Source organism: Enterobacter cloacae complex sp. SHL021, assembly GCF_049237765.1.
GTDB classification, from domain to species: Bacteria; Pseudomonadota; Gammaproteobacteria; order Enterobacterales; family Enterobacteriaceae; genus Enterobacter; species Enterobacter cloacae.
The window spans coordinates 57,507-165,323 of the sequence record NZ_JBMKJG010000013.1; the positions used below are offsets into that span (position 1 = coordinate 57,507).

The 107,817-nt window shown below is 55.0% G+C and carries 102 protein-coding genes, 2 tRNA genes and 1 other RNA gene (1 of these 105 cut by a window edge); 55 read left to right on the forward strand and 50 right to left on the reverse strand.

Features of this window, described 5'->3' with window-relative positions; genetic code table 11:
* Positions 1-527, reverse strand: the 5' end (the start) of a protein-coding gene (gene gltD / locus ACOTZF_RS14510) for a glutamate synthase subunit GltD (protein WP_013098959.1). The gene continues 892 nt to the left of window position 1, outside the view; the window shows 527 of its 1,419 coding nt (coding positions 1-527); its start codon is at positions 525-527; its stop codon lies beyond the left edge, outside the window.
* Between the two features lie 9 nt (positions 528-536).
* Positions 537-4,997 carry a glutamate synthase large subunit gene (gene gltB / locus ACOTZF_RS14515; RefSeq protein WP_129253360.1) on the reverse strand — a complete coding sequence of 1,487 codons (4,461 nt, stop codon included), beginning with the start codon at positions 4,995-4,997 and terminating at the stop codon, positions 537-539.
* 681 nt (positions 4,998-5,678) lie between these two features.
* Between gltB and ACOTZF_RS14520 the strand changes: the two genes are divergently transcribed.
* Positions 5,679-6,620 (forward strand): TIGR01212 family radical SAM protein, encoded by a 942-nt coding sequence (locus tag ACOTZF_RS14520; RefSeq protein WP_097533874.1) that lies wholly within the window; start codon positions 5,679-5,681, stop codon positions 6,618-6,620.
* Here the strand turns inward: ACOTZF_RS14520 and ACOTZF_RS14525 are convergent.
* Positions 6,600-8,102: a helicase HerA-like C-terminal domain-containing protein gene (locus ACOTZF_RS14525; RefSeq protein ID WP_013098956.1), complete on the reverse strand. Its 1,503-nt coding sequence runs from the start codon at positions 8,100-8,102 to the stop codon at positions 6,600-6,602. The genes ACOTZF_RS14520 and ACOTZF_RS14525 overlap by 21 nt on opposite strands.
* Positions 8,103-8,239: 137 nt before the next feature.
* Between ACOTZF_RS14525 and ACOTZF_RS14530 the strand changes: the two genes are divergently transcribed.
* On the forward strand, positions 8,240-9,886 hold the full coding sequence (locus ACOTZF_RS14530) for a dihydroxyacetone kinase subunit DhaK (protein ID WP_038420702.1): 1,647 nt from the start codon (positions 8,240-8,242) through the stop codon (positions 9,884-9,886).
* 205 nt (positions 9,887-10,091) lie between these two features.
* Here ACOTZF_RS14530 and ACOTZF_RS14535 read toward each other — a convergent pair whose 3' ends face one another.
* The 6 genes from ACOTZF_RS14535 to pepA form a co-directional block, all read right to left on the reverse strand.
* Complete coding sequence (locus ACOTZF_RS14535) at positions 10,092-10,274, reverse strand: hypothetical protein (protein WP_129253358.1); 183 nt, start codon at positions 10,272-10,274, stop codon at positions 10,092-10,094.
* A gap of 105 nt (positions 10,275-10,379) precedes the next feature.
* On the reverse strand, positions 10,380-11,399 hold the full coding sequence (gene ahr / locus ACOTZF_RS14540; RefSeq protein ID WP_129253355.1) for an NADPH-dependent aldehyde reductase Ahr: 1,020 nt from the start codon (positions 11,397-11,399) through the stop codon (positions 10,380-10,382).
* Between the two features lie 83 nt (positions 11,400-11,482).
* Positions 11,483-11,986 (reverse strand): GNAT family N-acetyltransferase, encoded by a 504-nt coding sequence (locus ACOTZF_RS14545; RefSeq protein ID WP_040021921.1) that lies wholly within the window; start codon positions 11,984-11,986, stop codon positions 11,483-11,485.
* A 123-nt stretch (positions 11,987-12,109) separates the two neighbouring features.
* On the reverse strand, positions 12,110-14,965 hold the full coding sequence (locus tag ACOTZF_RS14550) for a valine--tRNA ligase (protein ID WP_013098952.1): 2,856 nt from the start codon (positions 14,963-14,965) through the stop codon (positions 12,110-12,112).
* Positions 14,965-15,408, reverse strand: a complete 444-nt coding sequence (gene holC / locus ACOTZF_RS14555; protein ID WP_008502815.1) for a DNA polymerase III subunit chi — start codon at positions 15,406-15,408, stop codon at positions 14,965-14,967. The genes ACOTZF_RS14550 and holC overlap by 1 nt, the downstream gene beginning before the upstream one ends.
* A gap of 86 nt (positions 15,409-15,494) precedes the next feature.
* Entirely contained in the window at positions 15,495-17,006 is a 1,512-nt protein-coding gene (gene pepA / locus ACOTZF_RS14560) for a leucyl aminopeptidase (RefSeq protein ID WP_013098951.1), read from the reverse strand.
* A 266-nt stretch (positions 17,007-17,272) separates the two neighbouring features.
* Between pepA and lptF the strand changes: the two genes are divergently transcribed.
* From lptF to mtgA, 5 genes are all read left to right on the forward strand, one after another.
* Positions 17,273-18,373 (forward strand): LPS export ABC transporter permease LptF, encoded by a 1,101-nt coding sequence (gene lptF / locus ACOTZF_RS14565; RefSeq protein WP_029883394.1) that lies wholly within the window; start codon positions 17,273-17,275, stop codon positions 18,371-18,373.
* The gene (gene lptG, locus ACOTZF_RS14570; protein WP_013098949.1) at positions 18,373-19,455 is read left to right on the forward strand and encodes an LPS export ABC transporter permease LptG; all 1,083 of its coding nucleotides are present in this window, start codon (positions 18,373-18,375) and stop codon (positions 19,453-19,455) included. The genes lptF and lptG overlap by 1 nt, the downstream gene beginning before the upstream one ends.
* Positions 19,456-19,590: 135 nt before the next feature.
* On the forward strand, positions 19,591-21,924 hold the full coding sequence (gene arcB / locus ACOTZF_RS14575) for an aerobic respiration two-component sensor histidine kinase ArcB (RefSeq protein WP_029883392.1): 2,334 nt from the start codon (positions 19,591-19,593) through the stop codon (positions 21,922-21,924).
* 231 nt (positions 21,925-22,155) lie between these two features.
* The gene (gene elbB, locus ACOTZF_RS14580) at positions 22,156-22,809 is read left to right on the forward strand and encodes an isoprenoid biosynthesis glyoxalase ElbB (RefSeq protein ID WP_129253349.1); all 654 of its coding nucleotides are present in this window, start codon (positions 22,156-22,158) and stop codon (positions 22,807-22,809) included.
* Complete coding sequence (gene mtgA / locus ACOTZF_RS14585) at positions 22,806-23,531, forward strand: monofunctional biosynthetic peptidoglycan transglycosylase (RefSeq protein WP_013098946.1); 726 nt, start codon at positions 22,806-22,808, stop codon at positions 23,529-23,531. Before elbB ends, mtgA begins: the two co-directional genes overlap by 4 nt.
* Before the next feature lie 39 nt (positions 23,532-23,570).
* Here the strand turns inward: mtgA and npr are convergent, their stop codons facing one another.
* The 11 genes from npr to ACOTZF_RS14640 all read right to left on the reverse strand — a co-directional run bounded on the left by npr (position 23,571) and on the right by ACOTZF_RS14640 (position 31,490).
* Positions 23,571-23,843, reverse strand: coding sequence for a PTS phosphocarrier protein NPr (npr, locus tag ACOTZF_RS14590; RefSeq protein ID WP_003861872.1), 273 nt, complete (start codon positions 23,841-23,843; stop codon positions 23,571-23,573).
* Positions 23,840-24,694: an RNase adapter RapZ gene (gene rapZ, locus ACOTZF_RS14595; RefSeq protein WP_013098945.1), complete on the reverse strand. Its 855-nt coding sequence runs from the start codon at positions 24,692-24,694 to the stop codon at positions 23,840-23,842. The genes npr and rapZ overlap by 4 nt, the downstream gene beginning before the upstream one ends.
* A gap of 45 nt (positions 24,695-24,739) precedes the next feature.
* On the reverse strand, positions 24,740-25,231 hold the full coding sequence (gene ptsN / locus ACOTZF_RS14600) for a PTS IIA-like nitrogen regulatory protein PtsN (protein ID WP_013098944.1): 492 nt from the start codon (positions 25,229-25,231) through the stop codon (positions 24,740-24,742).
* Between the two features lie 82 nt (positions 25,232-25,313).
* Positions 25,314-25,601 carry a ribosome hibernation promoting factor gene (gene hpf, locus ACOTZF_RS14605; RefSeq protein WP_013098943.1) on the reverse strand — a complete coding sequence of 96 codons (288 nt, stop codon included), beginning with the start codon at positions 25,599-25,601 and terminating at the stop codon, positions 25,314-25,316.
* A 22-nt stretch (positions 25,602-25,623) separates the two neighbouring features.
* Positions 25,624-27,057 carry an RNA polymerase factor sigma-54 gene (gene rpoN, locus ACOTZF_RS14610; protein WP_013098942.1) on the reverse strand — a complete coding sequence of 478 codons (1,434 nt, stop codon included), beginning with the start codon at positions 27,055-27,057 and terminating at the stop codon, positions 25,624-25,626.
* A gap of 47 nt (positions 27,058-27,104) precedes the next feature.
* Positions 27,105-27,830 (reverse strand): LPS export ABC transporter ATP-binding protein, encoded by a 726-nt coding sequence (lptB, locus tag ACOTZF_RS14615; RefSeq protein WP_013098941.1) that lies wholly within the window; start codon positions 27,828-27,830, stop codon positions 27,105-27,107.
* A gap of 6 nt (positions 27,831-27,836) precedes the next feature.
* Positions 27,837-28,391, reverse strand: a complete 555-nt coding sequence (gene lptA, locus ACOTZF_RS14620; RefSeq protein ID WP_013098940.1) for a lipopolysaccharide ABC transporter substrate-binding protein LptA — start codon at positions 28,389-28,391, stop codon at positions 27,837-27,839.
* Positions 28,360-28,935 (reverse strand): LPS export ABC transporter periplasmic protein LptC, encoded by a 576-nt coding sequence (lptC, locus tag ACOTZF_RS14625; RefSeq protein ID WP_013098939.1) that lies wholly within the window; start codon positions 28,933-28,935, stop codon positions 28,360-28,362. The genes lptA and lptC overlap by 32 nt, the downstream gene beginning before the upstream one ends.
* Positions 28,932-29,498, reverse strand: a complete 567-nt coding sequence (gene kdsC / locus ACOTZF_RS14630; protein ID WP_029883391.1) for a 3-deoxy-manno-octulosonate-8-phosphatase KdsC — start codon at positions 29,496-29,498, stop codon at positions 28,932-28,934. The genes lptC and kdsC overlap by 4 nt, the downstream gene beginning before the upstream one ends.
* Before the next feature lie 14 nt (positions 29,499-29,512).
* A complete protein-coding gene (kdsD, locus tag ACOTZF_RS14635) occupies positions 29,513-30,499 on the reverse strand; it encodes an arabinose-5-phosphate isomerase KdsD (RefSeq protein WP_029883390.1) in 987 nt (328 codons plus the stop codon).
* A 13-nt stretch (positions 30,500-30,512) separates the two neighbouring features.
* Entirely contained in the window at positions 30,513-31,490 is a 978-nt protein-coding gene (locus ACOTZF_RS14640) for a calcium/sodium antiporter (protein ID WP_013098936.1), read from the reverse strand.
* Between the two features lie 228 nt (positions 31,491-31,718).
* Here ACOTZF_RS14640 and mlaF point away from each other — a divergent pair, with 228 nt between their 5' ends.
* The 7 genes from mlaF to murA all read left to right on the forward strand — a co-directional run bounded on the left by mlaF (position 31,719) and on the right by murA (position 36,512).
* On the forward strand, positions 31,719-32,531 hold the full coding sequence (gene mlaF, locus ACOTZF_RS14645; protein ID WP_421636115.1) for a phospholipid ABC transporter ATP-binding protein MlaF: 813 nt from the start codon (positions 31,719-31,721) through the stop codon (positions 32,529-32,531).
* Positions 32,532-32,538: 7 nt separating this feature from the next.
* Positions 32,539-33,321: a lipid asymmetry maintenance ABC transporter permease subunit MlaE gene (mlaE, locus tag ACOTZF_RS14650; protein WP_010436044.1), complete on the forward strand. Its 783-nt coding sequence runs from the start codon at positions 32,539-32,541 to the stop codon at positions 33,319-33,321.
* Between the two features lie 4 nt (positions 33,322-33,325).
* On the forward strand, positions 33,326-33,874 hold the full coding sequence (gene mlaD / locus ACOTZF_RS14655; RefSeq protein WP_129253347.1) for an outer membrane lipid asymmetry maintenance protein MlaD: 549 nt from the start codon (positions 33,326-33,328) through the stop codon (positions 33,872-33,874).
* A gap of 18 nt (positions 33,875-33,892) precedes the next feature.
* Entirely contained in the window at positions 33,893-34,528 is a 636-nt protein-coding gene (gene mlaC / locus ACOTZF_RS14660; protein ID WP_013098933.1) for a phospholipid-binding protein MlaC, read from the forward strand.
* Positions 34,528-34,821, forward strand: a complete 294-nt coding sequence (mlaB, locus tag ACOTZF_RS14665) for a lipid asymmetry maintenance protein MlaB (RefSeq protein ID WP_023622313.1) — start codon at positions 34,528-34,530, stop codon at positions 34,819-34,821. The genes mlaC and mlaB overlap by 1 nt, the downstream gene beginning before the upstream one ends.
* A gap of 126 nt (positions 34,822-34,947) precedes the next feature.
* Complete coding sequence (gene ibaG / locus ACOTZF_RS14670) at positions 34,948-35,202, forward strand: BolA family iron metabolism protein IbaG (protein ID WP_008501458.1); 255 nt, start codon at positions 34,948-34,950, stop codon at positions 35,200-35,202.
* A 50-nt stretch (positions 35,203-35,252) separates the two neighbouring features.
* Positions 35,253-36,512, forward strand: a complete 1,260-nt coding sequence (gene murA, locus ACOTZF_RS14675) for a UDP-N-acetylglucosamine 1-carboxyvinyltransferase (protein WP_013098931.1) — start codon at positions 35,253-35,255, stop codon at positions 36,510-36,512.
* A 63-nt stretch (positions 36,513-36,575) separates the two neighbouring features.
* On the opposite strand, the gene sfsB is transcribed toward murA, so the two are convergent.
* Positions 36,576-36,863, reverse strand: coding sequence for a DNA-binding transcriptional regulator SfsB (gene sfsB, locus ACOTZF_RS14680; RefSeq protein ID WP_038983629.1), 288 nt, complete (start codon positions 36,861-36,863; stop codon positions 36,576-36,578).
* A gap of 228 nt (positions 36,864-37,091) precedes the next feature.
* On the reverse strand, positions 37,092-38,063 hold the full coding sequence (gene ispB / locus ACOTZF_RS14685) for an octaprenyl diphosphate synthase (protein ID WP_013098929.1): 972 nt from the start codon (positions 38,061-38,063) through the stop codon (positions 37,092-37,094).
* A 257-nt stretch (positions 38,064-38,320) separates the two neighbouring features.
* On the opposite strand from ispB, the gene rplU reads away from it, so the two are divergent.
* From rplU to cgtA, 4 genes are all read left to right on the forward strand, one after another.
* Positions 38,321-38,632: a 50S ribosomal protein L21 gene (gene rplU / locus ACOTZF_RS14690; protein ID WP_003025032.1), complete on the forward strand. Its 312-nt coding sequence runs from the start codon at positions 38,321-38,323 to the stop codon at positions 38,630-38,632.
* Positions 38,633-38,651: 19 nt separating this feature from the next.
* A complete protein-coding gene (gene rpmA / locus ACOTZF_RS14695; protein ID WP_004385076.1) occupies positions 38,652-38,909 on the forward strand; it encodes a 50S ribosomal protein L27 in 258 nt (85 codons plus the stop codon).
* A gap of 96 nt (positions 38,910-39,005) precedes the next feature.
* Complete coding sequence (locus ACOTZF_RS14700; protein WP_013098928.1) at positions 39,006-39,980, forward strand: DMT family transporter; 975 nt, start codon at positions 39,006-39,008, stop codon at positions 39,978-39,980.
* Complete coding sequence (gene cgtA, locus ACOTZF_RS14705; RefSeq protein ID WP_013098927.1) at positions 39,977-41,149, forward strand: Obg family GTPase CgtA; 1,173 nt, start codon at positions 39,977-39,979, stop codon at positions 41,147-41,149. Before ACOTZF_RS14700 ends, cgtA begins: the two co-directional genes overlap by 4 nt.
* Before the next feature lie 38 nt (positions 41,150-41,187).
* Here the strand turns inward: cgtA and pmrB are convergent, their stop codons facing one another.
* Genes pmrB through dacB form a run of 3 tightly spaced genes read right to left on the reverse strand, consistent with a single transcriptional unit; the run spans position 41,188 to position 44,326 of the window.
* Positions 41,188-42,231, reverse strand: a complete 1,044-nt coding sequence (pmrB, locus tag ACOTZF_RS14710) for a two-component system sensor histidine kinase PmrB (RefSeq protein ID WP_023622309.1) — start codon at positions 42,229-42,231, stop codon at positions 41,188-41,190.
* Complete coding sequence (gene pmrA / locus ACOTZF_RS14715) at positions 42,228-42,890, reverse strand: two-component system response regulator PmrA (RefSeq protein ID WP_013098925.1); 663 nt, start codon at positions 42,888-42,890, stop codon at positions 42,228-42,230. Before pmrA ends, pmrB begins: the two co-directional genes overlap by 4 nt.
* Positions 42,891-42,892: 2 nt before the next feature.
* Positions 42,893-44,326 (reverse strand): serine-type D-Ala-D-Ala carboxypeptidase, encoded by a 1,434-nt coding sequence (dacB, locus tag ACOTZF_RS14720; protein WP_045293570.1) that lies wholly within the window; start codon positions 44,324-44,326, stop codon positions 42,893-42,895.
* Positions 44,327-44,553: 227 nt separating this feature from the next.
* On the opposite strand from dacB, the gene greA reads away from it, so the two are divergent.
* Complete coding sequence (gene greA / locus ACOTZF_RS14725; protein WP_013098923.1) at positions 44,554-45,030, forward strand: transcription elongation factor GreA; 477 nt, start codon at positions 44,554-44,556, stop codon at positions 45,028-45,030.
* A gap of 151 nt (positions 45,031-45,181) precedes the next feature.
* Here the strand turns inward: greA and yhbY are convergent, their stop codons facing one another.
* On the reverse strand, positions 45,182-45,475 hold the full coding sequence (yhbY, locus tag ACOTZF_RS14730; protein WP_014833438.1) for a ribosome assembly RNA-binding protein YhbY: 294 nt from the start codon (positions 45,473-45,475) through the stop codon (positions 45,182-45,184).
* Positions 45,476-45,602: 127 nt separating this feature from the next.
* Here yhbY and rlmE point away from each other — a divergent pair, with 127 nt between their 5' ends.
* The 6 genes from rlmE (at position 45,603) to ACOTZF_RS14760 (ending at position 51,195) form a co-directional block, all read left to right on the forward strand.
* Positions 45,603-46,229 (forward strand): 23S rRNA (uridine(2552)-2'-O)-methyltransferase RlmE, encoded by a 627-nt coding sequence (gene rlmE / locus ACOTZF_RS14735; RefSeq protein ID WP_003861812.1) that lies wholly within the window; start codon positions 45,603-45,605, stop codon positions 46,227-46,229.
* Positions 46,230-46,331: 102 nt separating this feature from the next.
* The gene (gene ftsH / locus ACOTZF_RS14740) at positions 46,332-48,266 is read left to right on the forward strand and encodes an ATP-dependent zinc metalloprotease FtsH (protein WP_013098921.1); all 1,935 of its coding nucleotides are present in this window, start codon (positions 46,332-46,334) and stop codon (positions 48,264-48,266) included.
* 98 nt (positions 48,267-48,364) lie between these two features.
* A complete protein-coding gene (folP, locus tag ACOTZF_RS14745; RefSeq protein ID WP_020687345.1) occupies positions 48,365-49,213 on the forward strand; it encodes a dihydropteroate synthase in 849 nt (282 codons plus the stop codon).
* Positions 49,206-50,543, forward strand: a complete 1,338-nt coding sequence (gene glmM, locus ACOTZF_RS14750) for a phosphoglucosamine mutase (protein WP_045293572.1) — start codon at positions 49,206-49,208, stop codon at positions 50,541-50,543. The genes folP and glmM overlap by 8 nt, the downstream gene beginning before the upstream one ends.
* 223 nt (positions 50,544-50,766) lie before the next feature.
* Entirely contained in the window at positions 50,767-51,099 is a 333-nt protein-coding gene (gene secG / locus ACOTZF_RS14755) for a preprotein translocase subunit SecG (protein ID WP_003861803.1), read from the forward strand.
* A 9-nt stretch (positions 51,100-51,108) separates the two neighbouring features.
* Positions 51,109-51,195: transfer RNA gene (locus ACOTZF_RS14760), tRNA-Leu, on the forward strand.
* A 177-nt stretch (positions 51,196-51,372) separates the two neighbouring features.
* On the opposite strand, the gene argG is transcribed toward ACOTZF_RS14760, so the two are convergent.
* Positions 51,373-52,719, reverse strand: coding sequence for an argininosuccinate synthase (gene argG / locus ACOTZF_RS14765; protein WP_129317724.1), 1,347 nt, complete (start codon positions 52,717-52,719; stop codon positions 51,373-51,375).
* Positions 52,720-53,005: 286 nt separating this feature from the next.
* Here argG and ACOTZF_RS14770 point away from each other — a divergent pair.
* The 12 genes from ACOTZF_RS14770 (at position 53,006) to mtr (ending at position 66,708) form a co-directional block, all read left to right on the forward strand.
* Positions 53,006-53,082: transfer RNA gene (locus ACOTZF_RS14770), tRNA-Met, on the forward strand.
* A 207-nt stretch (positions 53,083-53,289) separates the two neighbouring features.
* Positions 53,290-53,742, forward strand: a complete 453-nt coding sequence (gene rimP / locus ACOTZF_RS14775) for a ribosome maturation factor RimP (RefSeq protein WP_014833432.1) — start codon at positions 53,290-53,292, stop codon at positions 53,740-53,742.
* A 28-nt stretch (positions 53,743-53,770) separates the two neighbouring features.
* Entirely contained in the window at positions 53,771-55,273 is a 1,503-nt protein-coding gene (gene nusA, locus ACOTZF_RS14780; RefSeq protein ID WP_013098917.1) for a transcription termination factor NusA, read from the forward strand.
* A 24-nt stretch (positions 55,274-55,297) separates the two neighbouring features.
* Complete coding sequence (gene infB / locus ACOTZF_RS14785) at positions 55,298-57,988, forward strand: translation initiation factor IF-2 (protein WP_013098916.1); 2,691 nt, start codon at positions 55,298-55,300, stop codon at positions 57,986-57,988.
* A 102-nt stretch (positions 57,989-58,090) separates the two neighbouring features.
* Positions 58,091-58,495: a 30S ribosome-binding factor RbfA gene (gene rbfA, locus ACOTZF_RS14790; RefSeq protein ID WP_003024988.1), complete on the forward strand. Its 405-nt coding sequence runs from the start codon at positions 58,091-58,093 to the stop codon at positions 58,493-58,495.
* Complete coding sequence (truB, locus tag ACOTZF_RS14795; protein ID WP_129253345.1) at positions 58,495-59,445, forward strand: tRNA pseudouridine(55) synthase TruB; 951 nt, start codon at positions 58,495-58,497, stop codon at positions 59,443-59,445. Before rbfA ends, truB begins: the two co-directional genes overlap by 1 nt.
* A 156-nt stretch (positions 59,446-59,601) precedes the next feature.
* Positions 59,602-59,871: a 30S ribosomal protein S15 gene (gene rpsO, locus ACOTZF_RS14800; protein WP_013098914.1), complete on the forward strand. Its 270-nt coding sequence runs from the start codon at positions 59,602-59,604 to the stop codon at positions 59,869-59,871.
* Between the two features lie 242 nt (positions 59,872-60,113).
* Positions 60,114-62,252: a polyribonucleotide nucleotidyltransferase gene (pnp, locus tag ACOTZF_RS14805; RefSeq protein WP_013098913.1), complete on the forward strand. Its 2,139-nt coding sequence runs from the start codon at positions 60,114-60,116 to the stop codon at positions 62,250-62,252.
* Positions 62,253-62,360: 108 nt separating this feature from the next.
* On the forward strand, positions 62,361-63,245 hold the full coding sequence (gene nlpI, locus ACOTZF_RS14810; protein WP_013098912.1) for a lipoprotein NlpI: 885 nt from the start codon (positions 62,361-62,363) through the stop codon (positions 63,243-63,245).
* A 108-nt stretch (positions 63,246-63,353) separates the two neighbouring features.
* Positions 63,354-63,434 (forward strand): protein YrbN, encoded by an 81-nt coding sequence (gene yrbN / locus ACOTZF_RS14815; protein ID WP_097533792.1) that lies wholly within the window; start codon positions 63,354-63,356, stop codon positions 63,432-63,434.
* Positions 63,427-65,322, forward strand: a complete 1,896-nt coding sequence (locus ACOTZF_RS14820) for a DEAD/DEAH family ATP-dependent RNA helicase (protein WP_129317723.1) — start codon at positions 63,427-63,429, stop codon at positions 65,320-65,322. Before yrbN ends, ACOTZF_RS14820 begins: the two co-directional genes overlap by 8 nt.
* 141 nt (positions 65,323-65,463) lie before the next feature.
* Positions 65,464-66,708: a tryptophan permease gene (mtr, locus tag ACOTZF_RS14825; protein WP_013098910.1), complete on the forward strand. Its 1,245-nt coding sequence runs from the start codon at positions 65,464-65,466 to the stop codon at positions 66,706-66,708.
* 85 nt (positions 66,709-66,793) lie between these two features.
* On the opposite strand, the gene ACOTZF_RS14830 is transcribed toward mtr, so the two are convergent.
* The 3 genes from ACOTZF_RS14830 to ubiU form a co-directional block, all read right to left on the reverse strand.
* Complete coding sequence (locus ACOTZF_RS14830) at positions 66,794-67,801, reverse strand: luciferase-like monooxygenase (RefSeq protein ID WP_023621081.1); 1,008 nt, start codon at positions 67,799-67,801, stop codon at positions 66,794-66,796.
* A 78-nt stretch (positions 67,802-67,879) separates the two neighbouring features.
* The gene (locus ACOTZF_RS14835; RefSeq protein ID WP_038983605.1) at positions 67,880-68,758 is read right to left on the reverse strand and encodes a U32 family peptidase; all 879 of its coding nucleotides are present in this window, start codon (positions 68,756-68,758) and stop codon (positions 67,880-67,882) included.
* A gap of 7 nt (positions 68,759-68,765) precedes the next feature.
* Complete coding sequence (gene ubiU, locus ACOTZF_RS14840) at positions 68,766-69,761, reverse strand: ubiquinone anaerobic biosynthesis protein UbiU (RefSeq protein ID WP_062728996.1); 996 nt, start codon at positions 69,759-69,761, stop codon at positions 68,766-68,768.
* Positions 69,762-69,972: 211 nt separating this feature from the next.
* Here ubiU and ubiT point away from each other — a divergent pair, with 211 nt between their 5' ends.
* Together ubiT and ACOTZF_RS14850 are read left to right on the forward strand one after the other, a co-directional pair.
* Positions 69,973-70,497, forward strand: coding sequence for a ubiquinone anaerobic biosynthesis accessory factor UbiT (gene ubiT, locus ACOTZF_RS14845; protein ID WP_045293762.1), 525 nt, complete (start codon positions 69,973-69,975; stop codon positions 70,495-70,497).
* Positions 70,491-70,994 carry a GNAT family N-acetyltransferase gene (locus ACOTZF_RS14850; protein ID WP_129253343.1) on the forward strand — a complete coding sequence of 168 codons (504 nt, stop codon included), beginning with the start codon at positions 70,491-70,493 and terminating at the stop codon, positions 70,992-70,994. The genes ubiT and ACOTZF_RS14850 overlap by 7 nt, the downstream gene beginning before the upstream one ends.
* On the opposite strand, the gene ACOTZF_RS14855 is transcribed toward ACOTZF_RS14850, so the two are convergent.
* A complete protein-coding gene (locus ACOTZF_RS14855) occupies positions 70,981-71,310 on the reverse strand; it encodes a GIY-YIG nuclease family protein (protein ID WP_020687335.1) in 330 nt (109 codons plus the stop codon). The two genes, ACOTZF_RS14850 and ACOTZF_RS14855, sit on opposite strands and share 14 nt — an antisense overlap.
* A 14-nt stretch (positions 71,311-71,324) precedes the next feature.
* Between ACOTZF_RS14855 and ACOTZF_RS14860 the strand changes: the two genes are divergently transcribed.
* Positions 71,325-71,759, forward strand: coding sequence for a YhbP family protein (locus ACOTZF_RS14860; protein WP_129253341.1), 435 nt, complete (start codon positions 71,325-71,327; stop codon positions 71,757-71,759).
* Here the strand turns inward: ACOTZF_RS14860 and ACOTZF_RS14865 are convergent.
* Complete coding sequence (locus ACOTZF_RS14865) at positions 71,739-72,257, reverse strand: type 1 glutamine amidotransferase domain-containing protein (RefSeq protein WP_013098902.1); 519 nt, start codon at positions 72,255-72,257, stop codon at positions 71,739-71,741. The two genes, ACOTZF_RS14860 and ACOTZF_RS14865, sit on opposite strands and share 21 nt — an antisense overlap.
* A 128-nt stretch (positions 72,258-72,385) precedes the next feature.
* On the opposite strand from ACOTZF_RS14865, the gene ACOTZF_RS14870 reads away from it, so the two are divergent.
* Both ACOTZF_RS14870 and ACOTZF_RS14875 read left to right on the forward strand, forming a co-directional pair.
* Positions 72,386-73,030: an NAD(P)H-binding protein gene (locus ACOTZF_RS14870; RefSeq protein ID WP_013098901.1), complete on the forward strand. Its 645-nt coding sequence runs from the start codon at positions 72,386-72,388 to the stop codon at positions 73,028-73,030.
* 40 nt (positions 73,031-73,070) lie between these two features.
* Positions 73,071-74,108, forward strand: coding sequence for a permease (locus ACOTZF_RS14875; RefSeq protein WP_038983602.1), 1,038 nt, complete (start codon positions 73,071-73,073; stop codon positions 74,106-74,108).
* 49 nt (positions 74,109-74,157) lie between these two features.
* Here ACOTZF_RS14875 and dolP read toward each other — a convergent pair whose 3' ends face one another.
* The 4 genes from dolP to ACOTZF_RS14895 are packed head-to-tail and all read right to left on the reverse strand — an operon-like array spanning position 74,158 to position 77,867.
* Entirely contained in the window at positions 74,158-74,733 is a 576-nt protein-coding gene (gene dolP, locus ACOTZF_RS14880) for a division/outer membrane stress-associated lipid-binding lipoprotein (protein ID WP_013098899.1), read from the reverse strand.
* A 9-nt stretch (positions 74,734-74,742) separates the two neighbouring features.
* Positions 74,743-75,333 (reverse strand): DnaA initiator-associating protein DiaA, encoded by a 591-nt coding sequence (gene diaA / locus ACOTZF_RS14885; RefSeq protein ID WP_003861754.1) that lies wholly within the window; start codon positions 75,331-75,333, stop codon positions 74,743-74,745.
* Between the two features lie 21 nt (positions 75,334-75,354).
* Complete coding sequence (locus tag ACOTZF_RS14890; protein ID WP_013098898.1) at positions 75,355-75,750, reverse strand: YraN family protein; 396 nt, start codon at positions 75,748-75,750, stop codon at positions 75,355-75,357.
* Positions 75,708-77,867: a penicillin-binding protein activator gene (locus ACOTZF_RS14895; RefSeq protein ID WP_129317722.1), complete on the reverse strand. Its 2,160-nt coding sequence runs from the start codon at positions 77,865-77,867 to the stop codon at positions 75,708-75,710. Before ACOTZF_RS14895 ends, ACOTZF_RS14890 begins: the two co-directional genes overlap by 43 nt.
* Positions 77,868-77,929: 62 nt before the next feature.
* On the opposite strand from ACOTZF_RS14895, the gene rsmI reads away from it, so the two are divergent.
* Positions 77,930-78,793 carry a 16S rRNA (cytidine(1402)-2'-O)-methyltransferase gene (rsmI, locus tag ACOTZF_RS14900; RefSeq protein WP_013098896.1) on the forward strand — a complete coding sequence of 288 codons (864 nt, stop codon included), beginning with the start codon at positions 77,930-77,932 and terminating at the stop codon, positions 78,791-78,793.
* 53 nt (positions 78,794-78,846) lie between these two features.
* On the opposite strand, the gene ACOTZF_RS14905 is transcribed toward rsmI, so the two are convergent.
* The 9 genes from ACOTZF_RS14905 to kbaZ form a co-directional block, all read right to left on the reverse strand.
* The gene (locus ACOTZF_RS14905) at positions 78,847-80,736 is read right to left on the reverse strand and encodes an enterotoxin (protein ID WP_129253381.1); all 1,890 of its coding nucleotides are present in this window, start codon (positions 80,734-80,736) and stop codon (positions 78,847-78,849) included.
* A gap of 20 nt (positions 80,737-80,756) precedes the next feature.
* Positions 80,757-81,629: a tagatose-bisphosphate aldolase subunit KbaY gene (gene kbaY / locus ACOTZF_RS14910; protein WP_029883379.1), complete on the reverse strand. Its 873-nt coding sequence runs from the start codon at positions 81,627-81,629 to the stop codon at positions 80,757-80,759.
* A gap of 12 nt (positions 81,630-81,641) precedes the next feature.
* Entirely contained in the window at positions 81,642-82,790 is a 1,149-nt protein-coding gene (locus ACOTZF_RS14915) for an SIS domain-containing protein (RefSeq protein WP_038420688.1), read from the reverse strand.
* A 246-nt stretch (positions 82,791-83,036) separates the two neighbouring features.
* Positions 83,037-84,170 carry an N-acetylglucosamine-6-phosphate deacetylase gene (nagA, locus tag ACOTZF_RS14920; protein WP_129253339.1) on the reverse strand — a complete coding sequence of 378 codons (1,134 nt, stop codon included), beginning with the start codon at positions 84,168-84,170 and terminating at the stop codon, positions 83,037-83,039.
* Complete coding sequence (gene agaF / locus ACOTZF_RS14925; protein WP_029883376.1) at positions 84,167-84,601, reverse strand: PTS galactosamine/N-acetylgalactosamine transporter subunit IIA; 435 nt, start codon at positions 84,599-84,601, stop codon at positions 84,167-84,169. Before agaF ends, nagA begins: the two co-directional genes overlap by 4 nt.
* A gap of 16 nt (positions 84,602-84,617) precedes the next feature.
* The gene (gene agaE, locus ACOTZF_RS14930) at positions 84,618-85,496 is read right to left on the reverse strand and encodes a PTS N-acetylgalactosamine transporter subunit IID (RefSeq protein ID WP_013098890.1); all 879 of its coding nucleotides are present in this window, start codon (positions 85,494-85,496) and stop codon (positions 84,618-84,620) included.
* On the reverse strand, positions 85,486-86,265 hold the full coding sequence (gene agaW / locus ACOTZF_RS14935) for a PTS N-acetylgalactosamine transporter subunit IIC (RefSeq protein ID WP_038983591.1): 780 nt from the start codon (positions 86,263-86,265) through the stop codon (positions 85,486-85,488). The genes agaE and agaW overlap by 11 nt, the downstream gene beginning before the upstream one ends.
* A 10-nt stretch (positions 86,266-86,275) precedes the next feature.
* Positions 86,276-86,749, reverse strand: coding sequence for a PTS N-acetylgalactosamine transporter subunit IIB (agaV, locus tag ACOTZF_RS14940; RefSeq protein WP_013098888.1), 474 nt, complete (start codon positions 86,747-86,749; stop codon positions 86,276-86,278).
* 19 nt (positions 86,750-86,768) lie between these two features.
* Positions 86,769-88,076, reverse strand: a complete 1,308-nt coding sequence (kbaZ, locus tag ACOTZF_RS14945) for a tagatose-bisphosphate aldolase subunit KbaZ (protein WP_013098887.1) — start codon at positions 88,074-88,076, stop codon at positions 86,769-86,771.
* A 239-nt stretch (positions 88,077-88,315) separates the two neighbouring features.
* On the opposite strand from kbaZ, the gene ACOTZF_RS14950 reads away from it, so the two are divergent.
* Complete coding sequence (locus tag ACOTZF_RS14950; protein ID WP_013098886.1) at positions 88,316-89,125, forward strand: DeoR family transcriptional regulator; 810 nt, start codon at positions 88,316-88,318, stop codon at positions 89,123-89,125.
* 98 nt (positions 89,126-89,223) lie between these two features.
* Here the strand turns inward: ACOTZF_RS14950 and garD are convergent, their stop codons facing one another.
* Positions 89,224-90,795 (reverse strand): galactarate dehydratase, encoded by a 1,572-nt coding sequence (gene garD, locus ACOTZF_RS14955; RefSeq protein ID WP_129253337.1) that lies wholly within the window; start codon positions 90,793-90,795, stop codon positions 89,224-89,226.
* A 352-nt stretch (positions 90,796-91,147) separates the two neighbouring features.
* Between garD and garL the strand changes: the two genes are divergently transcribed.
* From garL to ACOTZF_RS15005, 10 genes are all read left to right on the forward strand, one after another.
* Positions 91,148-91,918 carry a 2-dehydro-3-deoxyglucarate aldolase gene (gene garL, locus ACOTZF_RS14960; protein WP_013098883.1) on the forward strand — a complete coding sequence of 257 codons (771 nt, stop codon included), beginning with the start codon at positions 91,148-91,150 and terminating at the stop codon, positions 91,916-91,918.
* A gap of 21 nt (positions 91,919-91,939) precedes the next feature.
* Complete coding sequence (gene garR, locus ACOTZF_RS14965) at positions 91,940-92,830, forward strand: 2-hydroxy-3-oxopropionate reductase (protein ID WP_013098882.1); 891 nt, start codon at positions 91,940-91,942, stop codon at positions 92,828-92,830.
* A gap of 59 nt (positions 92,831-92,889) precedes the next feature.
* Positions 92,890-93,268: RNase P RNA component class A (gene rnpB, locus ACOTZF_RS14970), an RNA gene on the forward strand.
* A gap of 687 nt (positions 93,269-93,955) precedes the next feature.
* A complete protein-coding gene (gene tdcA / locus ACOTZF_RS14975; protein ID WP_129253335.1) occupies positions 93,956-94,876 on the forward strand; it encodes a transcriptional regulator TdcA in 921 nt (306 codons plus the stop codon).
* A 119-nt stretch (positions 94,877-94,995) separates the two neighbouring features.
* Complete coding sequence (gene tdcB / locus ACOTZF_RS14980) at positions 94,996-95,985, forward strand: bifunctional threonine ammonia-lyase/L-serine ammonia-lyase TdcB (protein ID WP_038983796.1); 990 nt, start codon at positions 94,996-94,998, stop codon at positions 95,983-95,985.
* Between the two features lie 9 nt (positions 95,986-95,994).
* A complete protein-coding gene (tdcC, locus tag ACOTZF_RS14985; protein ID WP_040021964.1) occupies positions 95,995-97,326 on the forward strand; it encodes a threonine/serine transporter TdcC in 1,332 nt (443 codons plus the stop codon).
* Positions 97,327-97,356: 30 nt separating this feature from the next.
* Complete coding sequence (tdcD, locus tag ACOTZF_RS14990) at positions 97,357-98,565, forward strand: propionate kinase (RefSeq protein ID WP_058651408.1); 1,209 nt, start codon at positions 97,357-97,359, stop codon at positions 98,563-98,565.
* 15 nt (positions 98,566-98,580) lie between these two features.
* Complete coding sequence (gene pflB / locus ACOTZF_RS14995) at positions 98,581-100,875, forward strand: formate C-acetyltransferase (RefSeq protein ID WP_058651407.1); 2,295 nt, start codon at positions 98,581-98,583, stop codon at positions 100,873-100,875.
* Between the two features lie 271 nt (positions 100,876-101,146).
* A complete protein-coding gene (locus tag ACOTZF_RS15000; RefSeq protein WP_058651406.1) occupies positions 101,147-102,478 on the forward strand; it encodes an amino acid permease in 1,332 nt (443 codons plus the stop codon).
* A gap of 21 nt (positions 102,479-102,499) precedes the next feature.
* Positions 102,500-103,801 carry a serine dehydratase subunit alpha family protein gene (locus tag ACOTZF_RS15005; RefSeq protein WP_058651405.1) on the forward strand — a complete coding sequence of 434 codons (1,302 nt, stop codon included), beginning with the start codon at positions 102,500-102,502 and terminating at the stop codon, positions 103,799-103,801.
* Positions 103,802-103,863: 62 nt separating this feature from the next.
* Here the strand turns inward: ACOTZF_RS15005 and ACOTZF_RS15010 are convergent, their stop codons facing one another.
* Positions 103,864-104,565 carry a pirin family protein gene (locus ACOTZF_RS15010; protein ID WP_013098873.1) on the reverse strand — a complete coding sequence of 234 codons (702 nt, stop codon included), beginning with the start codon at positions 104,563-104,565 and terminating at the stop codon, positions 103,864-103,866.
* A 104-nt stretch (positions 104,566-104,669) separates the two neighbouring features.
* Between ACOTZF_RS15010 and ACOTZF_RS15015 the strand changes: the two genes are divergently transcribed.
* On the forward strand, positions 104,670-105,572 hold the full coding sequence (locus tag ACOTZF_RS15015) for a LysR family transcriptional regulator (protein WP_014885334.1): 903 nt from the start codon (positions 104,670-104,672) through the stop codon (positions 105,570-105,572).
* A 41-nt stretch (positions 105,573-105,613) separates the two neighbouring features.
* On the opposite strand, the gene ACOTZF_RS15020 is transcribed toward ACOTZF_RS15015, so the two are convergent.
* From ACOTZF_RS15020 to ACOTZF_RS15030, 3 genes are all read right to left on the reverse strand, one after another.
* A complete protein-coding gene (locus ACOTZF_RS15020; protein ID WP_013098871.1) occupies positions 105,614-105,979 on the reverse strand; it encodes a DUF805 domain-containing protein in 366 nt (121 codons plus the stop codon).
* A 105-nt stretch (positions 105,980-106,084) separates the two neighbouring features.
* The gene (locus ACOTZF_RS15025) at positions 106,085-107,071 is read right to left on the reverse strand and encodes a glutathione S-transferase family protein (RefSeq protein ID WP_029883513.1); all 987 of its coding nucleotides are present in this window, start codon (positions 107,069-107,071) and stop codon (positions 106,085-106,087) included.
* Between the two features lie 72 nt (positions 107,072-107,143).
* The gene (locus ACOTZF_RS15030) at positions 107,144-107,536 is read right to left on the reverse strand and encodes a DoxX family protein (protein WP_013098869.1); all 393 of its coding nucleotides are present in this window, start codon (positions 107,534-107,536) and stop codon (positions 107,144-107,146) included.
* Positions 107,537-107,817: the final 281 nt, after the last annotated feature.

Consider the following 107,817-nt stretch of genomic DNA (forward strand, 5'->3'; position numbering starts at 1 on the left):
TCAAAGACCACCGCCTTCACGCCGTTACGGGTCAGGACATCCGCACAGGCCAGGCCCGCCGGACCCGCGCCGATGATCGCCACGCGCTTATCGGTTTGCTTCACGCCGGTCATATCCGGACGCCAGCCCATCTCAAACGCTTTATCGTTGATGTAGCGCTCAATGTTACCGATGGTCACCGCGCCAAACTCGTCGTTCAGCGTACAGGAGCCTTCACACAGACGGTCCTGCGGACACACGCGGCCGCACACTTCTGGCAGGGTGTTGGTCTGGTGAGAAAGCTCGGCGGCTTCAAAAATACGCCCTTCGTTGGCCAGCTTCAGCCAGTTAGGGATGTAGTTATGGACCGGACATTTCCACTCACAGTAAGGGTTACCGCAGGACAGGCAGCGGTCTGCCTGTGCTTTGGCCTGGCCTTCTGAAAACGGCTCATAGATTTCTACAAATTCAATTTTACGGATCTTCAGCGGTTTCTTTGGCGGATCAACACGCTGCAGGTCGATAAACTGGTATACGTTCTGGCTCATCTGAATTCCTTACTGCGCCTGCACACGCAGCTCTGCTGCGCTACGACTACGGTGACCTAACAGGGCTTTAACATCGCTGGACTTCGGTTTAACCAGCGCGAATTTCGCAGAGAACGCCGGCCAGTTCGCCAGGATCTCTTCGCCGCGCGAAGAACCGGTATGCTGCACGTGTTCGGTAATCAAACCGCGCAGATGTTCTTCGTGGATCGCCAGCGTATCAACGTCCAGCACTTCCACCAGTTCTGGGTTCACGCGTTTGCGGAACTCACCATCTTCATCCAGGACGTATGCAAAACCGCCCGTCATGCCTGCGCCAAAGTTCACGCCGGTTTTACCCAGCACGCAAACAATCCCTCCCGTCATGTATTCACAGCCGTTATCGCCAATGCCTTCCACCACGGTGATAGCACCGGAGTTACGCACCGCAAAACGCTCACCCGCACGGCCCGCGGCAAACAGACGGCCACCGGTCGCGCCGTAAAGACAGGTGTTACCGATGATGCTGGCCTCGTGACTGCGGAAAGCAGAGCCCACCGGAGGACGCACCGCCAGCAGACCACCCGCCATGCCTTTACCGACGTAGTCGTTAGCATCGCCGGTCAGGTACAGCTCAACGCCGCCGGCATTCCACACACCGAAGCTCTGACCCGCCGTACCGCTGAAGTGCGCGGTGATCGGATCCGCTGCCAGCCCCTGATCGCCGTGCGTTTGCGCGATGTAACCAGAGAGCGACGCGCCCACAGAGCGGTCGGTGTTGCGGATATCAAACCAGAACGTTTTGCTCTGCTTCTCATCCACATATGGCTTCGCCTGCTGCAGCAGCTGCGCGTTCAGCACGCCATTGTCGAACGGCGGGTTGTTCTCGGTGCAGTAGACCGCTTTACCCGGATGCGGCTCGGCCGTTTCCAGCAGCTTGCCCAGATCCAGTTTCTGCTGTTTGGCAGTGAAACCGTCCAGCTCTTTCAGCAGGTCGGTACGGCCAATCAGATCCACCAGACGTTTTACACCCAGTTGCGCCATCAGCTCGCGGGTTTCACGGGCGATGAAGTCAAAGTAGTTCGTCACTTTGAACGGCAGGCCGTGATAGTGGTTCTTACGCAGCTTCTCGTCCTGGGTTGCAACGCCGGTCGCACAGTTGTTCAGGTGGCAAATACGCAGGTATTTACAGCCCAGCGCAACCATCGGGCCAGTACCAAAGCCGAAGCTTTCCGCACCCAGAATCGCCGCCTTGATGATGTCGAGGCCGGTTTTCAGGCCGCCGTCCACCTGCAGACGGATCTTGTGGCGCAGACCGTTTGCCACCAGAGCCTGTTGGGTTTCCACCAGGCCCAGCTCCCACGGACAACCCGCGTATTTCACGGAAGAGAGCGGGCTTGCACCAGTACCACCGTCATAACCGGCGATGGTGATGAGATCCGCATAGGCTTTCGCCACACCGGTCGCGATGGTGCCGACGCCCGGTTCGGAAACCAGCTTCACGGAGATCATCGCTTTCGGGTTGACCTGTTTCAGGTCGAAAATCAGCTGCGCCAGATCCTCGATAGAGTAGATATCGTGGTGCGGCGGCGGGGAGATCAGCGTCACGCCCGGTACCGAGTAACGCAGTTTGGCGATGTACGGGGTGACTTTATCACCCGGTAACTGACCGCCTTCGCCCGGTTTTGCCCCCTGAGCGACTTTAATCTGAATGACGTCGGCGTTAACCAGGTACGCAGGCGTTACGCCAAAGCGACCGGATGCCACCTGCTTGATACGGGACACTTTATTGGTGCCGTAGCGGGCAGGATCTTCACCGCCTTCACCGGAGTTAGAGTTACCGCCGATGCTGTTCATCGCTTCGGCCAGCGCCTCGTGGGCTTCCGGGCTTAATGCGCCGATGGACATAGCAGCGGTGTCAAAGCGTTTGAACAGCTCATACGCAGGCTCTACGTCGTCGATGCTGACCGCTTCATCACCCGGGTTCAGCGCCAGCAGATCGCGCAGCGTGGCCGCCGGACGGTTGTTCACCAGCTCAGCATACTGCTGATAATCGCTGTACTCGCCGCTCTGGACGGCCTGCTGCAGCGTGCGCACCACGTCCGGGTTGTAGGCGTGATACTCACCACCGTGAACGTACTTCAGCAGACCACCTTGCTCCAGCGGCTTACGTGCCAGCCAGGCACGCTTAGACAGGTTCACCAGATCCTGCTGGAAGTCGGCAAAACCGGCTCCACCGATGCGGCTGACCACGCCCTGGAAGCAGAGGTTTGCCACGTCGTTATGCAGGCCAACCGCTTCAAACAGCTTCGAGCAGCGGTAAGAGGCGATGGTCGAGATGCCCATTTTGGACATGATCTTGTAAAGGCCTTTGTTGATGCCGTTACGGTAGTTCAGCATCACGGTACGGTAATCTTTGTCGATCGCGCGGGTGTCCACCAGACGAGCCAGCGTTTCGTAGGCCAGGTATGGATAGATCGCCGTCGCACCAAAGCCTAACAGCACGGCAAAGTGGTGTGGATCGCGTGCGCTTGCGGTTTCAACAATGATGTTGGCGTCGCAGCGCAGGCTCTTATCGACCAGGCGCGTCTGGATAGCCCCCACCGCCATTGGCGCAGGCACCGGCAGGCGGTTCTTCGCAATGTTACGGTCAGACAGCACCAGCAGAACGGTGCCGTTACGCACCATCTGTTCCGCTTTGTCACACAGCGCGTTCACCGTCTCTTCGAGGGTCGCTTCGGTCACGTCGAAGGTGATATCGAGCGTGTCAGCGCGGTAGTGATCCTCTTTCAGCGTGGTGAGCTGTTTGAAATCGGAGTAAAGCAGGATCGGCGATTTAAAGGTCAGGCGGTGAGCCTGGCCTTCTGCCTCGCAGAAGACGTTCATCTCGCGACCAATGCTTGTCGCCAATGACATGACGTGGGCTTCACGCAGCGGGTCGATTGGCGGGTTGGTCACCTGTGCAAACTGTTGACGGAAGTAGTCATAAATTACACGCGGCTGGCTGGAGAGCACGGCAAACGGGGTATCGTCACCCATGGAGCCGACAGCCTCCTGACCGTTTTCACCAAGCACGCGGATGACGGAATCCAGCTCTTCCGCACTGTAGTTAAACTGCTTCTGGAAGCTTGCCAGCGTATCGTCGTCCAGCTCGCGGCTGCCCACTTCTTCGTCCGGCAGATCTTCGAACGGCACCAGACGGCGCACGTTTTTCTCCATCCACTCTTTATAGGGATGGCGGCTCTTCAGATCGTTGTCTGTTTCAGCGGAGTGCAGAATACGCCCACCGCGGGTATCGATAACCATCAGCTCGCCCGGCCCAACACGGCCTTTCTCAACCACTTCGTCAGGCTGGTAATCCCAGATACCGACTTCTGAGGCGCAGGTGATGAGCTTGTCTTTGGTGATGACGTAGCGTGCCGGACGCAGACCGTTACGGTCCAGGTTACAGGCGGCAAAACGACCGTCGGACATGACGATGCCCGCCGGGCCATCCCATGGCTCCATGTGCATGGAGTTAAAGTCAAAGAATGCGCGCAGCTCCGGATCCATATCCGGATTGTTCTGCCAGGCCGGTGGCACGAGCAGACGCATGGCACGCACGATATCCATGCCGCCTGCCAGCAGCAGCTCCAGCATGTTATCCATGGAGCTGGAGTCAGAGCCGGTTTCGTTAACGAACGGCGCAGCATCATGCAGGTCCGGGATCAGTGGGGTCTGGAACTTATAGGTACGGGCGCGCGCCCACTGGCGGTTACCGGTGATGGTGTTGATCTCGCCGTTGTGCGCCAGATAGCGGAACGGCTGTGCCAGCGGCCAGCGTGGAACGGTGTTGGTGGAGAAGCGCTGGTGGAACAGGCAAATGGCCGATTCCAGACGCAGGTCCGCCAGGTCCAGGTAGAAGCGCGGCAGGTCAGCTGGCATACACAGACCTTTATAGATGTTCACCAGGTTCGAGAGGCTACAGACGTAGAACTCTTTGTCGTCCTGGAGACGCTTTTCAATGCGGCGGCGGGCGATAAACAGACGGCGTTCCATATCACGTGGACGCCAGCCAGCAGGCGCATTAACAAAAATCTGTTCAATACGAGGCAGCGAGGAGAGGGCGATTTCACCGAGCACCCCTTCGTTGGTTGGCACATCGCGCCAGCCGACAATAGACAGGGTTTCACGCTGAAGTTCTTCTTCAACGATGCGGCGTGAGGCGGCAGCTTTTTCAGGATCCTGATTCAGGAACAGCATACCGACAGCGTAGTTTTTGGCTAAACGCCAGCCGCGCTCTTCCGCCACGATACGGAAGAAACGATCCGGTTTTTGCAGCAGCAGGCCGCAACCGTCGCCGGTTTTACCATCGGCAAGGATGGCACCACGGTGCTGCATACGGGCCAGTGCGTGAATAGCAGTACGCACTACCTTGTGGCTAGGTTCGCCTTCTATGTGGGCGATCAGGCCGAAACCACAGTTATCCTTCTCAAGGGATTTATCGTACAACATATCAGTGAACCTCCCCAGGCTCGTCGGGCTTCCCACTGAACCGTGGCGCACAGGCACAGAAAGAGCATGGCGACGGGGTTTGCGTTTCATACGCGGACCTCGCATTCGCCCTCTTTTCATCCTTTCGCGCAGGTAAACAAGTTTGAGGACTTGCTTCAGAGGGAATCTCAATTACTGCATAAATATGATGAGCAGGCCGCTCATCCAGAAAGCTTCCAGCGGATTTCCAACTTATCGGGAATTGGTACACAGGTCAAATGGCAATCTTATTTATACAAAAATGTGCTATAGAGAAGATAATCTATTGTATTTAAAAGATATTTAACTATTTTTACAACCACTAAGCGCCCTGCGAAGTCGCAGCGGAGTGTGATCTGACTCACTATATGAAAGCGGTATTATTGATGCAGCGTGCTGAATGCTGGTTTTTTTACAGGATAATAAACTGCTGTGCGGTTTAAACCCGCATAAAGTCACTGTTTTTCAGTGCTGGCGTTATAAATAAAAAAAACAATCAGAACATAAGGAAAAGTAATCACATTTGTCGTGAATGAAATTGCAGTAATCTTGAGTAGTTATTCAAATAGATAAAGGCCAGCCAGGGCGATTGATCCAGGTCATCGCCGATGGTGGCTAAAAATGGCAGGCTTGTCCCCTTTCTTCGGGACGGTCTATCAGATTATGCAGTTACAGAAATTAGTCAATATGTTTGGTGGGGATCTTTTGCAGCGCTACGGGCAAAAGGTTCACAAGCTGACGCTGCATGGCGGTTTTAGCTGCCCGAATCGCGATGGTACGCTCGGGCGCGGCGGCTGCACCTTCTGTAACGTGGCCTCCTTTGCGGACGAGGCGCAGCAGCATAAATCTATCGCGGAACAGCTCGCGCATCAGGCCCGTCTTGTGAACCGGGCAAAGCAGTATCTGGCCTATTTCCAGGCCTACACCAGCACATGGGCGGAAGTGCAGGTGCTGCGTTCGATGTATCAACAGGCGGTCGCTCAGGCGAACATTGTCGGGCTGTGTGTCGGTACGCGTCCGGACTGCGTGCCCGACGCGGTGCTGGATTTACTCAGCGAGTATAAAGAGCAGGGCTATGAGATCTGGCTGGAACTAGGCCTGCAGAGCGCGCATGACAAAACCCTGCACCGTATTAATCGCGGCCATGATTTTGCCTGCTATCAGCGCACCACGCGCCTGGCCCGCGAACGTGGCCTGAAAGTTTGCACGCATCTGATTGTCGGCCTGCCGGGAGAAGGGCTTCAGCATGGCCTGGAGACGCTGGAAAAAGTCGTTGAGACAGGCGTGGACGGGATCAAGCTGCACCCGCTGCATATTGTGCAGGGCAGCATTATGGCCAAAGCCTGGCAAGCCGGGCGGTTAAACGGCATCGCACTCGACGAGTATACGGTAACGGCAGGGGAGATGATCCGTCATACGCCGCCCGAGATTGTCTATCACCGTATCTCCGCCAGCGCCCGCCGTCCAACGCTTCTGGCACCGCTATGGTGTGAGAACCGCTGGACGGGGATGGTGGAGATTGACCGCTATCTGCATGAGCACGGTGTGCAGGGCTCGGCGCTGGGACGGCCGTGGGTCGCTCCGCTACCGGCGGCGACCGCCTAACAGACTCCCCAGCATGCCGCGCACTATCTGATTCGTGACCTGCCGCGCGGCGCTTTTCGCCATCGTCTGTACAACGCCATCGCGCTTGCCGCCGCGCGGCCCGGTACTGCCAAACAAAATGTCTTTCAGCCCACCCAGAATGCCGTCATCCACCGCGACTGACTGCCCCCTGGCGGGTGGGGCGTCCTGCGAGTCGGTGGTGGCCTGTACCCCTTTTTGCAGCATCTCGAAGGCAGATTCGCGATCCACTTCATCTTCGTATTTCCCGTAAACCGGGGAGTGGTTAATCAGTCCGTTGCGCTCATCGTCCGTTACCGGCCCCATTCGCGAGCAAGGGGCAATCACCATGGCGCGTTCCACAATGGACGGGCTGCCTTTGGCATCCAGGAAGGAGATCAGCGCCTCACCGGTACCCAGCGCCTGAATCGCCGCTTCGGTATCAAAGGCCGGGTTCGCGCGCATGGTTTGTGCGGCAGCTTTGACGGCTTTCTGATCTTTTGGCGTAAAGGCGCGCAGGGCGTGCTGGACGCGATTACCGAGCTGCCCCAGCACGTTATCGGGGATATCCGACGGGTTTTGCGAAACAAACCACACGCCGACGCCTTTGGAGCGGATCAGCCGGATAACCTGCTCGATCTTGTCGAGCAGCACCTGCGGCGCATCGTTGAACAGCAGGTGCGCTTCGTCGAAGAAGAACACCAGCTTCGGCTTCTCAAGGTCGCCCGCCTCCGGCAGCTGTTCGTAAAGTTCAGAGAGCATCCACAGCAGGCTGGCGGCGTAGAGTTTCGGCATCTGATAGAGCTTCTCTGAGCTCAGAATGTTGATGATGCCTTTGCCGTTGCTGTCAGTGCGCATCCAGTCTTTGATATCGAGCATCGGCTCGCCGAAGAAATGCTCTGCCCCCTGTTGCTCCAGCGTCAGTAACCCGCGCTGAATGGCCCCCACGGAGGCACTGCTGATGTTGCCGTACTGGTTCTGGAAGGATTTAGCGTTATCGCCGATGTATTGGGTAATGGCGCGCAGATCTTTGAAATCGAGCAGCAGCAGCCCCTGATCGTCGGCAATACGGAAGATGATGTTCAACACCCCGGACTGGACATCGTTGAGATTCAGAAGACGGGCCAGCAGCAGCGGGCCAAGATCGGAGACGGTGGCACGTACCGGATGACCTTTCTCACCAAAGATATCCCAGACAACTACCGGGTTGTTGTGCGGCGTCCAGTCATTGACGCCGATATTTTTCAGACGCTCAAGGAGTTTTTCTGAGGGGGCCCCCTCCTGAGCCACACCGGTTAAATCGCCTTTTACATCGGCCATAAAGACCGGCACGCCAATCTCAGAGAGCGATTCGGCCAGCTTCTGCAGGGTAACGGTTTTCCCCGTCCCGGTGGCGCCGGTGATCAGGCCGTGACGGTTCGCCATCGCAGGCAGTAAAAACAGCTCTTTCTCCAGCGTCCTGGCAATTAACAATGGTGTACTCATGATACTCATCCTCTCTTAGTCCTGGGTGGAGTATAGGCAACCTGACGGCAAAATGGCGTTAAAAATTCCTTACTTTGCGGCGTATTACCCAGCGCGGACTATGCTTTTGCATACGGTTCACAACAAGTTGAGAATGTATGTCCAGATTCTTTTTTAATAATCGCAAACAACTGGTCAACGATGCTATTGAAGGCATTCTGATTTCTGCTCCGCACGGTAACCTCGTCAAGCTTGATGTTGATCCTGCCATTCGCATTGTGGCCCGCAGCGACTGGGACAAGAGCCGCGTGGCGGTGATCTCCGGTGGCGGTTCCGGCCACGAGCCTGCACACGCCGGGTTTGTCGGCAAAGGTATGTTGACGGCAGCAGTGTGCGGCGATCTGTTCGCCTCGCCGAGCGTGGATGCGGTGCTGAATGCCATTGTGGCGGTGACGGGTGACCGTGGCTGCCTGCTGATCGTTAAAAACTACACCGGTGACCGCCTGAATTTTGGTCTGGCGGCAGAAAAGGCGAAACGCTACGGCCTGAAGGTGGAGATGGTCATTGTGGCAGACGATATTGCGCTGCCGGACAACAAACAGCCGCGCGGCATTGCCGGTACGGCGCTGGTTCATAAGATCGCGGGTTATGCCGCAGAGCACGGAAAATCGCTGAGTGAAGTGCGTGATATTGCGCAACAGGCCTGCGATAACCTCTGGAGCCTGGGCGTTGCGATGCAAACGTGTAACCTGCCGGGAAGCGACGAGGAAGAAGGGCGCATTAAGCAAGGTCATGTCGAGCTGGGTCTGGGCATTCATGGTGAGCCGGGGGCTTCCGTCGTGGATACGCAGAACAGTAAAGCGATTATCGACACGCTGGTGACGCCGCTCAAGGCGAAGGCGGGTGACGGGCGCTTCGCAGTGTTGATCAATAACCTGGGGGGCGTATCAGCGCTTGAGATGGCTCTGCTCACCAAAGAGCTGGCCCACTCGGCACTGAAAGATAACCTGGCGTACCTGATTGGCCCGGCACCGCTGGTGAGCGCCCTGGATATGAAGGGCTTTTCGCTGACGCTGCTGAAGCTAAACGATCTGTTCGAAAAAGCCCTTCATGAAGAGGTTGAGACGCTGGGCTGGCAGAAGCCGGTGGCGTTTGCCCCGCTGCGTACCCAGGAGCATAGCGCGATCCATGACCGCGTGGAGTTTACCCCGTCCGCAAATCCGCAGGTGGGCGAATATGTCTCTGTGGTGACAAAGACGTTGATTCAGCTGGAAAACCGTCTGAACGCGCTGGATGCGAAAGTGGGGGATGGCGATACCGGATCCACCTTTGCGCAAGGGGCGCGGGAGATTGCGCAGCGTCTGGAGGAGAACAACCTTCCTCTTAACGACGTGTCGACATTACTTCTGCTGGTGGGCGAGCGGCTGGCAACGGTGATGGGCGGATCGAGTGGCGTATTAATGTCGATCTTTTTCACGGCAGCCGGACAAAAGCTGCATGACGGACAATCGCTTGCGGATGCATTGCTGAGCGGGCTGGCACAGATGAAGCAGTATGGCGGGGCCGATCTCGGCGATCGCACGCTGATCGATGCGCTACAGCCGGCGCTGGAGACGTTGCAGAAAAACGATCTTCAGGCGGCGGCGCAGGCGGCACAGCAGGGCGCAGAGGCAACGGCCAGAATGGGCAAAGCGGGCGCGGGACGTTCGTCGTATGTGAATAAAGAGAATCTGGATGGGGTAATGGATCCGGGAGCGGTTGCGGTGGCAGAGGTGTTTAAGGCCATGGTAGAAGCAAAACGGTAACAACCGTTACCGTTTTTAGTGTTTGCACCCTCTCCCTGTGGGCTGAGGGATCCCCAGTAATTTTTTTACCGAAAGCGACGAAAGTTGTTTCAGGAAAATGAATGATTTACAGCGACGCCCTGGTCCGGCTGTAAATCGCTGAGGCGTTTCCTGCAGGCCGGGGCGAGGCGCATGGATGCGCCGAGAGGGCGGCTTTACAGGGACGTTACATCCGCCCGTCCCCGATAAGCCGGAAGGAATAAGCCGAAGGTACCGCGAAGCGGCGATTTACCGCCGGGAGCCCGGGTTGCCAGGGTGGTGGCGACTGAGCCACCCTGGCACGTTCACGGGTCATGTTGTTACAGAGCAGCAAGGAACGTAAAGTGAACGGAATTACCTCTACAGCCATATGTTCCCCCTCACCCCAGCCCTCTCCCTCAAGGGAGAGGGAGTCCTCCGTGCAGGTATTATTTTGTGAGGAACCCTCAGCCCTGTGGGAGAGGGGTGTGTCACATTAAAAATCTGCTTTCAACACCACACGGTAACGGGCTTTGCCGTCACGCACGTGCTGGATCGCTTCGTTGATTTTCGACATCGGATAGAGTTCGGTGGTTGGCGATACTTTCGTGCGCCCGGCGAACTTCATCAGTTTGCGCAACTCGAACGGCGTGCCGGTTGCAGAGCCGGACACGCTGCGATCCCCGCCGATCAGGGTAAACGCCGGAACCGGCAGCGGCTTCAGCACGGCACCCACAGTATGGAAGTTACCGCCGTAGGCCAGTGCTTCAAAGTACGGCTGCCAGTTGAGATCGACATTAACGGTGTTGATGATCAGATCGAATTGACCCGCCAGTGCTTTCAGCGCGTCTGGATCGCGGCTGTTCACCACTTTATCCGCTCCCATCGCCAGCACTTCTTGTTCTTTCGCCGGGTTAGAACTGAATGCCGTCACTTCGCAGCCCATCGCGTGCAGCAGTTTGATGGCAATATGACCGAGCCCCCCGATACCAATCACACCCACACGGCTGGTGGCGGTGATATGGTGCATCAGCAGCGGTTTAAAGACAGTAATGCCGCCGCACAGCAGCGGGCCTGCGGATTCGATATCAATGCTGTCCGGCAGCGGAATGACCCATTGCCAGTCGGCGCGCAGTTTATCGGCAAAACCGCCCCTGTTGAGGATGGTTGGAACGGCGCCTTCAAGGCAGTTGATCTGGTTGCCGCTGATACAGGCGTCGCAATGACCGCAGCTGCGTGCCGTCCAGCCAATACCCACGCGCTGGCCCACTTTCAGGCCTTTGTCCTGCGCAGCGCTGCCGAGCGCCACGACGCGGCCAATCACTTCGTGTCCGGCGATCAGTGGATAGCTTGAAAAGCCCCATTCGTTGTCGATCATGGAGAGATCCGAGTGGCAGATCCCGCAGTAATCAACCTGTACTTCGACGTCTTCCGCTTTTAGTTCGCCCGCATCGTACTCGTACAGTTCAAGTTCTGCACCCGCCTGCGGTGCGGCGTAGCTTTTTATCTTCGACATCGTGTTTCCCCCGTTATGGTGTGAACTGAGAGTGTAGAGCATTCAGTTAACCACCGCTTAACAGAAGAGGGCAGCAAAAGTATTTACAGCGTTTTCAGCATCCTGACTTCGCAATCGACGTGGCCGGTGCAGCCCAGCGGTGCATCAATATGCTCAAAGCCGAGATGTTCATACAGGCCGATGGCCTCTTTGAGAAAGGCGGTTGTTTCGAGGTAACAGCGTGTAAAACCCTGATTGCGGGCATAGTCGAGTGCGACCAGCGCCAGTTTCTTCGCCAGGCCTAGTCCGCGAACAGATGGCAGGAAATACATTTTCTGCAGCTCGCAGATATCCGGCTCGCTGCAGCTGAGCGGAGCAACGCCGCCGCCGCCCACCACCTGGCCATTCTGCTCAATAACCCAGTAGGCATGGCCCGGCTGGCTGTAAAGCTGGAACAGCTCGTCCAGATTTGGATCAGCAACCGTATAGCCTTTATCAGCCGTCAGGCCATATTCGGCAGAAACCGTACGGATAACGGCGGCGATAGCCGGGTTGTCCTGCACAGCGATCCGACGCATCGTCGTCGCGACGGGGGTAATCACGCTCATAGCATTACTCATTACAAAAATTGACACACAACTGCTGTTAATAGCACCGCAGAAAGGGGAGTGCAAGCGAGGAGTTTTCAGGAAGAATACCCCTTACGCCCTGAAGCGTAAGGGGTAAAAGCATTACAGGGCCGCAATCACCGCCTGCTGCTCAATCAGCTTGGTCTTCGCATCGGCGAAAGCAACCAGGCGTTCACGCTCTTTGGCGATGACCGCTTCCGGCGCTCGGGCGACAAAGCCTTCGTTCGCCAGTTTGCTTTCGATTTTGCCAATTTCCACGTCGACTTTCGCCACTTCTTTCGCCAGACGTGCCAGCTCAGCGTCTTTGTCGACGAGACCCGCCATTGGGATCAGCAGCTCAGCGCCGTCGATGATTTTCGTCACGGAGACCGGACCTTTGTCATCGGCTGGCAGCACGGTGATGCTTTCCAGACGCGCCATGGTTTTCAGGAAGGTATTGTTCTCGGTGACACGACGAACAGCCGCGTCGCTGCAACCGCGCAGGAGCAGTTCCAGCGGTTTGCCCGGGGCGATGTTCATTTCTGCACGGATGTTACGTACAGCGACGATCGCCTGCTTCAGCCACTCGGTATCCGCTGAGGCAGCTTCATCCACTTTAGCGGCATCGAATTCCGGGAACGGCTGCAGCATGATGGTGTCGGCGTTGATGCCCGCGATCGCTTTCACACGCTGCCAGATGGTTTCGGTGATAAATGGAATGATCGGGTGCGCCAGACGCAGCAGGCCTTCCAGCACAGTGATCAGCGTGTTACGCGTGCCGCGCAGCTCTGCCTCCGTTCCGCCGTTCATGACCGGCTTCGCCAGCTCCAGGTACCAGTCACAGAACTGGTTCCAGGTGAATTCGTACAGAATGCCCGCCGCGATGTCGAAGCGGTAGCTGTCCAGCGCCTCGCGGAACGCTTTCACCGTCTGGTTGAATTCCGCCAGGATCCAGCGGTCGGCCAGAGAGAGGATCATCTCGCCGCCGTTGAAGCCGCAATCCTGATCTTCGGTGTTCATCAGCACGAAGCGGCTGGCGTTCCACAGTTTGTTACAGAAGTTACGGTAACCTTCCAGACGCTTCATGTCCCAGTTGATGTCGCGACCGGTAGAGGCCAGCGCCGCCAGGGTGAAACGCAGGGCGTCAGTACCGTGAGATTCAATCCCGTTCGGGAACTGTTTCTCGGTGCGCTTGCGGATCTTCTCTGCCAGCTGTGGCTGCATCATGTTACCGGTGCGTTTTTCCAGCAGCTCTTCCAGGGAGATCCCGTCCACCATATCCAGCGGGTCAATGACGTTGCCCTTGGATTTGGACATCTTCTGGCCTTCATCGTCACGGATAAGACCGGTCATATAGACGGTATGGAACGGAACCTGCGGCTTGCCGTTTTCATCTTTAATGAAGTGCATGGTCATCATGATCATGCGGGCAATCCAGAAGAAGATGATATCGAAGCCGGACACCATCACGCTGGTTGGGTGGAACTGACGCAGCGCGTCGGTGTTCTCTGGCCAGCCGAGGGTGGAGAAGGTCCACAGCGCGGAGGAGAACCAGGTATCCAGCACGTCTTCGTCCTGACGCAGGGCAACGTCTGCGCTCAGGTTGTTTTCCTGACGCACTTCATCTTCGCTGCGGCCAACGTATACGTTGCCTTCGTTGTCGTACCATGCCGGGATACGGTGACCCCACCACAGCTGACGGGAGATACACCAGTCCTGAATATCGCGCATCCAGGAGAAGTACATGTTTTCGTACTGCTTCGGCACGAACTGAATGCTGCCGTTTTCAACCGCTTCAACAGCCGGTTTTGCCAGCACGTCGGCACGCACATACCACTGGTCGGTCAGCATTGGCTCGATAACCACGCCACCACGGTCGCCGTACGGCACGGTCAAATCGTGAGGTTTAATCTCTTCCAGCAGGCCGAGTGCGTCAACAGCAGCCACAATCGCTTTACGCGCGGCAAAGCGTTCCAGCTTCTGGAACTCTGCCGGAATGTCGCTTGAGTAAACGTCGGATTCGTTGCCTTTGGTGTCATACACTTCTGCGCTTTCACGGATGTCACCGTCGAACGTCAGAATGTTGATCATCGGCAGGGCGTGACGACGACCCACTTCGTAGTCGTTGAAGTCGTGCGCCGGGGTGATTTTCACGCAGCCGGTGCCTTTTTCCATGTCGGCGTGTTCGTCGCCCACTATCGGAATGCGGCGGTTCACCAGCGGCAGCACCACGAATTTGCCAATCAGATCTTTATAACGCGGATCTTCCGGGTTAACGGCCACGCCGGTATCGCCCAGCAGGGTTTCCGGACGGGTGGTTGCCACCACTAAGTAATCTTTACCGTCTGCGGTTTTCGCGCCGTCGGCCAGCGGATAGCGGATGTGCCACATGGAACCTTTAGACTCGCGGTTTTCCACTTCCAGGTCAGAGATCGCGGTGCGCAGTTTCGGGTCCCAGTTAACCAGGCGTTTGCCACGGTAAATCAGGTCTTCTTTGTACAGACGGACGAACACTTCTTTTACGGCGTTGGAAAGGCCTTCGTCCATGGTGAAACGCTCGCGCTCCCAGTCTACGGAGTTACCGAGACGGCGCATCTGACGGGTAATGGTGCCGCCAGATTCTGCTTTCCACTGCCAGATTTTGTCGATAAAGGCGTCGCGACCGTAATCGTGACGGGTTTTACCCTCTTCAGCGGCAATCTTACGCTCAACCACCATCTGGGTCGCGATACCCGCGTGGTCAGTCCCCGCCTGCCACAGGGTGTTTTTGCCCTGCATGCGCTGGTAGCGGATCATGGTATCCATGATGGTCTGCTGGAAGGCATGACCCATATGCAAACTGCCGGTGACGTTCGGCGGCGGGATCATGATGCAGAAGGACTCTTTGCTTTCATCGCCGTTAGGCTTGAAATAGCCCTGCTGTTCCCAGTGCTCGTAAAGCGGCTGTTCGATATCGCGTGGGTTATATGTCTTTTCCATTATTTCCAGGTTGCCGTATTCAGGTTAAAACCAGCCAGGCGGTACGCTTTGTAGCGTTCGCGCGCCAGTTGTTTCAAGGATTCTTCGTAAGGGACAAAGTCTACCACTTCTGTGAAAGCGGTGGCAAAATCTGCAAAATCTATCCGCAGGCTAATCAGAATATCGCGCGCGCTGCTGTTGCGCTTTTGCGGCCAGGCTATCTCGACCGGTGCGCCGCCGCGCGGCCCTTCGCCAGACAGGTTATGCGGTACAAAACTCTCCGGCGGGCGCGCCCACAGCGCTTCGTCAAGACGAATCGCCTGCTGTTCATCTTCACAGGCAATTAGAACCCGCTTACCTGCGCGCCAACGTTCTGCGGCAATTTCACACACCAGCTGTTCTACAGCGCTGAGGCCATCCTGATGGGTGTCGTTGTCCAGAAGGTAGAACGTTGCATTCTTCATATATGGGGCTTCTTGTGCTCACTTTAAATGCTTAAGCCGGGTGGCGGCTTCGCCTTACCCGGCCTACGGTTTACTGCCGTTTTGACTTACTCGTCGCCATTAAATCCGGCGCGATTGAGCAGGAACTGCGACAGCAATGCAACCGGACGACCAGTCGCGCCTTTGGCTTTTCCGGAGCGCCATGCGGTGCCGGCAATATCCAGGTGCGCCCAGTTGTACTTGCGGGTGAAGCGTGCCAGGAAGCAGCCCGCGGTGATGGCACCACCAGGACGGCCGCCGATGTTCGCCATGTCCGCAAAGTTAGATTCCAGCTGTTCCTGGTATTCGTCACCCAATGGCAGACGCCATGCGCGGTCACCGGCTTGTTCGGACGCGCCGATAAGCTCGTGCGCCAGCGGATTGTGGTTCGACATCAGGCCGGTGATGTGGTGGCCCAGCGCGATCACGCAGGCACCGGTCAGGGTGGCTACGTCGATCACCACGTCAGGTTCGAAGCGTTCAACGTAGGTTAATACGTCGCACAGCACCAGACGGCCCTCGGCATCGGTGTTCAGCACCTCAACGGTCTGGCCGGACATGGTGGTCAGGACATCACCCGGACGATAAGCGCGTCCACCCGGCATGTTTTCGCAGCCCGCCAGCACGCCGATAACGTTAATCGGTAACTGAAGTTCAGCCACCATACGCATCACGCCATACACCGCCGCTGCACCACACATGTCGTACTTCATCTCATCCATGCCTTCAGAAGGCTTGATGGAGATACCACCGGAGTCGAAGGTCAGGCCTTTACCAACCAGCACAACAGGACGCGCGTCTTCTGACGGATTGCCCTTGTATTCGATAACCGACATCAGGGATTCGTTCTGCGAGCCGTTGCCCACCGCCAGGTAAGAGTGCATACCCAGCTCTTTCATCTGCTGTTCGCCGATAACGCGGGTGATGACATTCTTGCTATAGGAGTCAGCCAGCTGGCGCGCCTGAGAGGCCAGATAGGCGGCGTTACAGATATTAGGCGGCATGTTGCCCAGATCTTTTGCGGCTTTAATCCCGGCGGCAATCGCCAGACCGTGCTGGATGGCGCGCTCGCCGCTGGTGAGTTCGCGACGGGTTGGCACGTTAAAGACCATTTTACGCAGCGGACGGCGCGGCTCGCTTTTGTTGGTCTTGAGCTGATCGAAGCTGTACAGGCTCTCTTTTGCGGTTTCGACAGCCTGGCGCACTTTCCAGTAGGTGTTACGACCTTTGACGTGCAGTTCGGTCAGGAAGCAAACGGCTTCCATTGAGCCGGTGTCATTCAGGGTATTAATTGTTTTCTGAATCACCTGCTTATACTGACGTTCATCCAGCTCGCGCTCTTTACCGCAGCCAATCAGCAGAATACGTTCGGACAGCACGTTCGGAACATGGTGCAGTAACAGCGTCTGCCCAGGTTTGCCTTCCAGTTCGCCACGGCGCAGCAGGGCGCTAATGTAGCCGTCACTGATTTTATCGAGTTGCTCGGCGATTGGGGAGAGTCGGCGTGGTTCAAAGACGCCCACAACGATGCAGGCACTCCGCTGTTTCTCCGGGCTACCGCTTTTTACACTGAACTCCATGCACTACGCTCCTGAATCTTAAAGACAACAGCGGCTGCTACGGATAGAATTGAAACCTTTCGTAACTCAAGTCCGCTGTTGTGGTGACTTCGTGTTAATCTTACGTTATTACGGTTTCGACACGTCAGAAAAAGTCCTGAAGCGTGAATCCGCCGGGTGTTTTAATCTTAGCGATGATTTCGACGACTCAAGAGAATAAATGACGTTTAAGCCATGAAACAAGCGATTTTCCAGCAAAGAGACGGGTTTTTACGGGCGTATTTAAAGTGATAATCATAAGATATCTGGTGCGGGAGACGCTCAAAAGCCAACTGGCGATCCTCTTCATCCTGCTGCTGATTTTTTTCTGTCAGAAGCTGGTCAAGATCCTCGGTGCGGCCGTTGACGGCGAAATTCCAACGAATCTGGTGCTTTCCCTGCTTGGTTTAGGGATCCCGGAAATGGCGCAGCTTATTCTGCCGCTAAGTCTTTTCCTCGGTCTGCTCATGACGCTCGGTAAGCTTTATACCGAGAGTGAAATCACGGTGATGCATGCCTGTGGTTTGAGCAAGGCTGTTCTGGTGAAAGCCGCCATGATACTGGCGCTGTTCACGGGTATCGTCGCCGCGGTGAATGTGATGTGGGCGGGCCCAATGTCCTCTCGTCATCAGGATGAAGTGCTGGCTGAAGCAAAAGCGAACCCCGGTATGGCGGCATTAGCGCAGGGGCAGTTCCAGCAGGCGACCGACGGAAACTCAGTGCTGTTTATTGAGAGCGTCGACGGCAGTAAATTCAACGACGTCTTCCTGGCGCAGCTGCGGACCAAAGGAAACGCCCGTCCATCGGTGGTGGTGGCAGACTCCGGTCAGCTTGCGCAGCGCAAAGATGGTTCCCAGGTCGTGACGCTGAATAAAGGCACCCGCTTTGAAGGCACCGCGATGCTTCGTGACTTCCGTATTACGGATTTCCAGAACTATCAGGCCATTATTGGTCATCAGGCGGTGGCGCTCGATCCAACGGATACCGAGCAAATGGATATGCGTACGCTGTGGAACACCGATACCGACAGAGCGCGTGCGGAGTTCCACTGGCGTATTACGCTCGTCTTCACCGTGTTTATGATGGCATTGATTGTAGTGCCGCTGAGCGTGGTGAACCCGCGTCAGGGGCGCGTGCTCTCAATGCTGCCGGCGATGCTGCTGTACCTGATCTACTTCCTGCTGCAAACCTCGATTCGTTCTAACGGCGCGAAGGGTAAGCTGGACCCGATGGTCTGGACGTGGTTCGTCAACAGCCTGTACATCTTACTGGCGCTGGGATTAAACCTGTGGGATACGGTGCCAGTGCGCCGCATACGTGCCCGATTTTCGCGTAAAGGAGCCATCTAATGCAGGCGTTTGGCGTTCTTGATCGCTATATCGGTAAAACCATTTTTACCACCATCATGATGACGTTGTTCATGCTGGTGTCGCTCTCCGGCATTATTAAATTTGTCGATCAGCTGAAAAAAGCCGGGCAAGGGAGCTACGACGCGCTGGGTGCAGGGATGTATACCCTGCTCAGCGTGCCAAAAGATGTGCAGATCTTCTTCCCGATGGCAGCCCTGCTGGGCGCGCTGCTGGGGCTGGGGATGCTGGCACAGCGCAGCGAACTGGTTGTGATGCAGGCATCGGGCTTTACCCGTTTGCAGGTGGCGCTGTCGGTCATGAAAACCGCGATCCCACTGGTGCTGCTGACCATGGCGATTGGCGAGTGGGTGGCACCGCAGGGCGAACAGATGGCGCGTAACTATCGTGCCCAGGCGATGTACGGCGGTTCACTGCTCTCTACACAGCAAGGGTTATGGGCGAAAGATGGCCAGAACTTCGTCTATATCGAACGCGTGAAAGGGGATGATGAGCTGGGCGGCGTGAGTATTTACGCCTTCAATGATGAGCGTCGTTTACAGTCTGTACGTCACGCATCGTCAGCGAAGTTTGACCCCGAACACAAGCAGTGGCGGTTATCCCAGGTTGACGAGTCTGACCTGACGAACCCAAAACAGATCACCGGCTCTCAGACGGTGTCCGGGACGTGGAAAACCAACCTCACGCCGGACAAACTCGGGGTGGTGGCGCTGGATCCGGACGCGCTCTCCATCAGCGGGTTGCACAACTACGTCAAATACCTGAAGTCGAGCGGGCAGGATGCCGGGCGTTATCAGCTCAATATGTGGAGCAAAATCTTCCAGCCGATGTCCGTGGCGGTGATGATGCTGATGGCCCTGTCGTTTATCTTTGGCCCGCTGCGTAGCGTACCGATGGGTGTTCGAGTGGTCACCGGGATCAGCTTCGGCTTTGTATTCTACGTCCTCGATCAGATCTTTGGCCCGCTGACGCTGGTTTACGGCATTCCGCCAATTATTGGTGCGCTGCTGCCGAGCGCCAGCTTCCTGCTGATCAGCCTCTGGCTGCTGCTGAAACGCTCCTGATTGTCCTCTCCTCGCTTCCGGTTAGCCGGAAGCGAGGCTAATCTCCTGTTTCACCCCGCACTTTTTCTCACAACCTTCAACGTCCCGCCGCGAATTTGAGTATTATTGAGCGATAAAGTCGTGAAGGGATCCTCTATGAAGCAAATTCGAATGCTTGCCCAGTACTACGTCGACCTGATGATGAAGCTCGGGCTGGTGCGTTTCTCCATGCTGCTGGCGCTGGCGCTGGTTGTTCTGGCCATTGTCGTGCAAATGGCCGTGACCATGGTGTTGCATGGTCAGGTCGAGAGTATCGACGTCATCCGCTCTATCTTCTTCGGTTTGCTGATCACCCCCTGGGCGGTCTATTTTCTTTCCGTCGTCGTTGAACAGCTGGAGGAGTCCCGTCAGCGCCTGTCAAAACTGGTTGATAAGCTGGAAGAGATGCGCGAGCGCGATTTAAAGCTCAACGTCCAGCTGAAAGACAACATTGCCCAGCTTAACCAGGAGATTTCAGATCGTGAGAAGGCGGAAGCCGAGCGTCAGGCGACGCTTGAGCAGCTGAAAATCGAAATGAAAGAGCGTGAGGTGACGCAGATCCAGCTTGAGCAGCAATCCTCTTTCCTGCGTTCATTCCTTGATGCTTCTCCGGATCTGGTTTTCTACCGTAACGAAGACAAAGAGTTCTCCGGCTGTAACCGGGCGATGGAGCTGCTGACCGGCAAAAGCGAAAAGCAGCTGATCCACCTGAAACCCCAGGATGTGTACTCCGAAGAGGCGGCCGCCAAGGTCATGGAGACGGACGAAAAAGTCTTCCGCCACAATGTCTCGCTGACCTATGAACAGTGGCTGGATTACCCGGACGGGCGTAAAGCCTGCTTTGAAATCCGTAAAGTGCCGTACTACGACCGCGTCGGGAAACGCCACGGCCTGATGGGCTTTGGCCGCGATATCACCGAGCGTAAGCGTTATCAGGATGCCCTTGAGCGCGCCAGCCGCGATAAGACGACCTTCATCTCCACCATAAGCCATGAACTGCGTACCCCGTTGAACGGCATCGTCGGCTTAAGCCGTATTCTGCTGGACACCGACCTGACGGCGGAACAGGAAAAATACCTCAAAACGATCCATGTCTCGGCGGTCACGCTGGGGAATATCTTCAACGATATTATTGACATGGATAAGATGGAGCGCCGTAAAGTCCAGCTTGATAACCAGCCGGTTGATTTCACCAGCTTCCTTGCCGATCTGGAAAACCTGTCCGGCCTGCAGGCGCAGCAGAAGGGGCTGAGCTTTGTCATGGAGCCAACCCTGCCGCTGCCGCACAAAGTGGTCACGGACGGCACGCGTCTGCGCCAAATCCTCTGGAACCTGATCAGTAACGCGGTGAAATTTACCCAGCAGGGGCAGGTGGCGGTGCGTATCCGTTATGACGAAGGAGACATGCTGCACTTTGAGGTGGAAGACTCAGGCATTGGCATTCCGCAGGAAGAGCAGGACAAAATCTTTGCCATGTATTATCAGGTGAAGGACAGCAACGGTGGTAAGCCTGCTACCGGCACGGGCATTGGCCTTGCGGTATCGAAACGGCTCGCGAAGAGCATGGGCGGTGATATCACCGTGGCCAGCCAGGCGGGCAAAGGCTCTACCTTTACGCTGACGGTGCATGCCCCGGCGGTGGCAGAAGAGGTTGAGGATACCTTTGAACAAGACGATATGCCGCTCCCGGCGCTGCATGTTCTGCTGGTAGAAGACATCGAGCTGAACGTGATTGTGGCGCGCTCGGTGCTGGAAAAACTGGGTAACAGCGTGGACGTGGCGATGACCGGAAAAGCCGCGCTGGAGATGTTTAAACCGGGCGAATATGACCTCGTCCTGCTGGATATTCAACTGCCGGACATGACCGGGCTGGATATCTCCCGTGCGCTGACAACGCAGTATGCCGCCGATGAACTGCCGCCGCTGGTCGCGCTGACGGCCAACGTCCTGAAAGATAAAAAAGAGTACCTCGATGCCGGTATGGATGATGTGCTCAGCAAGCCGCTGGCGGTGCCTGCTCTGACCGCCATGATCAAGAAGTTCTGGGATACCCATGATGAAGAGGAGAGCACCATGACGTCTGTTGATAGCGCGAAGACCCAAACGATTCTGGATACTGCGATGCTGGAGCAGTACATCGACCTGGTTGGCCCAAAACTGATAACCGATGGTCTGGCCGTGTTCGAAAAAATGATGCCTGGCTACCTGAGCGTGCTGGAGTCCAACCTGACCGCACGCGATCAGAAAGGCATTGTGGAAGAAGGACATAAGATCAAAGGCGCTGCAGGCTCTGTCGGGTTACGCCACTTACAGCAGTTGGGACAACAGATTCAGTCACCTGATTTACCGGCATGGGAAGATAACGTGGGTGATTGGGTCGAAGAGATGAAACAAGAGTGGCAGAACGATGTGGCGGTGCTCAAAGCCTGGGTGGATGCCAGAAAAAAATGACCCCGGCTTAACCGGGGTGCGCGAATACTGCGCCAACACCAGGGAAATCGTGGCTGCGCCTGATTTTTCGTGTTGTTTTCGCATGGGCGCCGCCTGAAAATTTAGGCCGCACGCAGATAAGATAGCAAATCTTAAATGGTTTGTTACATGAATCAGTGAAATGTGTGAAGCATAGCGTTTTAATCAAAATTAATTATGTGCTTCAGCAAGTTGCAAAGAAGGAACGTCAGGATGAAAAAGGTTGGTGTCGTACTGAGCGGATGCGGTGTTTACGATGGTTCAGAAATTCATGAAGCCGTCATCACGCTGCTGGCCCTGGCAAGGCAGGGGGCGGAAGCGATCTGTTTTGCGCCAGACAAAAAGCAGGCAGATGTGATTAATCATCTGACCGGAGAGGCCATGGCGGAAACCCGTAACGTACTGATTGAAGCGGCGCGTATTGCGCGTGGCGATGTCCACCCCCTTATTCAGGCGGACGCCGCTGAGCTCGATGCGTTAATCGTGCCGGGCGGGTTTGGGGCGGCCAAAAATCTCAGTACCTTTGCTTCAGAAAGGGCGGCGTGTCAGATCGATCCCCATTTAAAAGCGCTGTCGCAGGCGATGCACGCGGCAGGTAAACCGCAGGGCTTTATCTGTATCGCGCCGGCAATGCTGCCTAAAATTTTTGATTTCCCGCTGCGGCTGACAATCGGCACCGATATTGATACCGCAGAAATCATTGAGGAGATGGGCGGCGAGCACGTACCTTGTCCGGTGGATGACATTGTGGTGGATGAAGACAACAAGGTCGTTACCACGCCTGCCTGGATGCTGGCGCAGAATATTGCCGAGGCTGCTGCAGGCATCGAAAAACTGGTGGCCAGAGTGCTGGTGTTGACTGAATGAGTCGTAAATTCGGCGCAGGCGCGTGGGTGAAACGCGCCCTGTTGCGCATCGTTCTCGTGCTCGCGGTATTCTGGGGCGGCGGACTCGCCTTATTCAGCATTATGCCGGTCCCGTTTTCGGCCGTGATGGTCGAGCGTCAGCTTGGGGCATGGCTCAGCGGTGATTTCAGCTATGTGGCCCACTCGGACTGGGTAAGTATGGATGAGATCTCACCTTTTATGGGGCTGGCGGTCATTGCGGCAGAGGATCAGAAATTCCCGGAACACTGGGGGTTTGACGTGGCGGCAATCGAGAAAGCGCTGGCGCACAATGAACGCCACGAAAACCGCGTCCGTGGGGCATCGACATTATCGCAGCAAACCGCAAAGAATCTGTTCCTGTGGGACGGTCGCAGCTGGGTACGAAAAGGGCTGGAAGCGGGGTTGACGCTGGGGATGGAAACGGTCTGGAGCAAAAAACGCATTCTGACCGTCTATCTCAATATTGCTGAGTTTGGCGATGGCGTGTTTGGTGTTGAGGCCGCCGCGCAGCGCTATTTCAATAAACCGGCCAGCCGACTGAGTATGTCCGAAGCGGCGCTCCTGGCTGCCGTCTTGCCTAATCCCATCCGCTTTAAGGCTAATGCCCCGTCCGGGTACGTGCGAAGCCGTCAGGCGTGGATCATGCGCCAGATGCGTCAGTTAGGCGGGGAAGGGTTTATGCAGCGTAATAAGCTGATGTAGGGCGGGTAAGCGCAGCGCCACCCGCCAGCGGGGCTGAAATTAATCCTCGTCAAACCCGGCGTTAAACAGCGCAATCACCGCCGCCAGCGCTTCCTCTTCCTGTGGGCCGGTGGCTTCGACTTCAATCTGGCGACCTTTGGCGGAGTCCAGCATCAGCAGCGCAATGACGCTGTTTGCTTCCGCTTCGGTCCCTTCATCATTTCGCAGCAGAACTTCCGCATCGAAACCCTGCATCAGTTCAAACAGCTTCATTGCCGGGCGTGCGTGCATGCCCAGCTTATTGGTGATCTCAACGGTTTGTTTTACGGTCATGTTTTACGTTTTTCCAGCGTGCGATGACGGGACTGAACGTTCTTTCCGCGTGAACGGAAATAGTCGGCCAGCTGTTCGGCGATATAGACCGAACGATGTTTACCGCCGGTACAGCCAATCGCCACCGTCAGATAGCTACGATTGTTTGTCTCCAGCATAGGTAACCATAGCTCAAGGTAGCTTCGCGTCTGGTAGATAAAATTGTGAACTTCTGTGTGCCTGTCGAGGAACGCCGCGACGGGTTTATCCAGACCGGTCATTGGACGCAGTTTCGGATCCCAGTGCGGGTTTGGCAGGAAGCGCACGTCGAAAACATAATCCGCATCGATAGGAATGCCGTGCTTAAAGCCGAATGACTCAAACACCATTGTCAGTTCACGCTCGCGTTTGCCCAGTAAACGGGTACGTAGCATTTCTGCCAGCTCGTGAACGGACATTTCGGAGGTGTCGACAATCAAATCGGCACGTGAGCGCAGGGGCTCCAGCAGGTCGCTCTCTTCGTCGATTGCGCTCTCCAGAGAGAGGTTCTTGCTGGAAAGCGGGTGCAAACGACGGGTATCGCTGTAGCGACGGATCAGCGTGTTGCGGTCCGCATCAAGGAACAGCAACTGAGGTGAAAACGTGTCCGGCAGGTTGCTCATCGCCTGTTCAAAGATTTCTGGCGATTCAGGCATGTTACGGACGTCGATGCTGACGGCGGCAGAGATTTGTCTGTCTGCAAGGGTGCGTGCCAGCTCGGGCAGCAGTACCACCGGCAGGTTATCTACGCAGTAAAAACCCATGTCTTCCAGCGCGCGCAGGGCGACGGATTTCCCCGACCCTGAACGGCCACTGACAATCATCAGCACCATGTTCCGTTTCTCCTCAGGACAACAGATGTGAAGGCCATCTCCTGGTTATGCCTCATCCTGACTGCCTTCTGCTTCAGTGATAATTTCATAAAGCTCTTCATCACTTTGCGCTGAGCGCAGTCGACGGCAGATGGTTTTATCGGCCAGGCGTTTAGCGACCAGTGAAAGCGTATGCAGATGGGTTTTCGTCTGATCGGCAGGAACCAGCAGCGCGAAGAGGAGATCAACGGGCTGGTTATCGATGGCATCAAAGGCAATAGGCGTTTCCAGTTGCACAAACACACCGACGGCACGCAGGGTGTCCTCTTCCAGTTTGCCATGCGGGATCGCAATGCCGTTGCCGATACCGGTACTGCCCATTTTTTCACGGGTCAGGATGGCTTCGAATACGACCTGCGGTGGCAGGCCCAGCTGTTTTGCGGCCAGTTCACTGATAATCTCCAGCGCACGTTTTTTGCTCTGGCAGTGAACGCCACTGCGGGTACATTCCTGGTTAAGGACATTGCTCAATTGAAGAGCGGAATCGTTGTTCATCATAATTTCACCTAAGCGCTAACTGTACAAATGGCCTGTTGTGCTCCACAACAGGCCTTCCTGCACCCGTTAACTGCCCGGACAATTAGTGTTGTTTCAGTTTATCTTTATGTTTATTGAGCTGTCTTGCAAGCTTATCAATCAAGCCGTCGATAGCAGCGTACATGTCTTGCCCTTCCGCACTGGCGTGGAGTTCGCCCCCATTGACATGCAGGGTTGCATCCGAGATATGAGTCACTTTCTCCACTTTCAACACAATATAGACCTGATTGATCCTTTCGAAATACTGCTCGAGTTTTGCGAATTTCGTGTTCACAAAGTCGCGTAAAGCTTCAGTAATTTCGACGTTTTGTCCAGTGATGTTGAGCTGCATAGTGTCTTCCTTATCGGTTGTGTCAGACCAGCTGTTTACGCTGGTTAGACGGCGGAATGGATAAAGACTCTCGATACTTCGCAACAGTACGACGTGCCACCATAATACCCTGGTCGGACAGCATGGTGGTTAACTTACTGTCGCTCAGTGGCTTCGCGGGGTTCTCCGCGGCGATCAACTTCTTCACCAGTGCACGAATCGCCGTTGACGAGGCTTCGCCACCGCCTTCGGTATTCACATGGCTGGAGAAGAAATACTTAAGCTCAAATATACCGCGAGGACTGTGCAGATACTTCTGCGTGGTCACGCGGGAAATCGTTGATTCATGCATCTCGACGGCCTGGGCGATATCCGCCAGCACCATCGGTTTCATATACTCTTCGCCCTGCTCAAAGAAAGCCTGCTGTTGTTCGACGATACAGCGGCTCACCCGCAACAGCGTATCATTGCGGCTCTCCAGGCTTTTGATTAACCAACGCGCTTCCTGCAGATTGCTACGAATATACTGGTTGTCGGCGTCGTTACGCGCGCTGGTGCACATGGAGGCATATTGCTGATTGATTTGCAGGCGAGGAATGCTGTCTGAATTGAGTTCAACGACCCAGCGGCCGTTGTGTTTTCTGACCAGCACGTCAGGTATGACGTATTCAGGCTCACTGGTCTGGATCGACTGGCCGGGGCGAGGATCGAGCGACTGAATCAGGTTAACCGCCTCTTTCAGCACCTCTTCTTTCAGACGCGTAACGCGCATCAGGGTACGGAAATCATGGTTAGCCAGCAGATCCAGATGATCGCTGATGATTAAGCGGGCTTCATCGATCCAGGGCGTCTCTTTGCTGAACTGCGAAAGCTGGATCAGCAGACAGTCGCGCAGGTCTTTCGCTGCTACGCCCACCGGGTCGAAACGCTGAATGCGCTTCAGAACGGCTTCTATCTCTTCAAGTTCAATCTCGTCATCGCCCATGCTTTCCAGAATATCGTCCAGCGTGACGGTCAGATAGCCGGTGTCGTCAACGGCATCGACAATCGATGTAGCAATCGCGCGATCGGTATCGGAGAAAGGGGTCAGCTCCACCTGCCACATCAGGTAATCCTGTAGTGACTGGGTGGTTTCACCCTGATAGACCGGTAGCTCATCGTCCTGGTAGTCTGCACGCGTGCCGGAAGGGGTTCCGGCGGTGTAGATTTCATCCCAGCTGGCATCCAACGGAAGCTCGTCCGGCATCTCTTTTTGTTCGAGTGCATCGGCGGTATCGAGGGCTTCCGTGTCCTGTGATTGCTGAGTGTCTACCTCGTCATGAAGATCGGCTTGCTCCAGCAGCGGATTGCTGTCCAGCGCTTGCTGGAGCTCCTGCTGGAGTTCTAATGTGGACAGTTGCAACAGGCGAATCGCCTGCTGTAACTGCGGCGTCATCGCCAGTTGTTGGCTGAGCCTTAATTGCAAACCTTGCTTCATGTTCAGAGCATTTTTCTCCGGTTCGGCGTTACTTTACCTCTACCCTATCAGAGTCTGAAGTCTTCCCCAAGATAGACGCGCTTAACATGATCATCTTCGAGGATCTGCTGTGGCGTGCCGTGGGCGATCAGGTTGCCCTGGCTCACGATATACGCACGTTCACATACGGCCAGTGTTTCACGGACGTTGTGGTCAGTAATCAACACGCCAAGACCGCTGTCGCGCAGATGCTCAATAATACGTTTAATGTCGATAACGGAGATGGGGTCAACGCCTGCAAATGGTTCATCCAGCAGGATGAACTTCGGGTTTGCTGCCAACGCGCGTGCAATTTCAACACGGCGGCGTTCCCCCCCGGACAGCGCCTGACCGAGGCTATCGCGCAGGTGCTCAATGTGAAACTCTTCCATCAGCTCGTTGGCGCGATCCTGACGCTGTTCGCTGGTCAGGTCGTCACGAATTTGCAGAACGGCCATCAGGTTATCGAAGACGCTCAGGCGACGGAAAATGGAGGCTTCCTGCGGCAGGTAGCCAATACCACGGCGTGCGCGCGCATGCAGTGGCAGAAGGCTGATGTCTTCATCATCAATGATGATGTTACCGGCATCGCGTGGGACAATACCCACGACCATGTAGAAGGTCGTGGTTTTACCTGCACCGTTTGGACCAAGCAGGCCTACAATTTCGCCGGAGTTGACGGTCAGACTGACATCTTCCACGACACGGCGGCCCTTATAGGCCTTCGCGAGATTTTTTGCAGTTAATGTTGCCATAACGAATTAGTTACTCTTCTTCTGTGCCGGAGCCTGGCCCTTGCCTTTGTCCTGCAGCTGAGACGGCACTAACACGGTGGTGACGCGTTTGCCTTTCTCGCTGGAGGCCTGCATTTTTTGCTCTTTCACCAGATAGGTGATCTTATCGCCGGTGATATTGCTATCGAGCTGTTCCAGATAGGCGTTACCGGTAAGGATGACCAGATCTTTCGCCAGTTCATAATGCATGTGGCTGGCATGGCCCTTCACTGGCTTGCCGTTGTCCTGCATCTGGTAGAACGTGGCTGGGTTGCCGTAGCCATCAATGATCTCTTTGCCCTGTTCGCCACCTGGACGGGTAACGACCACCTTATCGGCGTTAATCTTGATGGTGCCCTGGGTCATAACCACGTTGCCGGTAAAGGTAACGACATTACCCTGCATATCAAGAGACTGCGTATCGGACTCGATATGGATCGGCTGTTCGGTATCGCCAGTAACAGCAAGCGCGGGAAGACTGGCCGCCAGCATCGCGCTGGCGATAATTACTTTAAGGCTGAGTTTGTTTGTTTTGAATTTCATAGGAGGTTCTAACCTTTTCAATCAGCTCGGCGTTTTTGCTGCGTAAGTTCCCGCGCATTCTTAAACCGCTGGAATTAAATGTTGTGCCGTACAGAGTGACCAGATCCTGCGACGTCACATCCTGAGTAACCAGGTTGATCTGGGCATTATCTGTCGTAATTTTGCGCAGTTGTGAGTCAGCGGTCAGGGCGTTGACTTCAACATGGCCATAAAGATAAAGCATACGGTCATTCGTCAGTTTTGCCCGGTCGGACTTAATCGACCACGTCGGCACTTTATCCTTATCAAACGTCGTCATGACCGGCTGGGTAAACCACGAAATACCGTCATCTGAAAAATATTCAACGTGCTGGGCAATCAGGCGATAGTTCAGCGCACCTTCCGGGCTATAGACTACGGTATCACTGTGATCGCTTTTATAGGTTGGATCGTTATTGTTGATCACTTCCGTTTGCGTATCGTCACGATCGGCAAGGTTCACGCCAATCAGTATCAGTGCGACAAGCGAAAGCAGAATGATAACCCAACGTCTGGTTTTACTCATATCGATTGCCCTTTGGCCTCATCAAGCTTGCCCTGCGCCAGCAGAAGCAGATCGCAGACTTCACGTACGGCACCACGGCCACCGTTGATGTGGGTAACATAATCAGCCCGCGGGATCAGCAGCGGATGCGCATCCGCAACCGCGACACTCAGGCCAATCTCAGCCATTACCGGCCAGTCGATCAGGTCGTCCCCGACATAGGCCACATGTTCTGGAGCGATAGACAGTTTACCCAGTAAATCATTGAAAGCAGCCATCTTATCGGACTGTCCCTGATACAGATGGGTAATGCCCAACGTTTCACAGCGATCTTCTACCAGTTTAGCTTTTCGCCCGGTGATGATGGCAACCTCGATACCCGATGTGAGCGCACAACGAATACCGTAGCCATCGCGAACGTTGAACGCTTTCAGCTCTTCACCATTATTGCCCATGTAAATCAGGCCATCGGACAGTACGCCGTCCACATCCAGAATCAGCAGGCGAATATTTTCTGCCTTTGCCATCACGTGGGCACTGACCGGACCATAACAGGTTGCAAGGGATGCACCCGCATTACTCATTGTCTTATCCTTCATTACACTACGCCTGCGCGCAGCAGATCATGCATATGTACCACACCCAGCAATTGGTCGCCATCGGCAACCATCACTGAGGTGATATGTCGGGACTGCATCAGGTTCAGTACATCCACCGCCAGCGTGCCCGGGCGAACGCGAATCCCGCCGGGCGTCATCACATCGACAATACCCAGCGTGCGAACATCCACGCCCATGTCGAACACGCGACGCAGGTCACCGTCGGTGAAAATCCCTTCGATCTTCATCAGATCGTCACACACCACCGTCATGCCCAGGTTTTTACGGGTGATTTCCAGCAGCGCATCACGCAGGGAGGCCTCTTTACTGACGTGAGGGATTTCATCGCCAGTATGCATAATATCGTTAACCCGCAGCAGCAGTTTCCGACCCAGCGCACCGCCAGGATGGGAAAGCGCGAAATCTTCAGGGGTAAAACCGCGGGCTTCAAGGAGCGCAACGGCAAGCGCGTCGCCCATCACCAGCGCCGCGGTGGTGCTGGATGTTGGCGCGAGACCCAGTGGGCAGGCCTCTTTCGGCACTTTCACGCACAGGTGAATATCCGCCGCACGCGCCATGCTGCTTTCCGGGCGGCTGGTCATGCAAATGAGCGGGACCTGCAGCCGCTTCAGAACCGGTATCAGCGCCAGGATCTCGTTGGACTCCCCGGAGTTTGACAGCGCAATGACGACATCCTGCGGCGTCACCATGCCCAGATCGCCGTGTGCCGCTTCTCCTGGATGTACAAAGAAGGAGGAGGTGCCGGTGCTGGCGAAAGTGGCGGCCATTTTGCGGCCAATGTGGCCGGACTTGCCCATCCCCATTACCACGACTTTACCGGCACAGTAGAACATCTTCTCACAGGCCAGACTGAAATCCTGATTAATGTACTGATCTAACTGCGCCAGACCTTCACGTTCAATCTCCAGAACGTCTTTGCCTGCTTTCTGAAAGTCAAAACCCGGCTGCAATTCTATTTGCGACATAATGCGTTTCCGTTTACCCAGAGAGAAGAGGCGAAAGCCAGTACAGCATCGCCATCCATACGATAAATCCACCCGTCAGCAGCGCGCCTGCGCCTTTGCCGATCTGTCGTTGCCGCCGCCAGCAGAGCAGGGCAAAGATAACGCTCACCAGCAACATCACCCCGTAATCACGTGAGAAGGCCAGCGGGTTAAACGGCCCGGGCGTTATCAGGGCTGGCAGGCCCATGACGATGGCAATATTGAAGATGTTCGAGCCGATAATATTGCCGATGGCGATGTCATCTTCACCTTTACGAGCCCCGGCAATGGCCGTGGCCAGCTCCGGCAGGCTGGTGCCGATGGCGATCACGGTCAGGCCAATGGTCAGTTCGCTCATGGCGAAATAATTCGCCAGTACCGTCGCGTTATCCACGACCATCCGTGTTGCCATGGGCATAATGATCAACGCGACACCCAGCCAGAGCAGTGCAACAGGCAGCGTACCTTCACGCGGTAGCTCGGCGACCTGCTCACGCGTCAGGCTGTCCTGACCCTGTTTTTCCGCCAGGCGGGCAATGTTAACACTATAGAGCAGCCAGATGACCGCCAGCGCCAGCAAGAAAATGCCGTCACTGTAGCTCAGAACGCCATCGTAAAATACGCATCCTGCCAACAGGCTTACGATCAACATTAGCGGCAATTCCCGGCGCAGAACATCAGAATGCACGCGAAATGGATGGAGCAGCGCGGCCAGGCCCAGAATAAGCAGAATATTGACGATGTTAGAGCCAATCGCGGTGCCAACAGCAAGGTCTATCTGACCATGCAGCGATGCCGTCACAGAGACGATGATTTCAGGCAGGGAGGTTCCAACACTGACCACGGTCATCCCGATGACAACAGGGGGGACGCCAGTGAGGCGGCACAGGATCGATGCAGCAAACACCAAACGGTCAGCACTGTAGACCACCAAAAGTAAACCAATTATTAACAGTGCTGTTGCTAAAAGCATCAAAAGTCCTTTCTTCAGGTATACTCGCCGGTCCACCGCGCGGGAATTGTTAGCGCTGCATACAGCCTAAGACGTAACGAATTCCTAATTTTGACTTTATGCGCCGGAAAAGTAAAACAAATGCCAGCTTTCGCTAACCTCTACGGCTAATATTCTGTAAAAATGTGGGGTTTAGGGCTGATTTAAGCTTCACGCTTCGCATGAAGCAGGGTAAGAAAGGAACCGTAAATGAGCCAAACGATGGCGAATTTAGTCGATGTCCGTGGGGTGAGCTTTTCTCGCGGCAACAGATTGATATTTGATGATATTTCGTTGACCGTGCCGCGTGGCAAAATCACAGCCATCATGGGACCGTCCGGGATCGGTAAAACGACCCTGCTGCGACTTATCGGTGGGCAGATCCCACCCGATAGCGGTGAAATCCTCTTCGACGGCGAAAACGTACCGGAGATGTCGCGGTCGCGCCTGTATACTGTGCGCAAGCGGATGAGCATGCTCTTTCAGTCGGGGGCCTTGTTCACCGACATGAACGTCTTTGATAATGTCGCCTATCCGCTGCGCGAGCATACGCAGCTTCCGCCAGAGCTGCTGAAAAGCACGGTAATGATGAAGCTGGAGGCGGTAGGGCTGCGTGGCGCCGCAAAGCTGATGCTGTCAGAGCTGTCTGGTGGCATGGCGCGCCGTGCCGCGCTGGCGAGAGCCATTGCGCTGGAACCCGATTTAATCATGTTCGACGAACCGTTTGTCGGACAGGATCCAATTACGATGGGCGTGCTGGTGAAGCTCATCTCTGAATTGAACAGCGCGCTCGGCGTCACCTGCATTGTGGTGTCTCACGATGTGCCGGAAGTGTTGAGTATTGCCGACTATGCCTACATTGTGGCAGACAAAAGGATCGTCGCGCACGGCAGCGCCCAGGCGTTGCAGGAAAACTGCGATCCGCGAGTACGGCAGTTCCTCGACGGTATTGCGGATGGGCCTGTGCCGTTCCGCTACCCTGCGGGCGACTATCGTGACGATTTATTGGGAATAGGGAGTTAAGCCACTCATGCTGTTAAATGCGTTGGCCGCTCTTGGACACCGTGGCATAAAAACCATCAGGACGTTCGGGCGCGCCGGATTGATGTTGTTCAACGCGCTGGTCGGCAAGCCGGAGTTCCGCAAGCACGCGCCTTTACTGGTACGGCAACTCTATAACGTCGGCGTGCTATCGATGCTCATCATCATTGTGTCCGGTCTGTTTATCGGCATGGTGCTGGGGCTGCAGGGCTACCTTGTTCTGACGACCTACAGCGCGGAAACCAGCCTCGGCATGCTGGTGGCGCTTTCGCTGCTGCGTGAACTGGGGCCGGTGGTGGCGGCACTGTTGTTTGCCGGACGCGCGGGGTCGGCACTCACCGCAGAGATTGGTCTGATGCGTGCCACCGAGCAGCTTTCCAGTATGGAAATGATGGCGGTCGATCCGTTGCGGCGTGTTATCTCACCCCGTTTCTGGGCAGGGGTTATCTCCTTACCGTTGCTGACTATCCTGTTTGTGGCCGTCGGTATCTGGGGCGGTTCGTTGGTGGGCGTTCACTGGAAAGGGATTGATGCCGGTTTCTTCTGGTCTGCCATGCAGGACGCCATCGATCTGCGAATGGATCTGGTCAACTGTTTGATTAAAAGCGTGGTATTTGCCATTACGGTCACCTGGATTGCGTTATTTAATGGTTACGATGCCATCCCGACGTCGGCGGGCATTAGCCGTGCAACTACACGTACTGTCGTACATTCGTCGCTGGCCGTACTGGGTCTGGATTTTGTGCTCACCGCACTGATGTTTGGGAATTGAGTTCATGCAAACGAGAAAAAATGAAATTTGGGTCGGCGTGTTCCTGTTGCTGGCACTGCTTGCCGCACTGTTTATCTGCCTGAGAGCAGCGGATATCACCTCAGTGCGTACCGAACCGACTTATCGCATCTATGCCACTTTCGACAATATCGGAGGGCTGAAGGCGCGCTCTCCTGTGCGTATTGGCGGTGTGGTTATTGGCCGTGTGGCTGACATTACGCTTGATGAAAAAACCTATCTGCCGCGCGTGGCGATGGATATTGAAGAGCGTTACAACCATATCCCGGATACCAGCTCGCTTTCTATCCGCACCTCCGGCCTGCTGGGCGAACAATATCTGGCACTGAACGTTGGCTTTGAAGATCCTGAGCTTGGAACGACTATCCTTAAAGACGGTAGCGTCATCCAGGATACCAAGTCCGCGATGGTGCTGGAGGACATGATTGGTCAGTTCCTTTACAACAGTAAGGGAGATGATAAAAAGCCCGATGCTGCCCCTGCGCAGACTGAAGAGCATACCAACGTCGCACCGACACCTGGCACGACGAATTAATATCAGGAGAAGTCATTCATGTTTAAACGACTGTTAATGGTTGCCATGCTGGTTATTGCCCCTCTCACGGCAGCACACGCCGCGGATCAGAGCAACCCGTACAAACTGATGGACGAAGCCGCGAAGAAAACCTTCGATCGTCTTAAAAACGAACAGCCTAAAATTCGTTCTAATCCTGATTATCTGCGTGACGTGGTCGATCAGGAGCTGCTGCCGTATGTGCAGATCAAATATGCCGGTGCGCTGGTGCTGGGGCGTTACTACAAAGACGCTACCCCTGCGCAGCGTGAAGCCTACTTTGCTGCCTTCCGTGAATACCTGAAACAGGCTTACGGCCAGGCGCTGGCGATGTACCACGGCCAGACCTACCAGATTGCACCGGAACAGCCGCTGGGTGATGCCACCATTGTGCCTATTCGCGTCACGATCATCGATCCTAACGGTCGTCCACCGGTTCGCCTGGATTTCCAGTGGCGTAAAAACAGCCAGACCGGCAACTGGCAGGCGTATGACATGATCGCCGAAGGGGTGAGCATGATCACGACTAAACAGAATGAGTGGAGCGACCTGCTGCGTACTAAAGGCATTGATGGCCTGACCGCCCAGCTGCAGTCTATCTCTCGCCAGAAAATCACCCTGGATGAGAAGAAGTAATGTCGCAGCAACTGAGCTGGTCGCGTGAGGGCGAAACATTAAAGCTGTCCGGTGAACTCGATCAGGATCTGCTCAACCCGTTATGGGATAAACGCCATGACGCCATGCAGGGCGTTACGCTGATCGATTTGAGCGGCGTCACGCGGGTAGATACGGCTGGGGTGGCGCTGCTTGCCCACCTCATTGCCGTAGGGAAGAAGCAGGGGGCAACCGTAATGCTTCACGGGGCCAGCGATAATGTCGTCACCCTGGCGCAGCTCTACAATCTTCCTCAGGACGTACTGCCGCATTAATATTTTCAGTGCGTTACTTCTGAAAGCCCTGACAGTTTCATCGTCGGGGCTTTTTGCTTGTTTAAGACGACGCCACTTTGCTCTAAGATGTTGGGCTTGTTTTCACTATCAGATGATTAAGAACCCATGGAAAATCATGAAATCCAGACAGTGCTGATGAATGCACTCTCCCTTCAGGAAGCCCACGTCACAGGCGATGGCAGTCACTTCCAGGTTATTGCTGTGGGTGAGATGTTCGACGGTATGAGCCGTGTGAAGAAACAGCAGGCTGTGTACGCGCCGCTGATGGAATATATTGCGGATAACCGCATACACGCCCTGTCGATTAAAGCGTTCACCCCGCAAGAGTGGGCACGCGATCGCAAACTAAACGGTTTTTGAGCTGAGGGCGATGCGCCCGCAGCACGGTTGAATTTATAAGAGAGCACACCATGGATAAATTTCGTGTACAGGGGCCGACGCGCCTCCAGGGCGAAGTCACAATTTCTGGCGCGAAAAACGCCGCGCTGCCGATCCTCTTTGCTGCGCTGCTCGCGGAAGAGCCGGTAGAAATTCAGAACGTACCGAAGCTGAAAGATATCGACACCACCATGAAGCTGCTCACCCAGTTGGGGACGAAAGTCGAGCGTAATGGCTCCGTCTGGATCGATGCCAGCAACGTGAACAACTTCTCAGCACCGTACGACCTGGTGAAAACCATGCGTGCATCCATCTGGGCGCTTGGCCCGCTGGTAGCGCGTTTTGGTCAGGGCCAGGTGTCACTGCCTGGTGGTTGCGCCATTGGCGCGCGTCCTGTTGACCTGCATATCTTCGGTCTGGAGAAGCTGGGCGCGGAGATCAAACTGGAAGAAGGTTACGTTAAAGCGTCCGTAAATGGCCGCCTGAAAGGCGCGCACATTGTCATGGACAAAGTGAGCGTTGGCGCAACCGTCACCATTATGTCCGCGGCAACGCTGGCAGAAGGTACCACCATTATCGAAAACGCCGCGCGCGAGCCGGAAATTGTGGATACCGCCAACTTCCTCGTGGCGCTGGGTGCAAAAATCTCTGGCCAGGGTACCGATCGCATCACCATTGAAGGCGTGGAGCGTCTGGGTGGCGGTGTGTATCGCGTTCTGCCAGACCGTATTGAAACCGGGACTTTCCTGGTGGCTGCGGCCATTTCTGGCGGCAAGATTGTTTGCCGTAATGCGCAGCCTGACACCCTGGATGCGGTGCTGGCGAAGCTGCGTGAAGCGGGGGCGGATATCGAAACCGGTGAAGACTGGATCAGCCTTGATATGCACGGTAAACGTCCAAAAGCGGTAACCGTTCGCACGGCACCGCATCCGGCATTCCCGACCGATATGCAGGCTCAGTTCACGCTGCTGAACCTGGTGGCGGAAGGTACCGGTGTGATCACCGAGACTATCTTCGAGAACCGCTTTATGCACGTACCGGAACTGATCCGTATGGGCGCACATGCAGAGATCGAAAGTAACACGGTGATTTGCCACGGTGTTGAGAAGCTCTCCGGTGCGCAGGTTATGGCAACCGATCTGCGTGCGTCTGCGAGCCTGGTATTAGCGGGTTGTATCGCGGAAGGAACGACGGTTGTGGATCGTATCTACCACATCGATCGTGGTTACGAGCGTATTGAAGACAAACTGCGCGCGCTGGGTGCCAATATCGAGCGTGTGAAGGGCGAGTAATCGTTCCGGCAGCCCCCTGCCAGAGATGGCCGGGGGGTTGCTGTTCCTGTCAAAAAAAGCGCGTCAGACCGGTTGCTCTTTCCTGGTTTTTTTCTGGCGAATCATGCGTGTTCTGTCAATAAACTCATGGGTAATGGGATCGTGGTAACGCGAGGGCCAAATGACCCACGGGTGCGTCTCCAGCGCCGATGCAATAATCAATTCACCCTTTGGCCAGGGGCGAGTCAGGGCATTTGCCAGCGTTGATGAGCTCAATCCATTGCGACGTGATTCAGCGGCGAGCGATGTTCCTTTTTTGCGCAGCGCAGCAATAATATCTGCTGAGTGCCAGTCGATAAATTTCATATCCATAAAGCTGTCCTTGTGTTCGTAATCACCCACGTCATTTCTACCGAAACGACGGGGTTACTATACTCATTTTGAACACAGGCTCTAAAAAGTTCGCGTTACTTGAAGGAATATTCAGAATAAGACATGGCTTTATTCATGCGGTCTGTAAGCCGATGATTTTACGCGAATATGGAATTTATAAGAACTTATTGAAATCTCCCCGCGAAGGCCGCGGGGAGAAGCGAGAGGTTAACGATCGCGCTGTACGGCGATGTGGGCAAGGCCGATTAACGCATCGCGCCATGGGCTGTCTGGAATGACCTGCAGTGCCGCGATGGCTTTATCCGCCTCTTCTTCAGCGCGCTGACGCGTCCATTCCAGCGAGCCGCAGATGGCCATTGTTTCCAGTACCGGTTCCAGTAGATGGCGACCATTTCCCTGCTCAATCGCTTCACGGATCATTTTCGCCTGGTCAGCGGATCCGTTGTGCATGGCATGGAGCAGCGGCAGGGTCGGTTTACCTTCGTTGAGGTCATCGCCGACGTTTTTGCCGAGCGTTTCGCCATCAGCACTGTAGTCCAGCAAATCGTCAATCAGCTGGAATGCGGTCCCCAGATAACGGCCATAGTCCTGCAGCCCTTTTTCCTGCGCAGCGGTACAGCCAGCCAGAATGCCGGAACATTGCGCCGCGGCTTCAAACAGGCGCGCGGTTTTGCTGTAGATTACGCGCATGTAATTTTCTTCGGTGATGTCAGGATCGTTGACGTTCATCAGCTGCAGCACTTCGCCTTCCGCGATCACGTTAACGGCTTCAGACATCACTTCCAGCACTTTCAGAGAGCCGAGGCTGGTCATCATCTGGAAGGCACGGGTATAGATAAAGTCACCGACCAGAACGCTGGCTGCGTTGCCGAAGGCGGCGTTTGCCGTGGCTTTGCCACGACGCATGTCTGATTCATCCACAACATCATCATGCAGAAGCGTCGCAGTGTGAATAAATTCGATCAGTGCTGCGATAGTGACATGAGCCTTTCCCTGATAACCCACGGCTCTGGCGGCCAGTATGGCAATCATCGGGCGAATACGTTTACCGCCGCCGCTGACGATGTAATAGCCCAACTGATTGATTAGCTGAACATCAGAGTTGAGTTGTTCCAGGATTGCTGCATTCACACCCGCCATATCTTGCGCGGTTAACTCGTTGATTTTTTCTAAATTCATCGCAAAAGCCGGGCTTTTTATCCTGTTTATCCCATCTTTAATGGGGTAACGAAGGGTTTCGGTTTATCAATAGTATTGCTGATTGTACTGAAAAAACGGCTCAGATAAACGCTACCGTACGTGTTGTGTTTTTTTTCTTCATGTATTGATGGTAGCACTTGTCAAAGGCTCGCGTTTTGCGTAATATTCGCGCCCTATTGTGAATATTTATAGCGCACTCTGATTCATACGAGGATGTGCGCGGAAGCGGAGTTTATATGTACGCGGTTTTCCAAAGTGGTGGTAAACAACACCGAGTAAGCGAAGGTCAGACCGTTCGCCTGGAAAAGCTGGACATCGCAACTGGCGAATCTGTTGAGTTCGCAGAAGTTCTGATGATCGCAAACGGTGAAGAAGTCAAAATCGGCGTTCCTTTCGTTGATGGCGGCGTTATCAAAGCTGAAGTTGTTGCTCACGGTCGTGGCGAGAAAGTTAAAATCGTTAAGTTTCGTCGTCGTAAACACTACCGTAAGCAGCAGGGCCACCGTCAGTGGTTCACTGATGTGAAAATTACTGGCATCAGCGCCTAAGACCTGAGGAGAGATTTAAATGGCACATAAAAAGGCTGGCGGCTCCACACGTAACGGTCGCGATTCAGAAGCTAAACGCCTGGGCGTTAAGCGTTTCGGTGGCGAATCCGTTCTGGCGGGTAGCATCATCGTTCGTCAACGTGGTACCAAATTCCACGCTGGCAACAACGTAGGTTGCGGTCGTGACCACACTCTGTTTGCTAAAGCAGACGGTAAAGTGAAATTTGAAGTTAAAGGCCCGAACAACCGTAAATACATCAGCATCGTTGCTGAGTAAGGTTTTCTCGGTCCGGTAACGGATTAAAGCCCCGCAACCTGTTGCGGGGCTTTTTACATTGGAAACCCGGTAATTTTTTCTGTAGGGAAAACGGGCATGAAGCAGCAGGCCGGCATTGGAATTCTTTTGGCGCTCACAACCGCAATGTGCTGGGGTGCGCTGCCAATTGCAATGAAGCAGGTACTGGAAGTGATGGAACCGCCTACGGTGGTGTTTTATCGCTTTCTGATGGCAAGTATCGGCCTGGGGGCCATCCTTGCTGTTAAAGGCAAGCTTCCGCCCCTGCGTCTCTTCCGTAAACCGCGCTGGCTGGTATTACTGGCTATTGCGACGGGGGGACTGTTTGGTAACTTCATTCTGTTCAGTTCTTCCCTGCAATATCTCAGCCCGACGGCGTCGCAAGTGATTGGTCAACTTTCACCGGTCGGCATGATGGTTGCCAGCGTCGTTATCCTCAAGGAGAAGATGCGCGGTACGCAGATCGTCGGGGCGAGCATGCTGCTATGTGGCCTGGTAATGTTCTTCAATACCAGCCTGATAGAGATTTTTACCCGCCTGACCGATTACACCTGGGGTGTAATCTTCGGTGTGGGGGCAGCAACGGTTTGGGTGAGCTATGGCGTCGCGCAAAAGGTGTTATTGCGTCGTCTTGCCTCACAGCAGATCCTCTTTTTGCTGTACACTTTGTGTACAATAGCATTATTGCCGTTAGCGAAGCCGGGGGTGATCACCCAGCTTAGCGACTGGCAGCTGGCGTGCCTCATATTTTGTGGGCTGAATACGCTGGTCGGTTATGGCGCGCTGGCCGAAGCAATGGCGCGCTGGCAGGCAGCACAGGTGAGCGCATTGATTACGCTCACTCCGCTGTTTACGCTGTTATTTTCAGATTTGTTATCAATGGCCTGGCCCGATGTCTTCGTCAGACCGATGCTCAACCTGTTGGGCTATCTCGGTGCGTTTGTCGTGGTTGCGGGCGCGATGTATTCCGCCATTGGTCATCGTCTCTGGGGGCGTTGGCGCAAAAATGAAGCGGTCCCCGCTCAGGCGAATGATTTACGGAGAGTAAAATGAAGTTTGTTGATGAAGCGACGATCCTGGTCGTGGCAGGTGATGGCGGCAACGGTTGCGTAAGCTTCCGCCGTGAAAAATATATTCCTCGTGGTGGCCCTGACGGTGGCGACGGCGGCGACGGCGGCGACGTATGGCTGGAGGCGGATGAGAACCTCAACACGCTGATCGACTACCGTTTCGAAAAATCTTTCCGCGCTGAGCGTGGCCAGAACGGCCAGAGCCGTGACTGTACCGGTAAACGTGGTAAAGACGTCACCATTAAGGTACCGGTGGGTACGCGTGTGATCGATCAGGGTACCGGTGAGACCATGGGCGACATGACCAAACATGGTCAGCGTCTGATGGTTGCAAAAGGGGGTTGGCACGGTCTGGGCAACAGCCGTTTCAAATCTTCCGTCAACCGTACGCCGCGTCAGAAAACAATGGGTACGCCGGGCGATAAGCGTGACCTGCAGCTGGAGCTGATGCTGCTGGCCGATGTGGGGATGCTGGGAATGCCAAACGCTGGTAAATCCACCTTTATTCGCGCCGTCTCTGCCGCTAAGCCAAAAGTGGCGGACTATCCGTTTACCACGCTGGTGCCAAGCCTGGGCGTTGTCCGTATGGATAACGAGAAGAGCTTTGTGGTTGCCGATATCCCGGGTCTGATTGAAGGCGCAGCGGAAGGTGCCGGTCTGGGTATCCGCTTCCTGAAACACCTTGAGCGCTGCCGCGTACTGCTGCACCTCATCGATATCGATCCGATCGACGGGTCCGATCCGGTAGAAAATGCTCGTATCATCGTCGGCGAGCTGGAGAAATACAGCGAGAAACTGGCGAACAAACCGCGCTGGCTGGTCTTTAACAAGATTGACCTGATGGATAAAGCCGAAGCGGAAGCAAAAGCGAAAGCCATTGCTGAAGCGATGGGGTGGGAAGATAAATACTACCTGATCTCCGCGGCAAGCCAGGTTGGCGTGAAAGATCTCTGCTGGGATGTGATGACCTTTATCATCGAGAACCCGGTTGTTCAGGCGGAAGAAGCGAAGCAGCCTGAAAAAGTCGAATTCATGTGGGATGACTACCACCGTCAACAGCTTGAGGAGCTGGAAGCGGAAGAGGAAGACGACTGGGACGACGACTGGGATGAAGACGACGAAGAAGGCGTCGAGTTCATCTACAAGCACTAATGACCCGATAAGGCCCCTGTTGATACAGGGGCTTTTTTTTATTCTAACGTTGAAGGCAGCCAGCAACTGGCAATGAGACCGCCTTCTGCGGCATTCTCCAGCGTCAGCTTTCCGTGGTGAAGCTGCACAATGCGTTGCACAATGCTCAGACCCAGGCCACTGCCACCGTAGCGCTGATCGAGACGACGGAACGGCTCTGTAATCGACTGCCGGTGTGCTTCATCAATACCGGGACCCTGATCGATTACGCTGACCCGCGTACCGTCGTCCTGTGCGGTCAATGTCACTGTGATAGTGGTCCCTGCGGGGCTATAGCGCCCGGCATTCTCCAGCAGGTTACGCAGCATGAGTCGCAGAAGAACCGCGTCCCCCTGCACCGTTAGCGGACTTTTGGCCGGCCATATCACCGTATGTTCTTTGGCTTCATGCTCAAGGCCAAGCGGGGTGATGATATTGTCTGTCCAGTTTACCGTCTCGTAGTGGCCGCTCGCCATTGCCTGCCCGGCCCGCGCCAGCATCAGCAGCTGTTCAATGGTATGCATGAGTTGATCGATACGGCTGATTAATGCTGAAGCCTGTGGCGAACCTGACTGTGCCATCAGTTCCAGATGCAACCTGATCCCGGCGAGTGGGGTTCGCAGTTCATGCGCGGCATCGGCGGTAAAGAGCCTTTCCTGTTGTATGGTGTGATCAAGCCTGGCGAGCAATTGGTTCAGAGAGGTTGTGACGGCGCCAATCTCTTCCATATCTGAATACATGGGCAGCGGAGTGAGGTTGTCCGCCGAACGATTCGCCAGGCTGGCCCGCAATTGATTCAGCGGACGAGTTATCCAGGTGACTGCCCAGAAGGAGAAGAGCAGGGTAAAACCGACCATCACCAGGGAAGGGACCAGCAGCGAGGCAATCGCTTCGCGGATCTCTTTTTCGACATGGTTGTTACGTGCCTTTGCAGACAGCGTTTCATTGACCAGAAAGCCAATCTGTTCGCGGCTTTCATGCCACAGCCAAATCACGCTTATCAACTGGAAAAATAACAGTATCACCGCCAGCAAAACCATTAATCGCCGACGCATACTGTTCATTTCTGTCTCTCCAGACGATAACCCACGCCACGAACGGTTTTTATCCGGTCTTTGCCAAGTTTGCGTCGCAAATTGTGAATGTGGACTTCAAGGGTATTTGATCCCGGATCGTCCTGCCAGGAGTAGATATCCTGCTGGAGGGTTTCACGGTGTACCGTCTGCCCGCTACGCATGATCAGACGCGTAAGCAGGGCGAACTCTTTCGGTGTGACCTCAACAGGCAGAGACTGGCACAGCACCTGCTGAGTTTGCAGATTCAGGGTAATATCACCGTCGGTCAGTAAGTTATCACTGTGCCCCTGATAGCGGCGAATTAACGCACGCACGCGCGCCTGTAGCTCTGCCAGGGCAAACGGCTTCACCAGATAATCATCCGCGCCGGAATCCAGGCCGTTGATACGATCTTCGATGGCATCGCGCGCCGTCAGGATCAACACCGGGTTGTCGACACCGCGACGCCGCCACTGGCTTAACAACGTGGCCCCGTCTTTATCCGGGAGGCCCAGATCGAGGATCACCAGACTGTATTCACCGCTCTGGATCAGGGCATCCGCCTCTGCCGCCGTGGCGGCACAGTCGAGGGCATAGCCTTCATTGGACAGCGCCAGCGCCAGCCCTTCCTGTAATAACAGATCGTCTTCAACTATAAGTAGTTTCATCGCTAGTTATTCTGGTAGATGTCCTTATAAAGCCTGCTTTCGAAGCGCACCAGCGGGATACGGCGATTGCGCTGGTCGGCCGGTTCGACGGCATAGCCGGAAAGATACTGCACGAATGCCAGACGCTGCCCGCTGGCGGTGGTGATGAAGCCTGCAAGGTTGTAAACACCCTGCAGTGAACCTGTTTTGGCTGATACCTTACCGTCCACACCGGCCGCGTGAAGACCGGCCCGGTACTGAAGTGAACCGTCATGCCCGGCAAGTGGCAGCATCGAAATAAAGTTTAGCTCAGTGTCATGTTGTGCAATGTACTGAAGCACTTGCATCATGGTTGCCGGGGAGATCAAATTGTGACGTGATAACCCGGAACCATCGACAGCGATGGTGTTGCCCAGATCGATCCCCGCCTGCTGACGAAGGATCTGACGCACGGCGTCGGAGCCCGCACGCCAGGTTCCCGGAACGCCAAAACGCGCGTGACCAATCATGCGGAACACGGTGTCGGCGATCATATTGTCAGACTTCTTCAGCATGATCCTTAGCAAATCGTGCAACGGTGCAGACTGTTTGCTGGCGACAACCGTGCCGGGTTGATTAACCTGCGTCTGGCGGAGCAGGGTACCGGTATAGGTGATCCCCGCCTGTTTCAGTTCGTCCTTGAGAATTGCGCCCGCGTAGCTTGCGCCATCCTGGATGGCGAAGGCCAGCGGGAGGGGATCGGCGCGTTGCGTCAGGCAACCGGTAAGCGTGAAGCGGTTAAGGTCGCCTGGCACCACATCGAGTTCGCAATATTGCGCATCCGGGGAGCCTTTTGCCAGCGTTCGGACCTGGCTAAACATGGTGACCGGGTAGTAAGACGCCACGCGAATAAACGCTAAATCGTCCGGTTTTGGCGCGCTGTAAAGCGAAATCGAGAAGCAGTTACGATCAACAATCGCTGCCGATGGCGGTGCGCTAAAGCACTGCGTCATATCGTTCCACGGCCAGCCCGGCGCTTTATCGTGGCTGGCAAAGATGGAGGTGTCGATCAACACGTTACCATCGATCTTCTGCACGCCAGATTTTTTCAGCACCGCCACCATGTTGCGGATATCCTGACGTTTGAAGGTGGGGTCACCGCCAAAACGGGCAATAAGATCGCCTTTCAGCTCACCGTCTTTAACCTCTCCTTTGGTCTCAAGAGTCGTGGTAAAACGGAAGTCAGGACCAAGCTGAAGCAGGGCAGCGAGCGCAGTGATCACCTTCTGAGTACTGGCAGGCAGCGCCATTTGTTGACTGTGGTAGTCAATCTCAGGTGCCTGCGCGCCGACCTTCTGCACCATCAGAGCAAGGTTGGCCCCGGCAGGGAGCTGATTAATGTATTCATCAACATTCGCGGCCTGAACGCTGAACGTTATACTGGTAGTCAATCCGATGATAAATCTGGAAAATCGCATAATCTCGCGCTAACAACCCGAAAACAAACCGTCATACTACGGTGCATGGCACTGCAAAGTAAACGATGACCCATAGTGAACTTCGCGGTAAAATACGTATCAAATTGAAAATTGCTGCTGACCTGGGGCGTTGCTCCCGGGTCGGTTTTCTTTTTGCTTCTGGCCCGCTCATGAGGGCCGGGGCAGGGAACACTGCTCCCAACAGGAATGTTTAAGAGGTATAACAAATGCAAGCTATTCCGATGACCTTACGTGGTGCCGAAAAACTGCGCGAAGAGCTGGATTTCCTGAAATCTGTTCGTCGCCCTGAAATCATCGCCGCTATCGCGGAAGCGCGTGAGCATGGCGACCTGAAAGAGAACGCTGAATACCACGCGGCGCGTGAGCAGCAGGGTTTCTGTGAAGGGCGTATTAAAGATATCGAAGCTAAGCTGTCCAATGCGCAGGTTATCGATATCACCAAAATGCCAAACAATGGGCGTGTGATCTTTGGTTCGACCGTTAGCGTGCTGAACCTGGACACTGACGAAGAGCAGACTTACCGCATCGTGGGTGACGATGAAGCAGACTTCAAACAGAACCTGATTTCAGTGAACTCACCGATTGCCCGCGGCCTGATTGGCAAAGAACAGGACGATGTCGTGACCATCCGTACCCCGGGTGGCGAAGTGGAATACGAAATTATTAAGGTTGAGTACTTGTAATTCGCCTCTCCACGAAGATGTTGATACATTGTAAAGAAAGGAAAAAGGCCGCATAGCGGCCTTTTATCAACTCAAGGAGCATGGCATTTTGCTCACCTGCTGACAGAAATCCCTCGTTTTACACAGAAAATGTGTTTAATTCAGGATATCCTTAGCGTGGCAGCGAGATTTTACGCTCTTTAGTTGGGCGATAGAGCACCAGCGTTTTACCGATGACCTGCACGTTACAGGCACCGGTTTCGCGCACGATGGCTTCCACGATCAAGTTCTTCGTGTCTCTGTCTTCAGAGGCAATTTTCACCTTGATCAGCTCGTGGTGTTCCAGCGCTTGTTCAATCTCGGCAAGCACCCCTTCGGTCAAACCATTGTTGCCAAGCATGACTACAGGCTTGAGCGGATGTGCCAGACCTTTAAGGTGCTGTTTTTGTTTAGTACTCAGATTCATCGTATATTTTTGCTTACGTTGGGATTGAAAACGGTTCATTCTACCGCCATCTCCCTTATATCGCCAAATAGCTGCGTAGAAATTTACGTCACAGGCAAGCAACGATGAACCAGGACGGAAATGTTAAATGACAGGTAAAAAGCGTTCTGCCAGCTCCAGCCGCTGGCTTCAGGAACACTTTAGCGATAAATATGTTCAACAGGCACAGAAAAAGGGGTTGCGTTCCCGTGCCTGGTTTAAACTTGATGAAATACAGCAAAGTGACAAACTTTTTAAGCCGGGGATGACGGTGGTTGACCTCGGTGCGGCACCTGGCGGATGGTCGCAGTATGCGGTAACGCAGATTGGCGGCACGGGCCGCATCATCGCATGCGATCTTTTACCAATGGATCCCATCGTTGGTGTCGACTTCCTTCAGGGCGACTTTCGTGATGAATTAGTGCTGAAAGCGTTACTTGATCGTGTTGGTGACAGTAAGGTCCAGGTTGTCATGTCGGATATGGCACCAAATATGTGTGGAACACCGGCGGTGGATATCCCCCGCGCCATGTATCTGGTGGAGCTAGCGTTAGAAATGTGTCGTGATGTACTAGCGCCTGGTGGTAGTTTTGTTGTGAAGGTGTTTCAGGGCGAAGGTTTCGAGGAGTATCTTAAGGAAATTCGCTCCCTGTTTGCGAAGGTTAAAGTTCGTAAGCCGGACTCTTCCCGGGCCCGTTCCCGTGAAGTGTATATTGTAGCGACCGGGCGAAAATGATAACCGGTAGATTTCAGACGAAAGTTTGAATGACACTGGATATAGAGTATCCTGACGCTGTTTTTAACACAGTTGTAATATGAGGTTAATCCCTTGAGTGACATGGCGAAAAACCTAATACTCTGGCTGGTCATTGCCGTTGTGCTGATGTCAGTATTCCAGAGCTTTGGGCCCAGCGAGTCGAATGGCCGCAAGGTGGATTATTCTACCTTCCTGCAGGAGGTCAATCAGGACCAGGTTCGCGAAGCGCGTATCAACGGACGTGAGATCAACGTTACCAAGAAAGATAGTAACCGTTACACGACTTACATCCCGGTGAACGATCCTAAGCTGCTTGATAACCTTCTGACTAAAAACGTCAAGGTGGTAGGTGAGCCGCCAGAAGAACCGAGCCTGCTGGCTTCTATCTTCATCTCCTGGTTCCCGATGCTGCTTCTTATCGGCGTCTGGATCTTCTTTATGCGCCAGATGCAGGGCGGCGGTGGCAAAGGTGCCATGTCGTTCGGTAAGAGCAAGGCGCGTATGTTGACGGAAGATCAGATCAAAACCACGTTTGCAGACGTCGCCGGTTGTGACGAAGCAAAAGAAGAGGTGGGTGAACTGGTTGAATACCTGCGCGAGCCGAGCCGTTTCCAGAAGCTGGGCGGTAAGATCCCGAAAGGCGTCCTGATGGTCGGCCCTCCGGGTACCGGTAAGACCCTGCTGGCGAAAGCCATCGCGGGTGAAGCGAAGGTACCGTTCTTTACTATTTCAGGTTCTGACTTCGTAGAAATGTTCGTGGGTGTCGGTGCATCTCGTGTGCGTGACATGTTCGAGCAGGCTAAAAAGGCAGCACCGTGCATTATCTTCATCGATGAAATCGACGCCGTAGGCCGCCAGCGTGGCGCTGGTCTGGGCGGTGGTCACGATGAACGTGAGCAGACCCTGAACCAGATGCTGGTTGAGATGGACGGCTTCGAAGGTAACGAGGGTATTATCGTTATCGCGGCAACTAACCGTCCGGACGTTCTTGACCCTGCGCTGCTGCGTCCAGGCCGTTTCGACCGTCAGGTTGTGGTCGGTCTGCCGGATGTTCGTGGTCGTGAACAGATTCTGAAAGTGCACATGCGTCGCGTACCGCTGGCGCCAGATATCGACGCGGCAATCATTGCGCGCGGTACTCCGGGCTTCTCCGGTGCGGACCTGGCTAACCTGGTCAACGAAGCTGCACTGTTTGCCGCTCGCGGTAACAAACGTGTAGTGTCGATGGTGGAATTCGAAAAAGCGAAAGACAAAATCATGATGGGTGCGGAACGTCGCTCCATGGTGATGACGGAAGCGCAAAAAGAGTCCACAGCATACCACGAAGCGGGCCACGCGATTATCGGTCGCCTGGTGCCGGAACACGATCCGGTGCATAAAGTGACGATCATTCCGCGCGGTCGTGCGCTGGGTGTAACCTTCTTCCTGCCTGAAGGCGACGCGATCAGCGCCAGCCGTCAGAAGCTGGAAAGCCAGATTTCAACCCTGTACGGCGGTCGTCTGGCGGAAGAGATTATCTACGGTCCGGAACATGTTTCTACCGGTGCGTCCAACGATATTAAAGTGGCGACAAACCTGGCGCGTAACATGGTGACTCAGTGGGGCTTCTCCGACAAACTCGGTCCACTGCTCTATGCAGAGGAAGAGGGTGAAGTATTCCTGGGCCGTTCTGTGGCGAAAGCGAAACATATGTCTGATGAAACGGCTCGTATCATCGACCAGGAAGTGAAAGCGCTGATTGAACGTAACTACGGTCGCGCACGTCAGATCCTGAACGACAATATGGACATCCTGCATTCGATGAAAGATGCGCTCATGAAATATGAGACCATCGATGCTCCGCAGATTGACGACCTGATGGCTCGCCGCGAAGTGCGTCCGCCAGCAGGCTGGGAAGACCCAGGCGCTTCCAACAATTCTGACAACAATGGCACCCCGCGTGCGCCGCGTCCGGTTGATGAACCGCGTACGCCGAACCCGGGTAACACCATGTCAGAACAGTTGGGCGACAAGTAAGTCACTGCTGTTGGCGAGTGTGTCTATACCTCAAACCCTGGAGCTTGCTCCGGGGTTTTTCTTTTCTGTTTAACCACATTAATACCAGGGATTTAGCCATGAAACTTTTCGCCCAGGACTCGCATCTCGATCTCTCACATCCGCATGTGATGGGGATCCTGAATGTTACCCCTGACTCCTTCTCAGATGGCGGAACGCATAACACGCTTATTGAGGCGGTTAAGCACGCCAATCTGATGATCAACGCGGGCGCTACCATCATTGACGTTGGCGGTGAGTCGACGCGTCCGGGGGCGGCAGAGGTTTCAGTGGAGGAAGAACTGGCGCGTGTGGTGCCGGTGGTTGAAGCCATCGCACAACGTTTTGAGGTGTGGATATCCGTGGACACGTCTAAGCCAGAGGTGATTCGTGAAGTGGCGCGAGTGGGTGCTCACATCATCAATGATATCCGCTCTCTGACCGAGCCGGGGGCGATTGAAGCGGCTGCGGAAACCGGGCTGCCGGTTTGTCTGATGCATATGCAGGGAAAACCGAAAACGATGCAGGATGCGCCTAAGTATGAGGATGTCTTTGCGGATGTGAATCGCTTCTTTATTGAGCATATTGCACGCTGTGAACGTGCAGGTATCGCAAAAGAGAAATTGCTGCTCGACCCGGGGTTCGGTTTCGGTAAAAATCTCTCCCACAATTATGCGTTGCTTGCGCGTTTATCCGAGTTTCATCATTTCGGCCTGCCGTTGCTGGTTGGCATGTCGAGAAAGTCGATGATTGGGCAGTTGCTGAATGTCGGGCCGAGTGAACGCCTGAGCGGCAGTCTGGCCTGCGCGGTGATTGCAGCAATGCAAGGCGCGCATATTATCCGTGTCCATGATGTTAAAGAAACAGTAGAAGCCATGCGTGTGGTGGAAGCCACACTGGCAGCGAAGGAAAAGAAACGCTATGAGTAATCGTAAATATTTTGGTACCGATGGTATCCGTGGGCGCGTAGGCGATGCTCCAATCACCCCTGATTTTGTGCTTAAGCTTGGCTGGGCTGCTGGCAAGGTTCTGGCACGTCATGGCTCGCGTAAGATCATCATTGGCAAAGACACCCGCATTTCCGGCTATATGCTGGAGTCCGCACTGGAAGCCGGTCTCGCCGCTGCCGGGCTTTCAGCATCCTTTACTGGCCCAATGCCAACACCTGCTGTCGCCTATCTGACGCGTACCTTCCGCGCGGAAGCCGGCATCGTGATTTCAGCCTCACATAACCCGTTCTATGATAACGGTATCAAGTTCTTCTCCATCGATGGAACCAAGCTGCCGGATGATGTGGAAGAGGCGATCGAAGCCGAAATGGAAAAAGAGATCACCTGTGTTGATTCCGCTGAGCTGGGCAAAGCAAACCGTATTGTCGATGCGGCTGGCCGTTACATTGAATTCTGCAAAGGGACCTTCCCGAACGAGCTAAGCCTGGCTCACCTCAAAATTGTGGTGGACTGTGCAAACGGCGCGACGTATCACATTGCGCCGAATGTTTTCCGCGAGCTGGGGGCAAAGGTGATCACCATCGGCTGTGAGCCTGATGGTCTGAACATTAACGAACAGGTTGGTGCGACGGACGTTCGTGCCCTGCAGGCACGCGTGCAGGCAGAAAAAGCGGACCTGGGTATTGCCCTGGACGGCGACGGCGACCGTGTAATCATGGTTGACCACGAAGGGAACAAGGTCGATGGCGACCAGATCCTCTACATTATTGCGCGTGAAGGTCTGCGTCAGGGACAACTGCGCGGCGGTGCGGTTGGCACGCTGATGAGCAACATGGGTCTGGAGCTGGCATTGAAACAGCTGGGGATCCCGTTTGTTCGCGCGAAGGTGGGTGACCGCTACGTGCTGGAAAAACTGCAGGAGAAAGGCTGGCGCATTGGCGCTGAAAACTCCGGCCATGTGATCCTGCTCGATAAAACCACCACCGGTGACGGCATTGTGGCAGCGCTTCAGGTTGTTGCCGCGATGGCACGCAACCATATGAGCCTGCACGATCTGTGCAGCGGCATGAAAATGTTCCCGCAGATCCTTGTGAACGTGCGCTTCACCGCAGGCAAAGGCGATCCGCTGGAAAATGATAACGTCAAAGCGGTGATGGCAGACGTTGAAGCTGCGCTTGGCAACCGTGGGCGTGTTCTGCTGCGTAAGTCAGGTACTGAACCGCTGATCCGCGTGATGGTGGAAGGCGAAGACGAAGCGCAGGTGACTGAATTTGCGCACCGTATTGCAGATGCTGTAAAAGCTGCATAACTTTTCACAGTAAGTGTTTAAAAAGGCGGCGCTTGCCGCCTTAGTTTTAAGCATTTAATGGCTTTTTGCTGTTTTTTTCTGCAGTTGATACAATGCGTCAAAATTGCCCTTGCGAAGGTCATTCGCTTTGGTTAGTATTCACACCCGCTTCAGTGGGAAACAAAAATCCTGCTAATTGGTCGAAGCATTGGTATGCGGCAAATCCGCAAGGAACAGGTTGATTATGTACGAAGCTCTTTTAGTTATTTTCCTTATTGTAGCCATCGCTCTCGTAGCGCTGATTATGCTGCAGCAAGGTAAAGGCGCTGATATGGGAGCCTCCTTCGGAGCAGGCGCTTCCGGTACGCTGTTCGGTTCAAGTGGTTCTGCGAACTTCATGACCCGTACCACAGCGATTCTGGCTACGCTGTTCTTCATCATCAGCCTTGTGCTTGGCAATATCAACAGCAACAAGACCAGCAAAGGAAGCGAGTGGGAAAACCTGAGCGCGCCAGCGAAAACTGAGCAGACTCAGCCAGCTGCACCGGCTAAGCCAACCAGCGATATCCCGCAGTAAGTATTCCGTACCGAGGTGGTGGAATTGGTAGACACGCTACCTTGAGGTGGTAGTGCCCTAACGGGCTTGTGGGTTCGAGTCCCATCCTCGGTACCAATATTCCAGAAAAAAGACGTCGAAAGACGTCTTTTTTTGTTTGTATTTTTTATCGATCGTAGGCCTGGTAAGCGCAGCGCCACCGGGCAAAATGGCGGGTGGCGCTGCGCTTACCCGCCCTACAAAAGGCCACAAAAAAGGCGTCCATCGGACGCCTTTTACACTTCACATCAGCGATTACTTCTTATCGCTGTGCTCCAGGTTTTCAACCTGCGGCAAGCCGTTGCCGGAACTGGCTGACAGCAGGCCATTCTCAACGTAGTTGAACAGCTTCTTACGGGTATCGGTGATATCCAGATTACGCATGGTCAGCTGACCGATACGGTCATCAGGTGAGAATACGGATTCACCTTTTTCCATGGTCAGACGTTCTGCTTTGTAGGTCAGGTTGTCAGACACGGTGTTCAGGATGGAGTAGTCATTCCCGCGACGCAGTTCCAGAGTGACTTCGCCAGTGATAGCGCTTGCCACCCAACGCTGCAGGGCATCACGCAGCATCAGCGCCTGCGGATCGAACCAGCGGCCCTGATACAGCAGTTTACCCAACTGACGGCCATGGGAGTGATACTGCTCGATGGTATCTTCGTTGTGAATGCCGGTCAGCAGACGCTCATAGGCAATGTGCAGCAGCGCCATCCCCGGGGCTTCATAGATGCCACGGCTTTTCGCTTCGATGATACGGTTTTCGATCTGATCGCTCATACCCAGGCCGTGACGACCGCCGATGCGGTTCGCTTCCAGCATCAGTTCCACATCATCAGAGAAGGTCTTGCCGTTCAGGGCTACCGGGTGACCACGCTCGAAACGCACGGTCACTTCTTCTGCCGGGATTTTGACGCTTTCATCCCAGAATTTCACGCCCATGATTGGGTTAACGATTTTCACACTGGAGTTCAGGAACTCCAGATCTTTTGCTTCGTGCGTTGCGCCCAGCATGTTGGAGTCAGTGGAGTAGGCTTTTTCGACGGACATTTTATAGTCGAAGCCGCAGGCGATCATAAATTCAGACATTTCATGACGGCCGCCCAGCTCATCGATAAAATCGGTGTCCAGCCACGGTTTGTAAATCTGCAGCTCGGCGTTGGTCAGCAGGCCATAACGATAGAAACGTTCAATGTCGTTGCCTTTATAGGTACTGCCGTCACCCCAGATGTTCACGCCATCTTCTTTCATGGCGGCAACCAGCATGGTGCCGGTCACGGCACGGCCCAGTGGGGTGGTGTTGAAATAGGTCAGACCGCCAGTGGTATTATGGAACGCGCCACACTGGATAGCGGCAATACCTTCGGCGACCAGCTGCTTACGACAATCAATCAGACGTGCGTTCTCTGCGCCATACTCTTTAGCACGACGAGGAATGGCATCATAGTCGTCCTCATCCGGCTGACCCAGGTTCGCAGTATATGCATACGGAACCGCTCCCTTTTGGCGCATCCACAGCAGTGCAGCGCTGGTATCCAGGCCGCCTGAAAAAGCGATGCCAATACGTTGTCCTACCGGAAGATGCTTGAGAATCGTCGTCATAAAATAAAACCCTGCGTGATTGACTGATTAGAGACCGCTTTCGCTCTCGATGCATGTTTATGCAAAATAAGTGAGTATTCATTTAATCATCTTTTGTCGATGACCGGAAGAGACTCGTGCGTTTTTTGTAAAAATTTCCCTCCGTATGCCCTGGCGGAAACTGAGTTGACAGATGGGGCTCACTATCAATATACTAAACGCCGGTTTTACGTCCCGTCTTCGGTACCAAATCCCAGCATTATTTGCAAATTCTGTCCAAAACGCGTAGAATTTGCCACGTTTCAGGCGCGGGGTGGAGCAGCCTGGTAGCTCGTCGGGCTCATAACCCGAAGGTCGTCGGTTCAAATCCGGCCCCCGCAACCACTTTCCCATAAAGTCATTTTTCAAATATACTGTGAAGACTCAGAGCCTTCGTAGCTGGATTTGAAAAAATTCTTTCGGAGAGTGCTCCAGGCCACAGTTGTGGCTATAGGGTTCAGTTATCTAAAGCCCCGATTTATCGGGGTTTTTTGTTATCTGACTACAGAATAACTGGGCTTTACGCCCTTTTTTTATGTCTTGGGGGTGGGCTTGTCCACATTAGAGCAAAAATTAACAGAGATGATTACTGCACCGGTCGAAGCACTGGGCTACGAACTGGTCGGCATCGAATTCGTTCGCGGCCGCACATCGACGCTGCGCATCTATATTGATAGTGAAGATGGCATCAATGTTGATGATTGTGCTGATGTTAGCCACCAGGTGAGTGCGGTTCTTGATGTTGAAGACCCAATTACCGTTGCGTACAACCTGGAAGTTTCCTCACCTGGCCTCGATCGCCCGATGTTCACGGCCGAGCACTATGTGCGCTTTACCGGTGAAGAAGTGGCTCTCGTTCTGCGTATGGCCGTACAGAACCGCCGTAAATGGCAGGGAATTATCAAAGCCGTTGATGGTGAAATGATCACGGTAACAGTCGAAGGCAAAGATGAAGTGTTCGCGCTGAGTAATATCCAGAAGGCGAACCTGGTTCCCCACTTTTAACAGTCTGGATTGAGGTGAAAAGCCCGCGATGAACAAAGAAATTTTGGCTGTTGTTGAAGCCGTCTCCAACGAGAAATCACTGCCGCGTGAAAAGATTTTCGAAGCGCTGGAAAGTGCACTGGCTACAGCAACCAAGAAAAAATACGAACAAGAGATCGATGTTCGCGTAGAAATCGATCGTAAAAGCGGTGACTTCGATACATTCCGTCGTTGGGTAATCGTTGAAGAAGTGACCCAGCCAACCAAAGAGATCACCCTGGAAGCGGCGCGTTTTGAAGACGAAAGCCTGAACGTTGGTGACTATGTTGAAGATCAGATTGAATCTGTGACCTTCGACCGTATCACCACCCAGACCGCAAAACAGGTTATCGTGCAGAAAGTTCGCGAAGCCGAGCGTGCGCTGGTTGTCGATCAGTTCCGCGATCAGGAAGGCGAAATCATCACTGGCGTGGTGAAGAAAGTGAACCGCGACAACATCTCTCTGGAGATCAAATCCGAAGGGATGCCGGGCAACGCTGAAGCTGTGATTCTCCGTGAAGACATGCTGCCGCGTGAAAACTTCCGCCCTGGCGACCGTATCCGTGGTGTGCTGTATGCCGTTCGCCCTGAAGCGCGTGGTGCACAGCTGTTCGTGACCCGTTCTAAACCAGAAATGCTGGTTGAACTGTTCCGTATCGAAGTGCCGGAAATCGGTGAAGAAGTTATCGAAATTAAAGCGGCGGCTCGCGATCCGGGCTCCCGTGCGAAAATTGCGGTGAAAACCAACGACAAGCGTATCGACCCGGTCGGTGCTTGCGTCGGTATGCGTGGTGCGCGTGTTCAGGCGGTCTCTACCGAGCTGGGCGGCGAACGTATCGATATCGTTCTGTGGGATGACAACCCGGCGCAGTTCGTGATCAACGCAATGGCTCCGGCGGATGTGGCGTCTATCGTTGTTGACGAAGACAAACACACCATGGATATCGCTGTTGAAGCGGGTAACCTGGCGCAGGCAATCGGCCGTAACGGTCAGAACGTACGCCTGGCGTCACAGCTGAGCGGCTGGGAACTCAACGTGATGACCGTTGATGACCTGCAGGCCAAGCATCAGGCTGAAGCCCATGCGGCGATCGATACCTTCACGAAATACCTGGACATTGACGAAGAGTTCGCCACGGTTCTGGTAGAAGAAGGTTTCTCTACGCTGGAAGAACTGGCCTATGTGCCAATGAAAGAGCTGCTGGAAATTGACGGTCTGGATGAACCAACCGTTGAAGCCCTGCGTGAACGCGCTAAAAACGCACTGACCACCCTGGCACTGGCTCAGGAAGAAAGCCTTGGCGATAAAAAGCCGGCTGATGACCTGCTGAATCTGGAAGGTCTTGATCGTGCGATTGCGTTCAAGCTGGCTGCCCGTGGTGTTTGTACGCTGGAAGATCTCGCTGAGCAAGGCGTTGATGACCTGGCTGATATCGAAGGTTTAACCGACGAGAAAGCCGGCGAACTCATCATGGCCGCACGTAATATTTGCTGGTTCGGCGACGAAGCGTAATAAACTGTAGCAGGAAGGAACAGCATGACTGATGTAACTGTAAAATCGCTGGCTGCTGAGATTCAGACCTCCGTGGACCGCCTGGTACAGCAATTTGCTGATGCAGGGATCCCGAAGACCGCTGATGACTCAGTGACGGCAAACGAAAAACAAACCTTGTTAGCGCACCTCAACCGTGAACACGGCTCTGCGCCTGACAAGCTGACGCTGCAGCGCAAAACGCGCAGCACGTTGAATATTCCAGGTACCGGTGGCAAAAGTAAATCGGTACAAATTGAAGTCCGCAAGACGCGCACCTTTGTAAAACGTGATCCGCAAGAGGCAGAGCGCCTTGCCGCGGAAGAGCAGGCACAGCGTGAAGCGGAAGAACAAGCTCAGCGTGAGGCAGAAGCAACTGCCAAACGTGAGGCAGAATTAAAAGCTGAACGTGAGGCCGCAGAAAAAGCGAAACGCGACGCAAGTGAAAAAGTGAAGCGTGAAGCTGCGGAAAAAGACAAAGTGAGCAATCAACAGACAGACGAAATGACCAAAACCGCCCAGGCTGAAAAAGCCCGTCGTGAAAATGAAGCTGCCGAACTGAAGCGTAAAGCCGAAGAAGAAGCACGCCGCAAGCTTGAAGAAGAAGCGCGTCGTGTGGCTGAAGAAGCGCGCCGTATGGCAGAAGAAAACGAGAAGAACGGTATTGATACCGCTGAGCAGTCTGAAGATACCAGCGACTATCACGTGACCACTTCTCAGCATGCGCGTCAGGCTGAAGATGATAACGACCGTGAAGTAGAAGGTGGTCGTGGTCGTGGTCGCAATGCGAAAGCAGCGCGACCGGCGAAAAAAGGCAACAAACACGCCGAGTCTAAAGCTGACCGTGAAGAAGCGCGTGCAGCCGTGCGTGGCGGTAAAGGCGGCAAACAGCGTAAAGGTTCTTCCCTGCAGCAGGGCTTCCAGAAGCCAGCTCAGGCCGTTAACCGTGACGTTGTGATCGGCGAAACCATCACCGTTGGCGATCTGGCGAACAAAATGGCGGTTAAAGGCTCTCAGGTCATCAAAGCGATGATGAAACTGGGCGCAATGGCGACCATCAACCAGGTGATCGACCAGGAAACCGCACAGCTGGTTGCCGAAGAGATGGGCCACAAAGTTATCCTGCGTCGTGAAAACGAGCTGGAAGAAGCAGTAATGAGCGACCGTGATACCGGTGCTGCGGCAGAACCGCGTGCGCCAGTTGTGACCATCATGGGTCACGTTGACCACGGTAAAACCTCTCTGCTCGACTACATTCGTTCTACGAAAGTGGCTTCCGGTGAAGCGGGTGGTATTACCCAGCACATCGGTGCATATCACGTAGAAACCGACAACGGTATGATCACCTTCCTGGATACCCCAGGCCACGCCGCGTTTACCTCAATGCGTGCTCGTGGTGCTCAGGCGACAGATATCGTTGTTCTGGTTGTTGCTGCAGACGATGGCGTGATGCCACAGACCATCGAAGCTATCCAGCACGCGAAAGCGGCGGGTGTGCCGGTTGTGGTTGCAGTGAACAAGATCGATAAGCCAGAAGCGGATCCAGATCGTGTTAAAAACGAACTGTCCCAGTACGGCATCCTGCCAGAAGAGTGGGGTGGTGAAAGCCAGTTCGTACACGTGTCTGCGAAAGCAGGTACCGGTATCGACGAGCTGCTGGACGCGATCCTGCTGCAGGCTGAAGTTCTGGAGCTGAAAGCGATCCGTAACGGTATGGCGAGCGGCGCGGTCATCGAATCCTTCCTGGATAAAGGCCGTGGCCCGGTGGCTACCGTTCTGGTTCGCGAAGGTACACTGCATAAAGGCGATATCGTCCTGTGTGGTTTCGAATACGGTCGTGTTCGTGCGATGCGTAACGAACTGGGTCAGGAAGTGCTGGAAGCAGGTCCGTCCATTCCAGTGGAAATCCTCGGTCTGTCCGGTGTGCCGGCTGCCGGTGACGAAGTGACCGTTGTGCGTGACGAGAAGAAAGCGCGTGAAGTTGCACTGTACCGTCAGGGCAAATTCCGTGAAGTTAAACTGGCTCGTCAGCAGAAATCTAAACTCGAGAACATGTTCGCGAACATGGCTGAAGGCGAAGTTCACGAAGTGAACGTCGTACTGAAAGCTGACGTTCAGGGTTCTGTGGAAGCGATTTCCGACTCCTTGCTGAAACTGTCTACTGACGAAGTTAAAGTGAAGATCATCGGTTCTGGCGTAGGTGGTATCACCGAAACCGACGCAACCCTGGCGGCTGCCTCTAACGCCATTCTGGTTGGCTTCAACGTGCGTGCTGATGCGTCTGCTCGCCGCGTGATCGAAGCAGAAAGCCTGGATCTGCGTTACTACTCCGTCATCTATAACCTGATCGACGAAGTGAAAGCAGCGATGAGCGGTATGCTGTCTCCAGAGCTGAAACAGCAGATCATCGGTCTGGCTGAAGTGCGCGATGTGTTCAAATCGCCGAAATTCGGTGCGATCGCGGGCTGTATGGTTACCGAAGGTACCATCAAGCGTCACAACCCAATCCGCGTACTGCGTGACAACGTGGTTATCTACGAAGGCGAGCTGGAATCCTTGCGCCGCTTCAAAGATGACGTTAACGAAGTCCGTAACGGCATGGAATGTGGTATCGGCGTGAAGAACTACAACGACGTTCGCGTTGGCGATATGATCGAAGTGTTCGAAATCATCGAGATCCAACGCAGCATCGACTAATCCTGTTGGGATAGGTCCATATGTCGGCCGGGATCGCCTCGTGCCACCCGGCAATAATTTTAAAAAGGGGCTTTAGCCCCTTTTTTGTCTGGAGAATTTATTATGGCGAAAGAATTTGGTCGCCCGCAGCGCGTAGCGCAGGAAATGCAGAAAGAGATCGCGCTCATTCTGCAACGCGAAATTAAAGATCCGCGTGTGGGCATGATGACCACCGTGTCCGGCGTGGAGATGTCCCGTGACCTCGCGTATGCCAAAGTGTTCGTGACGTTCCTGAACGATCAGGACGAAGCAGCAGTGAAAAATGGCATTAAAGCGCTGCAGGAAGCCTCTGGTTTCATCCGCTCTCTGCTCGGCAAAGCGATGCGCCTGCGTATCGTGCCTGAGCTGACCTTCTTCTACGACAACTCCCTGGTCGAAGGTATGCGTATGTCCAACCTGGTGACCAGCGTGGTGAAACATGACGACGAACGTCGTGTTAACCCGGCGGACGACAGCAAGGAGGACTGATGAGTCGTCCTCGTCGTCGTGGCCGCGACGTGCATGGTGTGCTGCTGCTGGATAAACCCCAGGGCGCATCCAGCAACGACGTGCTGCAAAAAGTGAAGCGTATTTATAATGCCAACCGTGCGGGCCATACAGGCGCGCTGGACCCCCTGGCGACGGGCATGCTGCCCATCTGCCTGGGGGAGGCAACAAAGTTTTCTCAGTACCTGCTGGATTCCGATAAGCGTTATCGCGTTATCGCCAGGCTGGGCCAGCGCACGGACACCTCCGATGCCGATGGTCAGGTGGTGGCAGAGCGTCCTGTGACGTTTAGCGCAGAGCAACTGGATGCGGCGCTGGAGAGCTTCCGTGGCGATACGCTGCAGGTGCCGTCGATGTATTCTGCACTGAAATATCAGGGTAAAAAGCTCTACGAATATGCGCGCCAGGGTATTGAAGTGCCGCGTGAAGCCCGCCCGATCACCGTGTATGAACTGCTCTTTATTCGCCACGAGGGTGACGAACTGGAGCTGGAAGTGCACTGTTCGAAAGGCACCTATATTCGCACCATTATCGATGACCTGGGCGAGAAGCTGGGCTGCGGTGCGCATGTTATCTACCTGCGTCGCCTGGCAGTCAGTAAATATCCGGTTGAGCGGATGGTGACCCTTGAGTATCTGCACGCGCTGGTTGAACAGGCGCAAGCGCAGGGTGTTGCCGCGGCAGATTTGCTTGACCCGCTGCTGATGCCGATGGACAGCCCGGCGGCCGACTTCCCGGTTGTTAATCTTCCTTTAACATCGTCCGTTTACTTTAAGAACGGAAACCCGGTTCGGACCACGAATGCACCGCTGGAAGGCCTGGTACGCGTGACCGAAGGGGATGACAGTAAGTTTATCGGCATGGGTGAAATGGACGGTGAAGGACGCGTTGCGCCCCGCCGTCTGGTGGTGGAATACCCGGTCGAAGGCTGACGGCGATATCAGCTCACCTTGCGGTAAACCGGTGAGGCGAGTAGAATATCGCGGCTTAACGTCCGGCAAATTGTTTAACAATTTTGCGGGGCGTATACGGGGATTGCTGAATTAGAGATCGGCATCCTTACATTCTTTATACTTTGGAGTTTGAAAATGTCTCTAAGCGTTGAAGCTAAAGCTAAAATCGTTTCTGAGTTTGGTCGTGGTACTAACGACAGCGGTTCTACCGAAGTTCAGGTTGCACTGCTGACTGCACAGATTAACCACCTGCAGGGTCACTTTGCAGAGCACAAAAAAGATCACCACAGCCGTCGTGGTCTGCTGCGTATGGTTTCTCAGCGTCGTAAACTGCTCGACTACCTGAAACGTAAAGATGTTGCACGTTACTCCGCGCTGATCGAGCGTCTGGGTCTGCGTCGCTAAGTCTTGCGAGTTTCAGAAAAGGGGGCCTGATGGCCCCTTTTTTCAACCGGACCGCAGCAATTCACTGGAAACTATTGTATTGTTGCTATAAATGATCTTCCTTGCAGAGGTTCGCGCGGCTAATGAGAGGCTTCACCCATGGGGGTGTTGGTTGTCATTAGTCGCGAGGATGCGAAGAAGGTCGGGTTAAATCGTCAGCACACCGGTGGTGTGCTGTCAAACATTTAAGAAAGGACAGAATTTTGCTGAATCCGATCGTTCGTAAATTCCAGTATGGTCAGCATACCGTCACGCTGGAAACCGGCATGATGGCACGTCAGGCTACTGCTGCCGTTATGGTAAGCATGGATGACACCGCGGTATTCGTGACCGTTGTTGGCCAGAAAAAAGCTAAACCAGGTCAGGACTTCTTCCCACTGACCGTTAACTACCAGGAGCGTACTTACGCTGCCGGTAAAATCCCGGGTGGCTTCTTCCGTCGTGAAGGCCGCCCAAGCGAAGGCGAAACCCTGATCGCGCGTCTGATTGACCGCCCGGTTCGTCCGCTGTTCCCGGAAGGCTTCGTAAACGAAGTGCAGGTTATCGCAACCGTGGTTTCCGTTAACCCACAGGTTAACCCGGATATCGTTGCGATGATCGGTGCCTCCGCTGCGCTGTCTCTGTCCGGTATTCCATTCAATGGTCCTATCGGTGCCGCGCGCGTTGGTTACATTAACGACCAGTACGTGCTGAACCCGACTCAGGAAGAGCTGAAAGAAAGTAAGCTGGACCTGGTTGTTGCCGGTACGGAAGCCGCCGTTCTGATGGTTGAGTCTGAAGCAGAGCTGCTGAGCGAAGACCAGATGCTGGGCGCTGTGGTCTTCGGCCACGACCAACAGCAGGTTGTTATCCAGAACATCAACGAGCTGGTGAAAGAAGCCGGTAAACCACGTTGGGACTGGCAGCCTGAAGCCGCTAACGACGCGCTGAACGCACGCGTTGCTGCACTGGCTGAAGCGCGTCTGAGCGATGCGTACCGTATCACCGACAAGCAGGAGCGTTATGCTCAGGTTGACGTGATCAAAGACGAAACCATCGCCACGCTGGTTGCTGAAGACGAAACGCTGGACGCTAACGAGCTGAGCGAAATTCTGCACGCAATCGAGAAAAACGTTGTTCGTAGCCGCGTACTGGCTGGCGAGCCGCGTATCGATGGCCGTGAAAAAGACATGATCCGTGGTCTGGACGTGCGTACTGGCGTACTGCCACGTACTCACGGTTCTGCGCTGTTCACCCGTGGCGAAACGCAGGCGCTGGTTACCGCGACCCTGGGTACTGCACGTGACGCACAGATCATCGACGAGCTGATGGGTGAGCGCACTGACAGCTTCCTGTTCCACTATAACTTCCCTCCGTACTCCGTAGGGGAAACCGGTATGGTGGGTTCGCCTAAGCGTCGTGAAATTGGTCACGGTCGTCTGGCGAAGCGCGGCGTGCTGGCAGTGATGCCAGACGCAGACAAATTCCCGTACACCGTTCGTGTGGTTTCTGAAATCACCGAATCCAACGGTTCTTCTTCCATGGCTTCCGTGTGTGGTGCCTCTCTGGCGCTGATGGATGCAGGCGTGCCAATCAAAGCCGCCGTTGCGGGTATCGCAATGGGTCTGGTGAAAGAGGGCGACAACTTTGTTGTTCTGTCTGACATTCTGGGCGACGAAGACCACCTGGGCGATATGGACTTCAAAGTAGCGGGTTCCCGCGACGGTATCTCTGCACTGCAGATGGATATCAAAATTGAAGGTATCACCAAAGAGATCATGCAGGTTGCTCTGAACCAGGCAAAAGGTGCGCGTCTGCACATCCTGGGCGTGATGGAACAGGCTATCAACGCGCCACGCGGTGATATCTCCGAATTCGCTCCGCGTATTCACACCATCAAGATCAATCCAGACAAGATCAAAGATGTTATCGGTAAGGGCGGTTCCGTGATCCGTGCGCTGACCGAAGAGACCGGCACCACCATTGAAATCGAAGATGACGGTACGGTGAAGATCGCAGCGACCGACGGCGAAAAAGCGAAATTCGCGATTCGTCGCATCGAAGAAATCACTGCAGAAATCGAAGTGGGCCGTATCTACAATGGTAAAGTGACCCGTATCGTTGACTTTGGCGCGTTCGTTGCCATCGGTGGCGGTAAAGAAGGTCTGGTACACATCTCTCAAATCGCTGACAAGCGCGTTGAGAAAGTGACCGATTACCTGCAGATGGGTCAGGAAGTACCGGTTAAAGTTCTGGAAGTTGACCGCCAGGGCCGTATCCGTCTGAGCATTAAAGAAGCAACCGAGCAGTCTCAGCCAGCTGCTGCGCCAGAAGCACCGGCAGCAGAACAGCAAGGCGAGTAAGGTTGCCATTTGCCCTCCGCGTCGCGGAGGGCCATTATCAGGCAGGACGCCTTGTTAAGCCGCCGGGGGACAGGACGTTCATCCAATAGTTGTCTTCGGGAGTGGGAAATGAAGCCTTTTTTGCGCTGGTGTTTCGTTGCGACAGCTTTAACGCTGGCAGGATGCAGCAACTCTGCCTGGCGTAAGAGCGAAGTCCTCGCAGTGCCATTGCAACCGACTTTGCAGCAGGAAGTGATTCTGGCACGCATGGAACAAATTCTTGCCAGTCGGGCTTTAACCGATGACGAACGCGCACAGCTTTTATATGAGCGCGGAGTGTTGTATGATAGTCTCGGTCTGAGGGCATTAGCGCGAAATGATTTCTCACAAGCGCTGGCTATCCGACCTGATATGCCTGAAGTATTCAATTACTTAGGCATTTATTTAACGCAGGCAGGCAATTTTGATGCTGCCTATGAAGCGTTTGATTCTGTACTTGAGCTTGATCCAACTTACAACTACGCGCACTTGAATCGCGGTATCGCATTGTATTACGGCGGTCGTGATAAGTTAGCGCAAGATGATCTGCTGGCGTTTTATCAAGACGATCCTAATGATCCTTTCCGTAGCCTGTGGCTTTACATCGTTGAGCAGAAGCTCGATGAGAAGCAGGCAAAAGAGGCACTGAAACAGCGCTTCGACAAATCGGACAAGGAACAGTGGGGATGGAACATTGTCGAGTTCTACCTGGGCAACATTAGCGAAGCAACGCTGATGGAACGCCTCAAGGCGGACGCAACGGATAACACCTCGCTCGCTGAGCATCTCAGTGAAACCAACTTCTATTTAGGTAAGTACTACCTAAGTCTGGGGGATAAGGACAGCGCTACGGCACTGTTCAAATTAGCGGTTGCTAACAACGTACACAACTTCGTTGAGCACCGTTATGCATTGTTGGAATTATCGCTCTTGGGCCAGGAGCAAGATGACCTGGCAGAATCGGACCAGCAATAGCTGACGACATAAACATCAGCCCGTAATCTTTTTGATTGCCATCACCTTCACTGGTGAGGGCGTTGTTGTTCGTCAATACACCTAATTTGAGCCGGTTCACACTTTTCAATGAAAATTGCAGATCATTTTCACGATGAGCTAAGTAGACTGGCCGCCATTGACATTGAGGCACTCGTACTACATGGCTGAATTCGAAACCACTTTTGCAGATCTGGGCCTGAAGGCTCCTATCCTTGAAGCTCTTAACGATCTCGGTTACGAAAAACCATCTCCGATCCAGGCAGAATGTATCCCACATCTGCTCTCTGGTCGTGACGTGCTGGGCATGGCCCAGACTGGTAGCGGCAAAACCGCAGCATTCTCGCTGCCGCTGCTGAACAACATTGATCCGGACCTGCGTGCTCCGCAGATCCTCGTCCTGGCTCCAACCCGTGAACTGGCGGTTCAGGTTGCGGAAGCGATGACGGAATTCTCTAAACACATGCGCGGCGTAAACGTGGTAGCCCTGTACGGCGGCCAGCGTTATGACGTGCAGTTACGCGCCCTGCGCCAGGGCCCACAGATTGTTGTCGGTACGCCGGGCCGTCTGCTGGATCACCTGAAGCGCGGTACACTGGATCTCTCTAAACTGAGCGGTCTGGTACTGGATGAAGCCGACGAAATGCTGCGTATGGGCTTCATCGAAGACGTAGAAACCATCATGGCGCAGATCCCGGAAGGTCACCAGACCGCTCTGTTCTCTGCCACCATGCCAGAAGCAATCCGTCGCATTACCCGCCGCTTCATGAAAGAGCCGCAGGAAGTGCGCATTCAGTCCAGCGTTACCACTCGCCCGGACATCAGCCAGAGCTACTGGTCTGTGTACGGCATGCGCAAAAACGAAGCGCTGGTGCGTTTCCTGGAAGCGGAAGATTTTGATGCAGCGATTATCTTCGTTCGTACCAAAAACGCGACCCTGGAAGTGGCTGAAGCCCTGGAGCGTAACGGCTACAACAGCGCAGCGCTGAATGGCGACATGAACCAGGCTCTGCGTGAGCAGACGCTGGAGCGTCTGAAAGACGGTCGTCTGGATATCCTGATTGCAACCGACGTGGCAGCACGTGGTCTGGACGTTGAGCGTATCAGCCTGGTTGTAAACTACGACATCCCAATGGACTCTGAGTCTTACGTTCACCGTATCGGCCGTACCGGTCGTGCAGGTCGTGCGGGTCGTGCCCTGCTGTTCGTTGAGAACCGCGAGCGTCGTCTGCTGCGTAACATTGAACGCACCATGAAGCTGACCATTCCGGAAGCGGAGCTGCCAAACGCAGAACTGCTGGGCAAACGCCGTCTGGAAAAATTCGCCGCGAAAGTCCAGCAGCAGCTGGAAAGCAGCGATCTGGATCAGTACCGTGCGCTGCTGGCGCAGATTCAGCCGACCGCTGAAGGCGAAGAGCTGGATATCGAAACGCTGGCTGCAGCACTGCTGAAGATGGCACAGGGCGAACGTACCCTGATCGTGCCACCAGATGCACCGATGCGTCCTCGTCGTGAGTTCCGCGATCGTGACGATCGCTTCGAACGCCGTGGTGACCGTAACGATCGTGGCCCACGTGGTGACCGTTCAGAGCGTGGTGGTGAAGACCGCCCACGTCGTGAACGTCGTGACGCTGGCGAAATGGAACTGTACCGCATTGAAGTGGGCCGTGATGATGGTGTTGAAGTTCGTCATATCGTTGGCGCGATCGCGAACGAAGGCGACATCAGCAGCCGTTACATCGGTAACATCAAGCTGTTCGCATCTCACTCCACCATCGAGCTGCCAAAAGGCATGCCGGGCGAAGTACTGCAGCACTTTACTCGCACCCGCATCCTGAACAAGCCGATGAACATGCAGCTGCTGGGCGATGCACAGCCACGTCCTGACCGTGGCGGCGAACGTCGTGGCGGTGGTCGCGGTTTCGGTGGCGAGCGTCGTGAAGGCGGTCGCAGCGAAGGTCGCGGTGGTGCAGGTCGTCGTTTCTCCGGTGAACGCCGTGATAGCCGTGGCCCACGTCGTGAAGAAGGCACCAGCCGTCGTCGTTTCGGTGACGCGTAAGCCTTTCGTTTCTGACGTAAAGTAATATATACAGCCCCGATAAAGACTATCGGGGCTTTTTTTATTCCTTTTGTACTCTTGTACTGGTACAGTGCAGCGCATTAAAATGCAAACCACATTTTTGACTGGAGATATGGCTGTATGGCGACACTAACCACCACCCAAACGTCACCTTCGCTGCTTGGCGGCGTGGTGATCATCGGCGGAACCATTATTGGTGCCGGGATGTTCTCCCTGCCAGTGGTCATGTCCGGTGCGTGGTTCTTCTGGTCGCTGGCTGCGCTGGTCTTCACCTGGTTCTGTATGCTCCATTCAGGGCTGATGATCCTTGAAGCCAACCTGAACTACCGCATTGGCTCCAGCTTCGACACCATCACGAAAGATCTGCTGGGTAAAGGCTGGAACCTGGTGAACGGCCTTTCCATCGCGTTTGTGCTCTACATCCTGACCTACGCGTACATCTCGGCAAGCGGCTCGATTCTGCATCACACCTTTTCGGAGATGTCGCTGCACGTACCGGCGCGTCTGGCCGGGTTGTGCTTTGCGCTGGGTGTCGCGTTTATCGTCTGGATGAGTACCAAAGCGGTGAGCCGGATGACGGCCATCGTACTGGGCGCAAAGGTCATCACTTTCTTTCTGACCTTCGGTAGCCTGCTGGGGCACGTTACCCCGTCAACACTGTTTAACGTGGCTGAAACCAATACGTCGTATACGCCGTATCTGCTGATGACCCTGCCGTTCTGTCTGGCGTCGTTTGGCTACCACGGCAACGTACCGAGCCTGATGAAGTACTACGGCAAAGACCCGCGGACAATCGTCAAGTGCCTGGTCTACGGTACGCTGCTGGCGCTGGGGCTGTATGTGATTTGGCTGCTGGGGACGATGGGCAACATCCCGCGTCCTGAGTTTATCGGCATTGCGCAGAAGGGCGGGAATATAGATGTGCTGGTGCAGGCGCTGAGCGGTGTACTGAACAGCCGCAGTCTGGATCTGCTGCTGGTGGTATTCTCCAACTTTGCGGTTGCGAGCTCTTTCCTCGGCGTGACGCTCGGCCTGTTTGACTATCTGGCGGACCTGTTTGGCTTTGATGACTCCGCGATGGGGCGCTTCAAAACCGCACTGCTGACCTTCCTGCCACCGATGGTGGGCGGCCTGCTGTGGCCGAACGGCTTCCTGTACGCCATTGGTTATGCCGGTCTGGCGGCTACCATCTGGGCGGCAATTGTGCCAGCGCTGCTGGCGCGTAAATCCCGTCAGCGCTTCGGTAGCCCGAAATTCCGCGTCTGGGGCGGTAAACCGATGATTGCACTGATTCTGGTGTTTGGTGTTGGTAACGCGCTGGTTCACGTGCTGTCGAGCTTTAATCTGTTGCCGGTATATCAGTAAGTTTTTGTGCCGGATGGCGGCTACGCCTTATCCGGCCTACGCGATCCCGTAGGCCCGGTAAGCGAAGCGCCACCGGGCAAAAAAACTACCCCACTAACTCCTCTTTCACCTGCATCGCCAGCTCAAACGAGTGCAAACGCGCCTGATGATCGAAAATCTGGCCGTTAACCATAATCTCATCAGCCTGCGTTTCGCGCAGCACCGCCTCAAGCCCGTGACGCACCTTCGCTTTATCTCCCACCAGCGACATGCTCAGCGCCTGTTGAACACCATACTGCTCGGAAGCTGACCACAGCTGATGCATATTCTCCACCGGCGGTGGAAGCTGGCCGGTCTCACCGCGACGCAGCTTCACAAACGCCTGCTGCATGGAGGTAAACAGGAATTCCGCATCACGATTGCTGTCGGCGGCAATGATATTGATACACACCATCGCGTACGGTTTCTCCAGCCTTTCAGAAGGTTTGAAGTTCGTGCGGTAGAGATGCAGCGCCTGATGCAGCATATCCGGTGCGAAGTGGGAGGCGAACGCGAAGGGCAGCCCCAGCTGTGCAGCAAGCTGCGCGCTATAAAGACTTGAGCCTAACAGCCATACCGGGATCTTCTCGCCATAGCCCGGCACCGGGCGCACGTGCGGGTTCGGGTCACGCGCATCGAACCAGTCCACCAGTTCAGCCACATCACGCGGAAAATTGTCGATGTCACCGCTCATATGGCGACGCAGGGCGCGCATGGTGGGCTGGTCGCTGCCCGGCGCACGGCCAAGGCCTAAATCAATACGGCCCGGGTAGAGGGTATTCAGCGTACCAAACTGCTCGGCGATCACCAGAGGAGCATGGTTTGGCAGCATCACGCCACCGGATCCCAGGTGCAGGGTGGTGGTGTTCGCGGCCAGGTAGCCAATCAGCACAGACGTTGCTGCGCTGGCGATGCCGACCATGTTGTGATGCTCCGCCAGCCAGTAACGGTGATAGCCACGCTTTTCGGCCAGTTGAGCCAGATCGAGAGAGTGCGAAAAGGCTTCTCTTGCCGAGGAGCCTTGTGGGATCGGCGCCAGATCCAGCACCGAAAACGGAAGGGTTTTGTCAGTCATAACAGCTCACTTTGTCGACGGTCAATCTTTAATACTGCATTAAATAATGATAACCGTTGTTAACAAAGTGAGCCTTTTTCAGGCCTGCAGCTCCAGTCCGGCCAGCCGCTTCCAGTAGCCGTTACAGTCACTGTTTGCCGTCAGCGGCAGCGGCGATGCGCCGTTTTCATTGGCGCGAAAAGCATCCAGCATGGCAAACACGCTGGTGTCCAGCGGGGACAGACGCACCATGTCCACCAGTCCGTCCATCGACGCCAGCTCGTTACCAAGGTTATACACATAACCACTCATGGTCTGAATGCCGTTCAGGACAAACACCTGCTGATTCTCCTGCGACAGCATGCTGCGTCCGTTCGGGTACTTGATGCAGCAGGTTTCGCACTCGTCTTTCGGGCGATCTTCAGAGCGGGCAGTGAAGCAGCGGGCAGAGTACGCCAGCGGCAGATGACCATAGCTCAACACTTCCACTTCAAACTGGTTGCGAATACCCAGCTCGTCACACTGGTTCAGGAGGTTTACCAGCCAGTCACGCGACAGCTCTACCGGCATGCACCAGCGCGTCATCCCCTGTTTCAGCAGCAGGCGCAGGGTCACGGCGTTATAGCAGTTCAATGCATGGCCCGCGACAAACGGCAGCTTGCGTTCGGCGCACATGTTCACCACGCCCAGATCGCTGGCCTCCAGCAGAAACTCGCCGTTCTCCACGTAGCGCTTCAACTCACCCAGTTCAGATGAGGCCTGTACCAGCGCCAGCGTAGAGAGCACCACCTGTTTGCCGCTCCCGGCCAGGCTTTTCGCCATCTCCAGCCAGTCGCCTGCTTTGGTGGCACGGCGCTTGCTGCATACCGCTTCGCCAAGGTAAATCACATCGGCGCTGCTCGTCGCGGCCTGTTGATAAAAATCTTCCAGCGTCTCTTTTGGCCAGTAGTAGAGCACCGGTCCTAATGAATATTTCATGGTTATCTCACTGCCATTTACGGTGATACGCGCCAAGCGTGGTTTGGGTGCCTTCAGACATTGCGCCGAGCGTCTCCATCCAGGCCGATTGCGGGGCGTAGTTCTGCGGATCTGCCATGCAGCGGTCAATGGCCTGACGCCAGACTTTCGCCACCTGACTGACGTAGGCCGGGCTGCGCTGGCGACCTTCAATCTTCACCGAGGCAATATTAGCGGCCAGCAGTTCCGGCAGCAGTTCCAGCGTGTTGAGGCTGGTGGGTTCTTCCAGCGCGTGATAACGCTCGCCGTCAACCAGATAGCGGCCTTTGCACAGCGTCGGGTAGCCAGCGTTTTCACCGTCCTGATAGCGGTCAATCAGTACCTCATTCAGGCGAGATTCCAGCCCCTGTGGCGTTTGCTGCCAGCGAACAAAGCGGGCAGGCGAGCAGGCGCCAACGGTATTAGGGGATTCACCGGTTAAATACGAGGAGAGATAGCAGCGGCCTTCAGCCATGATGCACAGGCTACCAAAGGCAAAAACTTCCAGCGGCACTGGCGTGACGCGTGCGAGTTGCTTAACCTGATGAATAGAGAGCACGCGCGGTAAAACCACCCGGGCCACGTCAAAGTGTTGATGATAAAAACGTATCGCCTCTTCGTTGGTGGCAGAGGCCTGAACAGAGACATGGCGCTCAATATGAGGATAGCGTTCTGCCGCATACTCTAGCATGGCGAGGTCGGCCAGAATCAGCGCATCGGCACCCAGCTGTGCTGCCATATCTACCGCGCGCTGCCAGCGGGCATAGCCATCAGGATGGGCAAAGGTATTGATGGCAATATGCAATTTGCGGCGGTGCTGATGTACGAAGTTAACGGCTTCCTGAAGCTTTTTCTCCGTAAAGTTGAGGCCAGCAAAATGGCGGGCGTTAGTATCATCTTTCAGCCCGATATAGACCGCATCGGCCCCATTTTCGATGGCCGCCTTAAGCGCCGGAAGGTTTCCGGCAGGGCAGAGCAGCTCCATAATTTATCCTGATGTCGTCGAGAGCAAAAATGTTAACGAGCTGGGATTTTAATTAACCCATACGCGACAATTTTTGATTTAAGGCAGCTAATGGCGTATTGATGGCACCAATAATGAGGTACACCGGACGACGGTTTGTTGATTTACGCCGCTATGTTCTCCTCCGGATATGGCAAAATACCCGGACTATCGCTATCAGGGAGTAAAGCTCGTGCTGGATAAACTGCGTTCACGTCTCGTACAATTTGGTCCATCAATGCTGAGCGTGCCGGTAAAACTGGCGCCGTTCGCGCTTAAACGTCAGGTGCTGGAGCAGCTCCTGAGCTGGCAGTTCCGCCAGGCGCTGCAGGAAGGCGAACTGACGTTTCTGGAAGGCCGCTGGTTAAGCATTGAAGTGCGTGATATCGGTCTGCGCTGGTTTACCTCCGTCGAGAATGACCAGCTGATTGTGCGCCAGTCCGCCGACGCGGATGTGAGCTTTAGCGCCGACGCCTGCGATCTGCTGATGATCGCCGCGCGTAAGCAGGATCCGGATACCCTCTTTTTCCAGCGCCGTCTGGTCATTGAAGGCGATACGGAACTGGGTCTGTACGTCAAAAATTTAATGGATGCCATTGAGCTGGAGCAGATGCCAAAAGCGCTGCGCGTGATGTTAATGCAAATGGCAGATTTCGTTGAGGCCGGGCTGAAAACCCCGCCTGACAGTAAACACACTTCAGTAGGTGAGCCATGCTGATTCGAGTCGAAATTGGGATTGATGCACCGGGTATCGATGCGTTGTTACGCCGCTCTTTTGCGAGCGACGCAGAAGCCCAACTGGTCCACGATCTCCGCGAAGACGGCCTGATCACGCTGGGGCTGGTTGCCACCGATGACGAAGGTCAGGTGGTGGGCTACGTTGCCTTCAGCCCGGTAACCGTTCAGGGTGAAGAATTACAGTGGGTAGGAATGGCGCCGCTGGCGGTAGATGAACACTATCGTGGACAAGGGCTGGCACGTCAGCTGGTGTATGAAGGGCTGGACTCGCTCAATGAGTTTGGCTACGCCGCGGTGGTGACGCTGGGCGATCCTGCTTTCTATGGTCGCCTGGGCTTCGAGTCGGCGGCGCAGTACGATCTCCGCTGTCGCTGGCCGGGCACCGAAACTGCCTTCCAGGTGCACCGTCTGGCGGATGACGCGCTCAACGGCGTAAATGGCCTCGTGGAGTATCACGACCATTTTAATCGCTTCTAATCAGGCTTTCACACAGCGCCTCAAACGATCCGTCTCCGGTGACGAGGCGCTCTTTCTGGCGCTTCGTCAACTGCTTAATGCGGTATTCCACTCTTAACGCCAGCGATCTGTCACCCACGGGGGCAGAAAAGGCGAGCGTCAATTCTCCTTTCCCCCGCAGCGCTTTTGCCCCTTTTCCCGTTTGATGCTGAAGAAAACGCCGCGCCACATCGGTCGTGATCCCGGTGTAGAGAGCGTTATCGGCGGTACGGACAAGATAGAGAAACCAGCACACGGTAAACAGATTCAGTATGTTAAGGTGAACGCACCATAGCATGAGAGAGAACGAAAATGGAAACTCTGGCTGTCATTAACCGCTGGCTGGCGAAACAGCATGTTGTCACCTGGTGCGTGTATGACGACGGTGAAATGTGGTGCGCGAATGCGTTTTACTATTATGACCCTGAGCGCGTTGCGTTTTATGTGATGAGCGAAGATAAAACGCGCCATGCGCAGATGACCGGTCAGCAGGCGAAGGTGGCAGGGACAGTTAACGGTCAGCCTAAAACGGTGGCACTGATCCGTGGGGTGCAGTTTAAAGGGGAGATCCGTCGTCTGGACGGTGAAGAGAGCGACGCGCGCCGTAAGCACTACACGCGCCGCTTTCCGGTAGCCGCCGCCTTAAAAGCCCCGGTGTGGGAAATCCGCCTTGATGAGCTGAAATTTACCGACAACACGCTGGGCTTTGGCAAAAAGCTGCACTGGCTACGCGCCGAGCAGGCGTAGCGCTTCGCGGTTGAACGCCGGCAGATCGTCCGGGGTTCGGCTGGTGATCAGCTGGTCTTTGTCGTTGACCACCTCCTGATCGTAAAACTCGGCCCCCGCGTTTTTCAGATCGACAACGATCGGTTTCACGGCAGTGAGTTTACGCCCGCGCACCACATCCGCGCTGATAAGCAGTTGCGGACCGTGGCAGATAGCAAAGACCGGTTTTCCGGTGGAGACAAAATCGCGGGTGAACGTTACGAAGCGTTCGTCGCCGCGCAGGGAATCCGGTGAATGACCGCCGGGTAACAGCAGGGCATCAAAATCAGACGGGCTGACGTTATCGATGGTCTCATCGATGGTCACGCTGGCCTCGCCCTTATGGCCTTTCACCGTTTTTCCCGCCTCTTTCTCAATGGTGATGACCTCATGTCCCGCCTTGCGGAACGCCTCAGCAGGTGAGGTGAATTCTGAATCTTCAAACTCGTCGGTAATCAGGACTGCGATTTTTTTACCCATGCTTCCTCCGTTGTTTTCGCTTCAGACTGTTTTTTTCCCGTTTGTGGTAAATACTTACCGGTAACAGACTTCTAAGTGTGGTTGACCATGCTGAGTTCGCAAACGGACTATTCTGTAAAGGGGATGAAATGAGTCAGGTACTGATTACGGGGGCAACCGGGCTGGTGGGCGATCATCTGCTGCGGCTGCTGATCCAGGATCGCAGGGTGAACTACATTGCGGCCCCGACACGTCGACCGCTGGCGGACATTTCTGGCGTCTTTAATCCTCACGATCCACAGCTGACCGACGCACTGGCGCAGGTGCAGGATCCCATCGATATCGCCTTTTGCTGCCTCGGGACAACGCGGCGTGAGGCGGGCAGTAAAGAGGCGTTTGTTCATGCTGACTATACGCTGGTGGTCGATACGGCGCTAACGGCGAAAAAGCTGGGTGCCACCCATTTTGTGGTGGTCAGCTCGCTGGGCGCCAGCGCCCGTTCGCCGTTCTTTTACAGCAAGGTGAAGGGCGAGATGGAAGAGGCCCTGATTGCCCAGAAGTGGGAGCGGTTGACAATAGTCCGTCCCTCCATGCTGCTGGGGCATCGCGACGAGCGTCGTTTTAACGAGTCGATGTTTGCCCCGTTGTTCCGCATTCTCCCCGGTAACTGGAAATCCATCGAGGCGCGCGATGTGGCGCGTGCGATGCTAAAAGAGGGGCTGTCACCATCGCAGGAGGGAGTGAATATCATCCCTTCGGCGAAACTGCGTGAAATCGCGCAGGGCGAGGCGTAAACTCCCCCGGCTAATTAAATAACACTCTCCGGGGAATGCTATGACTGGTCAGTCTTCATCTCAGGCGGCAACACCTGTCCAATGGTGGAAGCCCGCGCTCTTCTTTCTCGTGGTCATTATCGGCCTCTGGTATGTGAAATGGCAGCCGTACTACGGTAAAGCCTTCACTGCCGCCGAAACGCACAGCATCGGTAAATCTATTCTCGCTCACGCTGATTCCAGCCCGCTTCGCGCGGCGTGGGATTATGCCATGGTCTATTTCCTTGCCGTCTGGAAAGCCGCCGTATTAGGCGTCATTCTGGGCTCGTTGATTCAGGTGCTTATCCCGCGTCACTGGCTGGTGAAAACCCTGGGGCAGCCACGTTTTCAGGGCACCCTGCTGGGGACCATTTTCTCCCTGCCGGGCATGATGTGTTCGTGCTGTGCCGCGCCTGTCGCCGCCGGTATGCGCCGTCAGCGAGTCTCTATGGGCGGTGCGCTGGCGTTCTGGATGGGCAACCCGCTGTTAAACCCGGCAACGCTGGTGTTTATGGGCTTTGTGCTGGGTTGGCATTTCGCCTTTATCCGCCTGGTGGCCGGTCTGCTGACGGTGCTGGTGGTGGCAACGCTGGTGCAGAAATGGGTGAAAGATAACGCCGTTGAACCGGCCGCCATTGAGCTTGATGTCAGCGAGCCACAGGGAAGCTTCTTTGCGCGCTGGGGTAATGCATTGTGGCAGCTTTTCTGGAGCACCATTCCTGTGTATATCCTGGCGGTGCTGGTGCTCGGGGCCGCACGTGTATGGCTATTCCCGCATGCCGACGGCGCCATTGACAATACCCTGATGTGGGTCATTGCGATGGCCATTGCCGGTTGTCTGTTTGTGATCCCAACGGCGGCTGAAATTCCGATTGTGCAGACCATGATGTTGGCCGGCATGGGCACCGCACCGGCACTGGCATTGCTCATTACCTTGCCTGCCATCAGCCTGCCGTCGCTTATCATGCTGCGTAAGTCATTCCCGGCGAAAGCGCTGTGGCTCACCGCAGGGCTGGTGGCGTTGAGTGGGGTGATTGTGGGGGGTATTGCGCTTCTGTGAAAAAAGCCCGGTGGCGCGAGCGCTCACCGGGCTTACAGTCAGGTGGGAATTACTTAATGTAGGTAAATGCGGTGGTGACGTGTTTCACGCCGCTCACCCGGCTGGCGATATCGGCCGCCGCTTTCCCTTCACGGTCGGTAACCAGACCCAGCAGGAACACTTCGCCGTTTTCGGTCGTCACTTTCACGTTGGATGATTTCACCTGGTCTGAACCCAGCAGCTGGGAACGGACTTTGGTGGTGATCCACGTATCATTGGAGGCGGTACCAAGGCTGATTGGCTGCCCCTGACGGACTTCGTTGAAGACTTCCGCAGTGCCCTCTACACCCATCGCGATCTGTTTCGCGCGGCTGGAGAGTTCGCTATTTGGCGCCTGGCCTGTCAGCAGCACTTTGCCCTGGTAAGCCGTCACGTTGATCCGCGCTTCTTTCTTGATTTGTTCGTCTTTCGACAGCGCACTGTTAACGCGCAGCTCCAGCGTGCCGTCATCTACCTGGGTGCCAACGGTGCGCGGATCGGTCGCTGCTTTGGTGCCGACGGCAGCGGTACCCACGACAGCCGCAGCGATACATCCCTGCAGCAGTAATGCAGACATAAGGACTGCGAGGGTCGATAAAGCCTTCATGAGAACTCCTTAATCATCCTGGTGAGGGAAAAGCGTGTTATCGATCAAATCACATAAGCAGTTCACCGTGAGCATATGCATCTCCTGAATGCGTGCGCTACGGTGAGACGGAATGCGGATTTCCACATCCTGCGGCCCCAGCAGGCCCGCCAGCTCGCCCCCGTCATAGCCGGTTAAGGCAACGATAGTCATATCGCGGGTAACGGCGGCTTCGACGGCTTTGACAATGTCACGGCTATTGCCGCGCGTGGAGATGGCCAGCAGCACATCGCCCGCATGGCCCAAGGCACGCACCTGCTTAGCGTAAATCTCGTCATGCAGACGATCGTTAGCAATCGCTGTTAAGACCACATTATCGGTATTAAGTGCAATGGCAGGTAAACTGGGGCGTTCTGTTTCAAAACGATTGATCATACTGGCAGCAAAATGCTGTGCGTTGGCAGCGGACGTGCCATTGCCACAACAGAGGATTTTGTTGCCATTGAGCAGGGACTGCACCAGCGTCATGGCGGCGCGAGAGATTGCGTCAGGGAGGGCTTCTGCCGCGGCAATCTGAGTCTGAATGCTTTCTGTGAAGCACACTTTAATTCTTTCGAGCACGTTATCCCTTTTAAATCTTAATTATGCGTCTTCGCCAAAAGCGTTTTTCAGCCATTCGATCTCGTTTCCGGTGAAGGCTAACACATCGAACCGGCAATCCACAGTATCAAAACTCCCATTATGGCGGGCAAGCCACAAGTGGGCAGTCTGTAATAATTTATGTTGTTTGGCGGGCGTCACGCTGGCGGCAGCACCGCCAAAACGGGAAGACTGTCGGTAGCGTACTTCCACAAACACAATGACCTGACCCTCTTTCATGATCAGATCGATTTCGCCGCCACGTCCGCGAACGTTAGCGGCGATAAAGCGCAGTCCTTTGCCCTCAAGCCAGCGACGCGCTTTTAATTCCCAGGCGTCGCCGGTCTCTTTACGGCTTAACTGGCCGGGACGATTTGTCCCTGCTGGTATTTGAGCCATGATAACTTCCTGTTAATCACGCAATCCTGAGTGGCCGTCAGATCGCCGGTATTGCCGTTTAGCTCAAAGCCCGGCACCTGACGCATTTGGGTAAAGTGGTTCGCCAGCGTCCAGGCATCGACGCCCATCGCGTACAGACGCGCCAGTGAGTAGTCGTTACGGACTGCGCTCAGCGCCTGCTGCATCAGGGCCGGATTGCTGCCCGCCAGCATCGGAATTTCGCTGTATTGCAGGCCGTCCATCTCCAGGCGGAAATCCGGGCCTGCGGTGCCTTGTGCGCTGCGAGAGCTGGCGTAGAGCGTGGCGCCGCTCTGGCTGCCGTTACGCATGGCGATCATCGGCTTGATGAAGGCAATCTCTTGTGGCGTAGCGACAATATAGGCCGCATCCACTTTACCGCCACCGCTAATCTGCGCGTCGGTAGGTGGGGCAGGGATGGTCAGACCGCCAATCGTCACGCTCTGCTGCTGTGGCAGGCTTGCACTCACCGGACTGCCGTTAAGCGCAATACCCGCGCCGCCGTTAACGCCCGCGCGCAGTTCAGAGACGGAACCGAATTTCTGCTGCAGCACGATGCCGCCGCCCAGCTTCTGCCACTCTTCGGCAAAGGCGTTGGCGACGCGATCGCCCAGCGTACTGCGAGGGATCAGCAGCAGCGGAGACTGTTTCCCTTGCTCGTGAATATGACGCGCCGCATCGCGGGCTTCATCTTCCGGAGAGAGGGCGAAATAGCAGATATTGGCGCGGTTCTGAACCTGTTCAGGCTGGTTGAGCGCCAGCACGTTCAGCGCAGTGTTGCTCTTCATCAACTCTTCGACGTTGTTTTTCAGCAGCGGACCCACAACGATGCTGGCGCCATCCTGTTGCACCTGCGCCAGAACCTGATCGAGCGGCTGAGAACTGGTGTCGTAGATTTTCAGCTCAGCGGCCGGGTTAGCGCTGGTGGTAGCTACGGCCTGTGGCTGGGCGGCAGGCTGAGCGGCAGGTTGTGCTGCGGGCTCAGTGGTCTGCGGTTGAGGTTGCTCCTCTGTCGCAGGCTCCGTCGCCGGTGCGGATTGTGTCTCTACCGGAGTCGCAGGCGCGGGTGCTGAGGCCGCAAGTGTAGTCGGTGCCGTCACCGGGTTCTGCATCGTCCCCTGCGGCGGCGTTTGTGCTGTGGTCAGGTCGCTGGTTTCCGCGGCGGAAGGGCTGACAACGTCGTTCACGTTTGCCGCCTGAGCTGCCTGCGCCGGAACTGCACTGCCGGTCACTGGCGTGGTACCGTTCTTCGCCGCTTCAAAACCTTGTTGAATGGTGCGGCCAAATACCGCCGCCTGGCCGTTTAACGGCAGAAGCAGGGCGATTTTGCTGGTGGAGGCAGGCTTAAAGTTCTGCACGTTCACCAGCTGTGTCGGCAGCATTTTCGCGCCCGGGTTTTGTGGGTAGCGCGTTTGCCAGTCGGTAATACCGGCTTTCAGCATGTTTGGATCGCTGCGGTTGTTAAACCACATCTGTTGCAGATCCAGCCACCCCTGCAACACGTTTTCATCAGCATTGATGACCAGCGCCTGCGCCTGTTCCTGGGTCATTGAGGCGAGCGCCTGCCAGGTGGCATCGATATTTTTCTGCTTGTCCGCACCGCCGAGCAGCGGCTCCTGGGCGATCAGCGCCCGCAGCAGCGTCAGGGAAGGACGTCCCTGCTCAGCGGTGATACCCGCCTGCCAGAAACGGGCCTGCTGATTTTTATCCAGCGCGCTCACGTCGATGTCGCCAAGGATCTTTTTCGCGGCGGCATAATCTTTCAGCGCGACTTTCAGCTCGGCAGAGAGCAGGCTCTGCTCAAGACGCTGGGCATCGTTAAGCTCGTGCGGAAGCTGGTTGAACAGTTCGGCGGCCTGCTGGGTTTTGCCCTCTTTCAGCAGTGCACGAATGGCGAGTAATTGCCAGTTGATCCTGGTATCATTTGAGCTTTGCGACATTTGTTGCAGATAAAAGCCAGAATCAGCCTGAGCGGATCCCTGCAGATGGGCCGTGCTCTGGTCAGGTGCCTGGGTGCCACAGCCTGCAAAGATCAGGGCTGCCAGCAGAAGCGGCACGCTGCGCGTGGCTTTTTTTCGAAGAAACGTTAACGGTACCATACTGTATCCAGTGATTTTTTTTACGCAATGCTCAATATTAAATCGGCAATACGGACGAAACAATGAAACAACACGAAACGGCAGAGAATTCTCAAGGCCAGCTTTATATTGTACCTACTCCTATCGGGAATTTGTCTGATATTACCCAACGTGCGCTGACCGTATTGCAAGCTGTTGATTTAATTGCCGCTGAAGATACCCGGCATACCGGTTTATTGCTGCAACACTTTGCGATTAACGCTCGTCTCTTCGCCCTGCACGATCATAATGAGCAGCAAAAAGCAGAAACGCTGGTGGCGAAGCTCAAAGAGGGGCAGAACATTGCGCTCGTCTCTGACGCCGGTACGCCGCTGATTAACGACCCGGGCTACCATCTGGTGCGTACCTGCCGTGAAGCCGGGATCCGGGTGGTCCCACTGCCGGGACCGTGTGCTGCGATTGCTGCGTTGAGCGCAGCGGGCCTGCCGTCCGATCGTTTCTGCTATGAAGGTTTCCTGCCCGCCAAATCCAAAGGCCGCCGTGACGTGTTAAAAGAGCTGGAAGCTGAACCGCGTACGCTGATTTTCTACGAATCCACGCATCGCCTGCTGGAAAGCCTGGAAGATATGGTGACCGTCTGGGGAGAGAGCCGCTACGTGGTGCTGGCGCGCGAGCTGACCAAAACCTGGGAAACCATTCACGGCGCGCCGGTCGGCGAACTGCTGGCGTGGGTAAAAGAGGACGAAAACCGTCGCAAGGGTGAGATGGTGCTGATTGTCGAAGGGCATAAAGCGGAGGAGGACGCACTGCCTGCCGATGCGCTGCGTACTCTGGCACTGCTACAGGCTGAATTGCCGCTTAAGAAAGCAGCAGCACTGGCGGCAGAAATCCACGGCGTGAAGAAGAATGCGCTCTATAAATATGCGCTGGAGCAGCAGGGGGAGTAAGCCCCTGCGTGCTTATTTTGCCGGGTGACGGCTGCGCCTTACCCGGCCTACGATTAGTGAACAGGCATCGCCTCAAATACCAGCGTTTCCAGCGGTTTGAGGGTAATCACCACCGCGTTTTTATACTCTGCCGGTATCGTGGCGTTACTGCCATAGACCGCTTTCAGGCTAAACGGCGTCGCATCTCCGGTCGGGATTTCGAAATCTTTCGTCAAATCCAGATAATAGCTTTGCGGCTTATCCGACGGGTTTCGTAATCCAAAAATGGCTTTGTCTTTATTCCACGACGCCCAGCCGTAGATCTCAAGCGCCGTTGGGTCTCCGCCAATCCAGTGGGTATCCACCAGCACACTGGCGTTATCCCGGGACCATTTGGCAGCCTGCGCCAGGGTATCCCACTTCGCCTTGTTGAGCATTGAAGGGGTGATATACAGCTCCTGCAACTGGGTGCCGGTGGCGAAGTAGCTCCAGACCTGGTCAGCAAAATCGCTGTCCGTTTGCACCTTCTCCAGACCGTAATACGCATTCTCCGCGCTGACGATCCCGTGATACATCAGGGAGTTCAGCGGGAATAGCGGACCTTTACGCACAATAGAGCGATACGTCTCCGCATCGCGATAGGTCATCCACTGCTGCACCGGTGTGCCGGGGCCGTACAGGTTGATGTCGTCTCCCTGACGCCAGATGGAATCGGCGTAGAACAGCCAGGATGGGCTGGCATTGGTACCGGTCGTCAGGTTAATAAACAGATTCGGATTGGCGCTGCGCATGTTATGCAGCAGTGCAATAGAGGCGTCAAAATCCGAGGCGAACGGGCTGCCCTTAATATGCGAATTGGCATTACCCATCCCGTCGAGCTTGAACGAGGTAATGTGCTCGTTTTTGATAAGCTTAACGATCTGCTCATTAAAATTTTTAAAATAATTCGGGCCTGACAGCGCCAGCTTCCCGTCTACCGTTTCGAAACCGTACTCTTTTGCATGCGAGACGCGCGTATCGCGCGGTTTGTTATATCCGCCCCATGGCGAGAGCCACAGGCCAACAGAGCTGTGCAGGCTGTCTGCTTTCTCCCGTACCTTGCCAAAACCTTTGCTGAAAGCCGGGCCGAACAGCCATCGCCCGGTAAGGTCATCCCAGCCATCGTCAAGCAGGAAAGCATCCAACGCGACACCCCGCCCGGCAATAAATTCCTTGTTCCATTCGTCCATCCGCCCCAGCACATCCTGCTCGGAGTACGGTGTAAAGAAGCCGATATCCATCCAGCTGTTGTAGTGTAAGTAAGGTTTATACGGACGCGGACGCACGGCATCGATAAACTGGTTTACGCTACGGCGCAGTTGGCTGGTCTCCGGGAAGGTACCGAAGTAGGTGGTGTAGCTGACCGGTGTTGCCGGCTGAATGGGGGTTTTCAGCTCCACATTGAGGTTGGTCGTCGCTTCATAGGCGTACGTGTTAACGATGGGTTTATCCGGCAGGATAAAGAACGAGTCTGCGATAATCGGCGAGCTGTTAATTGCCCCATCTACGTAAGGTGCCTGAGCTTGCTTTTTGGTCGGGAAGAAGGTGATTTTCGCCACATCCCGTGGCTGCCCGACGGCGGCGATGGTGTAGTCGATGCTGGCGTATTTGCCCTTCACCAGGTTCAACTTCACCGTCACGTTAAAGTCAGGATGGGTGAAGTCGACGACAATTCCACTGTCCTGTTTTTCGACATGTTTGACCTTAAAATCCGCCGTGTGAATTTTAGTCTCGTCCGGCAGCGTCAGAAAGAACAGCTCCTGCGGCGTCAGCGGATGATTAGCCCTGGTGTCCTTCACCACGACCGTCGAGTTCGCGTCATCAAATGACAGGGCAATGTTGTGGTTATTAAGGGTGTAATTCGCTGCTATCGAGCTATGGGAAACACACAGGGCAAGCATGGATAGGGTGAGGATTTTTTTCATCAGGGTAAGATCCTTTTTCATCAGGCTTCTGTCGGAAGCAGCAAGCGGTTTGCCGAGCCACACACGGTAATTTTGCTCCTGACCACCTCTTTCATGGCATCCATTCCGACCCGCATATAAAAACGCGGATCGTTACCCTGCGGGTTTTCAGCAAACCAGGCTTTCACTGCGTCAGAGAAGGCGATTTTCAGCTCGGTCGCCACGTTGACTTTGCACACACCCAGCGCGATGGTGCGACGTACATCCTCATCTGGCACATCGCTCGCGCCATGCAGCACCAGCGGCACGGTGACCACTTCGCGGATCTCGGCCAGGCGCTGAAAGTCAATTTTAGGGCGTTTGGTATACAGGCCATGTGCGGTGCCGATGGCGACGGCGAGGCTATCCACGCCGGTCAGTTCGACAAAGCGTTTCGCTTCCTGCGGGTCGGTGAGAAATGCACTCTCCGCGTCGACGCTCATGTCATCTTCCACGCCGCCCAGACGGCCCAGTTCAGCCTCGACGCTACAGTCGTTGAGGTGGCAGAAATCGACTACCGATTTCACCAGCTTCACGTTTTGTTCAAACGGATAGTGGCTGCCGTCGATCATCGCGCTACGCACGCCAGCGTTAACCTTGCGACGAATATCGTCGAGGGATTCGTGATGATCGAGATGCAGCGCCAGCGGCATGTCGTAAGTTAATGAATATGCGCTGCACAGGGCGTAGATCTCTTCCAGGGCAATGTGTTTGAACGTGCCCGGTGTGCCTGCGAGGATCACTGGCGATCGCATCTCGCTACACACTTCGAGGATCGCCTGAATCGTCTCTGCGTTGTGGATGTTAAACGCCGGCACGGCGTAGCCTTTTGCCTGTGCGTCCTGCAGAAGATATTTCGTTGAGATAATGCTCATGATGCGATCCTCTTAAGCCTGCCACGGGTGAATAACAACGCCCTGTACCACGCGGTTGACCGTGCCGCTGGCGGATGGCGTATCGGGTGTATTGCCCACGCTGAGGGACTGGGACAGCGCAAAGACCTGGGCGTACATCAGGAAGCAGAACGCCTGTTCCATATCAATAAACGGGCGTGAAGGCGGCAGCAGGATGTGCGGGCCCGCTTCAATCACCGGATCGTTTTCAGCGGCGATGGCGACAACGCGCAGGGCCTGGCGATCGCGACGCAATTCGGCCAGAAGATCCAGATCGTACTGACGCGTATACGGATGGCTGGAGATAAGCACCACCACCAGCGTTTCGTTATCTACCAGCGACTTAGGCCCGTGACGGAACCCCGTTGGGGAATCGTAGAATGCCGCCAGCTTGCCCGCGGTCAGTTCCAGTACCTTCAGCGCCGATTCCCGCGCCGCCCCCTGCAGGCCACCGCTTCCCAGGTAGACGATCCGTTTCCAGGGCTCGTTACCAAATACGCCATTGCGGAAATCACCAAGTGAGGTGAGGATCGCCTGACAGCGATCGGCCACGTCGCGGAAGGTGTTGCTGTTGATCGTCTCTGGCGCGAATACGGCCAGGCAGCTTGCCATCATGGTGGTGATACTGCTGGTCATCGCGAAACCGCGATCGTGCGTTTCGGCAGGCATCAGCAGGGCACAGGCGTTATCACTGTCGATAGCGCTCTGATACAGGTTTCCCGCCTCGTTACAGGTGATCGACAGGTGGTAGCACTCCGGCACGAACTGATTGGCCAGCTCAACGGCGGCGACGCTCTCAGGGCTGTTACCGGAACGGGCAAATGAGATCAGCAGCAGCGGATGTGCAGGGCTGAAGTAATCCATCGGGTTTGTGACCAGATCGGTTGTCGGAACGGCGCAGATGTTTTTCCCGGTGTGGCTCGCAAGCCATGGCGCAATGATATCGCCTATAAACGCGGACGTGCCCGCGCCGGTCAGTACGATCCGCAGATCGTGCTTACGCAGCAGTGGCGTCAGGAAACTGTCAATCGAGGAGCGCAAATTATCGATGTTGTGGAGCGAGCGGATCCAGCTGGCAGGCTGCTGGCGGATCTCTTCTTCGGTCCAGGTGCCGGTGGTGGCGGTGGGAGTGATCTGTGGCATAACTCAATCCTTAGTCGTGTGAATTCCACATCAGACGCTGGCAAATGTGTCGCTATCTTTCGTTTCGTTTCACTTGTTCACTTAAGCAGTTAAATAAAATCTATAGAAAAGAAATCGAAAGTTCAATGAAAGAAAAGAAATAAAACGAAAAGTGTGATCGCGAAAGGAAAGGCTAATCTTAAGGAAAGGAAAAGAAAGGCCTTACGGTTTGGCGCCGTAAAGCCAAAAGGAGACACAATAAAAGGGCTAAAGGGGGAGAGCCTGGCCCTGAATCCAGATCTGCTGAAGGTGTAAACCGTCATCCAGCGCAATAATATTGGCGCGTTTCCCTGGCGCTAAGGAGCCAAGCTGATGATCAATGCCCAGCAGGCGGGCAGGATGCAGCGAAGCCATATGAATAGCCTCTTCTGCTGTCACACCCACATGTTCCACCATATGCCTGACGGCGGCATCCAGCGACAGCGTGCTTCCCGCCAGCCCGCCGGAGACGGTTTTCACTACGCCGTGGTGCATTGTGACCTCTTCGCCACAGAGCATATACCGCCCGTCCGGCATACCTGCCGCCTGCATGGCATCGGTAATCAGCACCACGCGGTCCTTCGCACAGCAGCTGCATATACGCATGGCGCCCGGATGAACATGATGACCGTCGGCAATAAGCTCCAGCCACGCCCGCTTGTCCGTCAGCCCGGCACCGACCATACCCGGCGCTCTGTGATGCAGCCCCGTCATACCGTTAAAGCAGTGCACCAGCCCGTCTGCACCGGCGTCAAAGGCGGCGAGGGTTTGGTCGTACGTGGCGCCACTGTGGCCCAGCATCACACGGATACCCCGCTGCTTCAGGTGGCGAATGGCCTGTAGCGCGCCGGGCTTTTCCGGTGCCAGTGCCACCACCTTCAGCGTGTTTTGCGATACCGCAATCAACGCGTCCAGCTCGGCGATATCCAGTTCACGAAACAGTGCAGGCGGATGCGCCCCTTTGTTCTGCGGCGTAAAGTACGGGCCCTCCAGATAGCTGCCCAGAATCTGCGCGCCAGGGCCGCCTGACTGACAGCGTCGGGCGATCCGCGTGAGTGCGCCGTGAATCGCCTCCAGCGGCGCGGTGACCGTCGTGGGTAAAAATGCCCCGACGCCTTCACGTGCTTTATGAAGAGCCAAAACGTTCAGCGCATCGGGGGCGTCATCCATCACATCCACACCCATGCCACCATGAACGTGAATATCGATGTACGCCGGACAAAGCTGCCCGGCATCGCGGGCGTTAACCCCCGCCGGGACAGGTTCAATCGCCGTGATAACGCCGTTCTCGATACGAAGCTGGTGGTCATCCAGCCAGCCCTGTTCGGTCAGTACCCGCCGCGCGCGCAGTAGCTGACTCATATCCCTTCCTCAGCGGGAGCTTCCTCGCGACAGCGGCCAAGCTCATCTACCAGGCTCGTCAGACCACGGTGACCACACTCCAGCGCCTGCCGACGAAACGCTTCGCTGCTCAGACCCTCACGTTCGAGCACCATCTCCAGCAGCAATTGCAGGTTGGTGCCGGTGATCACTTCGCTGCCCGGTCTTTTCATAGCGAGCGTAGAAGCAACGCGAAACGGCGTCCCGCCCAGCAGATCGGTAAGGAACACAATATCGTGCCGGGCATCGAGCTCGCTCACCGCCTGCTCAAGCTCCGCGGTCAGCCGCGCGGTGGTGGAGGTTTCCGGAAAATCGATGGCGATAAACTGCGGCTGCTCGCCGAGGATTTGCTTCATAGCCTGCTCAAGCCCGCTGGCAAATCCACCGTGACCCGTCAAAATAATGCCTAACATCGCAACCTCTTTGTTTTTACAGGAAGTGACAGAATTTACCGACAACACCCAGCACCACGGTGATACCAATCAGCCGCAGCGGGCTCCAGCCACGACGCACTAACCAGAACATGGTCAGGGTGTAGACCAGCGGCAGAAACGCAGGCATCAGCTTATCGATAACGTCAGCCTGCAGTTTAACGACCGCATCCCCGGCTTTGATTTCGAGTGTGGTATTGAGACGAACATAGGTTGCCACCAGCGCACCGATTACCGTCATCCCGACGATGGAAGCCGCATGGCCGACCTTTTTAGTATTGGCTTTGATCAACGGAATGGCTGCGACGCCCATCCGGTAAGCGTAATGCGCCAGGCCAAAACGCAGGCCGAGATGCACAACGTTAAACAGCACGATAAACACCACCGCACCCAGAATCGAACCTTGCAGCGCCAGGCTGGCGCCAATACCGCCGCAGATAGGCAGCAGGGTCAGCCAGAACATGGCGTCACCAATGCCGCCAAGCGGGGCACCGACGGCAATTTTGGTGCTCTGAATACTGTTTACATCCTGTTTGGAGCGTTCCATCGCCAGAATAATGCCAATAACAAAGGTCACCAGGAACGGGTGGGTATTAAAGAACCCCATGTGACCTTTCATGGCGCGTGCCAGATCGCGCTTGTTGGTATGGATCTTTTTCAACGCAGGCAGTAATCCATAAAGCCAGCCGGAGGCCTGCATACGTTCATAGTTGAATGAGGCCTGCAGCAGCATAGAACGCCAGGCGACGCGGTTGATGTCCTTTTTGGTCAGTTCGGCACCGATGCTCTGGTCTTCGTAGACGTTTTCATTGACGCCGGTCAGCAGCGTCTCTTCGCTTTCAGACACGCCCGGTAATGTTGTGTGATTAGATGCCATCTTCGAATTCCTCTTTCTGGGCTGCAGGTGCCGCCGGTTCAGGTGATTTGCGCATCAGGTCTATCAAAGCCATGGCCAGCGCGGCAGCGGCAATCGCCAGAACCGGAAGCTTGAGCCAGGCCGCAGCGACAAAACCGATAATGAAGTAGGGGATGTAGACGTTTTTCATCATTATTTTGAGCAGCACGGCAAAGCCAATGGCAGGCATGATGCCGCCCGCGACGCCAAGGCCATCAATCAGGCGCTCCGGCAGCACATCAATGGCGGTTTTCGCGTGCTCCGCACCAAAGTAAATGGGCAGAAATGCGCACAAGAAATAGAAGAGGCCAAGTGCCAGCAGAGCCAGATAGTTAACCCGTTCAATGCCGTTGGTATCTGCATTAGCCGCCATGCGATCGCAGCGGGACATCACGCCGGACATTACCGAGAAGAGGAAAGTAATTCCCATCTGTACCGCGACGGCAAACGGCACGGCGACCCCGACGGCGACATCCGGTTTCACGCCTGTGGTGATGGCAAACGTGGTCCCGACGATGGTGCCGATAATGACGTTTGGCGGCTGTGCGCCCGCGAGCGGTGCCAGACCCATCCAGACCAGCTCTAACGTCCCGCCGGTTAAAATCCCGGTGTGCAGATCGCCAAGGATCAGGCCAACCAGCGGCCCGAGTACGACCGGACGGTGCATGTGTGTTAAGCCATTAAACATATCCAGACCCGCGATAAAGGCGAGAAGCCCCAGCGCGAAAGCCTGCAACAGACTGATTTCCATTGTGAATCCCTCAAAGCAGTTTAAAGAGATCCAAAGCAGTCTCTGTTGGAACGCCCTGAACGAAGCATTCCACCCCGGCCGCTTTCAGGCCGTTGAAGGCGGCTATGTCGTCCGCGTCTACAGATACCGTTTTGGCAATTTGTTGTTTGCCACTGGCGTAGTGCATGTTTCCTACGTTGATACGGGTGATGGGCACGCCCCCCTCAACCAGCTTCAGAAAATCAGCGGGAGATTTACAGACCAGCAGAATTTTCTGGCGATCAGCGGCGCGATGAATGTTGTCGATCACTTTTTGCAATGACCAGAAACGCACGGCGATCCCCTCCGCGAGCACCATTTCCATCAGGTTCTGTTGAACCGGATCCTCTGCCACCTCGTCATTCGCGACCAGTACCAGGTTCGCCCCCGCGAACCCCACCCATTGCACGCCCACCTGACCGTGGATCAGACGTTCATCAATTCGGCATAAGACAATGTTTGGCATAGCTTTTTCCTCTTTTTAATTATGCATGCTGAGTCGTTACGCCTTCGCAGGCGGCGTGGTACTGCTGAAGTATGTCCTGAATGTGGTTGATGATGAGTTCTCGCGGCGTTGACTTGAGAGCCCCCTCGCGAACTTTGCTGTACTGCAACGGCAAATACTGGCTAATCAGCGGCAACGGTAGCGGTTCGTCCGCCAGGTTACGCACCAAACGTTCAAAGGCATCGTCAATCTGGCTGTCCGGCCAGTAGTAGCGTACGCGGTCAGAGTAGCTGTAGCCACGCGCCAGGCGGCGTGCGTTGCTGTCGCCATGGTAGTGGCTTTGCCAGTATTCCGGCCGATCGAGCATCACGTTTTCCAGCACGTGACGCAGGCCCGAGCTGGCTTTCGCTGGCAGCAGCTCTTCTTCTATGGCAGCCAGCGCAAAGAGTGCCTCACGCAGAGCGAAGGTAAGGGCCGGGCCGACTTTTAAAATGGCGAAGTGATCCTTTACCAGCTGGCGAAGCGCCTGTGGCGTCTGGTAGTCGGTAGAGTGCGCTTCAAAAACCAGCGTATCGTAGGCTTCAACCATGGTGCTCAGGGCATGGGCTTTTTGCGGCTGGTAGTCACAGACGTGCGCATGGTCGAACTCCACGCCAGGCTGAACCACCAGGCCAATAATGCGTGGCCAGATGTCACCTAACCCTTCCTTTTCGAACGCATGACGATGCGCCTCAAGCGTCGCGCGAGCCGCGTCCGGCGTGGTGACTTCAAGCTCGGTAAGCGTTTCGTGTGCGCCACCCGGCACAGGGACTTCAGTGCCAATGACATAGACCAGATCGGATTCACCAGACTGTTCACGGCAGGTCTGTTCGGCGACTTTCGCCAGACGTGCCGCGCGTTCGGCGACGATCGCGTCGGTCAAAGGAACCGGATCATCCTCGCAGGACATACTGCAGTCGAGGTGGATCTTTTTGAACCCGGCTGCGACATAGCTTTTGATAAGATCGTCAGCATTGGCCATCGCTTGCTGCGCGGGCAGGTGTTGCCAGCGGTTTGGCCCTAAGTGGTCGCCGCCGAGGATCAACTGTGACGCGGGGAAGCCAAGAGAGTCCGCCAGCTTGCGGACGAACCCGTAAAAGTCGGCGGGCGTCATGCCGGTGTAACCGCCAAACTGATCGACCTGGTTTGAGGTTGCTTCAATCAGCAGCGGCGTTTGTTGCGAATGGGCGTAACGAATTGCAGCTTCAAGTACTAATGGATGTGCGGAACAGACGGCATAAATCCCGTTTGAATTCCCCCGTTTATGTTGTTCCACCATATCAGTCAGATGTTTCACTTTCCTCTCCATTTCGGATGGTGATGGTATTCATCTTTCGTTTTGTTTCATTTGATACTGCATTATGGTGGTATAAAAATAAAACGAAAGATAATAGTTTTCCGATCTGTTTCACAAAAGAAACGCAATGAAAGGTTTCAGCGTCGGGAAGGGGAGGGTAAGAACGGTAGATGGGGCTTGCATTCCCCTAAAAGAAAGGCCTTAATAGGCAAAACGAAATGAAACGAAAGTTTATTTATAAAGGATCGCGTATGAGCAGCACTGATTCCTCCGCGGAAAAGCGCATCACCGGCACCAGTGAAAGGCGAGAGCAGATCATTCAGCGGTTGCGGGCGCAGGGAAGCGTACAGGTTAACGATCTTTCCCATTTATACGGCGTGTCGACGGTCACGATCCGCAACGATCTGGCTTTTCTGGAGAAGCAAGGTATCGCCGTTCGCGCCTATGGCGGCGCGTTGATTTGCGAAGGCAATGTGCCGGGCGTTGAACCCTCCGTTGAAGATAAAAGCTCGCTGAATACTGCCGTGAAGCGCAGCATCGCGAAGGTTGCCGCAGAACTGGTAAAGCCAGGGCATCGCATCATTCTGGATTCGGGTACCACAACGTTTGAAATTGCCCGAATGCTGCGCCAGCACACGGATGTGATTGCCATGACCAATGGCATGAACGTCGCGAACGCTTTGCTGGAAGCGGAAGGAGTGGAACTGCTGATGACAGGCGGGCATCTGCGCCGTCAGTCGCAATCCTTCTATGGCGACCAGGCGGAGCAGTCATTGCAGAATTATCACTTCGATCTTTTGTTCCTGGGCGTTGACGCCATCGATCTTGATCGTGGTGTGAGCACGCACAACGAAGACGAGGCGCGCCTCAACCGCCGGATGTGCGAAGTGGCAGAGCGTATTATTGTCGTGACCGACTCCAGCAAATTTAACCGCTCGAGCCTGCATAAAATCATTGATACACAACGGATTGATATGATTATTGTCGACGAAGGCATTCCGGCGGAGAGCCTGGATGGGTTGCGTAAAAGCGGGATCGATGTGGTGTTGGTGAAAGGGTAGTTTCTCCCCTCACCCTAACCCTCTTCCCACAGGGGAGAGGGGACTGCTCGGTGCGGTTTTTACCCTCTCCACTGTGGAGAGGGCAGGGTGAGGGGCTATCACGTCACCGGTGCCGGGTTAAATACCGCCAGCTGATTGTGCAGCCCCCACTGGTCCGAGAAGGTTTTCTTCCTGCCGCTCGCCACATCCAGAATAAAGTGGAACAGCTTCCAGCCTACCTCTTCTATGCTCTCTTCCCCGGTGGCAATGGTGCCTGCGTTAATGTCCATTAGGTCATACCAGCGGTTAGCCAGCTCAGTGCGGGTCGCCATTTTAATCACAGGCACCGCCATCAGGCCGTACGGCGTACCGCGTCCGGTGGTAAAGACCTGCACCGTAATACCGGAAGCCACCTGCTGGGTGCCGCAAACAAAGTCACTGGCCGGGGTTGCCGCGTAGATCAAACCGCGTTTCGTTGGGCGCTGGCCCGGCGAGAGGACTTCTACAATGGCACTTTGACCGGATTTGGCGATAGAGCCGAGCGCTTTTTCCACCACGTTCGCCAGGCCCCCTTTTTTGTTCCCCGGAGAGGGGTTGGCGCTGCGGTCGGTTTTTCCCATATTGAGGTAGTTATCGTACCAGGCCATCTCTTCGAGCAGGCGTTTGCCCACCTCTTCGTTGATGGCGCGCGGCGTGAGCAGATGAATGGCATCTCGCACTTCTGTCACTTCAGAGAACATCACCGTGGCCCCGCAGCGAACAAACAGGTCGGAGGCATAACCCACCGCCGGGTTGGCGGTCACGCCGGAAAACGCATCGCTGCCGCCACATTGTGTACCAATCACCAGCTCGGAAGCCGGGCAGGTCTCACGTTGACGCGTATTGAGTTTAGCCAGATGACGCTCTGCAACCTCAAGGATATCGTCAACCATCGAACGGAAACCAACGTGGTGTTCGTCCTGCAGACGTACAATGCTGGCCTCATCGGCCGGAATGGCTTTTACATCCTCGGTGCCCTGCAGCAGGCGCTCAGGCTGTAGCTTTTCACAACCCAGGCCTATCACCATCACTTCGCCACCAAAGTTCGGGTTCAGGGCGATATTGTGGATAGTTCGGATTGGCACCACGGCCGCAGGGGCATTGATCGCCACGCCGCAGCCGTAAAGGTGATTCAGCCCCACCACGCCATCAACGTTCGGGTACTTTGGCAGCAGATCGCGCTCAATGAGTTTCACCACGTAATCCACCACGCCTGCCACACAGTGAACGCTGGTGGTAATGCCGAGCAGATTCTTGGTTCCAACGCTGCCGTCTGCGTTGCGATAGCCTTCAAAGGTGTACCCTGCCAGCGGTGGCAGCGGCTCCGGGACGCGGGTCGCCAGCGGCAGGGTGTTCAACGGTGGGGCTTCTGGCAGCTCAACCATAGACTCATCAATCCAGCTGCCTTGCGGAATGGCACGGACGGCATAGCCAATGACTTCACCATAACGCACGATTTCACCCTGGGCCGGGATATCCACGAGCGCCACTTTATGCCCCTGCGGAATATGTTCAATCAGCTCCAGACCATCCGGGAAGCGGGTTCCGGCTTTTAAGCCATTGTCGTTCACAATAATTGCCACATTATCCGTGTCGTGAACTTTTATATAGAACGCCGTCGGCAACGCTTGTCGAATTTTAATGTCGGCCATTGTTCAATATTCTCCAGCAAAGAATCTGATAATAAATACAGCCAATTTTCTTATGGCAAAAATAAAAACGCAGCTTGCGAAAATAGAGCATGTCAGGAGACAGAGCGTGAGAATGTGATCGCGATCGCTCCCGAACCAGTAATGGCTGATTCTGTGCATCAGCGCCCAGTGGTTTGTGCATATGCTCAAAATATTATGGAAACAGAGCGTAACACTTGAGCATTAAAACAATGTGCTACCGGGAAGTGGCGATTATACTGAATGACGATTTTATCACGCCGAAATAGAGAATAAATATAACGCTGGTAATAAATATACTGACCAGGGCTGCGGAATTAAAAAGGTAAATACGATGAATAACGCTATCTTCCCAAATAAATTTAAAGCGGCGCTTGCGGCGCACCAGATTCAAATTGGATGCTGGTCCGCACTGGCAAACCCAATCAGCACCGAAGTGCTGGGTCTGGCGGGGTTCGACTGGCTGGTGCTTGATGGCGAGCATGCACCGAACGATATCAGCACCTTTATTCCGCAGCTGATGGCGCTCAAAGGCAGCCAGAGCGCGCCGGTGGTCCGCGTCCCCACGAACGAGCCGGTGATCATCAAGCGCCTGCTGGATATCGGCTTCTACAACTTCCTGATCCCGTTTGTTGAAACGCAGGAGGAGGCGGCACAGGCCGTGGCGTCAACACGCTATCCGCCGGAAGGGATCCGCGGCGTCTCCGTTTCGCATCGCGCCAACATGTTTGGCACCGTACCGGACTACTTTGCGCAGTCCAACAGCAACATCACCATTCTGGTACAGATTGAGAGTCAGCAGGGTGTCGATAACGTGGATGCCATCGCCGCCACCGAGGGCGTGGACGGCATTTTCGTCGGCCCAAGCGATCTGGCGGCCGCGTTTGGGCACCTGGGCAATGCGGGTCACCCGGATGTGCAGCGCGCCATTCAGCACATCTTTGCCCGCGCCAAAGCGCACGGCAAACCGTGTGGCATTCTGGCGCCGGTTGAAGCAGACGCACGCCGCTATCTGGAGTGGGGCGCGACCTTCGTTGCCGTCGGCAGCGACCTCGGCGTATTCCGTTCTGCGACGCAGAAATTAGCGGACGCTTTTAAAAAATAACCATCTTGAGGAAAACAGATTATGACGCTGAAAGTGGGTTTTATTGGCCTCGGCATTATGGGCAAACCAATGAGTAAAAACCTCATCAAAGCAGGATACTCCCTGGTGGTTTCAGACCATAATTCGCAGGCCGTGGCCGAAGTGATGGCGGCTGGCGCAGAAACCGCCACCACAGCCAAAGCCATTGCCGAGCAGTGCGATGTCATTATCACCATGCTGCCAAACTCTCCCCATGTAAAAGAGGTCGCGCTGGGTGAGAACGGCATTATCGACGGCGCGAAGCCGGGCCTGGTGTTGATCGACATGAGCTCCATCGCACCGCTGGCCAGCCGGGAAATCAGCGAGGCGTTGAAAGCGAAAGGCGTCGAGATGCTCGATGCCCCGGTGAGCGGCGGTGAACCGAAAGCCATCGACGGCACGTTGTCGGTCATGGTCGGCGGCGATAAGGCGATTTTCGACAAATACTACGATCTGATGAAAGCGATGGCCGGTTCCGTGGTGCACACCGGGGAGATTGGCGCGGGTAACGTAACCAAGCTGGCAAACCAGGTGATTGTGGCGCTGAATATTGCCGCCATGTCGGAGGCGCTCACTCTGGCCACCAAAGCGGGCGTCAATCCGGATCTGGTTTACCAGGCGATCCGCGGTGGGCTGGCGGGTAGCACGGTGTTGGACGCTAAAGCGCCGATGGTGATGGATCGTAACTTCAAACCCGGTTTCCGTATCGACCTGCACATTAAAGATCTGGCTAACGCGCTGGACACTTCTCACGGCGTAGGGGCCCAACTGCCGCTGACCGCCGCCGTCATGGAGATGATGCAGGCGCTACGTGCCGATGGTCTGGGCACCGCTGACCACAGTGCCATTGCGTGCTACTACGAAAAACTGGCGAAGGTGGAAGTCTCCCGTTAATTTCTGCTTCCCTACAACCAAGGGTGACAGCGGCGTGCAAACCCACTATACTGCGCGCCGAAGCTGACCAGACAGTCGCCGCTTCGTCGTCGTCCACCTTCGGGTGGAGACGGGCGGAGGGGAGGAAAGTCCGGGCTCCATAGGGCAGGGTGCCAGGTAACGCCTGGGGGGGAAACCCACGACCAGTGCAACAGAGAGCAAACCGCCGATGGCCCACGCAAGTGGGATCAGGTAAGGGTGAAAGGGTGCGGTAAGAGCGCACCGCGCGGCTGGTAACAGTCCGTGGCACGGTAAACTCCACCCGGAGCAAGGCCAAATAGGGGTTCACATGGTACGGCCCGTACTGAACCCGGGTAGGCTGCTTGAGCCAGTGAGCGATTGCTGGCCTAGATGAATGACTGTCCACGACAGAACCCGGCTTATCGGTCAGCTTCAACTTCTTAGAGAACCCCGCTTCGGCGGGGTTTTTGCTTAATGGGGCATGTACGCAGGTTAAGCGCAGCGCCACCCGGCAACCCCCCAAACGACACCAATTCTCATATTTGCGACATTAAGCACATTTCACTGTTTTCTCCATTCATTGCCGCTCTGCTGTCTAATCCCGATCGTTATCACGAAATTTACCGCTAAAAAATCCTGAATTCTGAGTATGATTAATTTGTTATGAATGTTAACTGGATGATCCCGAATGTTTTCTTATTTGATATGCATATTTTGAAATTAAAAACATTCATCCTAAGAATGTGTGACGTATTCCACTCTTTCCCGAACCTCTGTCAAATTACGCCCGTAAATTTCGAAAAACTGAAAGAATGTTTCACATGAATAATGGCTATTTATTGTTCTTTAATTGCCTGAAAGATAGTCTTTATTGATTTTTTAAACGCAGAAAAATTTATCCGGGTTATCGCCATAAAATAAATTTATTACCGCCATTTTTGTTGATCAATATCAGCGTGATAGCGTATTTGATTGGTTGTATTTTATTGATTTAAAAGGTTTTTAATGGGATATGGTAGTTCCTGGTAAGGGTGCGAAAAGGCAAATTGTGAGTAACAGCACATACCCCCTGAAACAATATTGAGTAGAATCCACCCCGTCATAGGGAAATAAGCGCAGAATATTATGAACACTATTATTCTACCGAAAACACAGCACCTCGTGGTATTTCAGGAAGTCATTAAAAGTGGCTCCATAGGTTCTGCAGCAAGACAACTGGGTCTGACGCAACCCGCCGTCAGCAAAATTATCAGTGACATCGAATCTTACTTCGGTGTGGAAGTGATGGTGCGTAAAAACACGGGCGTAAAACTGACGGCGGCGGGCCAGGTTCTGCTCTCGTACTCAGAGTCGATCACCCGTGAGATGAAAAACATGGTGAGCGAGATTAACAGCCTCAGTTTCAGCACCGTCATGGACGTCTCGTTTGGTTATCCGTCGCTGATTGGCTTCACGTTCCTCTCTGAAATGATCAAAAAATTCAAGGAAGTATTCCCGAAAGCGCGGGTCTCCATGTATGAAGCACAGCTCTCTTCTTTCCTTCCCGCCATTCGTGACGGGCGGCTGGACTTTGCCATCGGCACGCTGAGTGATGAAATGCTGCTGCAGGATCTGCATGTCGAGCCGCTGTTCGAGTCTGAATTTGTGCTGGTGGCCAGCAAATCACGAACGTGCACCGCCCCGACGACACTGGCATCGCTCACCCATGAGCAGTGGGTAATGCCGCAAACCGACATGGGCTACTACAAAGAACTTCTGACCACCCTGCAAGACAACCACATCAGTATTGAAAACATCGTCCAGACCGATTCCGTCGTCACCATTTATAACCTTGTCCTCAATGCCGACTACCTGACGGTGATCCCCCGCGACATGATTGCGCCGTTCGGTTCAGAGCAGTTTATAGTGCTACCAGTGGAAGATGAATTACCGGTAGCACGCTATGCCGCCGTGTGGTCAAAAAATTACAGAATTAAAAAATCAGCGTCAGTGTTAGTTGAGCTGGCGAAACAATATGCGTCACTGACCAGTGAACGACGACGATGAATAATTAATTTCCAAATAAGTACTGCCTATTTTTTGAAAAACACCCCAGAGCTTATTTTAGCTGTGCTCTGATACCCTGACTTTGCCCGAAAAGAATGAATTATTATAACGAGGATATTATGCATATTACCTACGATCTCCCGGTAACCATTGAAGATATTCAGGACGCCAGAAAACGACTGGCAGGAAAGATATATAAAACCGGCATGCCGCGCTCGAATTATCTCAGCGAACGCTGTAAGGGTGAAATCTTTCTGAAGTTTGAAAATATGCAGCGTACCGGCTCCTTCAAAATTCGCGGCGCGTTCAATAAATTAAGCTCGCTGACCGATGCTGAAAGACGTAAAGGGGTTGTGGCCTGCTCTGCGGGAAACCATGCGCAGGGCGTCTCCCTTTCCTGTGCCATGCTCGGCATCGACGGCAAAGTGGTGATGCCGATGGGCGCGCCAAAATCCAAAGTTGCCGCCACGCGTGACTACTCGGCGGAAGTGGTGCTGCACGGCGAGAACTTCAACGACACGATCGCCAAAGTGAGCGAAATCGTTGAGATGGAAGGGCGTATTTTTATCCCGCCTTACGATGACCCGAAAGTGATCGCCGGCCAGGGCACGATCGGCCTCGAAATTCTCGAAGATTTATACGATGTGGATAACGTCATTGTGCCCATCGGCGGTGGCGGGTTAATTGCTGGCATCGCAACGGCAATAAAATCGATTAACCCGACCATTAATATTATCGGCGTACAGTCTGAAAACGTTCACGGCATGGCGGCGTCGTATCAGGCGGGTGAAATTATTAACCATCGGGTTACCGGCACATTAGCAGACGGCTGCGACGTTTCTCGTCCGGGTAAATTAACCTTCGAAATTGTTCGTGAATTAGTCGACGACATTGTGCTGGTCAGCGAAGACGATATTCGTAACAGCATGATTGCGTTAATTCAGCGAAACAAAGTGGTGACCGAAGGGGCGGGGGCGCTGGCCTGCGCGGCGTTATTGAGCGGCAAGCTCGACCATTATATTCAGGGGCGCAAAACCGTCTGCATTATTTCCGGCGGCAATATCGATCTCTCTCGTGTTTCCCAAATTACCGGCTTCGTTGACGCATAAGGATGACCTATGAGCAACACTGAAAGCATTATCGTTGGCCAGACAAAAACGTCCTCCTGGCGTAAGTCAGACACCACCTGGACGCTGGGATTGTTTGGTACCGCCATTGGCGCAGGCGTGCTGTTCTTCCCTATACGTGCAGGTTTCGGCGGCTTGATCCCTATCCTGCTGATGCTGCTTCTCGCGTTCCCGATTGCGTTCTACTGCCACCGCGCGCTGGCGCGTCTGTGCCTGTCCGGTAGCAACGTTTCCGGCAATATCACCGAAACGGTGGAGGAGCATTTTGGTAAAACAGGCGGAGTGGTCATCACGTTCCTCTACTTCTTCGCCATTTGCCCGCTGCTGTGGATTTACGGCGTCACCATTACCAACACCTTTATGACCTTCTGGGAAAACCAGCTCCAGATGCCGGCGCTAAACCGCGGCGTGGTGGCGCTGTTCCTGCTGCTGCTGATGGCCTTTGTGATCTGGTTCGGTAAAGACCTGATGGTGAAGGTCATGAGCTATCTGGTATTCCCGTTTATCGCCAGTCTGGTGCTGATTTCCCTGTCGCTGATCCCTTACTGGAACTCGGCGGTGATCGACCAGGTTAACCTGAGCGATATCGCCTTCACCGGCCATGACGGCATACTGGTGACGGTGTGGCTGGGGATCTCCATCATGGTCTTCTCCTTTAACTTCTCGCCGATTGTCTCCTCGTTTGTGGTCTCCAAGCGCGAAGAGTACGAACCGGAGTTCGGTAAAGAATTCACCGAGCAGAAATGTTCCAGAATCATCGGCCGCGCCAGCCTGCTGATGGTCGCCGTGGTGATGTTCTTCGCCTTTAGCTGCCTGTTTACGCTCTCTCCGCAAAACATGGCTGATGCCAAAGCGCAGAACATTCCGGTGCTTTCTTATCTGGCGAACCATTTTGCGTCGATGTCAGGCACCAAATCGACGTTTGCGACGGTGCTGGAATACGGCGCCTCTATCATCGCGCTGGTCGCAATCTTCAAATCTTTCTTCGGCCACTATCTGGGCACGCTGGAAGGGCTGAACGGCCTGATCCTGAAGTTCGGGTACAAGGGCGATAAGAAGAAAGTCTCGGTGGGCAAACTGAACACCATCAGCATGGTCTTCATCATGGGCTCCACCTGGGTTGTCGCGTATGCCAACCCGAACATTCTGGACCTTATTGAGGCCATGGGAGCACCCATCATCGCTTCTCTGCTGTGTCTGTTGCCGATGTATGCCATCCGCAAAGCCCCGGCAATGGCGAAGTATAAGGGCAGACCCGAGAACATCTTCGTCACCGTTGTCGGTCTGCTGACCATTCTGAACATCGTTTACAAACTGTTCTAAATCAATGCTCAGGAAGAGCGGAGTCACACCATGATTGAGTTTCCGGTTGTACTGGTTATTAACTGCGGTTCGTCCTCTGTTAAGTTTTCAGTGCTCGATGCCAGCAGCTGCTATGCCCTGATGACGGGCATTGCCGACGGTATCAACACTGAAAAAGCCTTTATTTCCGTGAACGGGAGTGAGCCAGCCACACTGGCTCACCATGACTACGAAGGGGCGCTGGCTGCCATCGCCCTGGAGCTGGAGAAGCGTGACCTGATGAGCAGCGTGGCCTTAATTGGCCACCGCATTGCCCACGGCGGTGAACGCTTCAGCGAGTCGACCCTTATCACGGAGCAGGTTATCAATGAGATCCGCCAGGTTTCTTCTCTGGCACCACTGCACAACTACGCCAACTTAAGCGGTGTGGAAGCGGCGGAACGCCTGTTCCCGAACGTTCAGCAGGTGGCGGTGTTTGACACCAGTTTCCATCAGACGCTGCCGCCGCAGGCGTATCTTTACGGGTTGCCGTACCGCTATTTTGAGGAGCTGGGCGTGCGGCGCTACGGTTTTCACGGTACTTCCCACCGCTACGTTGCCGGGCAGGCGCATGCGCTTCTCGGGCTTTCGCCGGACGACAGCGGGTTAGTGATTGCCCACCTGGGTAATGGCGCGTCGATTTGCGCGGTTCGTAATGGCAAAAGCGTCGATACCTCGATGGGGATGACGCCGCTGGAAGGGCTGATGATGGGCACGCGCTGTGGCGACGTGGATTTTGGCGCGATGGCGTGGATTGCCCAGCAAACCGGCCAGTCGTTCGAGGATCTGGAGCGTGTGGTTAACAAAGAATCTGGCTTGCTGGGGATCTCCGGAATTTCCGCCGATCTCAGGACGCTGGAAAAAGCCTGGCGCGAGGGAAATCCGCGGGCGCAGCTGGCGATAAACACCTTTGTGCACCGCATTGCACGGCATATCGCCGGACACGCGGCGTCGCTGCATCGCCTGGACGGGGTGGTGTTTACCGGAGGGATTGGCGAGAACTCTACGCTCATCCGCAGGCTGGTAGCAGAACATCTCAAGGTCTTTGGCCTCATCCTCGACGAGACCCGCAACGCCCTGCCTGGCAGCGCGGGTGAACGCATCATCAGCGCCGATACGTCCCGCGTGGCGTGTGCGGTGATCCCTACCAATGAAGAAAAAATGATCGCGCTGGACGCCCTCCGTCTTGGGAAGGTTACCCCGGCTGCGGCTTACGCCTGACAGAGCGAGAATCTCATGAAAGTAACGATTGATACGCGCGTTGCGCCCTACAGCGACGCATGGGCCGGGTTTCGCGGTGAAGAATGGAAAGACGCCGTTAACGTGCGCGATTTTATTCAGCATAACTACACCCCTTATGAAGGCGACGAAACTTTCCTCGCGCAGGCGACGCCAGCAACGACGGCGCTGTGGCAAAAGGTGATGGTGGGGATTCGCCAGGAAAATGCCACCCACGCCCCGGTGGATTTCGATACCAACATCGCCACCACCATTACCGCTCACGGACCGGGCTATATCGACCGGGAGCTGGAGACCATCGTCGGCCTGCAAACCGATAAGCCGCTCAAGCGCGCCCTGCATCCGTATGGTGGGATCAACATGATCCGCAGCTCGTTCGAAGCCTACGGCCGCGAGATGGATCCGCAGTTCGAATACCTGTTTACCGACCTGCGTAAAACCCATAACCAGGGCGTGTTTGACGTCTACTCGCCGGAGATGATGCGTTGCCGTAAATCGGGCGTACTGACCGGGCTGCCGGACGGCTACGGACGCGGGCGCATCATCGGCGACTACCGCCGCGTGGCGCTGTACGGCATCAGCTATCTGGTGCGTGAGCGTGAACTGCAGTTCGCGGATCTGCAGCCGAGACTGGAACGCGGCGAGGATCTGGAGGCGACGATCCGCCTGCGCGAAGAGCTGGCGGAGCATAAGCGTGCGCTGCTGCAGATCCAGCAGATGGCGGCGAACTACGGCTTTGATATCTCGCGTCCGGCGATGAACGCGCAGGAAGCGGTGCAGTGGCTGTACTTTGCCTACCTGGCCGCAGTGAAATCCCAGAACGGTGGGGCGATGTCGCTGGGGCGTACCGCGTCATTCCTCGATATCTACATTGAACGCGATATGCAGGCCGGACGCCTTAGCGAGGTACAGGCCCAGGAGCTGATCGACCACTTCATCATGAAGATCCGCATGGTGCGTTTCCTGCGTACGCCGGAGTTCGACACGCTCTTCTCTGGCGATCCGATTTGGGCGACAGAGGTGATCGGCGGGATGGGGCTGGACGGCCGCACGCTGGTGACCAAAAACAGCTTCCGCTACCTGCACACGCTGCACACCATGGGGCCTGCGCCAGAGCCAAACCTGACGATCCTGTGGTCTGAACAACTGCCGATCGCGTTCAAGAAATACGCCGCGCAGGTCTCGATTGTCACCTCGTCGCTGCAGTATGAGAACGACGATCTGATGCGTGCCGACTTCAACAGCGACGACTACGCCATTGCCTGCTGCGTCAGCCCGATGGTGATCGGCAAGCAGATGCAGTTCTTTGGTGCCCGCGCCAACCTCGCCAAAACGCTGCTGTATGCGATCAACGGCGGGGTGGATGAGAAGCTGAAGATCCAGGTCGGGCCGAAAACCGCGCCGCTGCTGGACGAGGTGCTGGACTACGACACCGTGATGGCGAGCCTGGATCACTTTATGGACTGGCTGGCGGTACAGTACATCAGCGCGCTGAATCTCATTCACTACATGCATGATAAGTACAGCTACGAAGCCTCGCTGATGGCGCTGCACGATCGGGACGTCTACCGCACCATGGCCTGCGGTATCGCCGGACTGTCGGTGGCCGCCGATTCCCTGTCGGCCATTAAATATGCGACGGTGAAACCGGTGCGCGACCATACCGGTCTGGCGGTCGATTTTGTCATTGAAGGGGTTTATCCGCAGTACGGTAACAACGACGATCGCGTGGACAGCATCGCCTGTGACCTGGTGGAGCGCTTTATGAAGAAGATTCAGGCGTTACCAACCTATCGTAACGCGGTGCCGACCCAGTCGATCCTGACCATCACCTCGAACGTGGTGTACGGCCAGAAGACCGGCAACACGCCAGACGGACGCCGGGGCGGCACGCCGTTTGCGCCGGGTGCCAACCCAATGCACGGACGTGACAGAAAAGGGGCAGTGGCGTCGTTAACCTCGGTTGCCAAGTTGCCGTTCACCTACGCCAAGGATGGGATCTCTTACACTTTCTCCATCGTGCCGCAGGCGCTGGGCAAGGACGAGCTGGTACGCAAAACCAACCTTGTGGGGCTGCTGGACGGGTACTTCCACCATGAAACAGCCATCGAGGGCGGGCAGCATCTGAACGTCAACGTCATGAACCGGGAAATGCTGCTGGATGCCATTGAGCACCCGGAAAATTACCCGAACCTGACGATCCGCGTTTCGGGGTATGCGGTGCGGTTTAATGCCCTGACGCGCGAGCAGCAGCAGGATGTGATTTCAAGGACGTTTACGCAGGCGATGTAATCCAGGCTAAGGCTGGGCCTCCCCTTTGGGGAGGCTTTTAATTTCGTGAATGCCATCACGTTTAGAAAATATCCACCTTATTGAGTATTTCAAAAGCAAATCTTCCTCCAGCATTAGAAAAGCCCTATTTATTTTGTGACTTTTTTCTCCCTCTCTCCGGCTATGATTTTCTCACACTAACAACAAGCACCTGCACTCTCTGACTCGCCATCGCTGGCGAACGGAAACCTATAAAAATTAATCAGTTACCCTACAAAAAAGCGAGTGCCTTATGGATACGGCTACAAACAGCAGTGTGATTGTGAATGATTCCCCCGCGGCTAGGCGGGCGGGAATGCGTGAGAGCGAATGGCGCGAGGCGATCAAGTTCGACAGTACCGATACGGGCTGGGTCATCATGAGTATCGGGATGGCCATCGGCGCGGGGATTGTTTTTCTCCCGGTGCAGGTCGGATTAATGGGGCTGTGGGTCTTTTTGCTCTCGTCCGTGATTGGATATCCGGCGATGTATTTATTCCAGCGCCTGTTTATTAATACGCTGGCGGAATCACCGGAATGCAAAGATTATCCGAGCGTCATTAGCGGATATCTCGGGAAAAACTGGGGCATCTTATTGGGCGCACTCTATTTTGTGATGCTGGTCATCTGGATGTTTGTCTATTCCACCGCCATTACCAACGACAGCGCCTCTTATTTGCAGACCTTTGGCGTTACCGACGGGCTACTCTCAGAAAACCCGTTCTACGGGTTAGTGCTGATCTGTATTCTGGTGGCCATCTCTTCCCGCGGTGAAAAGCTGCTGTTTAAAGTCTCCAGCCTGATGGTGTTGACCAAGCTATTTGTGGTTGCCGCGCTGGGCTTGTCGATGATTGGCCTCTGGCATTTAGCCAACGTAGGCATGCTGCCGCCGATGGGGCTGCTGATTAAAAATGCCATCATTACGCTTCCCTTTACCTTAACCTCCATTCTGTTTATTCAGACCTTAAGCCCGATGGTGATCTCCTACCGTTCACGGGAAAAGTCCGTTGAGGTGGCGCGTCATAAAGCGCTGCGCGCCATGAATATCGCCTTTGGCGTGCTGTTTGTGACGGTATTCTTCTACGCCGTCTCCTTCACGCTGGCGATGGGGCACGATGAAGCGGTAAAAGCCTATGAGCAGAACATCTCTGCCCTGGCGATTGCGGCGCAGTTTATCAGCGGAGAGGGTGCGGGCTGGGTCAAAATCGTCAGCGTGATCCTCAATATCTTTGCTGTTATGACGGCCTTCTTCGGCGTCTATCTTGGCTTTCGCGAGGCCACGCAGGGCATCGTGATGAACATCCTGCGTCGCAAAATGTCGGCAGAGAAAATCAATGAAAACACCGTGCAGCGCGGGATTATGCTGTTCGCCATCCTGCTGGCCTGGAGCGCGATTGTGTTAAACGCGCCGGTGTTGAGCTTCACCTCCATTTGCAGCCCCATCTTCGGCATGGTGGGCTGCCTGATCCCTGCATGGCTGGTCTACAAGGTACCCGCCCTGCATAAATATAAAGGCGTATCACTGGTGATTATCATCATTACCGGGCTGCTGCTTTGTGTTTCTCCTTTCCTCGCATTCTCCTGAGGAGCAATTAAGGTCGTAACGATGTCTGAGCAAACTAACCCTTTATGGAATCATTTTATTCGCGCGGTGCAGGAAGAGGTTAAACCTGCGTTGGGGTGCACTGAACCTATCTCTCTGGCGCTGGCCTGTGCGATAGCCGCTGAGCACCTGCCCGGTGAGGTAACGCGCATTGAAGCATGGGTATCGCCCAATCTGATGAAAAATGGGCTTGGCGTAACGGTACCCGGCACCGGCATGGTCGGGCTACCCATTGCGGCGGCGCTGGGAGCGACGGGCGGGAATGCCCGCGCCGGGCTGGAGGTGCTAAAAGGGGCGTCAGCCGATGCGCTGGAACGCGCCAAAGCCCTGCTCAATGCGGGTCAGGTCCAGGTGAAACTGCAGGTGCCGTGCGAGGAAATCCTCTATTCGCGCGCCTGTGTTTATGCCGGAGAGGCCTCGGCCATGGTGACCATCGCAGGCGGGCATACTCGCGTGGTGGAGGTGGTCTGTGAGGGCGAAACACGCTTCACCCGTGATGAACAGCCGGGAGAGGCGGGTGACGATCCGCTGGAGGTGTTCTCTCACACCACGCTGTCGGCGATCCTCACGTTCGTGGAGCAGGTTCCGTGTGAGGCGATCCGCTTTATTCTGCAGGCGGGGCAGCTTAACGATGCCCTTTCTCGTGAAGGGCTGAGCGGAAAATGGGGGCTGCATATTGGCGCGACGCTGAATAAGCAGCGTACGCGCGGATGGATGGCGAAGGATGTTGGCTCGGACATTGTTATCCGCACCAGCGCGGCCTCTGACGCCCGAATGGGCGGTGCTACGCTTCCGGCAATGAGCAATTCAGGGTCCGGCAATCAGGGGATCACCGCCACCATGCCGGTAGTGGTTGTGGCGGAGCACGTTCAGGCTGATGAGGAACGGCTGGCCAGAGCGCTGATGCTGTCCCATCTTTCGGCGATCTATATCCACGCCCAGCTTCCGCGCCTGTCGGCGCTGTGCGCTGCGACAACCGCAGCGATGGGGGCGGCAGGCGGCATGGCCTGGCTGATGGGGGGAAACTATCAAACGATCGCGATGGCCATCAGCAGCATGATCGGTGACGTCAGTGGGATGATTTGCGACGGCGCTTCAAACAGTTGTGCCATGAAAGTCTCAACCAGCGTCAGCAGCGCCTGGAAAGCGGTGATGATGGCGCTGGATGAGTCTGCCGTGACGGGCAATGAAGGGATTGTGGCGCACGATGTGGAGCAGTCTATCTCTAACCTGTGCGCGTTAGCGTGCCGCTCAATGCAGGCAACGGACCGGCAGATTATTGAGATTATGGCGAGTAAGGTGTAGCGAGTTCAGGTGCTCGATCGGTTCCCTCTCCCTGTGGGAGAGGGTTAGGATGAGGGCATTCTCTACACCGGCAAATCAATCAGCAGCGCACGCAGCGGCGTATCGGCCACCAGCGTAATATTCGCTTCATCACGAATAAACGCCCCGTCGCCGCAGGTGAGCGCCTCTTTCTCTTCCGTGTGCGTTACCGCATGCACCGTACCGTGAATCGATTGCAGGTAGGCGCGCGGGCCATGAAGCTGGAAGCTCGCCTGTTCACCTTTCTTCAGTTCAATATGGTGCAGCCACACCTGCTGACGCAGTTGCAGGCTGCCTTTGCTCCCGTCCGGAGAAGCGATCAGCTGTTGCTTTTCGCTCTGCAGATCGATTTTTTGCACCAGCGGATTTTCCCGCTCAGGGCAGGCATCCAGCCACAGCTGCATGCGGGTCAGCGTTTTGTCTTTGCTGAGATTATGCTCGCTATAGCTAATGCCCGGCTGCGTGGAAATTAACAGCGCTTCGCCAGCCTTTGCCTGGACATGATTGCCCTCGCTATCGCGGTATTCTGCCTCGCCTTCCAGGATCAGGTTCAGGATATCGACTTTCGGATACGTACGCGGCTGGAAGGAGGCGCCCGGGGCGAGCACTTCCTGATTTAACACGCGCAGTGAAGCGTAACCGAGGAGTTTAGGGTCAAAGTAGTGTCCAAAGGAAAAGGTGTAGCGGGCCTGCAGCCAACCGAAATCGGCTTGTCCGCACTGTTTAGCTGTTCTTGTCGTAATCATAAACTTGACCTCTCTTTACACTAAAACAATGGTAAAGGTATGGACGCTTCATTGTTAGCCAGATATTCTGCCCGGTATGTTCAAATTTCCTGAATGAGAACGAGATGGCTAAAGAGAGAGCATTGACGCTTGAGGCGCTTCGCGTCATGGACGCGATTGACAGGCGTGGCAGCTTTGCCGCCGCGGCAGATGAACTGGGGCGCGTTCCGTCTGCGCTCAGCTATACCATGCAAAAGCTGGAGGAAGAGCTGGACGTGGTGCTCTTTGACCGTTCCGGTCATCGAACAAAATTCACGAACGTTGGACGGATGCTGCTGGAACGTGGTCGCGTACTGCTGGAAGCGGCGGATAAACTGACGACGGACGCCGAGGCGCTGGCACGCGGCTGGGAAACCCACCTGACGCTGGTCACTGAGGCTCTGGTGCCTACCGAGGCGTTATTCCCGCTGGTAGACAGGCTGGCAGACAAAGCGAATACGCAGCTTTCAATCATCACCGAGGTGCTGGCAGGCGCGTGGGAGCGTCTGGAGACGGGCAGGGCGGATATCGTGATTGCGCCGGATATGCACTTCCGTTCATCGTCTGAGATCAACTCCCGTAAACTCTACAGCGTGATGAACGTTTACGTCGCCGCGCCAAATCACCCGATTCACCAGGAGCCGGAGCCGCTTTCTGAAGTGACGCGCGTGAAGTACAGGGGCGTGGCGGTTGCGGATACCGCGCGTGAACGTCCGGTGCTAACGGTGCAGTTGCTGGATAAACAGCCGCGTCTGACGGTCACATCGCTGGAAGATAAGCGCCAGGCATTGCTGGCAGGACTGGGCGTGGCGACCATGCCGTATCCGTTTGTTGAAAAAGATATTGCTGAAGGGCGCCTGCGCGTCGTCAGCCCGGAGTACACCAGCGAAGTGGATATCATTATGGCGTGGCGTCGCGACAGCATGGGCGAAGCGAAATCGTGGTGTTTGCGAGAAATTCCAAAGCTCTTTGCGCATCACAACAAATAAAAGAGTAAGCCCGATGTGCCTAAGCGCCATCGGGCATAAATTTACGCGCCGATCTTCGGATCCGGACCAAAGCGGTTTTCACCCGGCGTCCCGCTCTGACAGTTGAAGATTAAAATCACAATCCACCCCACTACCGGGATTAACAGCAGCAGTAACCACCAGGCGGAACGATCCGTGTCGTGAAGCCGGCGGAACTGTACGGCCCAGGACGGCAGAAGAATAAAGATGGCATAAATCGATGTAAGGACGCCTTCCCCACTCGCCCACTCCCAGCCCAGAATTTTATCCACGATGCTCAGCACCAGAGCAAAAATGAAGTTCACCAGAATGAACATCCAGTACTCTTTGCGGCGCGCGCGGCCACCAAATCCAATGTAGTTGCGCAGTACGTTTAAATACCAATCCATTTCCTTGCCTCATTTATCAGTCAATCACTTGTTTTCTAAGCGATCGAGGTAAGGATAGATGGAGATTGTGAATTAAAAAAGGGCATCTCACGATGCCCTTAATATTTATCCAAAACGAACGTCGCGCCCGTGGGGTTCATTCAGATCCTGCCACGGCCCGATGGAGATAATACCCGTCGGGTTAATGGTTTTGTGGCTGCGGAAATAGTGGGTGCGGATATGGTCAAAATCGACCGTTTCGGCAATTCCCGGCATCTGGTAGATGTCGCGCAGGAAACCATACAAGTTCAGATAATCGCTGATGCGGTGTTTGTCACACTTAAAGTGGGTGACATAGACCGGATCAAAACGAACCAGCGTCGTCCACAGGCGGATATCCGCTTCCGTCAGACGATCGCCCGTCAAATAGCGGTGCTGGCCGAGGATCTGCTCCAGACGCTCAAGAGATTCAAAGACTTTTCCAACCGCTTCGTCGTAGGCTTCCTGGCTGGTGGCAAAACCGGCCTTGTAAACGCCGTTATTAACGTTGTCGTAAATCCAGCTGTTCAGCTCATCGATTTTGTCTCGCAGCTCAACCGGATAGTAATCCCCGGCGCGCGCGCCATGGGCGTCGAAGGCGGTGTTGAACATGCGGATGATCTCCGCAGACTCATTGCTGACAATCGTCTGGTTTTTCTTATCCCACAGAACCGGTACGGTGACGCGCCCGGTGTAGTGCGGGTCGGCGCGCAGATAAAGCTGGTAGAGGAAATCGTGATGATACAGTTCATCACCCGTCGCAGCAGGGAAATCACGGTCGAACGTCCAGCCGTTTTCCAGCATTAGCGGGTTCACCACCGACACCGGAATTAAGGATTCGAGGCCTTTCAGCTTGCGCACAATCAGCGTGCGGTGCGCCCATGGGCAGGCGAGGGAAACATAGAGGTGATAACGATCTTTCTCGGCCGCAAAGCCACCTTCGCCACTCGGGCCGGCAGCACCATCGGCGGTAAGCCAGTTACGGAAGGCCGAAACAGAGCGCTTGAAGCGTCCACCGGTGGATTTGGTGTCATACCAGACATCCTGCCAGACGCCGTCTACGAGTTGTCCCATTTTTTTCTCCTCCGTCAGATAGCAAAAGCGAGGAGAGGTCTCCTCGCTTTGTGTTTATTCAGTATAGCGTGCTTACCATTTCTTATTCAGAACGCGGTCGATGCTGTATGCGCCCGGGCCGGTGACAGCCAGCAGCAGGAAGCCACCCGCGATGGTCAGGTTTTTCATGAACATCAGGGAGTTCACGCCTTCAGCAAAGTTGCTGTGGAAGATGAACGCCGTCAGTAGGGTGAAGCCCGCAGTAAACAGCGCGGTGGTACGGGTCAGGAAGCCGAACAGTACCGCCAGGCCGCCGCCGAACTCAAGCAGAATGGTCAGTGGCAGCATGAAGCCCGGAACGCCCATGGCTTCCATATACTGCTGGGTACCCGCATAACCGGTGATTTTGCCCCAACCTGCAACGATGAACAGAATTGGCATCAGAATACGTGCTACCAGTACACCAACATCTTCTAATTTTTTCATTTTACTCTCCAGGAAACCACATCAGCGGCTGAACATTATTTGTCTGCAAATTCGGGTAGATACCGCGTCTTTGCTGTCGATGGAGAGCATCATAAACGTGACGGTTGGCGATTGTTAGCAAGGAAAACTGTCAATCTTTTTCAAAGATATTGAGTAAGGGCAGGAGCGCGCTGGTGCCCTCACCCCAACCCTCTCCCACAGGGCTGAGGGATCCCCAGTAATATGGTCATGCCACCATGACCATATTACTGTACTCTTTTCCCAGCTTTTTCATCTCGTTA

What these genes read in the sequence shown, in the direction of transcription:
- hpf (WP_013098943.1), bottom strand. Translation starts at nt 25,601, where the DNA reads ATGCAGCTCAACATCACTGGACAAAACGTCGAAATTACTGAAGCTTTA.
- rbfA (WP_003024988.1), top strand. Translation starts at nt 58,091, where the DNA reads ATGGCGAAAGAATTTGGTCGCCCGCAGCGCGTAGCGCAGGAAATGCAG.
- pmrB (WP_023622309.1), bottom strand. Translation starts at nt 42,231, where the DNA reads ATGAACAGTATGCGTCGGCGATTAATGGTTTTGCTGGCGGTGATACTG.
- ACOTZF_RS14860 (WP_129253341.1), top strand. Translation starts at nt 71,325, where the DNA reads ATGGAAACTCTGGCTGTCATTAACCGCTGGCTGGCGAAACAGCATGTT.
- mlaB (WP_023622313.1), top strand. Translation starts at nt 34,528, where the DNA reads ATGTCGCAGCAACTGAGCTGGTCGCGTGAGGGCGAAACATTAAAGCTG.
- kdsD (WP_029883390.1), bottom strand. Translation starts at nt 30,499, where the DNA reads ATGTCGCAAATAGAATTGCAGCCGGGTTTTGACTTTCAGAAAGCAGGC.
- garL (WP_013098883.1), top strand. Translation starts at nt 91,148, where the DNA reads ATGAATAACGCTATCTTCCCAAATAAATTTAAAGCGGCGCTTGCGGCG.
- lptG (WP_013098949.1), top strand. Translation starts at nt 18,373, where the DNA reads ATGCAGGCGTTTGGCGTTCTTGATCGCTATATCGGTAAAACCATTTTT.
- rpmA (WP_004385076.1), top strand. Translation starts at nt 38,652, where the DNA reads ATGGCACATAAAAAGGCTGGCGGCTCCACACGTAACGGTCGCGATTCA.
- mlaD (WP_129253347.1), top strand. Translation starts at nt 33,326, where the DNA reads ATGCAAACGAGAAAAAATGAAATTTGGGTCGGCGTGTTCCTGTTGCTG.
- ACOTZF_RS14535 (WP_129253358.1), bottom strand. Translation starts at nt 10,274, where the DNA reads ATGGCTGTAGAGGTAATTCCGTTCACTTTACGTTCCTTGCTGCTCTGT.
- secG (WP_003861803.1), top strand. Translation starts at nt 50,767, where the DNA reads ATGTACGAAGCTCTTTTAGTTATTTTCCTTATTGTAGCCATCGCTCTC.
- tdcC (WP_040021964.1), top strand. Translation starts at nt 95,995, where the DNA reads ATGAGCAACACTGAAAGCATTATCGTTGGCCAGACAAAAACGTCCTCC.
- ACOTZF_RS14890 (WP_013098898.1), bottom strand. Translation starts at nt 75,750, where the DNA reads ATGGCTCAAATACCAGCAGGGACAAATCGTCCCGGCCAGTTAAGCCGT.
- ACOTZF_RS14895 (WP_129317722.1), bottom strand. Translation starts at nt 77,867, where the DNA reads ATGGTACCGTTAACGTTTCTTCGAAAAAAAGCCACGCGCAGCGTGCCG.
- rsmI (WP_013098896.1), top strand. Translation starts at nt 77,930, where the DNA reads ATGAAACAACACGAAACGGCAGAGAATTCTCAAGGCCAGCTTTATATT.
- ACOTZF_RS15005 (WP_058651405.1), top strand. Translation starts at nt 102,500, where the DNA reads ATGTCTGAGCAAACTAACCCTTTATGGAATCATTTTATTCGCGCGGTG.
- ACOTZF_RS14865 (WP_013098902.1), bottom strand. Translation starts at nt 72,257, where the DNA reads ATGGGTAAAAAAATCGCAGTCCTGATTACCGACGAGTTTGAAGATTCA.
- garD (WP_129253337.1), bottom strand. Translation starts at nt 90,795, where the DNA reads ATGGCCGACATTAAAATTCGACAAGCGTTGCCGACGGCGTTCTATATA.
- mlaE (WP_010436044.1), top strand. Translation starts at nt 32,539, where the DNA reads ATGCTGTTAAATGCGTTGGCCGCTCTTGGACACCGTGGCATAAAAACC.
- tdcD (WP_058651408.1), top strand. Translation starts at nt 97,357, where the DNA reads ATGATTGAGTTTCCGGTTGTACTGGTTATTAACTGCGGTTCGTCCTCT.
- cgtA (WP_013098927.1), top strand. Translation starts at nt 39,977, where the DNA reads ATGAAGTTTGTTGATGAAGCGACGATCCTGGTCGTGGCAGGTGATGGC.
- sfsB (WP_038983629.1), bottom strand. Translation starts at nt 36,863, where the DNA reads ATGGATATGAAATTTATCGACTGGCACTCAGCAGATATTATTGCTGCG.
- tdcB (WP_038983796.1), top strand. Translation starts at nt 94,996, where the DNA reads ATGCATATTACCTACGATCTCCCGGTAACCATTGAAGATATTCAGGAC.
- nagA (WP_129253339.1), bottom strand. Translation starts at nt 84,170, where the DNA reads ATGAGTCAGCTACTGCGCGCGCGGCGGGTACTGACCGAACAGGGCTGG.
- ACOTZF_RS15025 (WP_029883513.1), bottom strand. Translation starts at nt 107,071, where the DNA reads ATGGGACAACTCGTAGACGGCGTCTGGCAGGATGTCTGGTATGACACC.
- ACOTZF_RS15000 (WP_058651406.1), top strand. Translation starts at nt 101,147, where the DNA reads ATGGATACGGCTACAAACAGCAGTGTGATTGTGAATGATTCCCCCGCG.
- ACOTZF_RS14915 (WP_038420688.1), bottom strand. Translation starts at nt 82,790, where the DNA reads ATGCCACAGATCACTCCCACCGCCACCACCGGCACCTGGACCGAAGAA.
- pflB (WP_058651407.1), top strand. Translation starts at nt 98,581, where the DNA reads ATGAAAGTAACGATTGATACGCGCGTTGCGCCCTACAGCGACGCATGG.
- ptsN (WP_013098944.1), bottom strand. Translation starts at nt 25,231, where the DNA reads ATGATGAACAACGATTCCGCTCTTCAATTGAGCAATGTCCTTAACCAG.
- ACOTZF_RS14550 (WP_013098952.1), bottom strand. Translation starts at nt 14,965, where the DNA reads ATGGAAAAGACATATAACCCACGCGATATCGAACAGCCGCTTTACGAG.
- nusA (WP_013098917.1), top strand. Translation starts at nt 53,771, where the DNA reads ATGAACAAAGAAATTTTGGCTGTTGTTGAAGCCGTCTCCAACGAGAAA.
- tdcA (WP_129253335.1), top strand. Translation starts at nt 93,956, where the DNA reads ATGAACACTATTATTCTACCGAAAACACAGCACCTCGTGGTATTTCAG.
- kbaY (WP_029883379.1), bottom strand. Translation starts at nt 81,629, where the DNA reads ATGAGCATTATCTCAACGAAATATCTTCTGCAGGACGCACAGGCAAAA.
- lptA (WP_013098940.1), bottom strand. Translation starts at nt 28,391, where the DNA reads ATGAAATTCAAAACAAACAAACTCAGCCTTAAAGTAATTATCGCCAGC.
- argG (WP_129317724.1), bottom strand. Translation starts at nt 52,719, where the DNA reads ATGACGACGATTCTCAAGCATCTTCCGGTAGGACAACGTATTGGCATC.
- ACOTZF_RS14525 (WP_013098956.1), bottom strand. Translation starts at nt 8,102, where the DNA reads ATGAGTACACCATTGTTAATTGCCAGGACGCTGGAGAAAGAGCTGTTT.
- ACOTZF_RS14875 (WP_038983602.1), top strand. Translation starts at nt 73,071, where the DNA reads ATGACTGGTCAGTCTTCATCTCAGGCGGCAACACCTGTCCAATGGTGG.
- holC (WP_008502815.1), bottom strand. Translation starts at nt 15,408, where the DNA reads ATGAAGAATGCAACGTTCTACCTTCTGGACAACGACACCCATCAGGAT.
- greA (WP_013098923.1), top strand. Translation starts at nt 44,554, where the DNA reads ATGCAAGCTATTCCGATGACCTTACGTGGTGCCGAAAAACTGCGCGAA.
- ACOTZF_RS15015 (WP_014885334.1), top strand. Translation starts at nt 104,670, where the DNA reads ATGGCTAAAGAGAGAGCATTGACGCTTGAGGCGCTTCGCGTCATGGAC.
- ACOTZF_RS14700 (WP_013098928.1), top strand. Translation starts at nt 39,006, where the DNA reads ATGAAGCAGCAGGCCGGCATTGGAATTCTTTTGGCGCTCACAACCGCA.
- ACOTZF_RS14950 (WP_013098886.1), top strand. Translation starts at nt 88,316, where the DNA reads ATGAGCAGCACTGATTCCTCCGCGGAAAAGCGCATCACCGGCACCAGT.
- ACOTZF_RS14870 (WP_013098901.1), top strand. Translation starts at nt 72,386, where the DNA reads ATGAGTCAGGTACTGATTACGGGGGCAACCGGGCTGGTGGGCGATCAT.
- ACOTZF_RS15030 (WP_013098869.1), bottom strand. Translation starts at nt 107,536, where the DNA reads ATGAAAAAATTAGAAGATGTTGGTGTACTGGTAGCACGTATTCTGATG.
- ftsH (WP_013098921.1), top strand. Translation starts at nt 46,332, where the DNA reads ATGGCGAAAAACCTAATACTCTGGCTGGTCATTGCCGTTGTGCTGATG.
- rapZ (WP_013098945.1), bottom strand. Translation starts at nt 24,694, where the DNA reads ATGGTGCTGATGATTGTCAGTGGCCGTTCAGGGTCGGGGAAATCCGTC.
- nlpI (WP_013098912.1), top strand. Translation starts at nt 62,361, where the DNA reads ATGAAGCCTTTTTTGCGCTGGTGTTTCGTTGCGACAGCTTTAACGCTG.
- infB (WP_013098916.1), top strand. Translation starts at nt 55,298, where the DNA reads ATGACTGATGTAACTGTAAAATCGCTGGCTGCTGAGATTCAGACCTCC.
- ACOTZF_RS14830 (WP_023621081.1), bottom strand. Translation starts at nt 67,801, where the DNA reads ATGACTGACAAAACCCTTCCGTTTTCGGTGCTGGATCTGGCGCCGATC.
- ACOTZF_RS14640 (WP_013098936.1), bottom strand. Translation starts at nt 31,490, where the DNA reads ATGCTTTTAGCAACAGCACTGTTAATAATTGGTTTACTTTTGGTGGTC.
- lptB (WP_013098941.1), bottom strand. Translation starts at nt 27,830, where the DNA reads ATGGCAACATTAACTGCAAAAAATCTCGCGAAGGCCTATAAGGGCCGC.
- rplU (WP_003025032.1), top strand. Translation starts at nt 38,321, where the DNA reads ATGTACGCGGTTTTCCAAAGTGGTGGTAAACAACACCGAGTAAGCGAA.
- ACOTZF_RS14855 (WP_020687335.1), bottom strand. Translation starts at nt 71,310, where the DNA reads ATGCTATGGTGCGTTCACCTTAACATACTGAATCTGTTTACCGTGTGC.
- agaW (WP_038983591.1), bottom strand. Translation starts at nt 86,265, where the DNA reads ATGGAAATCAGTCTGTTGCAGGCTTTCGCGCTGGGGCTTCTCGCCTTT.
- rlmE (WP_003861812.1), top strand. Translation starts at nt 45,603, where the DNA reads ATGACAGGTAAAAAGCGTTCTGCCAGCTCCAGCCGCTGGCTTCAGGAA.
- elbB (WP_129253349.1), top strand. Translation starts at nt 22,156, where the DNA reads ATGAAAAAGGTTGGTGTCGTACTGAGCGGATGCGGTGTTTACGATGGT.
- murA (WP_013098931.1), top strand. Translation starts at nt 35,253, where the DNA reads ATGGATAAATTTCGTGTACAGGGGCCGACGCGCCTCCAGGGCGAAGTC.
- mlaC (WP_013098933.1), top strand. Translation starts at nt 33,893, where the DNA reads ATGTTTAAACGACTGTTAATGGTTGCCATGCTGGTTATTGCCCCTCTC.
- ACOTZF_RS14520 (WP_097533874.1), top strand. Translation starts at nt 5,679, where the DNA reads ATGCAGTTACAGAAATTAGTCAATATGTTTGGTGGGGATCTTTTGCAG.
- ACOTZF_RS14905 (WP_129253381.1), bottom strand. Translation starts at nt 80,736, where the DNA reads ATGAAAAAAATCCTCACCCTATCCATGCTTGCCCTGTGTGTTTCCCAT.
- mtgA (WP_013098946.1), top strand. Translation starts at nt 22,806, where the DNA reads ATGAGTCGTAAATTCGGCGCAGGCGCGTGGGTGAAACGCGCCCTGTTG.
- yhbY (WP_014833438.1), bottom strand. Translation starts at nt 45,475, where the DNA reads ATGAATCTGAGTACTAAACAAAAACAGCACCTTAAAGGTCTGGCACAT.
- agaV (WP_013098888.1), bottom strand. Translation starts at nt 86,749, where the DNA reads ATGCCAAACATTGTCTTATGCCGAATTGATGAACGTCTGATCCACGGT.
- arcB (WP_029883392.1), top strand. Translation starts at nt 19,591, where the DNA reads ATGAAGCAAATTCGAATGCTTGCCCAGTACTACGTCGACCTGATGATG.
- dacB (WP_045293570.1), bottom strand. Translation starts at nt 44,326, where the DNA reads ATGCGATTTTCCAGATTTATCATCGGATTGACTACCAGTATAACGTTC.
- agaE (WP_013098890.1), bottom strand. Translation starts at nt 85,496, where the DNA reads ATGGCATCTAATCACACAACATTACCGGGCGTGTCTGAAAGCGAAGAG.
- npr (WP_003861872.1), bottom strand. Translation starts at nt 23,843, where the DNA reads ATGACCGTAAAACAAACCGTTGAGATCACCAATAAGCTGGGCATGCAC.
- mtr (WP_013098910.1), top strand. Translation starts at nt 65,464, where the DNA reads ATGGCGACACTAACCACCACCCAAACGTCACCTTCGCTGCTTGGCGGC.
- folP (WP_020687345.1), top strand. Translation starts at nt 48,365, where the DNA reads ATGAAACTTTTCGCCCAGGACTCGCATCTCGATCTCTCACATCCGCAT.
- glmM (WP_045293572.1), top strand. Translation starts at nt 49,206, where the DNA reads ATGAGTAATCGTAAATATTTTGGTACCGATGGTATCCGTGGGCGCGTA.
- pmrA (WP_013098925.1), bottom strand. Translation starts at nt 42,890, where the DNA reads ATGAAACTACTTATAGTTGAAGACGATCTGTTATTACAGGAAGGGCTG.
- garR (WP_013098882.1), top strand. Translation starts at nt 91,940, where the DNA reads ATGACGCTGAAAGTGGGTTTTATTGGCCTCGGCATTATGGGCAAACCA.
- agaF (WP_029883376.1), bottom strand. Translation starts at nt 84,601, where the DNA reads ATGTTAGGCATTATTTTGACGGGTCACGGTGGATTTGCCAGCGGGCTT.
- mlaF (WP_421636115.1), top strand. Translation starts at nt 31,719, where the DNA reads ATGAGCCAAACGATGGCGAATTTAGTCGATGTCCGTGGGGTGAGCTTT.
- kdsC (WP_029883391.1), bottom strand. Translation starts at nt 29,498, where the DNA reads ATGAGTAATGCGGGTGCATCCCTTGCAACCTGTTATGGTCCGGTCAGT.
- truB (WP_129253345.1), top strand. Translation starts at nt 58,495, where the DNA reads ATGAGTCGTCCTCGTCGTCGTGGCCGCGACGTGCATGGTGTGCTGCTG.
- pepA (WP_013098951.1), bottom strand. Translation starts at nt 17,006, where the DNA reads ATGGAGTTCAGTGTAAAAAGCGGTAGCCCGGAGAAACAGCGGAGTGCC.
- ibaG (WP_008501458.1), top strand. Translation starts at nt 34,948, where the DNA reads ATGGAAAATCATGAAATCCAGACAGTGCTGATGAATGCACTCTCCCTT.
- ACOTZF_RS15020 (WP_013098871.1), bottom strand. Translation starts at nt 105,979, where the DNA reads ATGGATTGGTATTTAAACGTACTGCGCAACTACATTGGATTTGGTGGC.
- ACOTZF_RS14820 (WP_129317723.1), top strand. Translation starts at nt 63,427, where the DNA reads ATGGCTGAATTCGAAACCACTTTTGCAGATCTGGGCCTGAAGGCTCCT.
- rpoN (WP_013098942.1), bottom strand. Translation starts at nt 27,057, where the DNA reads ATGAAGCAAGGTTTGCAATTAAGGCTCAGCCAACAACTGGCGATGACG.
- ACOTZF_RS14850 (WP_129253343.1), top strand. Translation starts at nt 70,491, where the DNA reads ATGCTGATTCGAGTCGAAATTGGGATTGATGCACCGGGTATCGATGCG.
- yrbN (WP_097533792.1), top strand. Translation starts at nt 63,354, where the DNA reads ATGAAAATTGCAGATCATTTTCACGATGAGCTAAGTAGACTGGCCGCC.
- ispB (WP_013098929.1), bottom strand. Translation starts at nt 38,063, where the DNA reads ATGAATTTAGAAAAAATCAACGAGTTAACCGCGCAAGATATGGCGGGT.
- rpsO (WP_013098914.1), top strand. Translation starts at nt 59,602, where the DNA reads ATGTCTCTAAGCGTTGAAGCTAAAGCTAAAATCGTTTCTGAGTTTGGT.
- ubiU (WP_062728996.1), bottom strand. Translation starts at nt 69,761, where the DNA reads ATGGAGCTGCTCTGCCCTGCCGGAAACCTTCCGGCGCTTAAGGCGGCC.
- lptC (WP_013098939.1), bottom strand. Translation starts at nt 28,935, where the DNA reads ATGAGTAAAACCAGACGTTGGGTTATCATTCTGCTTTCGCTTGTCGCA.
- ACOTZF_RS14530 (WP_038420702.1), top strand. Translation starts at nt 8,240, where the DNA reads ATGTCCAGATTCTTTTTTAATAATCGCAAACAACTGGTCAACGATGCT.
- dolP (WP_013098899.1), bottom strand. Translation starts at nt 74,733, where the DNA reads ATGAAGGCTTTATCGACCCTCGCAGTCCTTATGTCTGCATTACTGCTG.
- ACOTZF_RS14835 (WP_038983605.1), bottom strand. Translation starts at nt 68,758, where the DNA reads ATGAAATATTCATTAGGACCGGTGCTCTACTACTGGCCAAAAGAGACG.
- gltB (WP_129253360.1), bottom strand. Translation starts at nt 4,997, where the DNA reads ATGTTGTACGATAAATCCCTTGAGAAGGATAACTGTGGTTTCGGCCTG.
- ACOTZF_RS15010 (WP_013098873.1), bottom strand. Translation starts at nt 104,565, where the DNA reads ATGATTACGACAAGAACAGCTAAACAGTGCGGACAAGCCGATTTCGGT.
- kbaZ (WP_013098887.1), bottom strand. Translation starts at nt 88,076, where the DNA reads ATGGAGAGGAAAGTGAAACATCTGACTGATATGGTGGAACAACATAAA.
- ACOTZF_RS14545 (WP_040021921.1), bottom strand. Translation starts at nt 11,986, where the DNA reads ATGAGCGTGATTACCCCCGTCGCGACGACGATGCGTCGGATCGCTGTG.
- ahr (WP_129253355.1), bottom strand. Translation starts at nt 11,399, where the DNA reads ATGTCGAAGATAAAAAGCTACGCCGCACCGCAGGCGGGTGCAGAACTT.